We start from the raw sequence: 115,343 nt of genomic DNA, 5'->3' as shown, positions 1-115,343 counted from the left end.
TTTGTTCAACTTCCAGGAGATCCAAGTTATCCAGTCCGAAAATCTTGCCTTGACGGTACTGCTGTAGATAGTACTGTTGGAGATATTCTGCTTCAAAGTAGGGAGCGGCGTTGTTTTGCTCTTTGATTGCTGGTAAGCCAGAAACTACTGCTTCAACAACGGTATTTGCAGACTGATCTGGCAAAAGCTGATAAATTAAAACTCGGTCAGTCTGGAGAATTTTTTGTACCTCTTCGACAGTGATTTGGAGAATTTCTTCGATGTCCAAAGACTGACGAATCTTCAGGGTGATTTCGGTAAATAGTTGCGATCGCAAATTTTGGCGTTGTATTTCTTCTTCAGCCTGTTTACGCTGGATAAATTGCCCTACTTGCTCGCCGATAGAATTCATCGTTTTTACTAAATCTTCGTCAAGAGGCTGGATTTCGCGGTTGAAGCAGGTAATCACACCGAGGATTTTGTTACCACTGCGGATCGGAAAACCAAAAGCTGCATGTAATCCTACTTGAGCAGCTATTTTGAAGTTAGGGAAATTAATATCTTTAGCGATATCAGCGATCCAAACAGATTCAGAACTAGCCCAAACTCTACCAGGTAGTCCAATTCCGGGTGCGAAAGTGGTTTGGCGCTTCAGTATTTCAAACTCTTGCATCTCAATGGATGCTTTATGCCAGATATCGAGAAAATGCAGCACATTTGCTTGCTCATCTACCATCCAAATTTCACCCAAATCCCATGCCAAACTCTCACAGATTCCTTGCAATATTTGGCGAGTAGCTTCGCTAATGGTGGCGGACTCTGCTAAAACGCGGGTTGCAGCATATTGTGCTGTCAGATGCTTTTGTGTGCGTTTGGCATCGGTAATGTCAATGCCAGTAGCAACGATGTATTCAACACAGCCCTCATAGTCTTTTAAGATGGTATTCGACCAGGCAATCACCCGCCGACTACCATCTTTCATTACCCAATGATTTTCATAATTATTGGAAAGTTGACCAGATCGTAACTGGTCAAAAACTGCTTTAACTGCCTCCACCTCTTCAGGAGGTAGTAACAAGTTCCAGCTATACCTACCCCTCACCTCATCAAAAGAGTAACCAGTTATTTGCTCACAGGCTTGATTGAAACGAACGATTTGCCCTTGAGAATCGAGAACTATTACCAACGCACCGACTGTATCAAGGACTGCTGAGATAAAGTTGCGTTCTTGATTTAAGGTTTCTTCTGTCCTCTTCCGCTCAATAACTTCACGATAGATCGAGTAGTAGACTACAGTAAGAACGATAAAACTTAGGCAAATAGCGATCGCCAATGTGAAAATTGTGTTCCGAGTCCAGGCCTTTGCTGCTTGTGACTGCTGTCGGATTCGTCCCCTGTCCTCGTTTTCCATCTCATCGATCGCCTTGCGGATATCATCCATGAGATTTTGGCGATCGTTTTTCAGCAGTACTTGCAACGCCGCCTCTAATCCCTTATTCTGGCGCAAATCGATAGTCTGTTTTAGTTCAGCAAGTTTAGCTGTTATCAGAAATTCAAGCGTTGCCATCTGCTTTTGTTGGTTCGCTCGATCTGCTGTTAAATTCTTCAGCTTGGCAATTTCTCGATCGACGTTACTAAGTGCTGTTTGATACGATTTTAGATAAAGTTTTTCTCCAGTGAAGATGTAACTACGTTGCCCAATTTCAGCATCCTTTATCTGGGACAGTATTTGCTCTTGGCTGTTAAGTTTTTTATAAGTATTTTTTACGATACTGCGATTAAAATTACTAAATACTCTTGTATTTTGATCGGAAACCACGCCAATCAGAACTAAAATTAGTGACGACAAACCAAAACTTGCTGCAATCTTTTTGAAAAATTGCTTGCGTACCCTCTGTGCCTGGTTGCTTTTCTTGGTAACAAGTACCAAACTTGCTAAATTTCGGCGCAATTCCAGTTGCTTTATGACTTGACGACCTAAAGTACGTAATGCCTCTATTTGTTCTGGATTAAGTTCTCGCGGTACGTAGTCAATTACACACAGGGTTCCGAGGGCGTATCCTTCAGGGTTAGTTAAAGGTACACCAGCATAAAACCGAATATTTGGGTCAGATGTCACCAGTGGATTTGTTGCAAACCGTTTGTCATCTTTTGCATCAGGCACTACCAAAACATCAGGCTGGAGAATGGCATGGGCACAGAATGCGAAATCTCGGTGCGTTTCTGGGGCTTCCATTCCGACTTTTGACTTGAACCATTGGCGATTTCTATCAATGAAGCTAATTAAGGCAATAGGAGTCTGACAAATATACGAGGCTAAACGAGTCAGATCGTCAAAGGTGGCTTCTGATGGTGTATCGAGAATGTTATACTGCAAAACTGCATCGATTCTCTGGGCTTCGTTATCAGGTAATGGTGCTTTCATCCTTGAGCCTTATCTACATTCTGGGGAGCAGGGGAGCAGGGGAGCAGGGGAGCAGGGGAGCAGGGGAGAGTTCTTGTACAAGTTTTTTCCCCTCTGCCCCTCCGCCCCTCCGCCCCTCTGCTCTTGTGCTCCATGCCCAATTTGGTCAATAAACTTACCTTAATTAATGGCAATAGTTTACTTAAAAGCGTTAGCGTAATTTTACTGAGTTATATGTTGTTAAATATTCGATCGAATGATTAAGTCCCTGCTGTATTTTTTGTGGGCTGGTTTATTTGAAATTGGGGGTGGCTACTTAATCTGGTTGTGGTTGCGCGAAGGTAAGCCGTTCTGGTGGGGCATATTGGGGGGAATTGCTTTAGCTTTCTATGGGGTTCTTGCAACTTTCCAATCGGCAAATTTTGGCAGAGTCTATGCAGCTTATGGCGGCGTGTTTATCGCAATGGCAATGCTTTGGGGTTGGAAGGTAGACAGGGTAACTCCAGACCGCTACGACTTAATCGGAGTATGTTTAGCTTTAGTAAGTGTTTTAATTATCATGTTTGCTCCCAGAAGTTAAGTAAAATTTCTATATTATTTTGAACTTTTATAGTGTTCCCTGTTAAACAAATAATCTCACGCAAAATTGCAAAAGTTTTTTCGCAACTAACCTGTCAGAAGTAGGTATCTGAATATCCACGTGTTTATGCGGGAGATATAAAGAGAACTCATGATGCAGCATTTGCCCATGAGGTATACTTCTCCTCAACCCTCATGCGGCTTGCTTCTCCCTTCTCTAAGAGACGATCGCGATCGCACGAGTAGGGTATTTCTGTACCTCATATTGGCGTAGCCTCTGTCTTTGACACCCTGTTCGCGTTCGTAGAGAAGTTGAAATCTGCTGCATATTTGGGGAAATTATCGGAAAATACTGACAATAATTTACAATACTCGTCAAATATTACAATTATTTTGGTTTGTAACAGTAAGTAACTAAAAATTCGTAATTTTGTCCCGCTTGAATAAAATACTATTCTTCTATTCTTTAAAAAAAAAGATGCAATGTAATGATTGCGTGTTTATACGCTAATTTAAATCTTGGCAACTACAATCAGGATTATATTTTTGTTAACATTTCAAGAAAATTCAGGTTAAGTAACTTTAAAGACAAAAATGTGTCAATAAAAGTAATCAAATGTAGTTAAGGATACAAATTGTTGGTGCTTAGGAAGAAAAAAAAAGTGTTGAAGAAAGTTGTGATGATTGGAGCTATCACCCTACTATTTTTAGGAGGGCCGTTGATGGGCAATGCTTTTGCCCAAACCCCAACTGCTGCCCCGCCTACTGCTGATACTGGAGACACAGCATTTATGCTGATTTCAGCAGCACTTGTGCTGCTAATGACACCAGGATTGGCGTTTTTCTATGGTGGATTTGTGCGATCGCGCAACATCCTAAACACATTGATGATGAGCTTTGTGTTAATGGCAATCGTCGGAGTTACCTGGATTCTGTGGGGCTATAGTCTTGCCTTTGCGCCAGGTTTACCATTTATCGGTGGATTGCAATGGCTGGGGTTGAATGGTGTCGGATTAGAAGTAACCGATTATCTCAAAGGGTCAAACCCGCCGGAAGTCGTCTCTTATGCCGGAACAATACCCCATCAGGCATTCACGATCTATCAAGCCATGTTTGCCATTATCACCCCAGCCTTAATTTCTGGGGCGATCGTTGAGCGGATGAGTTTCCGTGCCTATTCGCTGTTTGTCCTACTGTGGTCAACCTTTGTTTACGCTCCCCTAGCCCACATGGTCTGGGCAAAAGGTGGATTTTTAGGTTTGGCTGGTGGATTAGGTGCTCTGGACTTTGCAGGTGGCACAGTAGTTCACATTAGTTCTGGGGTTTCAGCTTTGGTAGCAGCGATCGTCCTTGGCCCTCGCAAAACCCATCCCGATCGCCTTAGCCCACCGCACAACGTTCCGTTTATTTTGCTGGGTGCTGGCTTGCTGTGGTTTGGTTGGTTTGGTTTTAACGCTGGGAGTGCCCTATCTGTGGCTAGTGGAACTTCTGGTAATATCGTCACAAATGTGGCAACAACAGCTTTTATCGCTACCAATACGGCTGCGGCGGCTGCGGCTTTAATGTGGTTAATTTTGGAGAGTGTTTTAAGGGGTAAACCAACCGCTGTGGGAGCAGCGACAGGAGCCGTTGCTGGTTTAGTGGGTATCACTCCCGCTGCCGGATTTGTCACACCGCTATCAGCGATTTTAATTGGTTTCATCACCGCCTTTGTTTGCTTCTATGCCATCAGTTTCAAGCACAAACTAGAAGTTGATGATGCTTTAGATACTTATCCCGTGCATGGCGTTGGTGGTACAGTGGGGGCGATTTTAACGGCTATCTTTGCCACTACTCAAGTCAACGGAGCAGGTAAAGATGGAGTACTGCGTGGTAATTTTGGTGAATTGGGAGTTGAACTAGTAGCAATTGCCATTGCCTATGTAATCGCAGGTGTTGGTACGTGGATTATTCTCAAAGTTATCGATGCTACAGTCGGGCTGCGAGTCAAAGAGGAAGCTGAATTGCAAGGTATGGATATCAACGAACACGGCGAAGAAGGTTACAACTCCGAGTTTGGCGATCGTCCTACTCAATAATGAGTGCTGAGTTAGGAGTTAGGAGTTAGGAGTTAAGAGTTAGTCTGTTTGCTTGCCCTTCTCCTCACTTTCCACTTGAAGATTGGGTAATTTGCGATCGCTAGCGTTAAAATTTGATTCAAATAATTGGTAAATTTCGCTAGTCGTGTCTACATCTGCAAAAACCTTTCCTATCTGGGCATTTTTCTCGCTGTTAACCAACGGCATCTTAATGTTGGCGGTCATCCTGCTAATTTGGCAACAGCAGAGATTGGCCGCTTTTTTTGGGATAATCGCATCCCCACAGCCAATCAACCTGAATAATTCCCCGCAAATTGCTACACCTGATTTAGGTCGCCGTCACCAACTCACTTATCAAGAGTGGCTAGATATCCTCAACCAAGAAGCCAAGGTCGCCGCTGACCAACATCCTCCGCATTTAACCATCCTGGCGGGAGATTCCCTAAGTCTGTGGTTTCCCCCTGAGTTATTACCCGAAGGTAAAAATTGGCTTAATCAAGGAATTTCTGGCGAAACCAGCAATGGACTCTTAAAAAGATTAAAAATATTTGACCGCACCCAGCCAGAGGTGATTTTTGTAATGATTGGCATTAATGACCTAATTCGGGGGATGAGCAATGGAGAAATTTTAGATAATCAGCGGCAAATTATCAATTATTTACGAAAGACTCATCCCACAGCGCAAATTGTTGTCCAATCGATTTTGCCACATGGGGCAGAAGCAGCAACTTGGAAAGGACGAGATAAACTTCTGGCTGTTGCCAATAGTCGCATTCGCGAGTTGAATCAGCAACTACAAAGCATATCTACCAAAAAAGGTGTCAAATACCTCGATTTACATCCTCTGTTTACCAACAAGCAAGGAAATCTCCGCCGCGAATTTACTACTGATGGCTTACACTTAAGTCCTGAAGGCTATATGGTTTGGCGTTCTGCATTGCAGATTTATAGCGAGATTGAATTAAAATCCCAGCGTCAACGTCCTGCGGGAGAAAAAGGCTAAAGCCCAAAAAGAAGTAATATCTTTGAAGACAACTCTGTATTAATCGCGTCTAGGCGCGAGAAAATAAGAAATAGTGAGTTTAAGTAGACAAATCTAATGGATACAAAAGCTTTTAAGCGCAGCCTCCAACATTCAGAAAATTACAATCGCAAGGGCTTTGGTCATCAAGCAGAAGTTGCTACCCAGTTGCAATCTGAGTATCAGAGTAACTTGATTCAGGAAATTCGCGATCGCAATTACACCCTACAACGGGGTGATGTGACAATCCGACTAGCACAAGCCTTTGGCTTTTGCTGGGGTGTAGAACGGGCTGTGGCCATGGCCTACGAAACCCGTCAGCACTTCCCCACAGAACACATCTGGATTACTAACGAGATTATCCACAACCCTTCTGTAAATCAGCGGATGCAGGAGATGAAAGTAGAATTCATCCCCATTGAAGGAAAGAATAAAGACTTTTCTGTTGTTGGAATTGGTGATGTGGTCATATTACCCGCTTTTGGGGCTAGCGTTCAAGAAATGCAGATACTTCACGATAAAGGCTGCAAAATTGTTGATACAACTTGTCCTTGGGTATCTAAAGTTTGGAATACAGTAGAAAAACACAAAAAAATCGATTATACATCAATAATTCACGGTAAATATAAGCACGAAGAAACAGTTGCGACTAGTTCCTTCGCTGGCAAGTATTTAATTGTGTTGAATTTGCCAGAAGCAGAATATGTTGTTGACTATATTATCAATGGTGGCAACCGTGAAGAATTTCTAACAAAATTTGCTAAAGCTTGTTCAGCAGGATTTGACCCCGATCGCGATTTAGAAAGAGTTGGCATTGCTAACCAAACTACAATGCTAAAAGGCGAAACTGAGCAAATCGGCAAGCTTTTTGAGCGGACTATGTTACAGAAGTATGGCCCGACTGAATTAAATCAGCATTTCCAAAGCTTCAACACCATTTGTGACGCTACCCAAGAACGTCAAGATGCCATGTTGGAATTAGTGGAACATAATTTAGATTTGATGGTAGTAATTGGTGGGTTTAATTCCTCGAATACTACTCAGTTGCAACAAATTGCCTTTGAGCGAGGAATTCCTTCTTATCATATTGATACTGTTGAACGCCTTAAATCAGTAAGTTCTATTGAACATCGGCAATTAAATGGGCAGTTAATAACTACAGAAAACTGGTTGCCTGATGGGGAAATTGTTGTAGGCATTACTTCTGGTGCTTCTACGCCTGATAAGGTAGTAGAAGATGTAATTGAGAAGATTTTTAGATTAAAAGCAACGGCAGCACTGGTTTAAAAGTTCTCACAGAGACTTCCAAATAAAAAACATCCAATTACTTCTTATGAGGTGGGCAGCATTCGACAGAACGTAGCCGAAGTCTTGCCCGCCTTACAAGAGTATTTTTGCTGTATTATGCACTTGGCAATATATCATTCACCATAATAAGAAAATGCTATATTTATTCACACATCACGCGCTTTGAAAAAATTATAGATAGCAAGACCAATGGCTATAAGTAGCACTGCATGAATGAGATTTCCGGCAATATGAAGTGCCAGTCCTAATGCCCAAAAAGCAACCAGTATAACAACAATACCCCAAAGTATACTCAACATATTATTTGTTCTGAATTAAATCAGTTTTAATTTATTCAAATATTTTACTCCCTAGCTTCACTTTTATCTATTTGCCTTAAGAAAGATTACTTTGAGTGATGGCGCACAGTCATTTGCTATGCTTAATCTTTCGTTACTATTTAATTAGATAAAGGTAGCGATTCTGAACTGTCAGTTAACTGCCGCTATCACTACAGACTTCTTGCAGAAGTAGGAAAAAGGGGAAAGGGGAAAGGTATGGAATTTTCCCTCTCCCTTTAACCTTTCCCCAACATCTTGGCACTAATCAACCGCAACCGTATAATTGCGTTGTTCCCATTTACTGCTTTCAATCCAGAAAAAGGTAAAGCTAATTGGCTGGTACTGGTTATCAGAAACAGAAATATCTACAAAATCCACTCCTAACTTTGTAGAAGTAGAAAGCGTATCTTGTGTGGTTTGCCAATCATCATCTGACCAGTGCAATTGAAAAGATGCTAAAGCGTGAATTCGCAATGTCTGACCTTTTTTTACTTGGCTGATTTGTCGGTTAAACTTCCAAATTTCTAATGATTTACACTGCTTTCTTTCGCCTAGATAGCGATTTGCCACTTCTGGAATAAAATCAAACACTTGTCCGTCATCAGTTGACCGTAGCAGCTTGATATACTCTGCGTGCGCCCACATTAAAGGCATCGCTGAACCTGTTGGTTTTCCTAAATACATATAGATATTAGGGATATCTGCCTCATCCCAAACCTGTTCTGGTAGCAAACAAGTGTCTGAAGCAAATCCTTCCATCGCCTTGATATATGTTTTGACATCGCCGCCAACAGCTAGTTCATAATGTCCTCGTTCTCCTGTCAAAAGAGGCCAAGCGCGTCCCTTGCCATAACCAGTATAAGGACTGCCGTCTTCTTGCTGGCCGTAACCGTCGTGGTTGTAACGATGCCAACAAGGCCCAGCAGGTGTATCTACTTTTAAAACTGCATCAATTACTTTGACAGAATCAACAATAATCGGGTCATCAGGTTTGCGAATTCCATAGCGTACTAATTGCAAAAATCCGCCATCGACAATTTCCTTGGCTGGAAATTCTGCTGGTTCACCAGGTGGCTGACTGCTGATGAAAAGAGTTCCTTGGTTAGGATTTTCGTTGGGGTGAGGATTATTAATATCTGAAGGAGTAATTCGGATATAGTGCCGTTTGATTCCAGGAACTAAAGTTCCTTCAGTAGTAACTGTCCAAGCTTCAATGTGAGATTCTAAAAAATCAGCGTATTCTTCTATAAACTTTGCTGTTGCTTCATCCCCACGTTTGCGAACAAATTGAGCAGCACAGATTAAGGCGGCAATATTGGATGCTAATGTTGATGGTGAATAACCACTGTTTTCTTCCCAACGTTCTTGTTGGGTAGCCGGGCCGTAACGAATTAAATAACCCGCCGCCCGCAGAACCATCGGATAAATATCAAAGTTTAAGCAAGTCTTCTGCTGGTGCAATAGCCATGCTAGAAGAATCGGAAATGCCACCTCATCTAGTTGAATACCTTGCCAGTAAGGTTTACCATCAACCCAGAAATTTTGGGCAAAACCGCCATCTTCCTGCTGGCTGGTTGCAAGATAAATTAGCGATCGCACTGCTGTTTCTGTTTCCCCAGCAGCCACCAAACCTGATACACTACTAACCCCCGCGTCCAGACAAGGTGATATCCTCCTTGTTCTTGGTCGTCTTTGGCTTCACCCCAAGGAATCGCCAGGGATGCAATCAACGCACCGGGATAAGTTTTGTCTTCATGTGCTAACAACAAACTAATGCTGTTGTGATACAACTTTCCATCATTGTATGAAACATATTCTAGCGGTCGGATATTGCGGCGCGATCGCTTCCACTGTTCGTTGTATTGCTGCTTCTGCTGCTCAAAAGGAATATTAAGCGACTGAAATAGTGTAGAAATTGCATTGTGCAAGTTTGTACCAAATGCCAGTCCTAAAGTAAACTCTTTAGTACTATCTAAATTTAGTTTTCCAGTCAAAGCAAGATTGCCATCTACAGCATTATCAAACTCCCAATCCATCTGGAAATTATCAGCTAAATCTGTCCAACCATCACTTTCACCGACGTAACCACAAGAAAGGCGGGTAAAAGGAACTGTTGCACCCAGTGCTAGCCATGTTCCTTGTTTCTCGGCTATCAAAATACGATGTCCAGCAACCTCTACAGCGTAACCATTATTACCCATACCTTCAACATCCAGATGCGGCGCACACAAAGCATATAAATGGAGTTGGGAGATAAAATCGCTCTTTCCTGTTAATGTGGTGTGCTGTAAGATACAGGGGAAATGTGGGTCAGCAATCACTTCTTTGATTACGGCATAACGTCCTTGTGGATCGGAATTAGTGATGCGGTATCCTAAACCATGAGTCCACATCCGTTCCACTTTTGATTCGAGATCGCGTTTCTCGTCGTGAAAAAAGCTTTTTCCATCAGAAATTAGATACTGCAAATCCCGAATTTGGGGTTTGTCTACTGTGGGATGGTAGATTTCAGTGACAATACCGTTCCAAAGAGTAAACCAAATGTTACTAGAGGTAGAGTAAGCTGTTCCGACTCCATCTTTATTGGCATGAGTCCAGCGAGGCTCAATACCCGGTGAGCCAAAAGCTTCTGCTTGACTAATAATCTTTACCATACTGCATTGTTGTACCGATAAGCTTTGAGTGCATTTTGAAAATGCTGTGTTTGATATAGCAGGAGGCAGGAGGTAAAAACCTTGCTATTCCTGAGATTTACGCTTGTAATTATGTCCTAATCTACCTGGCAACTACTATATTTATGTGATTAAAAATTTATTGAGAAATTGGCGAAAATTTACGAGCGGCAGTTAAGGATTTTGCTTCAATAAAAATTTGTTTGATTTCCGGATGCTTTTGGCGAATACTTGCTTCTAAACTTTCTACAGTTAAGGCTATTTCTTCACCTGTAAGATTGTTAGAAAATTGAATTTCTAAGTTGAGTAATACTTCCTTGGGAGCAAGCTGCATTGTTAGTACACGTACAACTTCTTGCACGCCTGGTTCTGTTTTGGACAGAGAGCGGATATTGGCTATGGTTTGAGGATTAGCACTTTCACCAAGTAACAATCCTTTACTTTCTCTCGCTAGTACCACTGCTACTATAGCCAAGATAATGCCAATAATAATTGAGGCAATACCATCAAAATAAACATTATTAAATAAATGTCCTAAGAAGATTCCGATTAAGGCAACAAATAAACCTAAAATTGCAGCAGTATCCTCAAATAATATTGTAAATACTGTGGGATCTTTACTGTTTTTAATTGCTTGCCAGAAATTTTGTTTACCCTTGGTCGGCAAAAACTCCTTTAAAGCTACAGTCCAAGAATAACCCTCCAATAATATTGCCATACCTAACACAATATAATTCCACATTGGGTCTTCTAAAGGGCTAGGTTTAATTAAATGAGTGATTCCCTCATAAATTGACATCCCGCCGCCAAGGGCAAAGATCAGGATAGCAACGATGAAAGTCCAGAAATAAAGTTCTTGACCGTAACCAAAGGGATGGCTATCGTCTGCTGGCTTTTGGCTTCTCCGAATTCCCAGCAAAAGTACTAGTTGATCGCCAGTATCTACCACCGAATGAATCCCTTCAGATATCATGGCGGAACTGCCAGTAATGGAGGCGGCGATAAATTTAGTAATAGCGATCGCTAAGTTAGCGCCCATCGCTGCAAATATAGTTTTATGAGATGAATCAGATGCCATGAGAGTAAATAATAATTATGCAGAAACTTCTAATTCACCATCCAGATGGGTAACTTCCCATTGGGTTTGTTCGACATTGTGCCAAAACGTCTCCTACAGCCAAATTTAATCGTTGATTGTTATCAAACCAGGGTTAACAGTAACTTTTGTAGGCATTATCAATTAACCATTGTCTGCAAAACCTGGATACAAGGTCATACCACCATCTACAAATAGAGTTGTACCATAGACATAATCGGAGTCATCAGAAGCTAACCAAACCGCTGCTTTAGCGATATCTTCTACATCACCCACACGTTTTGCTGGAATCAGTTTTAATAACTTTGCTTCTGCCTCTGGAGTATCCCAAGCTGATTTATTAATGGGAGTTTTGATTGCACCAGGGGCAATACTATTGACGCGAATTTTATGGGGTGCAAGTTCTTGAGCAATACTTTGCATCATCATATTTATACCGCCCTTACTCGCAGCATAATTAACATGACCCGCCCAAGGAATTACCTGATGTACTGAACTTATACAAATAATCTTACCTGCGGCAGATGAAATATCGGGCTGTACACCTCGACGCAAAAATTCCTTTGCAGCTTCCCGCGCACATAAGAATTGTCCTGTCAAATTCACCTCAATAACTCTATTCCACTGATCGAGAGTCATATTTACAAACGGTGAATCTTTTTGAAGACCTGCATTGTTTATCAAAATGTCAATAGTGCCGAATTGCTCGATTGTCTGGCTAAACATCGCCTTTATTTCGTCTTCTTTGCTGACATCAGCTTGAATAGCAAATGCTTCACCATTAGCCGCTTTGATCTCATCAACAAGGTTTTGTGCGGACTCGGCTCCCGAACGATAGTTAATCGCGACTGCTGCACCTGATAAAGCTAAATAGCGAGCGATCGCTTGGCCAATGCCAGAACTAGCACCCGTCACAAGTGCTTTTTGACCTTTGAGCAGGTAAGGGGAATAGCTCATAATGCTTTCGATATTTTTAAAAGTTGTATTCGTTGTGAATATTTCAAGATTTGCAAGACCTTGATGATGTTTTTGCTTTTCGGGCGTAGTATTACCCTGACAATTTTAATTTTTAAATCAGGAAAATATGGATTAAAAATGCTTTGCTTTCTTATGATTTTAAAAATTTTTAGTATTTTTCTAATCTATCCAGAGAAAGAGAAGCAGCATATTTTTTACTAATAAATGTTGAAATCATTTGTCATTTCTGTGACAATAGTATGTTTTTCTTTTTAAGATTTGTAAAAATATGATTTTCAATCTCAAGAAAGATTTATGGTATATTCAAAACAAGTTTGATTATTGATTAAAGTAAATTTATTAGTTAATAAAGCTAAAATTTAAGATGACCTAAAGAAGAGAAGCATATAATACGTTAAAGATTTTTTAGCAGCCTCTCAAGCGTCTGATTAGATTGGCTATTAGCAATCCCATCTAATCAAAAAGAGAATTTTTAGTTTTTGGAAATCCTAATCAAGATATGATACCAAGCAGAAATGTAGTTGTTTTAGTGAGTTTTGACCTTTGGATAAAATGATTACTGAAAAATAGTAATTATGTATTTATTTATTTCAAAAGCTACTTAAAAAATTGCAGCGTATCGGAAATTGTCAATGTTTTTTAATTGGTCGATCTGTGACGTTAGCACAGTATTCTGGAAAATATGAATGGTGCGTTAAGCGGATGGCAATTCCATGCAACGCATATATATTTGACCCATGAAGGAGAAAGCGATGCCTGCTCTGTCTCTGAATAACCAAAATTTACCATACCCTGACCCTCTACATCCGATCGTTGTTCACTTCGTAATCGCGATGGTGCTTTTTTCTTTCGTGTGCGATGTACTGGGTTATTTTACCCGTAACGTGCGGTTGTTTGAGGTGAGTTTCTGGAATATGTTTGTGGCCTCAGCAGCTATCTTTATAGCGGTGATTCTGGGTCAGTTTGAAGCAGGTCTGGCGAACATCTACCCAGCAGTCCAACCAACACTGAATTTTCATACGGTCATGGGTTGGTCGCTGGCAGCTATTGTTGTTGGCATTACAGCTTGGCGTTTCGTGATTCGCAAACGCACTCCACGGAAAGTACCACCTGCTTACCTTGGTGCTGCAACGTTTTTAGTCTGCTTAGTGTGCTTGCAAGTCTATCTAGGAAGCAAGCTAGTTTGGGTGTATGGGTTACACATCGAGCCAGTCGTGCAAGGGATGAAGCAGGGAGTTGTGCCATGAACTGGCAATTGATTGACCAGTTGAGATTGAGGCTGAATGCTAACGGATTACCTTATGAAATTCCAATACATCCGCAATTGGTGCATTTAACATTGGGCTTGTTCATTCTTGCGATTATTTTTGATATTGCCGGAGCGCTTTTTGCTTTAGAAAAACCAATCTTCAAATTTTTGGGTTTGCCTGCTCTCCGTTCTGGTTTTTTTGATGTCGGCTGGTATAACCTCATTGGAGCCGCTTTTATCACTTTTTTCACCGTTGCAGCAGGTTTTTTCGAGCTATTGCTAGCAAATCCACCAATCGATCAAAAAAGCGTTTGGGGTTTAACTGCTGGTTGGACGATGCTTTTGCATGGTTTGGGTGGCATTTCATTGTTGGGGATCATTGTTGCCATGACAGTATGGAGAGGTTTACAACGCTATCGCTGGCGCAAGGATGCTTCTAGGCAGGTGCAGTGGAGTTACTTGTTAGCAGGTATTGCAATATTGGGCATCTTGTTTGTCCACGGAACTTTGGGGGCGCAATTGGGAGAAGAGTTTGGAATTCACGTTACTGCTGCGAAGTTACTCCAAGAAGGTAAAAACCCAAATTTACTACTCAAATAATCAAGTGGGAAGTACTCTTAGATGAAATTATTATGTTTAGTTTTTGGGAATATATATTAATAGCATTTTATGTAGCAGGACTGCTAATTGTCAGTCGGTGGATTGGACAACAGGCATTTTCTTGGATGCCTCCCCAGGCGACAGCAGAAGCACAACGAGTAGATGATTTATTTAGCTTTTTAGTCTCAATTGGAGCATTTATCTTGCTGGGGCTGGTTGGTGTTATTGTGTATGCGATCGCCTTCCATCGTGCCCGCCCAGAAGACTACAGTGAGGGACACCCTTCTAGAGGTAATGGGAAGTTAGAAATATTGTGGACAGCGACCCCAACTTTATTAGTAGTATGGATTGCCTTCCAAAGCTTCAATATTTATCAGCAATTAAATATTCTCGGTCTAAACCAAATCGTGCATTTGCATACGCCCCTAGAATCTCCACCCGCCTATGCTGCAAAGGTTAGCGATGTCCCCAAACCTGCGTCTGAAACAATTGATGTTTTCGTTAGGCAATGGGATTGGTCTTTCCACTATCCAAATAATCTTACCAGTAAGGAATTGCACTTGCCGCTCAATCGCAGCACTCGCTTAAATATGCAAGCAGAGAAAGTAATCCACGGTTTCTACGTTCCTGAGTTTCGCTTAAAGCAAGATATTGTTCCAGGGCGGAACATTGACATTGTGCTAACACCCATTCGCCCAGGTAAATATCGGCTGAAAGATTCTCAATTCAGTGGTACTTACTTTGCCTTAATGGAAGCAGATGTATACGTTGAATCCCTTGAGAATTATAATCAATGGCTCGCGCAAACAGTGTCTAGCGAAACTACAAACACTCAAAATCAGGCAGTTGCCGAAAATATTCAACCACCAAAGACATTATTCAAAAGTGGCTGGTACACCGTCGCACCTGCTCAACCTGCTGTAGCCAATCAAAGGAAGATAAATAATGACACATGATTTGAGTGAAGCTATAGCCAACAATAGAGAACCTGAAAACAACTGGCGGGAATATTTCAGCTTCAGTACTGACCATAAGGTAATCGGTGTTCAGTACATGGTGATGACCTTCATTTTCTTTCTTCTCGGCGGGCTGTTGGCGATGATTATCCGGGCTGAATTGCTCACCCCGGAAGCAAATTTAGTTGACCGCCCCCTCTACAATGGTTTATTCACCATGCACGGGACAATCATGATTTTCCTGTGGATTATTCCCTTCAATGCAGGTCTTGCTAACTACCTAGTACCGCTGATGATTGGAGCGCGGGATATGGCTTTTCCCCTGCTCAACGCCATCTCTTTTTGGATTTTGCCACCAGCCGGTCTTTTACTACTGTCTAGTTTCTTACTACCAAGCGGGACTGCACAAGCTGGTTGGTGGTCTTATCCACCAGTTAGTCTGCAAGTTCCAGCCGGTCAGTTGATTAACGGTCAATTTATTTGGATAGTTAGCCTAGTACTAATCGGCATCTCTTCAATTATGGGGGCTGTCAACTTTGTTACTACTATCTTTTGGATGCGATCGCCAGGGATGACATTTTTTAGAATGCCAGTCTTTGTGTGGTCAGTTTTTAGCGCCCAGTTGTTGCAGCTGATTAACTTACCTTCCTTGACAGGTGCATTGATACTGCTGTTGCTTGACCTCTCCTTCGGTACACAATTCTTTAAACCGGAAGGAAGTGGCGATCCGATCATTTACCAACATTTATTTTGGTTCTACTCTCACCCCGCAGTGTATATCATGGCGCTACCAGCTTTCGGTATTATTGCGGAAGTTCTGCCAGCCTTTTCTCGCAATCCCCTATTTGGCTATCGGTCAGTTGCTCTTGCTTCTTTAGGTATTGCTGTAGTCAGCATCTTCGTTTGGGTGCATCACATGTTCACCAGTGCAACCCCCGGCTGGATGCGGATGACCTTCATGGCCACTTCAATGTTAGTTGCTATACCCACAGGTGTTAAGGCATTCGCTTGGACTGCCACCATCTGGAGAAGCAAGTTGCACCTAGAGACACCAATGCTATTTGCGATGGGAGGTGCAGCGATGTTTATTTTTGGCGGTGTCACTGGTGTAATGCTTGCCGCTACGCCATTTGATATTCATGTCAATAATACTTACTTTGTAGTCGGTCACTTCCACTACATCGTTTTTAATACAATTACAATGGCAATCTTTGCCGGAATTTACTTCTGGTTTCCCAAAATAACTGGCAGGATGTACGCCGAGGGTTGGGGTAAGCTGCATTTCTGGTTGACCTTTATTCCTGCCAATATCACCTTTTTCTCTATGCATCCGTTAGGTTTGCAGGGGATGCTGCGCCGAATATCCTCCTACGATCCCCAGTATCAGGGATGGAATGTTATCGCTAGCCTGGGATCGTTCTTACTGGGAGCATCTACGCTGCCCTTTATTGCTAACATTGTCGGTTCTTGGCTATATGGAGTCAGAGCAGTTGATAATCCCTGGCACGCGACAGGATTGGAATGGACAACTTCTTCACCACCTCCGCGAGATAACTTTGAAGAGATTCCTGTTGTCAACAGACCTCCTTACGACTATGGCGATCCAAAATATTCATTCGTGGAAAATTCTGATAATGATGAGTAGTTCTGTTTCTTTATAAAGCTGCGCTAAATTTTAGCTTTTTTTAACGCAAAGGTACGCGGAGGTTAGCGCAAAGGGACGCGGAGGTTTTTTAAAGATAATTCGCTATGTCTGAAAAATCAGATGGAACCTGAATTTATTAATTACGAATTATGCAACATCGCAGCATTCATAGAGATGAAAGTCCGATCCGTTTCGATCGGTGGCGGCGACGCTTACCGAATTGGTTACAGCGCTTTCTGCCAAGTGGTGGCGGAAGTCATGAAGATCATCATGGCAAAGGAATGTTCGGGTTTACTGTATTCCTGTTGTCGGAAAGTATCATTTTTTTGAGTTTTATCTTTACTTATGTTGCTCTGCGACTGAATACTAATAACTGGCTACCACCTGGGGTTTCTGGCCCAGAATTGTCTAAGCTCGTGATTATTAATACGGTAGTTTTACTTTCTAGCAGCTTTGTGATTCAACCAGCAGAAAATGCCCTCAAGCGTAATCAACTGGGTAAATTTCGCGGGCTATGGCTGATAACGATCGCAATGGGCATCTACTTTTTAATTGGTCTATTAATTGAGTGGAAAAATCTCGATTTCAAGCTCACTACAGGATTAGGTGGTTCCACATTTTATTTGCTAACAGGTTTCCACGGTTTACACGTTCTAGCGGGTGTTGTGCTTCAGATAATTATGCTGATTCGCTCATTCATTCCAGGCAATTATAATAAAACTCACTTCGGTGCAAGTGCGACTACTCTATTTTGGCACTTCGTTGATGTAGTTTGGGTCTTCCTTTTCTCGCTTCTTTACCTTTGGCGGGCATAAAGATTTTCAGTTAACCAAGTATTTTCAGGAGTAACTTTATGAATTTATTCATTCAAGAATTACCAGCTTCAGAACTCGCACCAAAAGCAGTTCAAGAAACTCCCGCACCAGGTAAAGATCCGCTAATTGCACAAGGTTTACAAAAAGAGCAATATATTGGCATTATTGGGTTAGCGATCGCTCTAATTGCTGCTGTGGGATTTTTTAGTCGCAGAGTCGAATACGCTATTGGTTTCGCTTTATTTCTCAGCGTCTTTTTAATTGCGTTATTTTTATTCATATAACTAATTAGTCATTTGTCATTTGTCATTGATCATTAGTATTTTCGTAAAAGTCTTAATTTTAGACTTTTACTTTCCACTTCTGCGCCTTTGCGTGAAACCAAAAAATCTGAATTTCAATGCGTAACATCCTAGAAAATTCCTGAGACTTTGGAGGTATTTTATGAACAGCCCAGTTTACCAAACTGTGATTCTTGGTGGTGGCTTCACTGGCTTATTTACAGCCTTACATCTAGCTCACAAACATTATCCTCGCTCTGTAATTTTGATCGATCGAAATGAAAGCTTTTGCTTTAAGCCATTACTCTACGAATATTTCAGTGGCGAGATGGATGCTTTTCAAGTAGTACCGCGTTTTGCAGAACTGCTTAAGGGTAGTGGTGTCATCTTTGTTCAAGATGCAGTGGAATCGATAGACTTGCATCAACAACAAGTCAAATTAGCTTCGGGAAACTCATACAACTACAGTAACTTAGTATTAGCTTTGGGTAGTGTTACTGCTTATCATCATCTTGAAGGTGCTAAAGAATACGCTTTTCCTTTTTGGACAGAAGCAGATGCGATCGCTCTCGATCGGCATTTAGGCGATTGTTTGCAAAAAGCAATCAAAACTGAAGATCCAGAACAACGTCGTCAACTGCTAACAGTAGTTATAGTTGGTGGTGGTGCAAGTGGTGTAGAAATGGCGGCTACCCTAGCTGATTTACTCCCACATTGGTATAGCGCTATGGGAGGAAATTCTAGTGAAATCCGTGTAGTATTGCTCAATCACGGTCAAGAAATTCTCAATGGTGATATTAACAATCCTCTGCGCCCAATTGCTGAGAAAGAATTACAAAAACGCACGATTCCAATTGAAATACTTACGGGAGCAGAAGCCACTACTATTCATGCCAATGCGATTGAATATAAGCGCAATGAGCAAATCGAGACATTGCCAACAGATACTGCAATCTGGACAGCTGGTACTTCTATTCACCCACTAATTAAAGATTTACCAATTTCTCAAGAACACCGCGATCGCCATAACCGCCTCCTAGTTACTCCTACAATGCAACTACTCGACTTTCCAGAGGTATTTGCAGGCGGGGATTGTGTAGCAGTTCAAGATAATTCCCTACCGCCAACAGCCCAAGTTGCTTATCAGCAAGGAGCCAATATTGCCCAAAATTTGAAAGCATTAGCTTTAGGTGAAAACCTCAAACCAGTAAAAGTAAATATACGCGGAACTCTCTTAAAATTAGGGTTAAATGATGCTGCTGCTAACCTTTTTAATGTTTTTGAAGTTGCAGGAGAATCCGGGCATTTAATTCGTCAAGGAACTTATTTAACACTATTACCAACACCAATTCATGACTTTAAAGCAACAACTGAATGGGTAGATGAAGAGGTTTTTCATCACCACCTCGATCCTCATGATGTGGGCAAAAAAGTTGTTCAAGCAGTGGAGGTGGTTGGTGCAGGAGTTATGGGTGTTTTAGCTGCCAGAAAATTATTGAAAATGTTGGGTTCGGAGGATAAAAGAGACTAGTACCGCAAGGCGGAAATCAAAAGTTAACATTGAGCGGAGTCGAAGTGTCAAAAGTCAAAAGAATTGTATTCCAAGCTCTTGCACTATTTGAAATGGTATGTTTATTTCCGCCGTGTTGTACTAGGGATTAGTAATCTATCAAGTTTAAATTGATGGGTAAACAAGTTCGTAGTGAGTTAGCGCGGTCTTCTCTACGAGACGCTTCGCGTTTGCATAAGACTAACGAACCCGTTGGGTAAGGACTTTAGTGCTTATTTTCTAAGCACTAAAGTCCTTACTACAAACTCTTTATTACTAGCGCAATTTCGTGCGACATAAATTTTAATACATTTAGTCATGGTTTTGTCACAATTTTGCAATAACTTTGTCAATACGACGTGTGATGCTATAACTCTGGCTTCGGAAATAGTCTCAGACTAAACCCACATACCAGAATCTACAGAGGAGAATCACTTAAGGCACAGTACCTTATGAAGATGACTCTTCAAATAGAAATTGCAAAATCTCATACAGTTGTAAGGAACAAGAAAATGAATTGGAAAGTACTTGCTTTGCTCCCTGCTTTGACTCTAGCTACTGCTGTGCCTGCTTACTCTTTAACTAATAATAAAAATACTGCTACCCACATTGCCCAAAGTACTCAGCAAGGCAACACTATGAAAAGAACTAATGCTGTACCAAAGCTTAGTGCCAAGCACAAGTCTAATCATCTGGCAAAGCGTAGTACTGGTAATGTACTGACGGTAGGCAGCAGAGGAGAGACAGTGAAAACTGTTCAGAATTCTTTAAAGCAACAAGGATTCTATACAGGAAGTGTGAATGGTGTATTTGATAACAAGACTCGTGCCGCTGCGATCAAATTTCAGAAGTCTAAGGGATTAAGAGCAGATGGAATAATTGGACATCGGACTTTAGCCGCTCTTAAATAAAATTGTTTACTAATATCCTCATTGCTAAAATGCTTTAAAGACAAAAGGCTAGGAAATAAATTCTAGCCTTAAAATAGTAACCCAACTTTTTCTATTTTTCTATCTGTGTAGGTCGGCGAGCCAGCGCGGTCTTCTCTACTTGTTCGCTTTTAGCGATCTTGTTCAAGATACTTCAAAAATTCCTTCACTAATTGATAGCAATTGTTCGTAATCTTTTGGTGTATCAATATCTATATCCCCTAGTGGAAACGGAATAGAAAAAACTTCATTAAGGTTATGATTAATAACTTTTTTTGCTCCTGAAGTTTCTTTTAAAGTGGCAAGTTCTGAAAAAAATGTCTGACTAAATAGAGCAGGTACACCTAATGTGTCTCCATATTCACAAGCAATAATCGGTTTTTTTGTCAAATAGTATGTATCAACAAGTTGATTGATAATTTGGGGAGAAACAAATGGCTGGTCGCAAAGTGTAATAACTACTGCTTCTATTTTTTGCGGAAGATTATTTAACAATTCAATACCACTCTTGATTGAAGTACTCATTCCAGAAGCCCAATCCAAGTTTTTAACTACTTTAACGGGAAGTTGTTTAATTTGGGGATGAATCTGTTCTGCGTTGGCTCCAAGTACTACTACCACAGGTTGACAAACTGAAGCGATCGCAATTTCTGTAATATATTGTAAAAAACTACGCCCTTGGTAAAGCAATAGTTGTTTTGGTGTACCCATCCGTGTAGATGCACCAGCAGCAAGAATCATAATGGCTATGGTTGATTTCTCGTTAGCAGTCATAAAAACTATGTGGGAAGTAGCAAGTTTGAGTTGCTTTCATAACATTGGTGAATTGGTTGATTGCGATTTCTTAAAAAATTACCATTACGCTTTGTTAGCACTGCTTTAATTTCTGCAATAATAGCGATCGCTATTTCTTCTGGTGTATCTGCTCCGATATCAATCCCAATCGGGCCATGCAATCTGGTTAATTGTTCGGTAGTATAAACTATTCCTTGCGAACCTAAATCTTCAAGCAATCTTTCAGTCCGCAGTTTTGGCCCTAAAACCCCTATGTAGCGTGCAGGAGATGGCAGCAAAGTTTTCAAAATTTCTAAGTCATCAAGATAATTATGCGTCATCACTACCGCAACTGTGTTGACATCTATAAATACCTGTTTTTGTACAATTTCTCGCCGAGTCAGAATCACATCACAAGCTATCGGAAATCGCGCTCCAGTTGCCTCATTAGCTCGGCAATCGACTACAGTAACCTGCCAACCTAATGCTTGAGCAAACTGTGCTACGGGTATAGCGTCATAACCTGCACCAAATATTACTAAAGGCGTGGGTGGTTGGATGACTTCAATAAAAACTTCTGCACTGCCTAAAGGTAACTGATAGTTTTTTACACTAGACTTTTGATTAGTAAAAGCTGCTTGAGTATCTACTTGCAGAGATTTAATTAAATTTGGATCTTTGATGTCAGCGATCGTTTTACCATCAGGATACAGCAGTAAGCGCGACCCAAGTTTCACATCTACCTCGCCTTCAAAGGCAAAGACAGTAGCAATAATACCCAAATGTTTTTTATGAAAGCACTCCTGCATAAAAGCGATCGCATTCGGTGAACTTTCTTTTTCAAGACGTTCGATGAGAACTTGCACTGTCCCATTGCACCCCAAACCAAAGCCCCAAAGAATATCTTCCGAGGCGGTGTTATCGTAAGTAACAACAATTGGTTTGCCGTCCGACATTCGTTGTTGAGTATGCTCAAATACGTCGTTTTCTAAGCAACCAGCGCTGATTGTGCCGATCGTCCGACCTGTATCTGCGATCAACATTTTGGCACCCGGTCGGCGATAGGTTGAACCTTGAGTTTTGACTACAGTAGCAAGAAAAGTAATTTCACCATTTTTTTGACTTGACTGGAAGCCTTGTAAAATTGCTTGTAATTCGTTCATTTGTTTCTGTTTCTAGCAGTTTATGAAGTTGAGTAGGCAGTCTCAATGCAAACAATGCGATCGCTGTGCCATTGTGCATCGCTGCTAGTGTCAAACACTCCTTAGATTTGCTGCCTTTTAACGATTACAGTATATACGTTAGATTGAGGTGCGTTGTTTACTGCCACAGGCATCGCGGTGTTCTGCTATCCAAGATAAGCGAAAACACCACTGAAATCATGCCCCACAGGATAGTTGCCAACTTTAGTCATTTATCTATCATAAGAGTTGGCACGGAATACTGATTTTCCCTAACTTACAGTTTTGGCAATGACTTTAAATGATTGTAGAGCGACATTTTAGCAACGCCAGATTCAGCAACGATTTTGTCAATACCGACATTGCAAATTTCCTCTCGATAAAACAAACAAGCATGATGCTGTACTTAGGATGCGATCGCGAATAGATTTACGGGTTGTTTTCGATTTAGTCATTTAAATCACATCCTTGAATAACGTGTAAATCTTAAATACTTCGTCAATAATACTGACAAAATTTTTCCCAACTTCACGATTATTTAAACCTGATACTTTACTAGCTTTTTGAAGTTAGGCTGTTAGACCTAACCCCCAGCCCCTTCCCTATAAGGGAAGGGGAGTAAGATTCAAAGCCTCTCTCCTTTTAGGAGAGAGGTCAATTGGAGGTTGCCCGAATTCAATAAACGACTGCCCGAATTCAATAAACGACTGCCCGAATTCAATAAACGACTACCCGAATTCAATAAACGACTACCCGAATTCAATAAACGGCTGCCCGAATTCAATAAACGGCTGCCCGAATTCAATAAACGACTGCCCGAATTCAATCAACGACTGCCCGAATTCAATATAGAAACTTAGCAAACTTGCTTTTATTAAACACAAAAGCGATGGCTTTGCCAATGCCTGCCGTAGGATGCCCGTTCGCGTAGCGTGTGATCAAGAAAAGGTAAAACCCTTACGAGTGATTCTAGTTTATACCAATAAAAACTCAGTAAATCTCACGAGATGGGGTAAACATCAAGCTTTGGTTAAAAAATTTAATTTTAATTGTAGAGGGTGGCACTTTCTACCTTAAAATATGAATCAAATTTCATATAAATTGCTATTTATTTGCGATCGCAGCAGTTGTTAATTTTCGCTGAACACGAGAGTATTCGCTGCCAAGTAACTTCGGAAACAAGAAAAACCTATTCCTTTAGAGCAATGAAAAACAGCAGCAAGAAGCAGGTTAACTGCGTAGAAAAGCTGAAGGTGCTGGCAGATGAAACTCGTCTAGCAGTATTAGAACTTCTGATCGACAGTCCCAAACACGTGGGAGAGATGAATGCAATTTTGGGCTTGGAACAAAGCCTACTATCCCATCATTTACAAGTTCTGCGTCGCTCTCAGTTGGTTGTGCGATCGCGTCATGGGAAAGCAATTCTCTACCGCCTAGCTCCAGAAGTGGAAGTAACTACTGGCAAAGCTTTGAACCTTGGCTGTTGTGTCCTCTGTTTTAACTAAAAACCCAATTTCGGGTTGAAAAGCAATAATGAAAAATTCTCAAATTTTACCTCTGGCGATTGGGTTGGCTACCTGCATTTGGTTACAAGGCTGTGCTTCAGCAAATCGAGATGCAAATAATACAAATCAGCTTCAGGGAAAACTAGTACTTACAGGCTCCAGTACAATTGCCCCGTTAGCGGCTGAAATTGGCAAGCGTTTTGAATCTCAGCATCCAGGTGCGCGAGTTGATGTGCAATCAGGGGGGTCTTCGCGTGGGGTTTCTGATGCTCGTCAAGGCGTGGCTAATGTTGGCATGGTTTCCCGTGCCTTGAAGCCAGAAGAAAACGATTTAAAAGCATTTTCTATCGCTCGTGATGGAGTGACGGTAATTCTCCACAAAGACAATCCAGTAAAATCGCTCAACTATAAGCAAGTTGTAGATATTTACACAGGCAAGGTGACTAACTGGAAACAAGTGGGAGGTACAGATGGAGCGATTACAGTTGTTAACAAAGCCGAAGGACGTTCCACTTTAGAATTATTTACCCATTATTTCAAACTGAAAAATACAGACATCAAAGCCCAAGTAGTAATTGGTGACAATCAGCAGGGAATTAAGACAGTAGCAGGAAACCCGAATGCAATTGGTTATGTGTCGATCGGGTCAGCAGAAAATAGTGCAGCCAATGGAGTAGCTATTAAGCTGCTACCTGTAAATGGGATAGCTGCAACAACAGCCAACGTCCAGAATGGGACTTTTCCGATTTCTCGTCCACTTAACTTAGTAACTAAAACCCAACCTCAAGGATTGACAAAAGCATTTCTTGATTTCGCGCAATCACAACAGGTAAATGACATTGTTCAAAAGCAAAACTTTGTCGTCGTCTCCAAATGACTTTTGGTTAATCTGGATACTGCGTTTTCTAGGGGTAATAGCAGGGGCGATCGCACTTTTAATTATCGTCTTTCTGATTCTGGAGTCTCTACCAGTCCTCAATCATGTCGGAATAACACGTTTTTTTACAGACTCTTCCTGGAACCCGACCGCCGGATTATACAATCTCTTCCCGATGTTATTGGGTACATTTTTGGCAATGGTTGGCTCAGTAGTAATTGCTACACCAATCGGAATTCTATCTGCGGTTTTTTGTCAATTCTACGCCCCACCAATAATGGCTCGGTTATACCGTCGCTTAATTGAACTCTTAGCAGGGATTCCTTCTGTAGTCTATGGTTTTTGGGGATTGGTGGTGTTGGTTCCGATGATTGGTAGGATACATCCACCAGGGCCAAGCTTACTCGCGGGTATTGCCATTCTCACAGTGATGATTTTGCCCACAATAGCGCTTGTAGCCGATGCCAGTTTAGCGAAAGTCCCAACTTCCTATCTTCGGGGAGCAGCAGCTTTAGGATTATCCCGTTGGGCAACTATCTCTAGAGTTGTGCTTCCTGCTGCCAAATCTGGATTATTCACAGGCTTAATTTTAGAAACAGGTCGAGCAATTGGCGAAACAATGGCTATTTTAATGGTGTGCGGCAATGTGGTACAAATGCCAAAAAGTATATTTGACCCCATCCGCACGTTGACGGCTAATATTGCTCTGGAAATGGCTTATGCCACAGGAGATCACCGTTCGGCGTTGTTTGTTAGCGGTTTAGTCTTGATGGGAATGATTGTGCTGTTAGTTGCGGTTGCGGAAGCGATCAGTCAAGGAAAAATATATGGGTAAACCTGTTGTAAGTCCTAAAGATTGGTTGCCAACAATCATTGTTTGGACAACTGCTGCCCTAGTTACTGGTATCTTCCTTTGGATACTCAGCGATCTCCTTTGGCATGGGATAGGACACTTGACGTGGGAATTCCTAACAACTGAACCAGAAAATGCTGGTAGAGAAGGGGGAATTTCCAGCATTCTTGTTTCCACTTTTCTGATTATGGCAGTGTGTATGGCGGTTTCTATCCCCATTGGTGTTGGTACAGCCGTTTTACTGGCAGAATTCACCCCCGTGGATAGTTGGTTTGGTGGGTTGGTGCGGCGTAGTTTAGATGTACTGGCAGGAGTTCCCTCTATAGTTTTTGGGTTGTTTGGCAACGTCTTCTTTTGCCAAGTTTTGGGGCTGGGATTTTCTATTTTGTCGGGAGGATTGACCTTGGGATGTATGGTGTTACCAATCTTAATTCGCTCTACAGAAGAAGGATTTCGCGCTGTTCCCAATGAGTATAGATTAGGAGCCGCAGCCCTTGGTTTTTCCCGCACGACAACGCTATTTCAACTGTTGTTACCTGCTGCTGTTCCTGGTTTGGTTGTGGGATTAGTGCTGGGTATTGGTCGAGCGATCGCAGAGACGGCGGCTTTAATTTTTACTAGTGGTTACGTAGATAGAATGCCAGAATCACTGCTGGATTCCGGGCGTGCCCTCTCGATTCATATTTTTGATTTATCGATGAATGTCTCTGGCGGAGATGCCAATGCTTACGCCTCAGCATTAGTCTTGCTGGTATCGCTGCTGGTGATTAATGGTACAGCAGCATGGATTGCAGATCGTTGGTTGCACAGGAGAATTTTTTCTGGATGAAATCAGCAAATATCGCTACTGGAATTGTTGAACCGTTGATTGAAACGGAGAACTTAACTCTGCAATACGGTCAAAAAACTGCGTTTGCTAATGTCAATTTGAGTGTAAATCTGGGGGAAATTTTGGCATTGGTGGGGCCTTCTGGCTGTGGAAAAACTAGCTTTTTGAGTTGCTTAAATCGGTTGACAGATATGATTCCCCAGTGTCGAGTCAAAGGGCGGATTCGCATCGGTAGTTTAGATGTGCTAAATCCCAAAACAAATGCGAACGCGCTGCGGCGGCAGGTTGGGATGATTTTCCAAAAACCTAATCCTTTTCCTTTATCAATTTGGAAAAATCTAGAATTACCTTTGCGAGAACATGGTATCCATAAAGAACAAATCGATGCGATCGTCGAAACAAGCCTGAAAGATGTTGGACTTTGGGATGAAGTCAAAGACCGACTGCAAACCTCAGCCTTAGCACTTTCTGGCGGACAGCAGCAAAGGTTGTGCATAGCTAGAGCCTTAGCTTTGCAACCAGAAATCCTGTTATTGGATGAACCTTGTAGCGCCCTCGATCCAATTGCCAGTGGAATAGTTGAAGACTTAATTACTAGTTTGCGTCAGCGTTATACCTTGCTGATTGTGACGCATAACCTAGCGCAAGCCAAGCGCATTGCGGATCGAGTTGCTCTGTTCTGGGTGCAGTCAGATGTTGGGCAATTGATTGAGTCAGGTTCAGTGCAGCAAATTTTTGAATACCCCCAACATCCCTTGACAGCAGCTTATGTCACGGGTGCAAGGGGTTGATTTGAAAAATATAGAAATACAGAAACGAATGAAATCATCATCAATATAAACACTGAGATAGCCCTGCTCGATCGAGTTAACTCAGTTTGATATTTTTTAGAATCTTGTGGTTGATAAGACGGTAATATACAGCAGTTAACCACAAATCAGTAAAGCAAGATTATGGCACTATTTATAGGGACTGATGGAGACGACATTTTAGTTGGAACTGATGGAAATGACACATTTATCGGCAGTGCAGGTAACGATACAATTACCGGTGGAAAAGGTAACGATATCATTGATTACAGTGGCTTAGAACAACCGATAATAGTCCAGCCAGTGGTTATCAAAAAAGGTGCAGTTGGAAATGATACGTTTAAAGATTTCTTTGAAACTGCGATCGGTGCTACAGGACAGATTAATATTATTGATGCGACTTCTGACAGCACAAATGTATCAATAATAGCTGACTTATCTAAAGAAAGATTAGAAATCAGAGTTGTAGGTTCGCCGCCAATAGCAGTCAATGTGAAGAATTTTGTAAATATAATTGGTACGAATCAAAATGACGTAATTACTGGTAATGCTAGGGATAATGAATTATCTGGCAGTGGCGGCAATGACATTATTAGAGGCAGTGCAGGCAACGATACCTTAAATGGTGGAGATGGTATTGATACGGCTGATTACAGTAAATTGGGTCAAAACTCTACCATATTCATTGATGGAACTCTTAAAAAAGGTGGTGGACTAGGTACAGATTTCCTTGGTAATTTTGAAAATCTTATTGGTGATGCTAGTGCTGTAAATAATACTATAGACGCCTCAATGGCTCCTTCAATACCCTTTTCATTTTTATCCGATCTATCAGTCAACGCCAACCTTGAAACTCAAAGTTTCGTAGTGAATAATCTTCCTGGCGGAAACACAGCTAAGTTCACATTTATAAACTTTGATAATATCAAAGGTACAAATCAAAGTGACACCATTGTTGGAGATGGGCAAAATAATTTGTTATTTGGTAATGGTGGTGACGATACACTTTCTGGCAAAAGTGGCAATGACATACTCACTGGTGGAAATGGTAACGATATTCTCACCGGTGGAGTAGGTGCAGATAAATTTGTTTTTACTAATGTATTAGAAGGTGTTGACATTATTAAAGACTTCAAGGCTGTTGAAGGTGACAAAATCCAGGTTTCTCAAGCAGGATTTGGCGCTATTTCACTCAGTGACTTCAGTTATGATGCCCTAAGTGGTTCTTTGTTCTTCCAAGAATCTAGATTTGCCATTGTTGAAAATAAGCCTATTGGTTTTCAAGTCAATCAAGACATTCAATTTGTTTAAAAAGAGTCTATTTTCGGTCTTTTCTGAGCTAGTGCTTTTTGGGATTGGCGAGCATAAATCATGTGAGAAATAATTGGGGGTTCATCGCCTTGATGAAAGGCAAAAACCCTTTCCCGAATCTCTCGATCTGCCACCGTAAACCGTTCATACTGACGTAAATGATCCACCCAAGACTCGACGATAAATGTCTCTAAATAGCGATTCGGCTGGGATGTATCATGAAAGATACCCCAGCGAATCGCACCATCTCGTAATCGCACCACTCGCAGGGCATTAATTGCCGCAATAAATTCCTCTGTTTGCTCTGGATCGATACAATATTCAAGTGTGACTAAAACGGGGCCTTCTTCTGGTTGTAATTCAATTACTACCAGCGGTTCTGCTCGCCGTAATGCTGGGCCTAAATCAAGTTTTCCTGAGAGCAAGGGGTAACGCCGCGCTGTGAATGTTCCCCCGACTAAGCCGATCGCAGCAATGAATAAGGCAGTCCGCATACCCCAATGCTCTGCTGCTGCACCCCAAACAATACTACCAATTGCTGAACCTCCTTGAAATACCATTTGATAAGTTCCTAGCGCCCGCGCCTGCACCCAAGCCGGAACCGCAAGCTGCACTGTGATATTCAAGCTAGATGTCATACTTGTCCAGGCAATTCCCGCCGCCAGCAAAGCCAGCAACACCAAAGGTACGTTGTGAATGAATGCCAGTATTAATGTGGCAACTGCAAACACCAGAGTTCCGGCAATCACAACTCCATCGCCTGTGAGACGTTGGCGCACTTGTGGCATCAAAATTGCACCGAGAATCGCCCCCAATCCAAAGCAACCGAGTAGTAAACCATACCCACCTGCTCCCTGTCGCAAATCCTGCTGTGCTACCAAAGGCAGCAACGCTAACAACGCACTCGTGCAACTAGTTAAAACAGCCGCTCGAATTAACACGGCTTGCAGGGCGGGAGAAAAACGAACATAGCGAATACCAGCCCGAATAGAACCTAATACTCGCTCTGCGGGCAGGGCGCTTTCATAAAACGGTTTGCGTTGCCAACGGTAAAGGATGAAAATCACCCCGACAAAAGAGAGGGCATCAATCAAAAAGACGACTCCCGCATTTGCCGCCACTAATATAAAACCTGCGATCGCAGGCCCAACTGCTCGCGCAATGTTAAACCCAGCACTATTTAAAGCGATCGCAGCCATGAGTTCCGATCGCGGTACTAGTTCTGGTACAATCGCTTGCCAAGCTGGCCCATTCATTGCCGCTCCCAAGTTGAGCAAAAACGTCAGCGCCAGTAGCGACCACGGTGTAATCGTACCTGCAAAAATCAATCCACTCAAGATCAGTGCAGCAACCAGCATCCAGACTTGCCAAAACAGCAGTAACCGACGGCGATCGAAAATATCTGCTGTTGCTCCGGCTGGTAGTCCTAACAGCAGCACTGGCAAAGTTGCTGCTGTTTGCATCAGTGCCACCAACAAGGGAGAGGTGGTGAGAGAAGTCATTAACCAAGCTCCCGCCGTGTCCTCCATCCAACCCCCAATGTTGGAGACAATCGAGGCAATCCAGCGATCGCGAAACAAAGATTTACGGAGCGGACTCCAAGCAGAGGTTGTCATAGTAATTCGTAATTGATAATGCGTAATTCGTAGTTGCAATCAGTGCTTGCTCTGTACCCTCGACTGGGAAAGTTGACCACCTTCAGCAGAGATTTTGGTACTTGCTCTGTACCCTCTTAATTACGAATTACGAATTACGAATTAGTAATTATTTGGTCATGGCTGCGGTATGCACATATTACTTCAGCATTCGAGGAGCAGGGCCACGAGTGGTATCTAATCCTGACACACGAGGTAAGGTAATCGTTTTGCCTGTTTGTGCCGCTTCGTAAATCAACGCTATCAGTTTTTGGTCTTGCAAACCTTCTTCACCAGGCGTATGAGGTTGTTTATTTTGAATCACACAATCCGCCATGTGATCGATTTCTAAGGCGAACTGGTTCTTCTCACCTATCCGCACTTCGCTAATATTTTCTGCCATGCTATTACTTGGTGATTTGCGTGAAACCATCATTCGCAAACCGCTATAGGAGAACGCCGGATCGAGTTGTCCCCAAGCATCAGAGCCGAAGACGCGAAACCGCCGCCCTTCGTGAAAGCCGTAGCTAGTAGAGCAAATCCCTAGTATTCCACTGGGAAACCGCAGCTGGAAGGTGACACTTTCTTCTACTTCTTTGAAGCGCGGATCGCCGGGAGTGCTGAAGATTTGGGCGTTAATTGCGATCGGTTCCTCTCCTGTTAAATAGCGAGTTGCATTCAAGCAATAAATTCCTACATCCGGTAAAGAGCCACCTCCAGCTAAGGCGCGTTTCAATCGCCACTGATTTAAGTCACCTCCCTGGTTTTGTCCGTTATCCGCCTGAATCACCTTCACAGTTCCCAATTCTTTGCTGCGGATCATCCCAATCATGGCGCGATGGTGCGGCTCATATTGGCAGCGATAAGCAATCATCAGCTTGCGATTCGCTTGTTTGCACGCGTCGATCATTTGTTGAGCATCTTCGACTGTGGTTGCCATTGGCTTCTCACACAGAATATGCTTTCCAGCTTTCGCACCACGCACCGTATATTCCCGGTGCATACTGTTGGGCAATACGATATAAATTACATCAACGTCTGGATTGTTGCGGAGATTGTCGTAATTCTGATAGTTGTAAACGTTTTGCGGTTTAATGCCATACTGCTGGGCAACTTGATTTGCTTTGGCAGCATCACCACTAACTAATGCAGTTGGCTTTGCTAGTTTACATTCTGCAAAGGCAGGCATGATTTCTTCTAATGTCAGTCTGCCAAGTCCAACGATCGCAAATCCCAAACGTCGCTCTGGAGGTAATGCAGTTGGTGGCCCACCCGTATCAACCTCAGTTTTTTCTGAGATGGGCGGAAACTCAATTTGAGGCGGCAACTCACCTCCGCGGGGAGTGGCTTGTCCCGTTGGCTGTTGGGCAGTAACCTCTTCACCCATACTACCAATTGCGGCGGCTGAAACGGCTCCTAATCCAGCTGTAGTCAGAATGTGACGACGAGAAATTTTTCCTTTAAACAATTTAGACATCGTGGTTCCTTAAAATTATCCTTAATAATGAAATTTTGGGCTTACAGCAGTTTTCATGTATTTGAACCACATCTGTCGTCGGGGCACATCATTGCTCATTGGTGTCAACTTAAGCTCAAACGTTTGTCCCACATACGCTTTACCCCACTCTCTGGTCTACAAAACGCTACGCGTAGCTTGCTTGTTTGCAAGAGTACGCGCAGCGGATACAAAGGGAAAGAAGAAATGCTTAACTGAACTCTATTGCCTTACGGGGTAGTGGTTGGAGTTGGGGTGCTAGTTGGGGTTGAGGTGCTAGTTGGAGTTGGGGTGCTAGTTGAACTTCCAGGATTAACAAGAGAACTAACCTCTTGCAGGTGGTCTTGGAGGGTTGGTAGCGTTTGAGCCGCAAATGCTTTCACGTCTGCATCTTGTCCTTGTTCAGCTTCAGTTTGGAATGCGGAGACATCCTTTTGATGAGCTAGAAGCATCTGGTTCAGATATTGACGATCGAAGTTAGCACCAGAAAGTTTGGATAAACGTTGCTTTATTTGCTGATTTTTGGCGCCAATAGTAGTTGGCAGCGTGACACCTTTTTGAGTCGCCAACTGTTTGAGTTGATTATTTGCCTGCGTATGATCTTCAACCATGTGCTGTCCAAACTGTTTTACCGCACTGCTAACTCCACGTTGTGATGCCAGTTGTCCTAGTTGGACTTCTGCTAAACCATCTTGAGCGGCTTCAGTCATGAACTGTCTGTCTGCCGAACTGAGGTTATTTTGCCCTGATGGAGTTGGTGAGGTAGTTGGTGAGGTAGTTGGTGAGGTAGTTGGGGATGGACTCTCAGTTCCTTGTACCGATACAGCAGCTGGAACTTCAGATGTAGTCTGGTCGTGCGGAGTAGTCGGCGTGCAACCAGTCGCCAGAGATAAAGCGATCGCTACCATACCAGTAGAAAATATTTTGAAATTGGACATAATTGTTCTCCTTGGATAAAGCTATATTTTGAAACGTTGAATGAAAAACTAAGCGCGATCGCACAGTTGAGTAAGCTACAAACAAAGCCGATTAATGTGAAGCAGATGCCGCTGGTGCAAATTGTGTAAATAGATTCAAGATTTCTCAATTGAATGCAGGGATATCATCTGGTTGAGTTCTGTTTGAGGGAGGAGCGGTTGCAAAAATCCTTCCGAAACTGTAATGCTGCCACAAATCCCGAAGCAGAAGCAGTTTTTAACAAGCTGCGTCTACTGATTTCCATAATTGTCTCCTACAAGCACCAACAGGAATGAGCCGTATATTATCACTGCTATCTGACACAGAGACTCTAGCTAAGGTGTGCTTTTAAATATATTCCGCAAGATGCATTCACAATGTAAGCCGATGCATTCTTAATGCAAGTCGATGCATTCACAATGCAAGTTGATGTATTCCTAATGCAAGTCGATGCATTCTTAATGCAAGTTGATGTATTCCTAATGCAAGTCGATGCATTCACAATGCAAGTTGATGTATTCCTAATGCAAGCCGATACATTCACAATGCAATTTGATGTATTGTAAAAACTTACTTTTTGTTTAAGCTTGCTTGATTTAAAACTTTATCAATAAAGGTAGGAATTATATCATGTTCTGCTAATTAGTTATAATTCCCTTTCTCTATGCAGAAAACCCAAAAACCCCTCCCCTCAGCACCTCTGCGGTCTTAATGATAAGTCTTTAACCGGACATGATATTAAAGGGCAGCAGGAAAACCCTCTGTTTTTTGCCTCGTAAAGAACGGGCGCACTTGAACCAATTTTTGAAATGAATTCGTCGCTGGCAGCATCAAGTATTAACGGCTGTTCTGTAGTCATGCTTCTTTTATTGGCTATTGAAGTCTCACCAAATTGAACAAATACTTTGGTTACAGATAGCACTCATTCTTATCCCCTGATATCTATCTGGAGTTAGGATTGTGCGTGATATTTCAGCTTTGGAGTGTTAGAAATTTTAATGCTTCTCGTGCTTTAAAACTGATTCAACTGTGAGTGCAAGCCGATACATTTATAATGCAAGCCAATACATTTACAAAGGTGAACGAAAAAAGGTATGGGAGAATAGTGAGTGGGCGTTATCCGCTAACTATGCTCAAGGTGCTAGGCATAGTGACTTTGGCACTGCCGCAGACAATAGAGTAAAAGCCTTCTTCGAGAAGTATCTACGTAGGCAGCGCGTAGAGGTTTCGATTGCAACGATCAATTGGCGTAAGTTTTAGGAGAACAAAGATGACAAATGATCTAAATTCATACTTACCTGTACCAACTAAACGAAAATTTGCAGCCACTTTCGGTGTAGTAAGACCAATTAGCTTTTGGGTACAGTTAGCATTAGGCACTGTTTCTATCTTGGCTTTGTTACTGGCTATATTTAGCCGTAACGTCACTGCCCAAACAACGACAAATTCGGTTATGGGTTTTGGAGTATTTTTGGGAATTATTGGAATTTTAGTGCTGTGTTTCCGACTCTACTGGATGAACCGCTACAGGCGTTTAAACAAACTTTTACAGTTGCCTAATCGAGAATTACATCCAAGTAAACAAGACGTAATTCAAGTATTACAAATTGGGTTAATTGTCAGTTTTATAGGGCTATTCTTAGCTTTTTTAGCATCTGAAGTGACTGTTATTGCTGTATTAGCGAAAACGCTAGCTCTGCCTCAAACAATAGGAGTATATAGACCTGAAAATGTCATTCGCTCTCTAGATATTTTTGTGGTTTTAGCCAATGTCAATCTGATTGGCGCTCACTTTGTCGGAGGCGCTACTTCACTTGGGCTGCTTAACTGGTTAGAGCAATAGTCACCAAAGCAAAAAGTCAGTTGCGATGGCGTAACCGCCTGCTGGAAGGAATCGCAAGTTAATCAACTTAATTGAGTTTAGAAATTAGCGATCGCCAATCGTATGATTGAGGTTTCATAGTTTCGGCGATGCCTACGGATTCGCAGTATTCGGCGTTGCAGTTTATGAGAGATGCGATCGCTCCCTCTTCTATCTTCTTTTGCGCTCTTTGCGGTTCGATTCTCATGCCCCCTCATATCCAAAGTACAGTAAAGAATAGAGCGTAGGGGGTAGCCCGTTTATGTACTTGACACTACTTTGCGGGGCGCTAAAAAGCCAAGGACGATCGCTACCAAGAACAATGCTGGAACATCACCAAACAGATGTCCCTGTTCAACAGGGTCAATTACTGCATGTACCGCCATGATCAGCCCGTGGACTGCACTTGATATGACGGTGAACCAGATTAAACTCAGGTGAGCTTCTGGTTGTTTTGAAGCCAACAGCAAAAAGACACCAAGCGTCGCATAAACACCAACGATCATCTGTTCGTATTCGTGCTGACCTGGTTGCCATAACCAACCTGATGCCCAGACCTGAGTTAACGGATAGATAAGTAGAAAAGCTATGCCAACAAGAACCAGAGCGATTTGTAAGTAGCGATCGCGCCCATCCATTGCTTTAACCTCCACTAATTTCTAGTGCAGTCTTTACTAACAAAACTGCATCATTTTCTGATTGTATTCCCACTAGCGACACTTCAGCTTTAGAGTGTTAGAAATTTTAATGCTCCTCATGGTTTTTAGTGTCGTCTTACAGTTTTGTAATTGCATCGGTCTGCAATATTAATGCATCGATTTGTTATGTTGATACATCGGTCTGTTATCTTAATACATTGGTCTGTTATCTTAATACATCGGTCTGTTATCTTAATACATTGGTCTGTTATCTTAATACATCGGTCTGTTATGCCAATACATCGACCTGTTATCTTAAACTATCCTTTCTAAGCTTGCCCTATCTGAAAATTTCATCTTACTGATAACTTTTTTTGTTTTTATGGGTACATTAAATGTACTAATTACTAAGTATGCATATATGCCTCCCCAAAATACAAGAAACCGTTTGCGCCCTCAACTGATTAGTCAAGATATTGACTCATTCCACGGTTTACAAACCATCAGCACTTACAACACAACTCGTGCTGATGCCTCATCTGCTAATTTACAGGAAGCTCATCAGGCAATGTTGATTTCTCAACAAACCGAAACCGAGAAACTAGCTTTATACCGTGCTGCTGCTGATGCTGCGCGATTAGCAGAGTGGGAATTTCATAATGCCGTATTAGCGATGAAAGAAGTTGTACGCGGGCAATATGGCTCAGATAGCGATCAAGCTCAAGCTGTAGGATTGAAGAAAAAATCAGACCGCAAGCGTCCTTCCCGCAAAAAGACAGTTGCAATGGCGTAACCGCCTGCTAGAAGCGATCGCAAGTTAATCAAATTGATCGAGAAAGGCAGGGAGGCACAGAGGCAGAGGAGCAGAGGAGAAAAACTTACTGCAACTTCTCCCCTGCTCCCCTGCTCCCCTGCTCCCCTGCTCCCCTGCTCCCCTGCTCCCCTGCTCCCCTGCCTCCTAATTCCCCAATTCCTAAAAACTCAACGACAGCAATTAATCTCTTGCGCTCATATCTTGCATTTGCTGATTGCTCGAACGCTCCAACTCTAAATCGTCCCAAGAAACTGGATCTTCTACAGGTTCTAAATGAGTTGTAACGTGGGTTGAAGGTAGCACCCGAACAATAGCAAGCTCAATTGCCTCGCATAAATCATGCCCTTGTTGCACTGTCCAAGATCCAGGCACAAGAACATGAAAGGAAACAAAGCGACGGGTTCCAGCAGTGCGGGTTCGCAAGGCATGGAACTGGATGTTTTGACCTTTGTATTCGTTAAGGATGCTCTTAATTGCGTCAATTTCTTTTTTAGGCAAAGTTGCATCCAGTAAGGCGCTACTGGTTTCCCGCAGTATACGAAATCCTGTCCAAGTAATATTTGCTGCTACTATCAGCGCGACAATTGGATCGAGGACGAGAGCGCCTGTTAGCTTGACGAGTAAGATTCCAACTACCACACCACCCGAAGTTACTACATCAGTAAACAGGTGGTGAGCATCAGCCCTGAGTGTAATGGAACGCAACCGTCGCCCTGCTCGTAGCAAGATAAAGGCAACAACGCCGTTGATTGCGGTTGCAAAGAGGGAGAGTGCCAACCCTAATCCTAGTTGTGTTAATGGTTCTGGATGCAGCAAGCGTCCCCAAGCTTCAACAGCAATGCTAATAGCTGCCACTATAATCAACGCACCTTCTGCACCACTGGAGAAGTATTCGGCTTTAGAATGTCCAAAGGCGTGTTCGGCATCGGCTGGTTTCTCAGCATAGGTCAATGCCCATAGAGCAACCAATGCTGCCACGAGATTTACAATTGATTCAATAGCATCTGAAAGCAAACCTACTGACCCGGTTAGCAGGTAAGCGCCAAATTTCAAGGCAATAGTGATGATTGCTGCTGCAATCGATAAGAAAGCGTAGGATCGGGCTGTTGGACTACTCATCTCGGTCGCGGACGTAATTACAGTGATTCCGAGCTAAGAGTACCAAATTTTACTTGAGTTGGTCATCAATCTTGAGACTTCTACTGATTGGTATTTTAAAACGCGATAAATCGCGTCTTTACAAGTGTATTGACTACAGGGTATCATTGCCGCGTTATGAACTTCTTGCTCATACTGGTAATGTTACGATCACCAATCGGATGATTCAGCTTTCATCGTTTCGGCGATCGCATTTGCAATATTCAGCGTTGCAATTTTTGAGAGATGCGATCGCACCTTTGGTTAGTATTGTTTGAAGCTGCTTTTTAATCACAATTTAAGCCATAATTGGTTAGCCCATTGAAAGACTCTATGAAGGTATGCCTTTCCTATTTGGATTAGTAAACCATTTTTTTATTTCACCACAAAAACTCCATACATCATCATCTGAGGGTTTGAGATAATCTTGTGATTCTGGATCTTCTCCCATTTTCTCAAAGATGTTAATCAACCAATTGGGTCCGTGTCCAGTTGCACCAAGTTGAAGAAGCCAAGACTCCAACTCTCCCTTCCGCACGACAAACAGACCATACTCGGCAAGTCTGTCAAATAAGTTATTTGCTGCTTCTTTGTCACTGCTAGAGAGAATCTCAACACCACCATCCCGTTTCATATTCTTTCCTACGGCGGCATCAAACCTTAGCTTGACAGCATTTCGTAAATTAGCAAGTGATTGATACTCAAGTTCAGGAATAAAGCCGCTTTTGAGAAAGTTCGTCCAATCCTGACCACCATCTTTTAGAATATCAACGTCAACAATGCCAACTGCTGGTATACCCAATTCTCTTAAAGGCTTGATAATTATCTGAACTGTTTGCTTATTTTGAGCATTGAGAAACAAACAGTTTGGAATTCCCAATTCTGGCTTATAACGTAGCAGACGCTCATTAATTTCCTGATAAAAAGCGCGATCTGCATCAGATTCTGTGACGATGACAAATTCGTAGAATAGCCCCTCAAGCACACCAGTTGAGCGCAACAAAGGATTTCGCATTAATCGAAGGATGTCTGTGTTAGATAAGACTCTTGCAGTAGCTACCTCACTGCGATAAGTCAGTCTCACAATATTAACTGGGGCACCAGATTGTATACAACCCATTACAAAATTTGAACTATGTGTTGAAACAAACAATCTTTTTTCAGAACCTAAGCTAGAAATAGCAATTTCTTTTCCTAGTTTGAAAGCTAAGGGTGGATACAAAAAAGCTTCAGGTTCATCAATTAGAAGAATAGCAGGATCACCAGCTATGATCTCTGTAATAATTCCAGTGAATGCTTTTACACCGTCGCTGGCTTGTTCAACAGGCAATGCTTTTGAGTGAAATTGTACAGCTTCTTCGTGAATACCACGCTCTTCTATATCTGTTTTAGGAGGACGAGATGATAAGCGTAGTCTAAATTGACCGAGAGAAGTAGGATCTATAACAAAGTACGTCCCAAAAGCATCATAAATGATTCGTCTAACTTCATATCTTTTGGCATCGTCATGAAACAACACTTGAAAGCTTGTTTGAGGGGATTGCTGGAGATCACCAGCGCTTTGTTGCGCGATCAAATTAATACGACTCTTTCCGTCTAGTAGGAGAGTGTTAAATGAGAGATACCATTGGCAGAACAAGTTTGCCTGCTGGTTAGGATTCTGTAAGGCATCCAAAAGATTCTGTTTAGGAACTTGGTGCCTCGTTCCCTTTTTACCAAGAATTATATGATTGGGTGAAAGCGCTTCACCCATACGTGGTTGAAGAGTGAACTTTTTAATCTTTTCTTCACCTGCTTCAACTGTGAATCTGTCAAATTCAATCTTTTCTAAAATTACATCTGTTACATTCAGTTGACCGTTAGTGCAGTAATAATAAATTTCAGAAAGAACTTTGCTTTTTCCAGAGTTGCTTGGACCTACAAATACGGTTATGGGCGTTATGACTACTTCCTCTGAAGGTAATCCTGAGCCTCTTCCAAATTTCAATTTTATCGTCTTTATCATTTGTCAAAAACTATGATAAACTTCGGTTGTTTTTGTTACATAATGCTGTTTTAGCGATGAAAGAAGTCGTGCGCGGGCAATATGGTTCAGATAGCGATCAAGCTCAAGCTGTGGGACTGAAGAAAAAATCAGACCGCAAACGTCCTTCTCGCAAAAAGCCAGATGCGATCGCCAGTTATCAACTAAATTGAGTTTGGAAATTAGCGATCGCTAATCGTATGATTGAGCTTTCATCCTTTTGGCGATCGCCATATCTACAGCAGCTTGTCTAAAGTAATTGGCAAATCGCGGATGCGCTTACCTGTGGCATGATAGACAGCGTTAGCGATCGCCGCCGCAGTGCCGGTAATGCCAATTTCACCAATTCCCTTAACGCCAAGCGGGTTGATATGTGGATCGCGTTCATCGACAAACAACACCTGAATATCGGGAACGTCTGCATTCACTGGTACGTGATACTCAGCTAAATCATGGTTGACAACGCGTCCTAGATTCGGGTCTATTACCGTATGTTCCATTAGCGCCATACCAATACCATAGATAATCCCACCAATCAGCTGACTATTGGCTGTTTTAGCATTGAGGATGCGTCCCGCGCCAAAAGTTCCCACCCAGCGCGTTACTCGCACTTCACCCAAATCAGGCTCAACGCGCACTTCGGCAAACTGCGCTCCAAATGAGTGCATTGAAAACTTCTTTTGTTCCTCTCCTGGCTTGGCATCTGCACGCGCTTCGAGCATTTTCATTCCATGCCGTGCCAAGATTGCCTGATATGTTTCGCTAGCGGAGGATTTATTTTTTAAGAAAAAGCTGCCATTTTCGGCAATCACATCCTCAGCTTTTGAACTATAAAGGGGCGATTTTCGATCGGCGAGTGCTAGTTGCAAAAGCTGACTGCGTGCTTGATTTCCCGCTAAATGCACGGCTGAACTCACACTGGCGGCAGTTTGCGAACCACCAGAAATAGGGGTTTGTGGCATTTTGGTATCGCCTAGTTCAAACCGGACTTTGTTAACTGGTAAACCGAGTGCCTCAGCTGCAACTTGAGTCATCACAGTATAAGTTCCCGTACCAATATCTTGGGAACCGCTCAATACAACGGCTGTACCGTCTGCCATAATTTTAGCGATCGCTGATGCTGGGGAACGGTTGGTAGGATAAGTAGCTGTCGCCATTCCCCAACCAATTAAATAGTTGCCATCGCGCATCGAACGGGGCTTGGGATTGCGCTTTTGCCAGCCAAACTTTTCTGCTCCCAATTTGTAACATTCTCTCAGTGACTTGCTCGACCAAGGCAGTCCTTTACTGGGATCGACTTCAGCATAGTTACGCAGACGCAGTTCCACCGGATCGATATTGAGCGCATAAGCCAGTTCGTCCATTGCCGATTCTAAGGCAAAGGAGCCAGAAGCTTCGCCTGGGGCCCGCATATAGGTTGGTGTTCCTTGATCGAGCTGAACCAGATGGTGGCTAGTTTCGATATTCGGGCTAGCGTAAAGCATCCGGGCGCTTTTACCAACAGGTTCGATAAATTCATCGAAAGTTGAAGTCTGGGAAGTGCCAGCGTGTCGCAGAGCAGTCAATTTGCCATCGCGGGTTGCACCGAGAGAAACCTGTTGAATTGTCTCCGGTCGAAAGCCCACAGGCCCATACATCTGTATCCGTCCCAGAACTAATTTCACTGGGCGATTAACTTGCTTTGCGGCGATCGCCGCTAGCGGTACGTGCGACCAAGCCGAGCCTTTGCAACCGAAGCCACCGCCCACAAAGTAAGACATAATGCGGACTTTCTCAGGCTCAATTCCTAATACCTCCGCAACTTTTTTTTGAGTCGAAAAAATTCCCTGAGTTGCGTCATACAGCAGCAGTTCATCGCCTTGCCAAACTGCTGTTGTGGCATGAGGCTCCATCGGATTGTGGTTTTCCACTGGGGTGGTATAGGTTTGCTCGACGCGGACAGCTGCCGCCGCTAGTCCCTCGTTGAAATTGCCGTGCGCTAAATCGGGCGGTTCCTCTCTAGGGATTTTACCTTTAGGCAAGTATGCCTTAGTGAGGTTTTCCCGCATATTAATGGTTGGTTTCTCTTCGTCATAGCGAACTTGTACGAGAGAGGCAGCATACATCGCTCGTTCAAAGGTATCGGCAACGACGACACCAATATGCTGACCGCTATACAGCACAATGTTATCTTGCAGGACTTGCACCTTATGACCCCCGCCCTTTTCTCCAGAAGCTTTGGGCGCGTTGAGGTGGGTAATTACTGCTAATACACCCGGTACTTGTTCCGCCGCCTTGGTATCGATTTGGGCTATTTTACCTTTGGCGATCGCACTTTGAATTGTCACGCCATAAGTCATTTTTGCTACCGGAAACTCAGCCGCGTAACGTGCGCCCCCAGTCACCTTCAGGTATCCATCAACTCGATTGAGCGGTTTGCCGACAACTGTATTTGTGTCCCCTGTATTCATGCCATCCCTCCCACCGTTGCCAGCGCTTTCACAATTGTGCGTTTAGTCAGTTCGACCTTAAACCCGTTATATTTTTGAGGTTTAGCTCCGGCGATCGCAGCGTCCGCAGCTGCTTGAAATGTTGCCTGATTTGCGGGCTTGTTCAAAAGTATTTTTTCTGCTTCGGAGGCACGCCAGGGCTTTGTGCCAACGCCACCAAGGGCAATCCGTGCCGAGCGAATAATCCCATTTTGAATATCTAATGCTGCCGCAACCGATGTCATCGCAAAGGCATAAGAAGCGCGATCGCGGACTTTTAAATAATGCGATCGCCTTGCGAAGTTTAAAGCAGGTAAATCAACGCCTACAATTAACTCTCCATGTTCTAAAACTGTTTCCCTTTCTGGCGTTTCGCCAGGTAGAAGATGAAAATCTACAAGGGGAATACTCCGCTCTCCTCTCGGCCCGCGTGTCTGCACGACGGCATCGAGTGCCACCATTGCCACCGCCATATCAGAAGGATGAGTGGCAATACAGCGATCGCTACCGCCAAGAATCGCATGGATGCGGTTATAACCCTCAATTGCCGCACAACCTGAACCGGGAACGCGCTTGTTACAGGGCATCGAAGTATCGCGGAAGTAGTAACAGCGGGTACGTTGCAGCAAATTTCCGCCTACTGTCGCCATATTTCGCAGTTGCGGTGATGCCCCAGACAGCAAAGCCTCCGACAGTACAGGGTAACGCTCTTGAATTATCGGATTATAAGCAACGTCGCTATTGCTTGCCATTGCTCCAATCCGCACGCCATTACCCTGCACTTCTATCTTGGTTAACGGTAGTCGGTTAATGTCAACTAACTGTTTTGGCGTTTGTACATTCAGCTTCATTAAATCAATTAAGCTCGTACCCCCTGCCAAGTAAGCAGCTTCCACCTCTGGAGTAACCAAAGCCACGGCATTCTCTGCTTGTCCCGCTTTTTTATAGCTAAACGGCTGCATCTTTTTTTCCCTCTAAGACATCGCGGACAGCAGCCACGATATTTGGATAAGCACCGCAACGGCAAATATTGCCGCTCATCAGTTCGCGAATGTCGGCATCCGATTTAGCGTGTCCCTCGTTCACCAAACCCACCGCCGAACAAATCTGTCCTGGCGTGCAATAGCCGCACTGAAACGCATCGCGGGACAGAAACGCGGCTTGCATCGGGTGCAGATTGTTTCCTTGCTCCAACCCTTCAATAGTTGTGATTTTTGCGTCGGTGTGCATAATTGCAAATGTCAGGCACGAATTAATCCGTTGCCCATCAACCAGCACCGTACAAGCACCACACTGACCATGATCGCAACCTTTTTTAGTTCCAATTAATCCTATGTATTCCCGAAGTGCATCAAGTAAGGTAACACGCGGTTCAATCTGCAAATTATGTGGTGTTCCGTTCACTTGCAGCGTCACCTTCACAGTTTCAGATGTCGAAGTTGCCAGCATAGGAGTAGTTTTTTTAACTTGAGTTTCTGCTACAGCTTTCTCTACAAAATTAGCGATCGTAGCCGCTACCGTGCTGAAGACCATCAATTGACCCAGCTTGCGGCGTCTTAAGACAAACCTCATTTGTTCGCTCCATTCTGTTTTTGTTAAAAATATTGAGTAATTATTACTAAAATTATTGATAGAAAACCAGATTTTCTGAGAAGCATTTTCTCTAAAAAGACATTGTTAATAGAATACAATTTCGTCTGATTATCTCTCTCTATCAGAAGATTTATGCCATAAGTATTATCTATAATTCTCAAAATAGATATCAAGTCCGGGTAATTAGTTATGATTTCCCCGGTCATTGCACCCTACTCTAACCCTCCCTTTATAAAGGCTACAGTGTACACACAAGTCTTTTAAAGTTGCTATGTAACGTCGGGTGGGTTAATTTTTGCAGGTCGATGCAATAAAGGTGCAGGTCGATGCAATAAAGGTGTAGGTCGATGCAACAAAGGTGCAGGTCGATGTAATAAAGGTGCAGGTCGATGTAATAAAGGTGCAGGTCGATGTAATAAAGGTGCAGATCGATGCATCAAAGGTACAGATCGAGAGACTTGTGTGTACACCGTAGCCTTATAAAGGGGAGGGAACCATTCAGCCAAACACTTTTAAAACAACCTCTAAGCTACAAAGCACAGTAAAAAGGAGAACAAGAATATTGTTCCCCTACGAATGCTTTATATTCCATGCCATTGAAAGCGGCTATAGGTTTTTAGCGATCGCAAATCAGTTTTCGTCTCGTCCGTGAACTTGAGCAGGTGGACTGGTTGCTTCAACAGCAGTAAATGATTCTAGAATTTTATAAGTGTGACTAGCTCCTTTTGGTACTACCCAAGAACTTCCAGGTTCTAGTAAAATCGTTTGCCCTTCAATATGCAATTCTGCACGACCAGTAATTACATAACCAACAGTTTCATATTCCCGTGCTGTTGGTTCTTTAGGTTCGTTCGGTTCCTCATTTTCCCATAAACGCATGGAAATCGTTTTGCCAGATGCAAGATATTTCTGACCAAGTTGACCTTTAGGGGAATTGCTAGAGTCTACTTTAATAACAGTTGTATCAGACATATTTTCTGCCTCTTTCTACTTTTAAACTTTGATTGTTTAATCAAACATTGAAGGTTAGGTATTGGCTCTTGGGGAGTGGGAATTAGGCATTAGACATTGAAAAACTATTCCCTATTCCGAATGGCATTAAGTTAAGATACAGCCCTTGCCCCAACTGGTTAAGAGCCTCCAGGCTGGGAACGAGGATACAATAAGTCTTTGGGCTTTTCTTAGTGCCATTCTCCCTATTCCTTATTCCCCACTACGGTTTGAGTACCACTTTGATGCAGTTATCTTTCTTGTGCTTAAAAATCTCGTAGCCGTGGGGCGCTTGTTCTAGAGGTAAAGTATGGGTAATAATAAACGTTGGATCGATTTCACCGTTTTGGATGTGTTCTAGCAAGGGTTTTAGATATTTATGCACATGGGTTTGTCCCATCTTGAAGGTTAATCCCTTGTTCATGGCAGCACCCATTGGGATTTTATCTAAAAAGCCACCATACACACCCGCAAGTGATACGTGACCGCCTTTAGCAGCAGATACTATTACTTGCCGTAATGCCGTCGGTCGATCTGTTTCTAAACGTACTGCTTGCTTTACCTGGTCGTACATCGCCATAAAATCTGTGCCGTGTGCCTCCATTCCTACTGCATCAATGCAAGCATCGGGGCCGCGACCGCCAGTCATTTCTTTAAGTGCTTCGCCAATATTCACTTCTTCGTAGTTGAGAACTTCAGCTTTGCCGTATTCTTTAGCCATTTGCAGACGTTCGGGAACGCGGTCAAAAGCGATTACCCGTTCCGCACCTAGCATATATGCACTTTTGATAGCGAATTGTCCGACTGGGCCACAACCCCAAACGGCAACAATATCACCGGGTTTGATGTTGCAGTTCTCGGCTGCCATGTAGCCTGTGGGAAAAATATCTGTTAGAAATAGCACTTGCTCATCCGTTAAACCATCGGGAATTTTGAACAAGCCTACATCGGCAAAAGGTACTCGTGCATACTCTGCTTGACCGCCAGCATAACCGCCGAATAAATGAGAGTAGCCAAATAGACCTGCTGGCGAATGTCCCATTTGCTTTTCTACTAACCAAGCATTGGGGTTAGAGTTATCGCAAAGTGACCATAAATCCCGATTGCAGAAAAAGCAGCTACCGCAAGATATAGTGAAGGGAACAACGACGCGATCGCCTACGTTGACATTTTTAACTGCACTTCCCAGTTCGACGACTTCCCCCATAAATTCATGGCCAAGGATATCGCCCTTTTCCATCGTGGGAATGTAGCCGTCATAAATATGCAAATCTGAACCACAAATTGCCGTAGAAGTAATTTTAACAATGGCATCGCGTGGGTTGAGAATTTTGGGGTCGGGAACTGTATCTACCCGCACATCGTTTGCTCCGTGCCAGCAAACTGCTTTCATAATTATTTATTCCTTAGTTATCATTTCTGCTTTGCTTATATCAAGATAAATACTCGATTTAGCCTGATTTTGAGACGCGATAATTATCGCGTCTCAGGAACTACTCAAATCCAGTTCAACAATGTAGGAGTCAAAAATCTATACTCAAATTTCGCTACAAGTCTAGATTCTATCTCTCAGTTGCTCTTGATAGGAGGATTTTGATAATAACCTTCTCTATCTGCACCGTATGATGAAGCTTTATCTCCGGCGCTGTTTTTTGCAGGATCAAAAAACTCTTTTGTAGCTCTAGGAGTTTTTTCATCCAAGTTTAACTTTTCGCGGATAGTATCAGCAGCTTCTTTTAATGGATTTTGGCTATTTTGGCTATTTTGGCTATTTGTTGTTTGGGTATCGTTTCTGACTTCACCTTGTCCGTCTGGGACTCCTTTGTAATAAGTGCCCTCTGGACTTTTAACATCAGCTTGCGCTACATCAACGTAACTAAAAGCTTGGCCCAGTAAAAACATAAATCCTGCTAAGAAAACTACAAGGATTTGGGAAATGCGAATATTTCGTAACCAAGAACTTAGTCGATTCATAAAAAACCTCAATTGCATTATGTAAGGTGTACAATTCAAACACTGAATGACTATTTGCCATTTAGGGTTTAAGAACAACTTTGATACAGTTGTCTTTTTTTTGTTGAAAGATGTGGTAGGCGTGGGGTGCTTGTTCTAAAGGCAATTGATGGGTGACAACAAAGGATGGATCGAGTTTTCCATCCAAAACCATCTGCAATAACGAATGCATATATTTTTGTCCATGCATTTGTCCCATCCTAAAGGTTAGACCCTTGTTGAAGGCTGCACCCAATGGTATTTTGTCTACAAAACCACCATAAACACCCATGATTGAAAGAGTCCCGCCTTTACGACAGGCGACCATCATTTCCCGCAGAACGTGGGGACGGTCGGTTTCCAATCTGAGCTTTTGTTTTGTCTGGTCGTAGAAGTCTTCAATACCAACACCGTGTGCTTCTAAACCAACGGCATCGATGCAAGCATCGGGGCCACGGCCACCAGTCATCTCTTTCAACGCTTCGCCAGCATTAACTTCTTCGTAGTTAATCACTTCTGCTTTGGCAAACTTTTTCGCCATTTCCAGGCGTTCGGGAAAGCGATCTATAGCGATCACTTTTTCGGCTCCCATCATGTAGGCGCTAATCATGGCAAACTGTCCAACAGCACCGCAACCCCAAACGGCTACAGTATCACCCGGTTGAATATCGCATAATTCTGCACCCATATAACCTGTGGGGATGGCGTCGGAGATGAATAACAACATCTCATCCGGCAAATCTGGCGGAACTTTAACGACACCCACATCTGCAAAAGGTACACGGATATATTCTGCTTGTGCCCCTGCATAACCACCTAACATGTGGGAGTAGCCATAAATAGCTGAGGTGATATTGCCAAATAATTTTTCTTGAATCCAGCCCTTGGGATTGGAATTATCGCACAACGACCACATATCACGTTGGCAATAATGACAATTACCACAGCCAATTGTGGAAGGAACAACAACGCGATCGCCTATTTTTAAATTGTTGACTCCTCTACCAACTTCCACGACTTCTCCCATAAATTCGTGACCAATAATGTCACCCTGTTGCACTGTGGGAATATATCCGCCATAAATATGTAGATCGGAGCCACAAATCGCCGTGGAAGTAATTTTAATAATCGCATCACGCGGGTTGAGAATTGTCGGATCTGGTACCGTCTCTACCCGCACATCATTAGCACCGTTCCAGCAGACTGCTTTCATAGTTATTAGTCCTTAGTCATTAGTCATTGGTTATTAGTCATTAGTCACTTGTACTGAGCGTAGTCGTTGGCGTAGCCTCTCCAAGAGTTGTATTAGTCATTCGCTTTAGGCAAAGGACAAATGACAATAGACAAAGAACAAATAACTACTTACGTCCAGAAGGTTGGCCTTCGGTTGTGGCAATTTCGCCTGCTTCCATTAGCATTTTGAAGCGGCGCAATTCATCACCAATTTGCTGTTCTGGTTCTTCACCAAAAAGTTTAGCTACTGTAGCTGCCAATGCTCCGCCTGGTGGGTTATACTCCAAAACAACCTTGACTTCCGTGCCGCGATCGCCTGGTGCTTTTTTAAAGCGAACAAAGCCAGAATTATCAACGTCTGCACCTTCTACAGAAGCCCAAGAAATAAATTCATTTTCCCGGTCTTCGAGAATATCTGCATCCCATTCCACGCTGTTACCCAAAGGTGCATTAGCTATCCAATGAGAACGTTTTTCGTTATACACCTTGACAGATTTGAGATGCTTCATAAATGTGGGCAAATTCTCAAAGTTGTGCCAAAAGCGATACAATTCTTCTGCCGATTTATTAATTGTTACCGTCTTTTCAACTTTGATGGGTTGGTTGATACCAATTGCTTCCTGTGCTTGCTGAATCGTGCTTTGTTTGGTTGCACCTTGATAGAGCAAACCACCTCCAGCTAAAGCCGTCAGCGCTCCCCGCAATGAACCTTGCCTTAAACCCATCAGTACCATTGCACCGCCACCAATGAGAGATGCCCAACGCTCTACTTCACTAGCTTCAGCCTGGTTTGTACTTGGTTTATCTCCTGATGTCGAAGTCACTTTTTTATATCTCCATCAATTCTCTGATCTCTCTGCTCATTAGTAGAAGCGCACATCTATCTGTGCGCCTCTACTAGCGGTTCGTTACATCGATACAGCAGCCCCAGTAGTCGGCTTAGGAGGCTGAATCTGAGCGCCTATCCGCGCCCGATACAACTCTACTAATCGTTGTTCGTATTTCAATAAATCGTGGTAAATTTCTTTGAAAATAGCTGTTGCTACTGGGTCAGTGAACATTGCACACAAATTGCCAATATCGCCGATACCAGTTTGCACATCCCCCAAGGCAGAACGTAACTGATATATATCATCACTTCCTGTTAAGGTAGTTTTAACCTTGGCATACTGATTGGCAATATTTGCCCCTAAAGACGGTTTTTCACCCAATCGGTGAAGATAGCTTTCTACTTTTTGAATGTGGCGCTGTTTATTAGCAATTATTTCTTGAAATACTGATTTTACTTCGCTATCTGATTCTTTTTCCAAGTAGTTTTCAAATGCTTCCAGCGAATAACGTTCACCGGTAAGGGCAGTATTTAAACCTCTAGCAATATCACCTTTAGTTGAGCCACCCCAAGCATCAGCCAGTTTCCACCATTCAGCACTTGTGTCTTTTTCATTTGGTAATGCAGCATCTTTGCCACCATAACCCAAACGGCTTAATATAGCTGTGGTGAAAATTGGCAAGTCTCCAGGTTCACGAGATGTAATCAAATTTCCGTCAACTACCACTGGCTCATCTAGATATTTTGCGCCAGCGTTAATCATGTCCTTGGCAATAGCGATAAAACCGGTGGCTTGCTTACCTTTGAGCAAGTCGCCTTCAATCAAAACTTGTGGGCCATGACAAACAGCAGCGACTAATTTTCCTTGTTGTATAGCTTCTTGGACAAAACGTACTGTGTTGCTGTTCCGCCGCATTCTATCGGGAGCCATCCCACCGGGAATTATCACCGCATCGAATTCGGCTGCGATCGCTTCCGTTGTAGTACCGTCGGCTTGGATGCTAAGTTTGCCGCGTTTACCCTTATATTTTTCATTCATTCGGGAACCAAGGACTACTACCTCCATTCCAGCTTGCTTTAGCCCATTATATGGAACTGTAAATTCTGCATCCTCTACTGCTTGTTCAATGAGAATAGCAACTTTTTTATTGCCGGAGTGATTGTTATGTTCAGTCATAGATGGTATTACGTTTTTATTTCTCTAGTCTTTAACTAACTACAACAAAACTTAACTAAACAGATTATTATTGAATAAATAATTTAAAATTATTTATCATATTATCTGCTTTAATTACTCAAATAATAATTTTGAGTATTTCATCGTTTAGCATTTTTGTAGGTAATTAATAAAGTGATGAATACGAGTTAAAAATGCTAAACTTATCATCAAAATTTTATTTTTGGTTGCCTGTTTTTGCCAAACAGGAAATAGTTATGAGTAAAAAGTTCGCCAATAAATAATTTCGGTTTGATAACTTCAAACTCATAACTTCAACTACAAGTTCCTTGACCATGAATTCATAGCTACAATCTTATGGTGCGATCGCTAGTTTAGCGTCGTACCCAGGGGATAGATTATTTTCTTAGCTATACACCTCTAGTTAGACAAATTGGGGACAATAAAACGTTATTGTGAGAATGCAGAAAAGGGCTAGTATCATGGCAGAAAAAAATCATAATGACAAAATTAAAAGTAATGATTTGCCACAAGAGATTACCGAATCCTACGGTACTGGTGTAAAAGACTTGCCGGGATACAACATTGGCGGACGCTCTATGCAGGATGAAAGAGACGAGTACACAGAAACTAGTCCGAAATTGACTGGTGGGGATGTTGATGCTTATTGGCAAGATGCAGATGCAGTTGGAGATGAAGCAGTTGGTGGTAGTACTTCCACTCCCGATCAGAATGTCACAGAGGACTTAGAAGCAGCAGTGGGGCTAGAAATGGCTGATTCTGAATTTCTGCATACCAACGATATTTTAGAGGATCGTGATGGCGATCGCTGGGAGTTAGATCCAAAGTCTTCTGAAGATTATCAAGACCGAAGAGAATAATTACCAATTACAAGAAGCAACCAAATTAGCCACTATCTCAACTAGTTCTTCTGGAGCGATCGGTTTAGATATATGAGTGTCAAAGCCAGCTTCCAAAGCACGGATACGAGCCTCACTATCAGCAAAGGCTGTTAAAGCAATAGCCGGGACTCGTCCACAATTATTTGCTTTCAGCGCACGGAATTTGGAGATGAAAGTGTAGCCATCCTCCCCAGGCAACCCGATATCACTAATTAAAACATCGGGTTGCAATTCAGACAATACATCGCGTGCATCTGCTGCTGATATCACTGCTATAACTGTTGCTCCATCCATTTCCAAGACAGTAGTGATAAAAAAGCGAGTATCATCATCATCCTCAACTACCAAGATATCTAAACCAGTCAGAGTTCCAGAAGTTTGCATAACAAATGACATTTTATCTATCCTTACTTGCTATATTCGTAATTCGTAATTAAGAGAGTACAGAGCAAGCAGTGATTACAACTACGAATTACGTTAGCGAGTCCGCAAGCGTCATTATCAATTACGAATTATTATAACTTTTACATCCATTAGAGGTTCTTTTAGAGCAGATTTTAGATTTACAAAAGTAGATTGATGTGCTCGGAGTGTTGATGAGATATCGAAGCAGGCTCTTTTAACAAAAAATGATTTAACACTATAATTTCAAACATATAGCTTGATGGTTACTACTCCTTTATCTATTTTCCTACTGGAAGACCACTTCGCACAAATGAAATTCAAGCGTCGTTAGAAAGTCCTCACTTATCTCGATTTTCAGCAGAATTCAGAATTCAGGAGTCAGGAGTCAGGAGTCAGGAGTCAAAATTCATTCTGAATACTGATTGACAAAATGCGCTTTATCTTAAATTCTCACCGATGCTCCATACCACAGTCGGTTTGTACCCCAACAAACTGCTTGTATTCTTTAACCGAAGATTGGGTTATCAGTCTTCTCGATTCAGCATCAATCGCCTGATAATAATATTTCCTTGTTTGATTTTGCGATGCCTTGCATCCCACGATTGTGACCTCCCAGATTCAGCGATTAGGAGAAACCAATTTGTTTTTGTCTCCGGCATATTCAGACCACTGCACAAAGCGTTTAGAGATGGCAACAAATGGATGTTTTACGCCAGTAACTAAAACTAACTGGTTTATCAGTTCTTCTTTGGATCTGTAACTATTGTCAGGAAAATCATATTGGGGAATAGATGCAAGCGCAGGATAAAATAGTGAGGTTACGATTGATAAGGATAGAAGAATTTGTTTCAACATTCAAACAAAAAAAGCCAATAATATTATTATTGAAGACTTTTTTTGTTTTTTGTTGCTAGTGATTATTGAAGAGGTTTTCAAATATGCTGATACTGTAAAACTACAGCAGAGATTAAAATTGATTACCCAGCCCAGCTAATTCCGTTTCGATCGAGGATAAAAATGATAGGGGCTGACTCATATTAGCAGCAAAGCCCAGAATTCCTGGATCTCGATGTTCGTAAAGTAACTGGCCTTTGGTATCAAACAGAAAAGTTCCACCACGCTGAGTTAAGTAAGCAGAATTAGGTACATAAGTATGCCAATTGCTGAGAACTTCAACCATATTCCGTAGCCGTAGAGTAGCCAATTCAAAGGGACGTTGAAACCCACTTCCGCCAGCTAATTGGAAAAACGAGCCTTTAAAAGCAGGTAGAGGAGTACCTTGAATAATTTCATCATCTTCAATGAGTTGAGGGGCTTGACGATCTCCCCTGTATCCCCGAAAAACTTCTCTTAGCGTTCCAGGACTTCCAAAGCCTGCACACATTAAGACTAGATTCAGCCAAGCTTTTTGAGCAGGGGAAAGTCCTGGGAGAGAAAGATTGAGACCTGAATAAAGTTTGAGTTGGTGATGTAGTTCTCCATTAGGTTCAACAAATAAATTTTCTGGTGGAAATCCTGTATATTCACAGAATTTTGTTCCAGAGGCGCGATTACCAATTCCCACTGCACGAATAGCGAGTTTTTCATCTGACAATTTTTTAGCTTCGCGCTGTAACCACCACGCATATTCAAGACTATCAAAATCCCCAAGTTGGGGCCAGACTAAAACAAGGATATATGAGGCAGTCTCGCAATTTTCTAGTAGGGGGCGGGTCATGCCATCATTAACACGCTGAAGTCCTGTCTGATTAAGGATAGTGTAAGGATTCATTACAAATGATTACTCGGATATTTGGGGTATCAGTGACACAGGATGTACTAAAGCATTAATATGGCATCATCTCAGGTTTGTAAATATTTTGTTATACTAGTTAACAGAAGTTCATATTCTAGGTTTGACACCGCTAAGTAAGGCAATACCCAGTAGGTCGCTTGATGAGTGTATTAATTCTAACAGTAGCTAGGTATGAAAGCTTCTTCTCAAAATTGTCAACATTGACCCTTTAGTTTTCGCCTAGTTGGGCGATTGATCCTGCGATGAATCAACCTATTACATTATCTTTAGAACAAGAATTTAGCCTTAGAACTTTTGCTGACCAAGTGCAGCAGATGTCACGCGAACAAGCTCAAGAGTTTTTGCTTATGCTCTATAAGCAGATGATAATTCGGGAAACGACTTACCAAGAATTGCTCAAACATCAGTGGGAACTTGATTCAGACTCAATTTTGGGCTAAAGCATACAACCAAATAAATGTTTTGAATTTTTAGCAGCGACAAAGGAATATTGGTAGAAATGCTGTGTCGCTGCAAGCTTGGGAGAGTGCTCGAATACACTAGCATAAGTCCTTTTGTACTCCAATTGAGCTGATGTCTGCGTCAAAGTGACTTTACAGCAGTTTTCATGTATTTGAACTACACCTGTAGTAGGGGCGCAAGGCCTTGCGCCCCTAGCGTGTGGTCTATTTACCTGAAAAAGGCTTTCCTGACAATAATTGCTCAGATTATCACAGATATGCTAAAAAGTAACTCCAATCTTTACCGCTCTGATGGAGGTGCAAACTGTGCAAATACCTCCGCCCCTGTTAGGTTTTTAGTTTCATTGGCAAAACAGTAATATTTGGGCTTTTCATCTATGAATATCTGACGCTCGAAAACAAGACCTTCACAGCTATCGAATAGCCCAACGGGTATGAAATACTGGTTACTTTGTTTCAATTTGTAAAATAGATGGCTACCACACTTCTTACAGAATCCACGCTCTGCCCATTCTGAAGATTGATAAACTCCGATATATTCTTCACCAGAGAAGCTAACATCATCACTTTCACACTCAACTACTAACAAAGGTCCTCCACCCCAGTTGCGACACATACTACAATGACATGCTTCCACCTGATTACTCATACGGGTTGTAGAAACGTTTACTACTCCGCACAGGCAGCTACCTTTTGCAATGCTCACATTAGACATATTTTTTCTCTGCTCCCAAAAATGCGCTCTAATTTTACATTCTTTTTTGTTTCATGCTGGAAGTATCTGCACTATTGAGTTTAGAGGCTGATACAACTAATCTAGTCGCTTCTTGACGCTAATTTTAATCAACATTGATGTTACATCTCCAATTTAAAAATATGGAGTTTTGCGTCGATCGCGTGGAGTGTAACTCGATGGATGGGCTGAGGTAAGAAGCCCATCCTACCGTGCTTGAGTGCAAACGTCTTATTTCAGTTTGCAGCTTGCAGTAAGTTCTAGATTGTAGAAAGTCCCTGGTTTGGGATTAATTGAACGCAACTGCTGGACAAAAGCATTAAATGTTGTATTGCTGATGCCGAAGCCAGCTTCAGCACAAGCAGATAAACCTCCTTCGATGGGAATAGATCCGGTTCTGGGACTATATACAATGAATTTATCGACAGTGCTATTGCCGACACCAGACCCGATAACCTGGCGAATTGTTTGCAAAGCGGCATTATCTAAGGAACCACCAATACTGCCAATACTAATATTAACGGCACGACTTTCAGCCACAGCCGGCGCACTAATCGACAATATTGCCCCGACAATCATTAAACAGCTGAACTTCAACATTATCCTCTTCTCCAAAAAATTGAAAAACTAATAATTAGGTTTCGACATAGATGAAGCACGTTAGAGACACTAGCCATGTAACGTTTTCAGACACTAGGGTGTGTGTCAAGAATAAGGGTGTAGGGGGTAGGGTGGAATGGCACGCTTGATAAGCGTAAATCCCTGATATTAGTGGCTTTTGGGTATAGGGTGTTGGGTGTAGGCTGAGTGTGTTTAAGAAAATTGAATTTTAGCGCATCAAATAGAACAACATCTTCTTCCAACCCTTAACCCCACACCCTACACCCTACACCCTGCCCTGACGAGGTTTCATCTTTTCTTAGTGCCATTCGGGGTAGGGTGTAAGGAAAAAGACTTGAACGAAGCTTGGAACTCCGACGAATGCAATCATCCTTGATGACGGGGCTTGTGACGAACAAGCCTCGTTAGGGCTATTTCTTTCCCCACATCCGACACCCGACACCCGCCCCAACGGGGCTTGGTAAACTACAAAATCTATGATTCTGAACTTTTGGGTATTACTTCAGCATTAGGTCTTTCCTTTTCTGAAAAATTTTAATTTCTTAAAAATCCTTTACAAAATCGCCTTTGCAGATCCTGGCTGTCTAATTGGTGTTGGTTACAGCTGAAAAAACATTTAGCAACAACCATCCCAGCGTGAGACTAATATTAGTTCGGTTCCACTCTTAGATAAAATTGGGTAGCTACAAACTTAACATCTTTCTTGGTAGGGTTTAAGTCGTCTACTACCTGATACCAATTTTATATGAAGCTGCATATAATGCAGAAAACAAACTTGATAAATTAAAATAACCATGAGCCGAACTCATTGTAAATGAACCTCTGAGCTTCGTCGATGAACCTCCGAGCTTTGTGAATGAGTATTTGATACTTGTGAATGAACCTTTGAGCTTCGTGGTTTTTTTACGAACCGCAAAGGACGCAAAGAACGCAAAGAAAAAGAAGAAATATGTCTATAAATTGAGCGAAGTAAAGCGGTGCGTTAGCTTTTGGTTAACGCACCCTACCAAAACACTAAAGGAGTTAGGAATAAATAACTCCTAACTCTTGTACAGACCCGATTAATCGCGTATCTAATTTTTACAACGCACAAGTCAACTCGCCAGCCTTTTGGCTAAAGCGGTGATTCTCTCGGTAGTCCACAGGACAATCTATCACCGCAGGTACATCTTGAGCGAGGGCTTCTTTCAAAGTGGGAATCAAATCTAAAGCCGATTCAACTCGGTAGCCTTTTAAACCCATACTTTCGGCTAATTTCACAAAATCAGGATTGCTAAAATGTACAAAGGATGAATTTCCTTTGCCAAATTGATTTTCTTGCTTCCACTCAATTAACCCATAGCCGCCATCATTGAAAATTATGGTGACAAAGGGCGTACCGACACGCAAGGCTGTTTCTAATTCCTGAGAATTCATCATAAAGCCGCCATCGCCTGTTACAGCAACGACTTTGCGCTTGGGATGAACAAGTTTTGCTGCTAAAGCCCCAGGAATAGCAATACCCATAGCCGCAAAGCCGTTGGAAATTATGCAAGTATTTGGACTATGGCAATGATAATGACGAGCCATCCACATTTTATGTGCGCCAACATCAGAGATGACGATATCATCTGGGCCCATCACTTGGCGTAAGTCATAAATTAACTTTTGCGGCTTAATGGGAAATCCGTCATCATGGGCATACTGTTCGTAATCAGCCCGAATCTCTGACCTTAAACTAATGGCAAAGGGATCGGGTTTACCTTGTCGGTCTGCTAATTTTAAGATTTCATAGAGGGAATCTGAAATATCTCCTACAACTTCGGCGTTAGGAATATAACTACTATCAATCTCCGCCGGACTTACCCCAATATGTACAATCGGAATTTCACCATTACGATTCCATTTCTTGGGGGAAAACTCAATCAAATCATAGCCGATCGCAATTACTAAATCTGTGTTATCGAAAGCACAGGTAATGAAGTCTCTTTGCTGTAATCCTACTGACCACAAAGCTAGTTGATGTGTGTAAGGAATCACGCCTTTACCCATGAAGGTATTGGCAACAGGTATATTCAACAAGGTAGCAAATTGCGTTACGGCATCACTTGCATGAGCGCGAATTGCCCCATTTCCGACTAAGATTAATGGGTTCACAGCTTGGCAAATTGCGGCGGCTGCTGCCCGAATGCTAGCAAAAGATGCATAGGTTTTTTCGCTATTATCCTTACGCAAAGGTTTGCCTTCGACGGGCATGGCAGCAATATTTTCTGGCAAATCGATGTGGACTGCACCAGGTTTTTCTGATTGCGATCGCTTAAATGCTTTCCGCACTACTTCTGGTGTAATACTGGGTCGCACAATTTGCTTATTCCACTTGGTAACAGGTGCAAACATTGCCACCAAATCTAAATATTGATGGGATTCAATGTGCATTCTATCTGTTCCCACTTGACCGGTAATCGCCACTAAGGGCGCACCATCGAGGTTAGCATCTGCTACCCCAGTCATCAAGTTGGTTGCCCCAGGACCAAGCGTAGAAAGACAGACTCCGGCTTTTCCTGTTAAGCGTCCGTAGACATCAGCCATGAATGCTGCACCCTGTTCGTGACGAGTTGTAATAAATTTAATGGAAGAATGCTTTAATGCTTCCAAAACGTGCAGATTTTCTTCACCAGGGAGTCCAAAAATATATTGCACTCCTTCATTTTCTAGGCACTGCACCAATAATTCTGCTGTATTCATTTTATTTCCTAACTATTTATTTTGTCATTTGTCCTTTGTCATTAGTCATTTGTCATTTTTTTGGCTAATGACCAATGACCAATGACTAATGACTAATCATTTAACCCACACGGTTTTAACATTGACAAACTCATGTATACCTTGGATACTCAATTCTCTGCCATATCCAGAACGCTTGATGCCACCAAAGGGCAACCGAGGATCGGATTTGACCATACTGTTGATAAACACTGCACCAGCTTCGATTTCTTCAACCAAGCGATCGCTCTCTTGGTCGTTGGTTGTCCAAGCACTTGCACCTAAGCCAAAGGGTGAGTCATTAGCGAGTTTAATGGCAGCATCAATATCTGGAACCCGGAATAACAAGGCTACCGGGCCAAAGAATTCTTCTTTTGCGATTGGTGTGTCGGTGGGGATATCTATGATAATCGTTGGCGGATAAAAGTTTCCAGGACGATCTGATAAAGGATGTCCACCGGTGATGACTTTACCACCGCTGCTAATAGCACCTTGCACTTGTTGGTCTAAATCCTGGAGAATACCAGGTGTTGCCAGTGGCCCTAAATCGGTATCTGGTTGCATAGGATCGCCTACTTTTAGCGCCTCAAATTTTTCTAAAAGCAATTTTTCAAATTTGTCTGCGATCGCATCTGCGACAATAAAACGTTTCGCTGCAATACATGATTGCCCGTTATTTAACATTCGCGCTGTAGTAGCTGTGACAACTGCTGTCTCTAAGTCAGCACTTTCTAACACAATAAACGGGTCACTTCCTCCTAATTCCAAAACTGTTTTTTTAATTTGTTTGCCGGCGGCGACGGCGAGGGATGCGCCGGCTGGTTCGCTTCCGGTCAAGGTAGCAGCTTTTACGCGGTCATCAGCCATCAAATCGGCAACTTTGGCTGCGCCTATTAATAGAGTTTGAAACGCACCTTCAGGAAAACCTGCCCGTCGGATAATATCTTCAATTGCCAAGGCGCACTGCGGCACATTAGAAGCATGTTTGAGTAAGCCGACATTTCCCGCCATAAGTGCTGGTGCAGCAAAACGAAAAACTTGCCAGAAGGGGAAGTTCCACGGCATCACCGCGAGAATTGCACCCATTGGTTGATAACGTACAAAACTCTGGCTGGCATCAGTTTTTACACTGACATCAGCGAGAAAACTAGGGGCATGTTCGGCGTAGTAACGACAGACGGCGGCGCATTTTTCGACTTCTGCGATCGCAGCTTTAAATGGCTTACCCATTTCCAGAGTCATTAACTTAGCAAATTCTGCTTTGTCTTGCTCTAAAATATCAGCGGCTTTTTGCAGCCAGTGCGATCGTTCAGAGAAACTAGTCTGACGATACTGTTCAAAAGTCCGATCGGCTAAATCGAGTTTAGCGGCAATTTCTGCATCATTGAGCGCCTCAAAGGTTTTGAGCGTCTCCCCAGTGGCGGGATTAATGGTGGCGATCGCCATTACCTGACCTCCCGTTAAAAAATAGCTTCGGTAGGCTTCCTAGTGTTACACAGATCAATTCTGGAAGCTACCACCCAAATTCTAGTCTTTTAACCCAGAATTGGTTGCTTAATATTACAATTTTGCAATTATTTTTGAAATAAAATATACAAGTAAACTATGTATTTATCGTGATAAGTTAGAATTTATTAACCATTAGTTAGCTGTTAATTGTTTTTCTAATACCCAATACCCAACACCTAAAGATTAATGATTGGAGCAATGATTGTTGGCACTGGTTGCAATTTTGTCTGGTAAACCTTAACTAATCGCTCAATACCTTTGAAACGATAATCTCCCATTTCTTGGAAGTCTGAGGGTTCTGAAAGCATTTTATGGGTGGCTTCACTAATCACGCATTCACTAGGGGGACAAACTGCTTCCATCCGAGCAGCCAGATTAATTGTTGCGCCTAACGCCGTATAATCTACCCTTTGGGAACTACCGACATCCCCCACCACAGCCTTTCCGCTATTAATCGCAATGCGTAATTGCAGAGGTTCGTGCCAAAAACCATTGGCATTCAGATGTTCGAGACGAGTGAGCATTCCCTTGGCAGCAGTAACAGCGCGATCGGCGTGATCTGCTTGCGGTTCTGGAGCGCCAAAAAATGCCATAATGCAATCGCCAATATATTTATCTAAAGTGCCGCCGCAGCCAAACACTTCTTTTAGCATTTCTTCAAATAAATTATTTAATAGTTGAGCGATCGCTGTTGGTGTTAATCTTTCAGAAATTGCCGTAAAGCCCACTAAATCAGCAAATAAAATACTGATTTCGCTCTCGGCGGGAGCTAAACGACCACCCGGTAATCCGCCTACAGATATCAACTGCTGTACAACTGCTGGAGAATGATAGCGCTCTAGTCGGTGACGAATCATCTCTTCAGTTTTGAGTTTTTCTACTAATAACCAACGCTGCACGCTAGAAGCTACAAGATTTGCTAAAGCTGAGAAAAAGCTCAATTCTTCTTCACCTTCATTTGCCCAATGGTAAGAAGAAAAATTGGCATCGGCATACAGTACCCCCACAACTTTATTTTCATCCCATAAAGGCACTGCCATCGCGCTACGAATGCCTTTGACTAAAATACTCTGTTCGCTAGCAAACCGTTCATCCTGATGAGTATCACCAGTTTGAATGACGACTTTTTCTTCAAATACCTTTTGACAGATACTACGACTAATCCAACTACCATCAGAAGGGAGATGTTTCTGTTGGGAAAGATTTCGAGTGGCAGCATTCATTAATTCCAACTGGCCGCAACCATTGACATCAATTAATAATGCCAAGCGATCGATACTATCAAGATAACGAAAAACTACTTGCTGCACCTGAGAAAAAATCTCTTCTATAGACGCGGCTGCACAAAGATTTTTCGCTATGTCCACTAAGTCTTTGAGACGGGCAATAGTTTTGTCCTTATTATTGATGTTGCCATCGTTACTATCAGCTGCAATCCATTGCTGTTGTAATTGTTCAACATTATGAAGGATTGTTCTTTGCTCATTTATGTCCGAAATTCCGGAATACTCAGGTGTCGGTTGAAAAACTGGGGTTGTGAGCAGCACTACCAGGCTAACATTGCCCAGCCAAATGATATCGCCGTGATGTAACTCTTGGGGATAGTTAACCAGATATTTATTGACTTGCGTCCCGTTTTTGCTGCCCAGATCCTCAATAGTCCACACACCGTCAGCCGTTTTTACCAGGCGAGCATGGTTGCGGGATACTCCACCAAAAGGTAAGTACAAATTACATTCCGGCAAACGACCAATTGTAAATACATCTTGGTCAACTGCGATCGTGGTTTCGGTATCTCCCTCTTGTAGGCGTAGCGTCAGTTCAGTCATGAGTGTGATAGATCCATCGAAGCTAGAGGTCAAGCAACTCTAAGGTAAGTTATACCCTACAGGTTAACCTTCACCTTTTGTTTATGACACTGTTAACTGCATTCCGACAACTGTATGTGACAGATATTACATTGAATGTTTTCCAGAATCCGTGCAAAATCAATCTATTGAACAGCTAACGAATGTTAGCGATCGCGTTTAGCAGAACGGCGCGATGCCGATGAACCAGCACCAGGTTTGTCGCCATTGGTGGCAGGTGGCGCTGTTTTACGTTTAGCCGATTTCTGTGGTAACGGTTTAGGAGTACGAGCCGGACGCTTCTCACTTCCGGGCTTGGCTCTGTGTTGCCGTCCATTTGGGATTGGTTCGGGGTTGGTATCGGGGTTGGGCGCAAAACCAGCAACCACTTCCTTCGGCAAGCGTTGCTCAATCAGTTTTTCGATATCTTTCAATAGATGCTGTTCATCGATGCACACTAGCGATACAGCTTCACCTGATGCGCCAGCGCGACCGGTGCGACCAATGCGATGAACATAATCTTCTGGTACATTGGGCAAATCAAAGTTAACAACATGGGGCAGTTCGCTGATGTCAAGCCCCCTAGCAGCTATGTCTGTCGCCACCAATACTTGTAAGGTGCCATTTTTGAACTTGGCCAGAGCATTAGTACGCACGGGCTGGCTCTTATTACCGTGGATTGCCAAGGCTTGAATGCGGTCTTCGCCCAATTGCTTCACCAAACGGTCAGCGCCATACTTAGTGCGAGTGAACACTAGCACTTGATACCAATTATCTCGCCGAATCAGATGAGCAAGTAATTGGCGTTTTTTGTCACGGTCTACTTGGTAAACTTTCTGGGCGATCGTGTCGGCGGTAACGTTGCGGCGTGCTACCTCAATCATCGTCGGATTATTCAACAATCCGGCGGCTAGTGCCTTAATTTTGTCTGAGAAAGTAGCGAAAAATAGCAAATTCTGCCGCTGTTTGGGCAGGAGTGAAAGGATGCGGCGGATATCATTAATAAAACCCATATCCAGCATCCGATCGGCTTCATCCAGCACCAAAACCTCAATCTGCGATAAATTCAGCGTACCCTGCTGTACGTGGTCTAGCAGTCGCCCTGGAGTGGCGACCAAAATATCCACTCGACTCCTCAAACGCTGTTTTTGCAGATTAATACTGACTCCGCCAAACATCACCATTGAGTTAAGATTTAAGTACTTGCCGTACTCGCGCACGCTTTCTTCCACTTGGGCAGCGAGTTCGCGAGTCGGGGTGAGAATCAACGCCCGGATTGGTGGGTATCCATTAGGCGTACCTTTGCTCTTGTTAGACGATAATCGATGCAAGAGCGGCAGTGTAAAACTAGCGGTCTTTCCAGTGCCAGTTTGTGCCCCAGCTAATAAATCTTTACCCGACAAGACAGCAGGAATGGACTGCATCTGGATTGGTGTGGGTTCCGTGTACCCTCGTTCGGTAACAGCACGGATAATTTCATTGGACAAGCCGAGATCGGAAAAAGACATAAGACTCCAAAAATAACATCGGCCTGTCACCAATGATGGCGTCAGTCTTAGGCGGACGGATAAAAATCATTGAAAAGCTGGATGGGCAGTAGCGCAAAGACTGAGAGCGAGTGCCGCAGTCCCTCATTCTATCAGATTGCCGTCTATTGTGTTGTTTAAGGTTGCTCTGATTCAGTGTTGTGTTAAATTGGCATTACCTGCTTGTAAAGCAAAGTATTGAACAAATGGGAGAAATTCATTATCGCAATCCAAAAGCAACTGATTAATTCACAAATCAAATCACCTAGCGTCTTCTTGATTGACCATGAGAATAACAATCGCGGTCTGATCGACACCAATGAGGCGTTACAGCTAGCTGAAAGCTTAGAGCTTGACTTAGTTGTAGTCTCTCAAGGTAAAGACGCTCCAATCGCCAAGATTCTCAACTATGGCAAGCTTCAGTATCAAAAGAAAAAACGTCAGAGCCAGAGTGCTAGACCCACGGTAAAAGAAGTTCGATTCGGTCTAAACGTGGGTTTAGCTGATTACAATTTACGCATCGAACAAGCAGGTCAGTGGTTGAGTAAAGGCGATTCTGTCAAGTTTGCCATTCGTTTACGAGGCCGAGAACATCAATATCGTGACAAAGCGGGAGAACTGCTAGACCGAATTGCAAACGATCTCAGTCAAGTAGGTAAAATCCAGTCACTGGATAAACGCGCACTAGTTGTTCAAGTTATTCCTGCTTAGTTATCTGGCGATCGCTGGAGTATATATTTGTAACAGCTTGTAAAGAACGAAAAAACCCGGAGGCAACACTGTAGCTTCTATGGAAAAAACATTGACATTCCCCCATTCAAGACAGCAAGGGGATTTTTTCGTTGTGCATTGAGTCATGCTTGCACAAAGCTATAGTGGAGATGAGGATGGAACCTTAAACCAGTGAGGGATGTCATAACCCCAAGTACTGGAACATCGAAACATCCCAGATCCTGTCTACGAATATTGATAAAGCCAACCACATTTTTGTGGAACTCAAAGCCGCACTGACACTTATAAGTGCGGTTTTTGGTTTTATGTCTTATACTACAAGATGAATTCGTGTAACAGAGGTACTGGGGAATTGAAAATTCTCTTCATTTTATTGCCAGTGAGAAAACCGTTCCACAATATCCTTTACTGTCTTATAACTTAGATGAAATTGCTGGGCGATCTGGTGGCTAGAATACCCCTCCTCAACCATCGTTAAGACTTGAAAAGCATACTTATCTAATTGTTTTAAATCATCCATTTAATTTCTAGACCTTTTGTATAGAGTTGGATAAAAATTCGTATTAATTAGATGGAACAATTATTGCGAAACAGTCTCTTACAGTCATTTTCCGTAATTCCTTTGTTGTTTGAGAAATTACTCTTTTTGCCAAATTAATTCTTCCATCTAGCGAACAAGTAAAGGCAGATAAAGTATGGTTTAATGTTAAGTTCGCTAGCAATAAGGGATACAAAGCAAAGGTATCAGGATTTCAGCATAAAATATTAAAAGCCAACGCGTTCCTAAGAACTCGTGGCGGCTTTTGCAGCGGACTTTCATAATATTGTACGAAATCGTACTGACTGGGAGCGGCAAAGTTTTTTAGTCTTTAAACAATACTCAAATATAGGCAATCCCGAATGTCTAAGAAACTTGGGAGCAAATTCATGGATGGTAATATCCCTTAGCTTCTCGTTATTGGGTTATAGCCAGTAATGAACGATTGGTGGGATAAAACCCATTAGGAATTGGTTAACAGTCTCTTTCTATTCAGGGATTGAAACTTAGATGTCACCTGAATTGATAATGAATCAAGATATGTTTCCCCAGCAGTTAGAGTCGCTGCAAGGGCGTTTAGCTAACTTGTACCAAGATGCGAACACCACACAGCCAGAAGCCAATTTGCTGCTAGTGCTATCAGCTTTGAAGGAACTTGATACTGCTTCAAGGCTGCTAGAGATAGCTACACAGAAGCTATTCGAGCAAACTCAAAAATTGGTAAATGTACAAGCACGGCTTAGAGAGGAATACAAGCGCTACCAAGACCTGTTCGAGTTCATACCAAATGCTTACTTGGTGAGCGATACACAAGGAAAAATTCAGTCAGCTAATCGTGCCACTGCCACGCTGTTTAATGTTCAACAGCGATTTTTGGTAAACAAACCATTAGTCTGTTTCATTGCAGTAGAAGAACGTCAGGCGTTTCGTTACCAACTAAATCAGATGCACAGGTCTGAGTGTGACTATGTGCAAGAGTGGATATTACACATACAGCCTCGTGACTGGGAGCCTTTTGAGGCTGCCATAACTGTAGCTCCTATCCGCGATGTTAAAGGCAAGTTAACAGGCTTGCGCTGGATGGTGCGCGATATGACTCACGTTTGGCAACAGCCTCTATTATCGCTAGAAAGGTGAGAAGGACTTTATCTGTTATCTCTCTAGCTTAAAGTTTAGCAGGCGATCGTATTCCTCTTTGATTACCCCATAACACTCACAGGAAGCCTCTTCTAGCCCCTGCCGATCGATGGTTTTGATTTTCTTTCGGCTGCATTTGATCAGACCTTTCTTTTCTAGGAGATGGGCGGTTTCGGTGATACCAGAACGGCGCACGCCCAGCATGTGGGAGAGAAACTCATGGGACAGGAACAGTTCATCTGAGTAGAGACGGTCACTGGACTCAAGCAACCAACGGGCCATGCGTTTTTCTATAGTATGAATGCGGTTGCAGGCAACATTCTGCGAGATTTGCGCGATATAAGCCTGCGTGTATTTGAGCATCACGTCCCGCAGCTGCTTATTGGTATCGAACTCATGCAGCAACACATATGCCTTCATTTTCATCGCCTTGCCAGGAACCTGAATAATGTACTGAGTCTGCGTCGTCTCCTGACCGCCCATGAAAGCGTTGATCCCTACCATCTCGCGGCTTCCAACCACTCCGGCTTCAACCGTGCTGCCGTCCATCATCGTAATAGTGACTGAGATCAGGCAGGTAAGGGGGAAATAGACTTCTTCGATAGCTTCGCCGGGTCTGTTGAGTATCTCGCCGTATGAAAGCTCGACCTGCTCCATTTTGTTTTCTATCTGCTTGTACACCTCATTGGGCAGGGCGGCGAGCAGAAGATTTTCAGTAGCCATATTTTTTTTAGAGCTTTTTTATTAACTATTTTTAATATTTCTAAGCTATGCCATCTGAAGACCTATAAGCATAACTACACAACGTTAGCCAATTTTGAAGAGATATTGGCCAGCAGTTTTTTAATAATTAACTGATACCTTTTCAAGGTTTTTACGCCAAGTAAGGTTTTACAATCCGTATTAATTAAAAAAGGTATTTTTATTATATACCACCCCCGGATTTCTTACTTGTGAGAAATCCGGGGCAAATATTTCAGCATTGAGTCATATCATGTCTGCTTGATTACTTATTAAACCCGAAGAACCCCACCCCGCAAGCGTAAAGGGGTTGGGGCGAGGTTCTTTTATAATTATGGATAATTTGGCGGACACGATCTTCAATCAAGGTCATATTTGACCTCCGACCAAACAAGCGCCGGGAAATAGCTAATCTAATCGGCGCATTTATTGATTAGGTGTGTCAAGGCATCAATCAGGCGATCGCTTTCCATTGGTACAATATCCTTTCCATGCATCACATTTTGAGTAATATGAAAATGCACTAATGCTCCTAAGAGAATTCTCGCTGTCGCCTCTGGGTCAGGTATCTTTAATTCTGGAGCCGCCAAATAGTGAGTGAGAGTTTCCGCTACTGGCTTAATCATCACCCGAACACAAATTTGAGCTAACTCAGGAAAACGCCCAGATTCCCCGATTAAGACTCGCATAAATGCACTATGTTCTTTGTCGTTAAGCATCTGATCTAATGCTTTGGTTACTACCTGGTGCAGTATAGCAGCTGGTTCTCCCTCAATAGGTTCTGTGCCAAAAATAGAGCTGTTCTTTTTGCTTGTTAGTTGCTCTAACAGTACTTTAAAAAGTCCTTCTTTATCTTGAAAGTGGCTGTAGACTGTCGCTTTAGAAACACCAGCTGCTACCGCTACCCGATCCATGCTCGTACCAGCATAACCATGTTGAAGGAATTCTTGCATTGCCCCTTGCAGAATTTGCTCTACTTTATCAACGGAATTGTCTCGATCGATTTCGTCAGCTTTAATGCGTACCATTTATTAACCATCCTCTCTTATAAACAATATTAATAGATGCTGCAAAATGCCCCAGTACAAAATGGTGAAAATAAATATACCCTTTGATAAAGTTCTAAAGCCTCTATTATCAGCTTTTCTCGGTTGTACTTTCTTGTAGTAGACAATCAATCCTAATAGGGAATAGCATTCCGCAGCATAAGAGATTTCCTGTTAAAAAATACCCCGTTTAGGGACGCAAGAGCTTGCGCGCCTACAAATCTAGAAATGATTTGGGATAATCTATTTTTTGCAAGTCCCTAATGCCAAGCAAATTGACTGACCAGTTTAGTTATATCCTATTGACTAAACTAGTCCGTTTAGTTTAGCATAAATTGAACTGGACAGTTTAGTACAAGTTGCTACTGGTGGTAAGGGGGAATAGCATGAGGGAAAACAGGAATTCAGAGAGTTTAAGCTCTACTCAGAATCTTTTGCGATCGCCTGTTCTACTTGCAATAATTACAGCTCTAGCAATAGGCGGAATCAGTGTTTATGCGGTGATGAAGCTTCAGGCTACAGCTAATGACAAGCAAAAAGCACCAGTAGCAGTTCAGCCAGTAGTAAAAACAGTCACAGCATTAGGACGGTTGGAACCAAAGGGAGAAATAATAAAACTTTCAGCGCCTTCTTCTACTGAAGGAAATCGGGTAGAGCAACTATTGGTGAAAGAAAGCGATCGCGTCAAAGCCGGACAGGTAGTTGCGATTATGGACAACCGCGATCGCCTACAAGCTAGTTTGATTGAAGCCCAAAAACAAGTTCAAGTTGCCAAATCTCGCCTTAATCAGGTAAAAGCTGGAGCTAAACAGGGAGAAATTGGAGCGCGTCAAGCTACCGTGAATCGTTTGCAAGTAGAACTAGAAGGAAATATTAAAACTCAGCAAGCCACAATTAATCGTATAGAAGCAGAACTCCTTGGGCAACAACGGAGCTTGCAAGCAACGGTGGCTCGCGTAGCAGCCGAGAGACGTAATGCTGAAGCTGACGTGCAGCGCTACGAGACTTTATATAAAGCAGGAGCAATTTCCAGCCAAGAAGTTGATAGCAGACGCTTAAACGCCGAAACTTCCACTCAAGCGTTAATTGAAAGCCAAGCCACCCAGACAAGAACTGTCGCAACCTTACAACAGCAGCTTAACGAAGCAAAAGCCAACCAGAATCAAACCCTCGCCAGCTTGCAACAGCAGATTAACGAAGCAAAAGCTAACCTGAATCAAACTGCTGAAGTCCGTCCAACAGATATAGCAAACGCACAAGCAGAGGTAGACAGCGCTCAAGCCACAGCAGATAAAATTAGAGCAGAACTGGCGCAGGCTTATGTTGTGGCTCCTAAAGCCGGTCGAATTTTGGAGATTAATACACGAGCCGGAGAGACTGTTGGCAATGAAGGAATTGTGGCTCTAGGTCAAACCGACCAGATGTATGCAGTAGTTGAAGTCTACCAAAGTGATATCAACAAAGTACGTCCGGGACAGGATGTGCGGGTAAGTAGTGATTCCCTACGCAATGAATTAGAGGGAAGAGTAGATTGGGTTGGTATGCAGGTAAAGCGGCAAAATCTGATCAACGCCGATCCCTCTAGCAATATTGATGCCAGAGTAGTGGAAGTCCACGTACAACTGAATAAACTATCTAGCCAAAATGCTTCTAGCTTAACTAATTTGCAAGTCAAGGCGGTAATTGTACTGTGATTGGATTTATCCAGCAACTGCGGCGGCGAACGCCTTTAGGATGGCTGCAACTGAGTCATGAAAAAGGCCGTCTTTTGGTGGCATTGTCAGGTATTGCCTTTGCCGATGTTCTAATGTTCATGCAGCTAGGGTTTCAGAATGCCCTGTTTGAAAGTAACACAATGCTGCATCGGAGTATGCAGGCTGATATGTTTGTCATCAGCCCCCAAGCACGTAACTTAGCATATATGTCTAGCTTTACGCGGCGGCGGTTGTATCAAGCAATGGATATACCAGGTGTAAAGTCGGCAGAAGGAATGTATGTCAACATTGTTGATTGGAAAAATCCCCAAACACATCAGAAAACGACAATATTAGTTATGGGGTTCAATCCCGATCGGCAAATGTTGAACTTAGCGGATGTGAATCGCCAGATAGATGCTATTAAGCTACCAGATACCGTTCTCTTCGATCGCTCTTCTAGAGGAGATTACAATGAAGCGATCGCCAAAATTGAACAAGGTAAAACTGTCACAACCGAAATAGAAAGGCGGACAATTACCGTTAGCGGCTTATTTTCAGTCGGGGCTTCCTTCATAGCCGATGGTACTTTGATCACCAGCGACCAGAACTTTCTGCGACTATTTCCTAGACAAGAAGCAAGCAGTGTCAGTCTCGGTTTAGTGCAGCTGCAACCAGGCTATGACCCAAAACAGATGAAAGCAGCTTTAGAATCTCATTTAGATAATGATGTTAAAGTTTTAACCAAAGCAGAATTTCTCGAATTTGAAATAAATTACTGGAAAACAAATACGGCGATCGGATTTATCTTCAGCCTGGGTGTAGCAATGGGGTTTTTGGTGGGCGTGATTATCGTCTATCAAGTTCTTTCTACAGATGTGAATTCCCATATCAAAGAATACGCCACTTTTAAAGCAATGGGATATAACAATCTTTACTTATTAGGTGTGGTGTTTGAAGAGGCGATAATTTTGGCGATTTTGGGCTTTATCCCAGGAGCGATCGCACCTTTAGGACTTTATCATTTAACTCGTAATGCCACCAATTTGCCAGTTTACATGACCGTAGCACGGGCCTTGACGGTATTAACACTGACTATGATTATGTGCATAATTTCTGGTGCGATCGCTACTCGGAAATTACAGTCTGCTGACCCCGCAGATATGTTTTAGAAAATGGGCATTGGGCATTGGTCATAAAGATACTTACCCAAGTCTGAATCTAAAATCTAAAATTTAAAATCTAAAATTAGTATGCCTCCTGTAATCTCTGTTAAAAATCTCGACCACTATTTTGGTCGTGGTCAACTCCGCAAGCAAGTTCTTTTTGATATCAACCTGGATATTAACGCTGGCGAAATTATTATTATGACTGGGCCTTCTGGTTCAGGTAAGACTACACTTCTCACCTTAGCAGGCGGCTTGCGTTCTGCCCAATCCGGCAGTTTGCAGATATTGGAACAAGAACTGTGTGGCGCTAACAAACGACAACTTACCCAGGTGCGACGCAGTAACGGTTATATTTTCCAAGCACATAACTTGCATGGTAGTTTAACGGCACTCCAAAACGTCAGAATGGGCTTGGAAGTGCATAATAATATTTCGCCAGCAGAAATGAAAACCCGGTCAGCCCAAATATTAGAGGAGGTAGGATTAGGAGAACGCTTGAATTATTATCCTGATGATTTATCTGGAGGACAGAAACAAAGAGTTGCGATCGCTCGTGCATTGGTTGGTCGTCCTAAAATTGTCTTAGCAGACGAACCCACCGCCGCCCTTGACAGTAAATCGGGACGAGATGTGGTTAACCTCATGCAAAAATTAGCTAAGGAACAAGACTGTACCATTCTTTTGGTTACTCATGACAACCGCATTCTAGATATTGCCGATCGCATCGTCTACATGGAAGATGGCAAGCTAATAAATGACCGTGCTGCTGTTGTAGCATCTTAAGCAGATTCTTTTTGAGCAATTCTCACAAATCAAATTTGTGAAGTAAAGAGATTTTGGAACTGCAAATCAGATTTTTTAGACATTAGGTTTTTGCTACTCTTTCTAAGGATTGTACTCAAATTCGCTTTGCGATCGCACCCCTAGCCAATCTCCTGCTGGGGTTTGTCCGACTTCGTAGGTGTAGCCAACATCCCAAAAACTGATACTGTAGTAAATACAATTACTTAAGCACTGGTTCATAAACTGGCTAAGTTTACGGCTATTGTTGCGATCGTCAGCATATTCTTAGGGATTGTAATCAAAATCGCTTTCTATATAAATTCCAGTTACATCTCCAGCATTGGTTTGACCAATGACATATATACATTCACGATTCCAAAAACTACATCTGATCGTTCTTAAATCGGTAAGATTTTGTGTTAAAAACTTATTTATTTTTTGATACCTTGGATATAATTCTGCAATTTCATCTTTTTCAAATATCCAGGAAAAACCTTCTAGGTTAAACTCATGAAATATAGCAATGTCCAGCATTCCTGCTTGATGTAGAGCTAATAATAATGCTTTTTCTTTAGTGTGCGCTATACTTTGAACTAAACAATGATCAAAACTATAATCGTAGCCACCACCATAGTATCCATAAATACTAATAGGCTGTAATTGATTTAAGATTTCTTGAAAATTATCTCTTAATTTTAAAACATTGTCATCAAAAGATTGTTCAATTGTTAAATCTGGTAAAATAGAGTATTTAATTTCATCTTCAATTTTGGTTTCTCTAGCAACAGATTGAGAAAAACAGAACCAATTATTTTCTGGAGTTTTACCTAAGATAACGAAAAAAGAATAGTCAGGACTTTTACTGAATTTTAAAATTTCTATATTGGAGAGATTCTTTCGTAGAATATCAGCAAATATATGATATATTTTTGCTCTTTCATCAACTAACTCATGACTGATAATATCTTCCTCTTCGTAATTATCTGGATCGTCATCTAGATTTAGATAACCACGAAGTTCTAATGATTGCCAACTTTTTAAAGCAATATCAATATCTGTTGCATTTATCCATCCTTCATCACGACCAAGACTGAGTAGATTAAAGTCGCCTTTTTGAGTTACATCCCAAACGAAAGGAACTAAATAGCTATAATGATTATTTGGTAGGCGAAACTCAAGATGTGGTTCGGTTAAAACCTCAAGAGTGCCTAAGATATTCACTGTTTCAAAATTCATAAATTTAGCTCTAATTAGTTTTACGGTTGATACTTGAGCAAACTATTTTAAGTGTCATCATGTCTCGAACTTTGACAAGTGTGAAATCACGTATGCCATCTGCAACATCCTCAATTATTCCCAACTAAACTCTAGCGGCTGCGCGGACAATCCGGTTGCTATCTTCAGCAAGTTGCTGGCGTAAAACGCTTGGAGTTCCAGAATTATCAGCAACGGCGTAGCGTTCCAGCCAGGATGCAGACTGCGCTGCTTGAGTCAGCACTTCATGAGGAGTTAGCGGGTGGAGGAGTGTCACAAACCGCACAAAGGCATTTTCTGAACTCGCGTATTCTGCAAGTATGCTTACTAAATCATCAGTGCTGGGGTTGTAGAGGCGGTTGAGTCCGCGCAACGTAGAACTAGTTTGGCGGGTGGTGGGTTGGACAACTAAATCGCGGAGGGTTTCGCGGATGGGTGCAGGGGTTTTGGGATTTTGAGCAACTGCGCGGCGGACTTCGACTTTTTCATCGTTTGCCAATTGTGTCAGTATTGTTTCAGGAAGATGGGAATTAGAGGCGGTAGCTATACGCACAAATGCGTCCTCATCTCCTGCCAATTGTTCTAAAACACTAACAGGTGAGTTGCTATTAGCAGCAACCTTTACACGAACATCTTTATTTGAATCCCTTGTTAACATTTCGAGAATATTCATAGGAGTATTCGAGTTAGCAGCAATTACCTGACGCACGCTAACTTCTATATGGTTGGCAAGCTGTATCCAAAGCTCAGGAGTGATGTTGGGATGATTAACGATCGCACTACAAACATTAGGATTGGGATTTTGAGCAAGTTGTGTCAAAAATTCGGCAGCAAGGCTTTGATTACGCGCTAAAGTACTTAAAACTGACTCATTTGATACAGCCATTAGCCGTTCTACAATTGCTTGCGGAAGATTTGCTTGAGTAGCTATTCTCTGATAAACCTGTTGCAGGTTACTCTGCATTAGCAGTTCTAACAGATTGAGAGGAAGTTCACGGCGATTGCTAATTGCGTAACTGATTTGTTGGTAGTCTTGGTTATTGGGATCTGTAAATCTCAATAGCAGTCGTTCTAGGAGTTGGGTTGGAGTATCAGCACGTTGAGCGATCGCCCAGAGAACGGGGCTATACTCATCAGTTATTAGTTCTTCCAAAACCGTGACAGGTGTATTGGGGTTTTCAGCAACATTACAGCGAGTAGTTGCATCACCAGCTTTGGCTAGTTGTTCTAAAGCGCTGGCGGGAGTATTTCGATGTTTAGCCACTTTATTTACATATTTGTCTATTTCGCGGGGTATTTGCCGAGCAATTCGAGCTAACAAACTAGGAGGAGTATTAGGATTGTCTGCAAAAGCAACGTAGAATAGCTCTCTATATCGGTTAGCAATAACTTGATTAAGACCTTCTAGGGCATGACGTGGTGCATCTGGAGGAGGTGATATATCAAATGTCTCTAATACAGCAGGAAGTGTGTTTGGATTTTTAGCTACAGAAAACCTGACATCTGCATTTGTATCTTGTGCAAGTTGTTCTAAAACAAAAGAAGGGGTGTTTGGATTTTTAGCTACACTAATTCTGACATCTGCACTTGCATCCCTAGCAAGTTGCTCAAGGAGAGTAAGAGAAGACTGGAGATTTTCTGCAACTGCTACTCGTACATCTTTATTTTCATCTCTAGCAAGCCGTTCGAGAAGTACTACAGGAACTTCTTCTTTACGAGAGCGATTTGTACTACGATTACGTAATATATAAGCTAAATTCAAACGTATTTTATCGCTTGTATCTTGTGTAAGTTCAATTAAGGTACTTAAGGGTAGATTGGAATTGCCCATTACAGCTTTACGCACAGTTTCATCTGCATCTTTTGCTAGTTGTTCCAGCACAGGAATTGGAGTTTTGTTGCTGTGAGCGACTATTATGCGGGCTTTTTGGTCGCCTTTTACTAGAACCTGCGCTAAAGTATAAGGAGTATCAGTGCGACGCGCCATTAATTGATGAGCGTTGGCAATTTCTTGAGCTTCTTGTTTACCTAATAATAATCGATAACGTTCTAAAATAGGTAAGTTGGGATTAGCAATAACTATGTCAAACATAGTTTCATTACTATAAACTGTTTTCTCAACTTCTTCATGCAGAAACCGCATTAATAAATCAGTAGGAGTATTTGGATTTTCTGCCAACCTTCTCCACAAATACTCTTTGCGTTCATCTGCAATTCGTCTGAGAAGATATTCAGGCGTAGCCGGATTTTTGGCTAATTTATCACGCAAATCGTTGCTTGTCGCAATCAGTTGTTGTAAATATTCATTACGCTCTGCTTCAGGTACACTTGGGTTAAAAGCTAGTGCCATCCGAAGTTCGGTATCCCCTAAATAGCGGCCAAATTCGTCAGGACTTTTTTTACATTGTTGCCACAATTGCTCTCGTAAAGTTGCTGGTGTAGATGGATTCCCTAATAATGCTGCAACAACTTGTTGATTGCTGCGATCGCTGTTATAAGAGCTATTTAATAAATGCAACAGCCCGTCTAGCATTTGATAATTTGCTGCTAATCTAGCATCACTAGGCACTGATTTTTTTCCTGGGCGATCGCGTCTTTCTGCTGTAAATTTACCTTCCCATTTGATTGATGATTTTTGGCTAGCTAAGTATGCGAGTGTTTGTTGTTCTGATTCATTAAGAGCGTCGATTAAATCATCCCATTCTTTTAAGATAGAATTGCGAAATTCTTCACCCTGTTGCAGCCAAAAAATAATTAATTCTGGTGACTGATGATTATCGATAAATATTTTGATCCGGTTAAGCAGCGATGGTGTCGCATCAGGGGCAATTTGGTGCAACATCTCCATCATCGTATTGAGCGAAGATGATGCACCCGCCAGCTTGTCCAAAATTGCGACAGGAGTTTGTGGATTGCTTGCAAGTTCAATCCGAATATTTTCCTTTGAGCCTACTGCTAATTGTTGTAATAGCATATCTCGCAAGGCTTCAGGTGTTTGGGAATTTTGAGCAACGGCTAGCTGTATATATGGATTAGGATATTGTGTCAAATGTTGTAAAATTTCTACTGAAGCTTGGGGATGTTTGGCAATATTAGCTAAAAATCTTGTCTCATCTTGAACCCATGTTTCTAAAGTTTTGATAATCGGTGAAGAATTACTTTTAGTAAGTATCTCTGCTCTCAACGCTTCTAAATCAACATTCGCTAACTCAGCTAAAATCCTAGTTGGTGTATTTGGCTGTTCTATAAATAAATACAGATGTTCAGAATTTTTCCAAACTGGTTTATCTGCCGCCTCTTCATTAAAAAATCTTTCTAAAATACTAGTTGGTAAATTTTCCCTTCTTTTCAAAAGCTGCTGTTGAGTTGGAAATAATTGATGCAATATTTCTTCCGTTGCATTTCTATGTTCTGCTACAGCTGCTTGTATAGCTTGATCTTGATGTTCTGCTAGCACAGCCAACACATCTGCGGCTGTTTCTGGATTCTTCGCTACCGCTAACTGAATTTTATACACAGCATCCCCAGCCAATTGCATCAGCGTCTCTGCTGTCGCTGAGGGATTTTGCGCCACAGCCAACCGCACCCGCGCCCAACGACTCTGCCCCAGCATCGCTAATTGTTCGCTATCGGTGTTCCAGTCAGATGCAACGGCATACTGTCCTTCCACGAGTTCAATTAATGGTGGTGGACAACTAGGATTAAACTTCACCGCCAACCGGACTGGTAATTCTAAATCACCCGCTAACTGTTCCAACACTGCTGACGGCGTTTCTGGCGACTCTGCTACCTGTAACCTTGGTTCTAAGCTTGGTTCCTGTGATAGTCGTTGTAATAATTGTAACCGATAACGCAACGGCATTTGGGGATTTCGCAATCCTTGAATTAGTCGCTCGGCTGGAACCCATTCGCTGAGGAAGCAAGGAGGTACAGGCCCAATTTTGAGTAGTTCTACCGCCAATCGGTCGTTTTGCCCTAGCTGACGCTGTTGCAGGATTTCATCAATTGCTTGCTGCCACCCGTCTGTTATTTCTCCTGCCAAATTTACGTGCAAACTTGCTGCTTCTGCTACCTGCTCATCAGCACTATTAACTAGAACCTCTAAAAGACTTCGTGGTGTCTGGTGGAAACTAGCAACGGCTAATTGCAACTCTACTGACTGTTGCAATAACTCCTCTGGTGCTGACAAAAATGGTTGCAAATCCGATCCGCTAACTGGCTGAAGAGGCTGCATGGCTGTACAACTAGAGCTAACAGTACATTTATACTATAAAAGGGATACGTCAAAACTATTGTGAAAGTTTTGTATCCCTATCTTTATAATTCCCAATAACAAACAGACTTAATAGTGCAATCCTATTTGATTTGTGAGAATTGCAAGCTACAGGTATCCCAATGCGGTTTGGTTAATGTTTCGTTTTAACCTTTGAATGGGATTATAGCGGTTCTTGTCCCTTATGAGGTACAAAAATCCTACCCCACAAGTGAGGAGGGGAATATGATGTACCTAATATGATAGGAAAAGCAATAATCATCAAAATTTGATATAAATTTCCACCGATCTTAATCACACCAAATATTTTTTGTTATTTACTTAATTTGATTATGATTGTTGGCGCTGTTACAACCCGGAATTTTAAAACCGTTTACTATACCTGAGTACTTTCATAAAACAAAAGTAGTTTGCTAAAAACATAAACCTATAATTTGGTAGAGATATTCGTTGTTATCCTAGCCAGCTAAATCACTTTATCTAAGTAAAAGCTCAACAATTTCCAAATTATTTTATGGACTTGGAAGTGATAAATCAACAATCACTGACTCAAGAAGTAGGAATTAGCAAACAAGTACGGAGAAAAGCCTAATCTGTTCTTTTTTCTGCGCCACTAGTTAAGAGGTAATCTATGGTGCGAAACTCAAAGCTAGGGTACAGAACGTTCCCTAAGTCTATTCTGCGTCCATCCGTTGCTATAGGTATAACTATATCTTTATTGGTTGGCGGAATAAGTTTTTATATAGTAAAACGCGGGCAAAATTATGCCAATCCAGAGGCACAAGTACCAGCAACACAATTACCACAGTTAAAAACGGTAACAGCTTTAGGGCGACTCGAACCACAGGGAAAGGTAATTAAACTCTCTGCTGCGGTGTCTGCGGAAGGAAGTCGAGTAGAAAAGTTGTTAGTGAAAGAGGGGGATAGGGTAAAAGCAGGACAAGCGATCGCAATTTTAAACAGCCGCGATCGCTTGCAAGCGGCATTAAAAGAAGCACAAGAACAGGTAAAAGTAGCCCAAGCAAACCTAAACCGCACCCAAGCAGGTGCTAAACGCGGTGAAATTGCCGCCCAAAAAGCTGCGATCGCTCGTTTAGAAGCCGAACGCCAAGGTAATATTAATGCCCAAGCAGCGACAATTGAGCGATTTCAAGCTGAAGTGCGTAACGCCCAAGCAGAAGACGAACGCTATCAGCAACTATCTCAACAGGGCGCAATTTCCGCTTCCCAACGGGATAGTAAGCGTTTAAACTTGGAAACTGCCCAAAAAAGCTTGCAAGAAGCCCAGGCACAGTTAAATCGTACCCAATCAACAAGTCAGCAACGGGTCAAAGAAGCTACAGCAACACTTGATGAAATTGCCGAAGTGCGCGGAGTGGATGTAGAAACTGCTAAAGCAGAAGTTAATCGTGCCGTAGCAGCCATGAATCTGGCAAAAGTTAATCTCGAACAGGCTGTAGTGCGATCGCCCCAAAATGGACAGGTATTTGAGATCCATACCCATCCTGGAGAATTAGTCTCAAATGATGGCATTGCAGATATTGGACAAACCAGCCAGATGTATGTCATCGCCGAAGTCTACGAAAGCGATATCGGCAAAGTGCATTCAGGGCAGCAAGTACGAGTACTTGGTGATTACCTCCCAATTGAATTGCAGGGAATCGTAGATCGTAAAGGCTTGCAAGTGCGACGACAGAATGTCATTAATACAGATCCCGTCAGCAATATCGACAACAGAGTAGTAGAAGTCCACATCCGACTAGATGAAGCTTCCAGCCAAAAAGCCGCCACCTTAACCAATATGCAAGTTAAGGCAGTAATTGAATTGTGAAATTTGTCATTAGTTATTAGTCATTAGTCATTGGTTATTAATTCTTCTTCGTTACTCCCTTACTCCCCACTTCTTATGATGGGATTGCTCAAACAACTGCAACGGCGAACTCCTCTAGGATGGCTGCAACTAAATCATGAAAAAAGCCGTCTTTTAGTGGCATTATCAGGCATTGCCTTTGCGGATCTTCTGATGTTCATGCAGCTAGGTTTTCAGACTGCGCTGTATGACAGTAACACCAGACTACATCGCAGTTTGCAAGCAGACATTGTTTTAACCAGTCCCCAAGCCCGTAACTTAGCAAGCTTGTCTACATTTTCTCGGCGGCGACTTTACCAAGCAATGGATATACCAGGAGTAAAGTCGGCAGAACCAATGTATTTTAACAACACAATCTGGAAGAATCCCCAAACACACCGTGAAACAGGGGTGTTAGTTATCGGCTTTAACCCAGACAAACCAGCTTTTGACTTACCAGATGTTAACCAGCAATTGCAAGCGATCAAAATGCCGGATACCGTCTTGTTCGATCGTGGTGCAAGAGGAGATTATCAAAAAGCGATCGCTCAAATTGATCGAGGTAAAACCCTGACTACCGAAATAGAACGGCGCACAATTACCATTAGTGGCTTATTCAAAGTCGGGGCTTCCTTTGGCTTTGATGGCAACCTAATTACCAGCGATCAAAATTTTTTGCGGCTATTTTCTGGGCGACAGTCGAGCAGTGTCAGTCTAGGTTTGATTCTTTTGAAACCAGGTTATGAACCGAAAAAAGTAGCAGCAATGCTTAAAGCCTACCTCAGAGATGATGTCAGAGTATTAACCCACGCCGAATTTATTGAATTTGAAAATAACTTTTGGAGAACAAATTCTCCAATTGGGTTTATTTTCAGTCTAGGTGTATCGATGGGATTTGTGGTAGGCGCGATCATCGTCTATCAAGTTCTCTCCAACGATGTTAATGCCCACGTTCGAGAATACGCCACCTTTAAAGCAATGGGATATCGCAATTACTACCTGCTAGGTGTGGTGCTTGAAGAATCGTTGATATTGGCAGCACTGGGCTTCTTTCCCGGATTGGGAGTGTCCTTAGTGCTTTATCAACTGACTCGCAGTGCTACAAATTTGCCCATATATATGACTGCGATTCGGGCATTGCAGGTATTAGTACTGACCATCATTATGTGTACAATTTCCGGTGCGATCGCCACCCGCAAACTTCAAGCCACCAATCCCGCTGATATGTTTTAAATTTGTCATTGGTCATTGGTCATTGGTCATTTGCAAAGGACAAAGGACAAATGACCAATGATGATCGTCACGAGTAATCGATCTATTTATGACTAGTCAATCCATCATCTCCATCCATAATCTCGACCACCACTTTGGTCACGGCTCACTCCGCAAGCAAATTTTATCTAATATCAACTTAGAGATTAACGTTGGTGAAATTATTATCATGACTGGGCCCTCTGGTTCTGGAAAGACTACCTTGTTGACCTTAGTGGGTGGATTGCGTTCTGCCCAATCTGGTAGTTTGCAGGTTTTGGGACGAGAACTTTGTGGTGCTAGTGCTGAACAACTAGTACAAGCACGACGCCATAACGGTTATATTTTCCAAGGACATAACTTGCATGGTAGTTTAACGGCACTCCAAAACGTCAAAATGGCTTTAGAATTGCACAAACATCTTGGGTTAAAAAAAATGCGAGCTAGGTCAGCCCAAATGTTAGAGCAAGTAGGATTGCAAAATCATTTGCATTACTATCCCGATCAACTGTCTGGGGGACAAAAACAACGAGTAGCGATCGCTCGTGCTTTAGTCAGTCATCCTCAAATAATCTTCGCGGATGAACCTACTGCCGCCCTTGACAGTCAATCAGGACGAGATGTAGTCAATCTCATGCAAAAACTGGCAAAAGAACAAAGCTGTACCATCTTGATGGTTACTCATGACAACCGTATCCTAGATATTGCCGATCGCATAGTTCAAATGGAAGATGGCAAACTCAAGTCAAAAGCAATACTATCAGTCTCAAGTTAATTAACGTATTCCATTATTCAGGTTGATTTATAAAGTAAATTTTAAGTGTGACGAGGCAGACTCATCTTTTTGCCTTAATGTCTCCTTTTTTGGCAACTAAAGCCTTATTATGAGCAAATTTTAAAATATTTACTAGTATATAGTTTAATTTATCCTCACTGACTTACTTACCTAGTTTAAGTAATTTCCCCATACCGATTTCAACCGAACAATGTGATATTAGTGTCCAGTTGAAAAAGTGTCCAGTTGATTCCAAGATTTCCTTCAAGTATTATTTATGTAATGACAGTTAAATTTTATGCTCATTGCCAATGTCATACGCCTTGGTTATTAGAGTCAAGACCAATTTCCTAAAATTACAGATAAAATGATTCGCCCTTGCAATCCATAAATACCTGGAGAATTTCCGAAAATTTATGGTTGTCAACAACATCGGCTTCAAACAGGAAACACTAGCGATAATAAGCTAATCTATTTTCCAATACAAGCAAGGGTTTTTTTGTAGTTCTATGATTATTGAGAATAGCGCTAGTGGTTCAAACAAAAAGTTGCTCGGTTTTGATGTCAAAACTTTGACAGCCAATTACCGTGCAATAAATGTATTAAAGGGAATATTTGCTGTTCTCCCGATCGCCTTGGCATTACCTGTAGATGCTTTGCAAGTAAAGGTGATTCCAACTAATCCTAAATTAGGGGATACACTCTCGGTGCAGATTAATCTAGATAATCCAGAGAATGGTACAAAACCAACAGTAGCCAGTGGAAAGAATATATACCCAGCCTTTGAAATTGCGCCCAATCAGTATCGGGCTTTTGTTCCCACAACTCCATTAGAAAAAGCTGGAACTAGAACACTTCGGGTTGCGGGGGATGGTCAAGTGCAAAATTTAGCAGTGAATGTGCTTAATCGCAAATTCCCCGTACAACGTATTACTTTGCCACCTGGTAAAGCTGGAGTGGATGCCACAGAGTATGAACTTAAGCGTGTGGCAGCTTTTAAGGCGCTACAAACACCAGAAAAGTATTGGAATGGAGTATTCCTGAAGCCAAATGCAGGGCGGATGAGTACAAACTATGGTGTACGTCGCTACTATAATGGTACATTTGCAAAGGACTACTATCATCGTGGTCTTGACTACGCTGGTGCTGCCGGTTCATCGGTAATTGCCCCGGCCTCTGGACGAGTTGCTTTGGTAGGTAAGGTATCCCAAGGGTTTCGGATACACGGTAACGTAGTTGGCATTGACCACGGTCAAGGAGTAACCAGTATTTTCATGCACCTGAGTCGTATTAACGTTAAAGAAGGTGATTTTGTGAAAGCTGGTCAACTAATTGGTGCAGTAGGGTCAACAGGGGCTTCTACGGGACCGCATTTGCACTGGGGTCTATATGTCAACGGACAATCTGTTGATCCAACACCTTGGCGAACTAAGGTCGTTAACTAGTAGAGGCAGAATTAATCTTGTCTTTGCATAATTTGTGTATTTTTTGCTGAGAATTACGCAAAATAAATTGGATTGATACCGTCCCTACCTTGCTTGGCCAACATAAATGATGATAAGCGTTATGAGTATCGAAAAAATTGTAGAACAAGCTCTCCAGGATGGTTATTTGACACCAGCAATGGAAGCAGAAGTCGGTAGAATCTGTGATAACGCCTCGGAACTCTCAATTGAAGAGTATATGGCGTTGGATCGGCTGATGGGTGCGCTATTGACTGGTGAGGTAGTGGCGGTACCTCGCAAACAATTCATTAACGTTATGGAAGAATTGGTGCTGACAGAAGCGATCGCGCGAGTCGCAGAAATTGAAGCCACCAGCGAAAGTTCTTTAGATGTTGGGGATATTGCCGCTTACGCTCTCAATCGGCTACCACCTTTGTATGCTACTACAGAAGAGGGTGCTAACTTCCAGCGCCAAACAGCTCAGGCACAACTGCAAGACTTAATTTCTCAACAAATAAGTGAGGCGATTAACCGTTATCTCGATCGACCCAATTTCTTCCCAGAACGGCAAGCCTTGGGTAAAAATACTGGCAATGAGGTTGTACGCCAAGTTAGTGCTTTACTCCAAACTTATGCACCTAACTTTGAGCAAAAATTATAATTTTAAGAGTCATTAGTCATTAGTCATTTGTTTTAGACAAAGGACAAAGGACAAAGGACTAATGACTCTTAACTAATTAATCACGTACTAACACTGTTGTCCCTAAACTCACTTGCTCATATAACAATCGGACATCAGAATTACGCATTCTTAAGCAGCCGTGGGATACAGCCGTTCCTACTAGGTCAACATCCGGCGTGCCATGAAAGCCAATTTCATTCCGTCCATCTGACCAAAAACCAATCCATCTATCTCCCAAGGGACTATCCGTACCAGCCTCAAATACTTTGCCAGTAATCGGGTGACGCCAGATTGGATAGTGTCGCATGTGGATCACCCGGAAAGAACCTGTGGGCGTTTCCCAACCTTTCTTGCCGACAGCAATCGGGTAGCTGGCTATCACCTCATCTCCTGCGTATACATAGGTGCGGCGATCGCTTAAATCAACCACCACTTGCGTCTTGACATTGGCCAGCTTACTAGATGGTACTTGTTGGGCTGAAGCCTGAGACCACAGACCTTTTGGCCAACTATCTGCAACTGGATTTTGTCTTTCTACTGGCGCTACCAGCTGCGGCTGAGTTGGTAAGTCGCTTGCTTTAGCTACATTATTCTTAATAATTTGGGGTTTAGTTTGAGGCTTAATGGTAGAAGGCTTGAGTTTAGAAGCCTTCCGAATAGTTGCTTTCGCTAGATTCTTCTTAATTATTTGCGACTTAATGGTAGAAGACTTGAGTGTAGAAGCCCTACGAGTAGTTGTTTTAGCTAGATTCTTCTTAATTATTTTTGATTTAGTTTTAGGTTTAATAGCAGAAGACTTTGGTATAAAAGTCCTCTGGGCAGTCGAGCCTTGGGTAACTTCATCAGGTGGCACAGATCCACCCAGCGCAATTTCCCCCAAACTCACTTGAGAAAGATTCTTGTAGACTCCCTCTGTCCGGCTTCCCTTAAGATTGGTTCGGGTAGAATCTCGCCGCATCGAAGTAGATGCAGACTTCTCATACTGCCGTTCCGCCGTACTAATGCGCCAATGGACAGCTAAGGATAAAAATGCTGTGCCAAAACAAAGCAGCATTACCATACGTCCTACAGATTCGTTTCTTACCATTGCCATCGCCTATTGTTTATCCCTGACATATCCAGCCGAGTAATTGGATGAGTTCATCATCCGATCATCAAAAATTTATCAATACTTATCATTTCCGCTGTAAATCTGCCAACACCTCTGGGCAAACTAAGACTATACAAATTGTCCCAGCGGCAAAATCCCAAGTAAGCAACCTCATTCCCCAAAAATTCTGAGGGTCGTAAGCCTCTCCTCGAACTTTTTAGTGGAACTCTTGAAATGTAGCAATCAATCATTAATGGTGTAGGTGGATGAAAAACCATGTTTGAAAAACTATTGCTAGCGGTAACAATTACATTTTCCCTCAATTTGTTTTTTCAAGTTCGCGTACCAGAGCAACATAACTCTAGTACTGCTTTCGGGCCACAATCAGAACAATCAGCAACTATTCTGGTAACGAAATCAAAAAATTAAATCACCATCTTAGCAACCACAGCAACCTAACTTCCAGAAATTATTACCCAATTTTTAAAGGTATCAAGAAGTTAGAATTACAAAATTTTATCTTCATTTTTATAGCTAAATTTAATTATCTCGATCAAGCGTATATACCCAGTTGCTAAAATTACTAAAATGTGCATTACATCGCGCTTTTGTTCGTTGACGGGTCTTAGGCAACTATGGGAGCAGTATAAGGAAAAGTGGCTCTGCTTATTGCTATAAATGTATCCAAAATTGTAGGCTTCAGTGTTCCAGTCATAAATCCGTCACCTGAGCATGGAACTTCTGTCCTATTAGCAGGTCTAATAGATAGGGATGATTTAGAGCCAGTACGATCTATGAGTCAATCGATTACTGTATCCTGGTCAACGGTTGATGCAAAGTATCCAGAAGCATCAGTGCAAGTTGACAAACTCCCTAACCACGATTTAATTTTGCGCTGTCAAGCCGGACTGCGACCAGATCGTGCTGCTTTTGCGGAACTATTACGCCGCTATCAAAGTCAAGTCGATCGAGTTCTATACCACTTAGCTCCAGATTGGCCTGACAGAGCCGATTTGGCTCAAGAAGTTTGGATTCGAGTGTATCGGAATATTAACCGATTACAAGAGCCTGCTAAATTTCGGGGCTGGTTAAGCCGCATTGCTACTAACTTGTTTTACGACGAGTTACGTAAACGCAAGCGGGTGATGAGTCCTTTGTCACTGGATGCTCCCCGTTCCTTAGAGGACGGCGAGATGGATTGGGAAATCGCTGGCGATACCCCAGGGCCTGAGGAAGAACTAACAACGAGAGAATTTTACGAGCAATTGCGGGAAGCGATCGCGGATTTACCAGAAGTTTTTCGTACTACCATTGTCCTCAGAGAAATCGAAGGCATGGCTTATGAAGAAATTGCCGAAATCACTGGAGTTTCTCTAGGAACTGTGAAGTCCAGAATAGCCAGAGCTAGATCGAGGCTGCAAGCCCACTTGCAGAATTATCTAGACTCTTAATTTACGGTATCTTGCCTCTGCCCAATGGCAGAATTTAAGCATAGATTAAAAATTACTAGAAAGACGTAGATTGTTTCTGCCTTTAAGAGGAAAATTGGCTAATTTTCCCAAAATTCCCGCCCAGTTTACCCGTGTATGAATTGGTAATAATGTTATGAATTGGTAATAATGTTAAGATGACTACTGATTCTCAGTTTTACGACCGTTCTCCTTTGCAACTTCCTCAAGATTTGTCAGATGGAATGGCCAAGCATACCAATGAATCAACGGGTCTTATGGATATGGTGAAGCGCGATCGCTTCGAGTTATTGAGTGCTTACCTCGATGGTGAAGTCACAGCCACCGAACGCAGGCAAGTAGAAGAATGGCTGGCAAATGATGCCTCAGTTCAATGTTTGTATGCCCGACTGTTAAAGCTGCGCCAAGGTTTGCGGACGCTCCCAGTGCCAGCCCAACAGTCGCCAGAAGAGACAGTTCAGCAAGTATTGTTACGTTTGCGCCACCGCTCCCGTTTAAACTGGATGGTGGGGGGTGCAGCCCTTGCTGCTTGTGTAATCGGTGCAATATCTGGCTTAGTAAGTGGTGGTTCGATGGTGCCGCAACTGGCACAACGACCACAAAGAGAACCTATACAAACGTCCTCAGCGTCTATAGTTCCCCCTTCGCCGCTGATGGTGGGACTAAATAACCCGGTAATTGAAATTCCGAAAGCAGCAGTAGCCTCTCCAGAAAATTCAATTTATCAGGTACAGCCGCAACGACACGACCCCAAACAGGACATAAACTAATCCCAAAGTTAACAGTTTAAAGATCGTAACTGTACTTTGGGGTTAAAGCACAGCCGCTCCACCAGCCCCCAGGTTGGAGGAAGCCTCCTAATTGCTCAACTTGCTCTAAAGTCATTAAATAAACCCAAGCCCAACCCAGAGAGAGCGACTTTGGCTCATAAACCTCGATAATTTGTCGATTATAGAGGTTTTCTGGCGTTTGTCTATTGGACTGGTAATCTTCCAGCACATCTAGCTCATTTAAAATCTTTGGGTGGGAAAAACAAAGTAAATATCCGTAAACGTTGCTATCCCCTAGCGTCATCGCTGGGTAGCCCATTGGCAGAGCAAATAATTTGCCTTGTACAAGAGCTATTTTGACATCAACGACTTTGCCAGCACAGTACCTTTTATAGTTAGCTTCACCTGGTTTGAGTGTGCCGTAGACAAAAATCCTTACCAAACCAGATAATTTTATATTTGATTTAACCATTTAAGGGACTTCCAAAAAATAAATTATCCCAAATTATTTGTAGATTTGTAGGGGCGCAAGACTTTGTGCCCCTACGTTTGCAAAGCGTCCCGCAAGGATGGAATGTTTTTTAACTGAAAGTCCCTAAACCTTCATCAAATAATTCTTGCGATATCTGAAAGGGTCGCAGTTTGAGCATAATTAGGCTGCTCTTCAACTGCACTGAATATATAAATCTGTGAGTAGTTGACCTACAATATTTAGATTAACCTGCTATGTTGACATAGGTAGGTTGACATAGTAAGTAGACGTAGACATAGACCCAGTAGGAGAATTTTTGGTGGATTCCCGATACAACCCAGCAGCAATTGAGGAAAAATGGCAAAAAACATGGGTAGAACTAGGCCTAGATAAGACACCGACAGTTAGCAACAAGCCAAAATTCTACGCTCTTTCCATGTTCCCTTATCCATCGGGCAGCCTACACATGGGTCACGTCCGTAATTATACGATTACCGATGTGATTGCCCGCCTCAAGCGAATGCAAGGGTATCGGGTAATACACCCAATGGGTTGGGATGCCTTTGGCTTGCCAGCAGAAAACGCTGCGATTGACCGTGGTGTACCGCCAGCAAAGTGGACTTATCAGAATATGGCTCAGATGCGGCAACAATTGCAGCGTCTTGGTTTATCCATTGATTGGGAATGCGAACTTGCTACCTGTTCGCCAGATTATTACAAATGGACACAATGGATTTTCTTACAGTTTTTGCAAGCAGGATTAGCTTATCAAAAAGAAGCAGCTGTAAACTGGGACCCTATCGATCAAACTGTACTGGCAAATGAGCAAGTTGATAACGAAGGACGTTCTTGGCGGAGTGGGGCAATAGTTGAGCGCAAATTATTACGCCAGTGGTTTTTCAAGATTACCGACTACGCCGAAGAATTGCTCAATGACTTACATAAATTGACAGGTTGGCCGGAACGCGTCAAGTCAATGCAGGCAAACTGGATTGGCAAATCTACAGGCGCTTACTTAGAATTTCCCATCATTGGGATAGATGAAAAAATCGGAGTGTACACCACACGGCCAGATACAGTTTATGGTGTCAGCTACTTGGTGTTAGCACCAGAACATCCCTTAACAAAGCGCGTCACTACAAAAGAACAACAAGCAGCGGTAGAAGCCTTTATTAAAGAGGTTTCCCATCAAAGTGAGTTGGAACGTACCTCTGAAGACAAACCTAAGCGGGGTATACCCACAGGTGGTAAGGCAATTAACCCATTTTCAGGGGAAGAAGTGCCAATTTGGATTGCTGACTATGTACTGTATGAGTATGGTACTGGAGCAGTGATGGGTGTACCGGCACATGATGTCCGGGATTTTAAGTTTGCCAAAAATTACGATTTGCCAGTTGATTTTGTCATCGCTTCCCCAGATGATGTTGCAGGTTTTGACTTAACTCCAACATTAGAGAATGATGAAGTCACTCAACTCATCCAAATTGAATATAACCAGGCATACACTGAACCAGGAATTTTAATTAATTCTGGGGCTTTTACTGGTATGTCTTCCACAGAGGCTAAACAAGCAATAATTGAATACGCCGAACAACAAGGTTTTGGTAAAGTACGGGTGCAATATCGCTTGCGGGATTGGTTGATTTCACGACAACGTTACTGGGGCGCACCGATACCTGTAATTCACTGTCCCAACTGTGGGATAGTACCAGTTCCCGATCGAGATTTGCCAGTGCAGTTGCCAGAAGAGGTGGAATTTACTGGACGTGGCGGTTCACCTTTGACTCAGTTAGAGAGTTGGGTAAATGTACCTTGTCCAACTTGTGGCACTCCAGCAAAGCGGGAAACTGACACGATGGATACTTTTATTGATTCCTCGTGGTATTACTTGCGCTTTCCTGACGCTAAAAATGAACAACAGGTTTTCGATTCTAGTAAAATCAACGACTGGATGCCAGTTGACCAGTATGTGGGTGGGATTGAACACGCGATTTTACATTTGTTGTATTCGCGGTTCTTTACTAAGGTTCTGCGGGACAGAGGCTTGTTAAACTTTGATGAACCCTTCCAACGCCTCTTAACTCAAGGTATGGTACAGGGTTTAACTTATCTAAATCCTAATAAGGGTGGTAAAGATAAATGGATTCCTTCTAATCTGGTAAATTCAGCCGACCCGCGCGACCCCCAGACAGGTGAACCGTTGCAACGTCTCTATGCCACCATGTCTAAATCAAAGGGCAACGGTGTAGCGCCAGAAGATGTAATTTCCAAATACGGTGTAGATACAGCGCGGATGTTCATCTTGTTCAAAGCGCCGCCAGAAAAAGATTTGGAATGGGATGAAGCCGATGTGGAAGGACAATTCCGCTTTTTAAATCGGGTTTGGCGTTTGGTGACAGATTATATTGCTGCTGGGGTATCCCGTAAGAAAGCTCAATCTGATTTAACTAAGGTAGAAAAAGAATTGCGGCGGGCGATTCACACGGCGATTCAAGCAGTGACAGAAGACGTGGAAGACGAATATCAATTCAACACAGCTATTTCAGAATTGATGAAGTTAAGTAACGCCCTAACTGATGCCGACGGCAAAAGTTCACCAATTTACGCAGAAGGTATTCGCACTTTGGTGGTTTTACTAGCACCATTTGCACCACATATTGCTGATGAATTGTGGCATTTATTGGGTGAAAGTGATTCAGTTCATATTCAAACTTGGCCATCATTTGACCCGGCTGCTTTAGTAGCTGATGAAATCACTTTAGTGATTCAAGTTATGGGTAAAACTCGCGGCTCGATTCAAGTACCAACACAAGCAGATAAAGCAGCGTTGGAGAAATATGCTCGTGAATCAGAAATTGCCCAGCGTTACATCGAAGGTAAAGAGATTAAAAAGGTAATTGTGGTGCCTGGAAAGTTGGTGAATTTTGTAATTAGCTAAGTACAGCTTTGTGTAAAATCGTGGCGAATTGAGGGTTGAAATTTAAATGCAGATGCGCTTCATTTTCCCGCAGTTTAGGGGCGCAGAGAATTCGCTACGAATTAATGAAATGTAGTTACAGTACTTCTGGCTATTATGCAATATAGTTTTCTCATTGCCCCTCTCCTATCATTGCTTTCAGCTTTTAGGATGTACCTCATAGCTGCCGGAAGTGCTGTATAAAAACTACTACGAGGAAAAAGATCATGTATGAAGACTACATCATACCTAATGGAGATTTTGCCGAAGCGCTGATTCGAGCAATTCGCTTTCATTACTTGGAAGAAGTTCAAGCTCTTATTCTTGTTCAAGAAGATATCAATGCAAGAGACAGTAGCGAACTTTATTGGACTCCTTTAATGTATGCAGTTTTTGAAGAATCTCTAGACATGGTTAAATTGCTAGTTGAGGCTGGTGCAGATGTCAATATCAGAGGCTCAGATCCAAATGAATTCCCTTTAAATCTATCTGCCTATGCTTGCAAAAATGCTTTTTCTCATAGTAATGAATTTGCTCGGAATAAAAAGATTTTTGATTACTTGGCTCCACTAACTTCGGCAGAACTGCAAGCAATTGCCCAGAGAACCCTAAATCGGAGGAATTAGCATGATGAATTCACTGACATGAAAATGTGGATAAAGCATTTGTGATGCGCTAACATTTATCTGAATATTTCTTGTAATTGCAACGCGACACAGATATTAAAACCATCAAGTATATCTTGCAACAACTCTTTTAGCAGTAGTTGACTTCTCTGGTATATGTGTATTTAAAAACATCTATCCAATCGTCCAGAGAGTTGGACTGTTTTATTTATACACAAAAAAGCGCTTGAGAGTTTTGCTCACTCAAGCGCTTTTCCGTAAAAGCTTATACCAACTCACTCGTTTGATGCAACATTTGAAATCTGCAACAATCCCTGAGGAGGGAGTATTACGAGGATAACTTGTGACAAACATGTGGTGAAATGGTATCACTCCTTGCACTAACTAAGAATATCTCTTTTGTAAGAATATCGGGGATCTAGTGAGTGACACTTTATGAACTGAACACTAGTTAAAAATGACTCACCGTGAATAGTAACTAAGGAGACTAAGCACGATTGTAGCAGTTTTGTAAGTATAGTATAAAAACTTATAGTTTTTTAGTACCCGCTGCCGACATTGCTTACTACTAAGTGCAGTATCAAAAAGTGCAGCAATTAGTAGCATAGATATCTTAACTTCTGCGTCAAATTAGTCGCTATCAAATAACCTAGAAAAGTCTTGAATATTGGTATCGAAGCGATTTTGACTCAAATAAATCATAGATGAAGGTATTGTTTAGAGAATGGCAACCCAAGAACAAATCTTTGACCCAACCATAGATTGAAAAGTTTGGGTTGGGTATCTTCTATCTCTTAGCAAACGGTAACATCCAAGTTTTCCGTATAGTGTAGGGGGTTACTTCTTTCGTAGAAGCAAAACACAGCTTTTTCACCGATAATTACTGCGATGTTCAAAACGATTTCGCGTTTTTCTATAAAAACAACTGAGGCAGATTATAGGTAGATTTAAGAATTTGTCGTACCTATGCCTCATATAGATAGACGTTTCACCCTTGGCTAAAATAGCTACTCCCTTAGAGCAGACACCTTAACCTGACGTCTAGGTGTGTGGTAAGATTGCCTGGAACAGAGGTTTGATCTGAGTTAGAGTCTGGTATAAATTGCAAAGGTCAAGCTTAACGATCATTAACTCCCATGATACTTTTCCTCTGAATTTGGAAAATATACAACAAAGGTGGTGACAATCTGAGCGGAATGTATAGATGAATATCTAGGATTTGCTATCAGATTTAACCAACTTCCCACAATTTTGACTTTTATTTGACTTTTAGGATAGACACATGAACGATAAGCTGATGCTGATGATTCCAGGCCCTACACCAGTGCCAGAAGCTGCCTTACTGGCATTAGCCAAGCATCCAATTGGGCATCGTACTAGTGAATTTAGCAACATATTGGCAGAGGTGACAGAAAACCTCAAGTGGCTGCACCAAACTCAAAGTGATGTGCTGACGCTGAATGTCAGTGGTACGGGTGCTGTAGAAGCGGGAATAATAAATTTTCTCTCTCCAGGCGATCGCATTTTAGTTGGCTCTAATGGTAAATTTGGCGAACGCTGGGTAGAAGTCGGTCAAGCCTACGGTTTGAATGTAGAAGAAGTTAAGGTGGAATGGGGAAAACCCTTAGACCCCGCAGTATTTGCCGAAAAACTCCAAGCAGATACCCAAAAGCAAATCAAAGCTGTAATTATTACCCACAGCGAAACCTCGACGGGTGTGTTGAATGACCTAGAAACTATCAACCGCCACGTTAAAGAACACGGTGAAGCTTTAATTATCGTTGATGCCGTCACGAGCTTGGGTGCATTCAATCTACCCGTGGATGCTTGGGGTTTGGATATCGTCGCCTCCGGTTCCCAAAAAGGTTATATGATTCCGCCGGGATTGGGTTTTGTCTCTGTCAGTGCCAAAGCTTGGGAAGCTTACAAAACTGCGAAGCTACCGAAATATTATTTGGACTTAGGCAAATATCGCAAAGCTACAGCCAAAAATACAACTCCATTTACTCCGCCTGTGAACTTGATCGTAGCGTTACACACCACGTTACGAATCATGAAAGAAGAAGGGTTAGAATCAATATTTGCTCGACATGAACGGCTGAAGAATGCTACCCGCGCCGCCATTAAAGGGTTAAATTTACCTCTGCTTGCAGCAGATGATTCCGCTAGTCCGGCGATTACGGCTGTAGCACCACAGGGAATTGAACCGGATAAAATTCGATCGTTGATGAAAAAACGCTTTGATATTGCCCTTGCTGGTGGTCAAGACCATTTGAGCAATAAAATTTTCCGTATTGGTCACTTGGGTTTTGTGAGCGATCGCGATATCCTTAGCTGCATAGCATCCTTAGAAGTTACCCTTACAGAACTTGGCTACGAAGACTTTACCCCTGGTTCTGGTATAGCAGCAGCAGTTAAAGTGTTTACTCAGTCCTGAGTACTAAATCAAAAGAGCGAGTTAAATTATCAACTCGCTCTTTTAATTTGTATATAGAGTAGAAACCGTCAGAGTCAAAAGAGCTATATATTAATCTTTGCATAAGGTAGAGTTGATGTGACATACTTCAATTCTCCTAAATGACACCAAGTTGCCCTAGATAGTATTATTTGCTTTGAAGAAAGTCGTACTGTATGTTTAACACCAACAATAATAACTTTGGCAACTTAGTATCATACCAAATTGGCATAAATAGTATTATTTGAGATTCTGCTAATAGGCATTTGCTAGAAACTTTTAAGTCAAAGTCTAAAATCTACAATCCACAATTGGTATGAACTACGCCGTCTCCAGCCAATCATAAATTTGTTCTAATTGCTCTAGAGTAACTAACCCATATTGCCAAAGAATCATTGCCAAAGGACCTGGGTCTTGCTCCCGATGCCGAAGCGCCACTGCTAGTGATGCTGTAGAAATTGCCAAATCTTCTTGCAAAAAATGAATCAGTCGGGAATATTTTGATGGTGACATTTGTATCTCACCTCCTTGTGCAGAATGTATTGTCATATATCAGTTCACCATTACTCGGTAGACAGTAGCCAGTATTTTATCTGTCACTGTGCCGTTTTCGGCCATACACCCCAGCACAGTTTTTGTTAATCTGCTTTCAACAGAGGCTTCTTATTAGATGGTCTGAGAAATAAAAATTCTCATACAAATCATCTGCTAGCTTATTAAGCAGTATTTTTACTTAATTAAATTTGCTTCATCTTATTTACCTTTGTGTTTTATTTAATTACACAGGTAGTAATAAAGATTCCATAGCCTATACTCTCTTATTGGCGACTATTTACACTTACGCCCAAGGGAATATTTTTGAGACTAAACCTGAAATCGCAGTTTTCAGGTTTGAGACAGTAGAATTTTACATTATTACCACAGTTTTTAAATAGTAGCGTTACAAGTGCTGTTTGACCACATACAGTGACATTTTTTACAAAAAAAACATATATTTCGACCGTATAGGCTCTCAACCGAGTAATTACCCAAGTTTTTATTCCCGCAAGCACCGGAGTTTCAAGGCTCAATTTTGATTTTATCGCCCACTTTCAACTTCAATTCGGTAGCTCTTCCAGAACGAAGTTCAATCACCTTATCAATTGGTGTATTGGGACCATAAGTAGGACAAGGCTCACTTGCACAAGGAGGTGCAGCAACCTGAATATATTTAACTACGCCTTTATGTAGAAATACCATGTCCAGGGGTACGGGTACATTCTTCATCCAGAAACTGACTGGTTGTGCTGAAGGGAATCCAAACATCATCCCCCGGTCATCTGGTAAAGCTGGTCGATACATCAACCCCATCGCTTGCTGTTGTGGCGTCTGCGCTACCTCTAATTGAATCGTTGTACCATTAGGCACAATAGCTTTAGCAGAAATTGGTAGTTTTTGACCTAAACTTTCTGGTGCTGGAGTTTTAGAACCAGAGGTGGAGCTAGGAGATTTAGCAGTTGTTGGCACAGAACAACCCATCAGAAAAATACTCAGCACTATCGAGAGCAAACTTAGCCGACGAGTCATATAGCTTTTCGATTTTGTAATTTAGACTTCAATTTTACAGCGTTGTAGGCAGAAAAACCCTTTGGGTGGGAGGTAACAACACCTAAAGAAAGCATTCCCAATCTGAAACTGGGAACGAGGTAAGGAGAAAAGCAAACTCCCGCTACAGTATACTAGGATTCTCTTAAAACGTACCCTACGCCTCGCACTGTTTGAATCAGGCGCTTTTGACCTTCATCTTCGATTTTTAACCGCAAGTAACGAATGTAAACTTCAATTACATTCGACTCACCCAGAAAGTCGTAACCCCAAACATTTTCTAGAATTTGTTCGCGGGTTAACACCTCACGGGGATGTTCCATTAAAAATTTTAATAATTCAAATTCCTTCATTGTCAAGTCAATTGGTCGTCCGTTGTGTATGGCACGGCGAGTTGCTATGTCTAAAATTAAATCCCCAAAGCGTAATTGCTCCGTAGTATCCACATCGGGTTTTAAGTAGAGGCGAATCAACTTCAAAAAGTCTTCTGAGCGGTAAGGCTTGAGGATGTAATCATCCGCTCCAGCTTCTAGACAAGCTACACGATCGTCAACTGTATCCCTTGCCATTAAAATCAGTACAGGCGATCGCATACCAGTGCTTCTCAGATTTTTGCACAATGAGAGTCCTGATTCTCCTGCTAGCATCCGGTCTAAAACAATTAAAGCAGGCTGGCGATCGCGACAGTGTTGTAAACCACTCGTCGCATCATGAGCCAAAATTGATTCATAACCAGCTTCTTGCAAATCGCAAGAAAGCTGATTTGCAAGGCTCTCATCGGTTTCAATCACCAAAACACAAGGACTTTGAGCAACTGTCATAACAATTTGGGATATTGGATTTGGGATTGTAAAGATATTCTAGAGAAAATCTTTACATCAGTTATAAAGTGCAATTACGAGCTTTTAGTGATGTAGCAATTCTGATTTGACGCGCTGCTAAGGATGTTTTAGCACGTTCAGGTGTCAGCTATAGAATTCTCGGATGCAATCTTAATAACTAACTCCAAATTCAATCTCCATACCAGTAATTCTGGAAGGAAATCAGTAAGTTGGGGAGTAGGGAGCAGGGAGTGGGAAGATAAGGGATAAATCAATTCAAATTCAAAAACTTCTGCCTCCTGCCTCCTGCCTCCTGCCTCCTGCCTCCTGCCTCCTGCCTTCTGCACAATGTTTACGGCAATTCTACCGAAGTTGGTTTAGCTATATGTGGCAAACCCCAACCTAATTTTTCTCGCAAAATTCGGAAAAACTCAGGGGGTTGCAAGCGAATAAATCGGGCACTATATTGCGATCGCTCCATATATACTCGATCTTCTGGTAAGATATAGCACCCTCCATTACCATCTACTACCATTACCAGCCGAGGAATATTGACTGGGTAGATATTGACCGACTCAGTATCTGGAAATACCAATGCTCTAGAAGCTAGGGAATGGGGACAAATGGGTACTAGCTGTAAAGCAGGTACGCCAGGAGTCACCACTGGGCCACCAGCACTCAATGAGTAAGCTGTAGAACCAGTAGGCGTAGAAACAATCACACCATCTGCGGCAATATCTACTGGCGCATGACGCCCTATGGCAATTTCAAAATGGCACATAGAGGTCAAAGGTTCCCGGTGTAGCACCATTTCATTCAGGCATAGGGCTTCCCATAGCACTGAATCATCCCGAAACACTTTGACATTGAGCATTGCTCGTTCTTCAATTTCATACTCACCTGCCATTGCCTGTTCTAGTGCTTGGGGCAATTGATTCAGGAAAGTTTCCGTCAAAAATCCCATGTGGCCGGTATTCACTGTTAGCAGTGGAATACCACAAGGGGCTACTTGACGAGACGCTGCAAGAACAGTGCCGTCTCCCCCTAATACCACTGCAAACTCCATATCTGAATCAAAACCAGGGGGTGTCAGACCGTCAATGGGAGTGTGGCACACAGGACTCTCCGGATTAGGGTAGCCCAATATACCACCGATACTCGATGTGATACATACATTCCAACCGGCTGCGGTTAGCTTGTCTTTCAACTCAATAGCGACACGGCCCGCTATCGGTTTAACGTCATTGTAGATAATGCCTGCTTTCGGCACACTCAAATATCCAATTTTAGGCGATGCTCTGTATTATGTAATCGTTACACATTTTTGGTCATGTAGTCATTAATCTAGAGTCAAATATCCAGAGTCTAGGGTTTTACGACTAATGTCTGTTTCATAATGACTATTGACTATTGGCTTTTGAAGATTGCTTAAAAGGAGTTTTTTTAGGTTTCTGCTTTTTATTTTTATTTTTCTGGTAATCTACCTCTTTGAGCTTCTTCATTATTCGGCTGAAGTACTCTTGGAGATAACTTTCTAGGGTTGTGGTTTGTTGCGGATCTAAACCAAATACTGTGTATACATCATCCATTGAAGCATTTAACTGTTTACCACTAGCCAATACTTCTGTAAATGCCAGCCTGTCTGCTACATTCCATCCCCACTGAAAGAACCGCATTATGCCCCGCACAGCACGCAGTAAGCTTATTGGCATCCGGGTTACTCTGGCGTCTTTTCCAGATAAGCGTTCGCACAGGTTGATAATTTCTTCTGCACTCCATGCACGAGTACCGACTACAGGGAAAGCTTGGTTTTCCGTTTCTGGTACACTCAATGCCCGGATTGCAAACTTAGCAATGTCCTGAGTGTCCATATAGGCAATGGGAGAAGAATTACCTGTTACCCAAACTGGCTGTCCTTCCAGAATGGGAATCCCATACTGGCCGATTAACCCTTGCATAAACCCAGCTAGTCGCAAGATGGTATAATTCAAGCCTGACTCAGCCAAGAATAGTTCTGTACACCGCTTAATTTCCATTAGCGGCACTTCTGGGTATTTATCAGCATCTAAAATTGAAAAGAAAATAAAACGCTCGACACCTGCGGCTTTTGCTGCTTGAATCAATGCTACTTTGCCTTCCCAGTCCACTTGTTTGATACTTAGTGAATCTGTAGGGCGAGAGGTTGAGGCATCAATAACTTGGGTTACACCAACTAAAGCTTCCGTTAGGGTATCGGGGTAACGTAAATTTCCAGGGACGAGTTCTGCTCCCCATTCTTTAAGAAAAGCTGCTTTTTTACTGCTGCGGACAAGACAGCGTACTTTATATCCCTCATCGATAGCACGACGAGCCACTTGTCTTCCTAAGGTGCCAGTGGCACCGACGATTAATAATGTCATGAGGGTTGTAATAAATTTTAATGTTTTATGAAAAGAATGTTATCAGAATAACCTATGCAAACAAAAGTTTACATCTTTTCTCAGAAAATCAATTTATTTGGATGGACTCATGAGAAAATAGCTGTCCGATTAACGGACAAGCTTTTTTCTCATTTCGATGAAAAAAGGAGTAGGAATGAGAAGAATAATAACTCTTAACTCTTAACTCCTAACTCAGCACGGGCTAAACGCCCCGCTACCGCTAACAGCACTCAGCACTCAATTATTCTTCTGTGCCTTGAATTTTCAGTAACAACGCGCCTAAGCCCCAGCCTACGAAGATTAAACCGAAAGACAATAGAGCTGCATTCAAAATTTCGCCGCCCATTAGTGTGATTCTCCTTATGCAAATTGGTGTGTAAACTAGGTCTACCAGAAGCTTTTCAACAGTTGCTAGGATTAGACCTGTGTAAATAATTTTAAACTAGTTTAGCAGGTAATCCCTACTGGCTTGGGGGGCAATCCCTATTGTTGGCAAAAGGTGAGATGGATAAATTGGAAAAATTTTATGATAAGAATTATGAAGAAATTTTATGTATCAAAATAATCAAGGTGGTTTAATAAATTTTGTGAAGGATCATCGTCCGGGTTTGGCGCTGACGCTCGGAGATCCGGCGGGAATTGGGCCGGAGGTGATTTTGAAAGCTTTAGCCGATCCAGAAATTCGTCAAAAATATGACGTTACAGTAGTAGGTAACGGAGATTTGCTGGCACAGATTTATTACAAACTGAATTTAACTGAGAATTTAGTAGCTTTGGCAAATCCAGATGAGTTGTCAGTCAGCGATGTGCAGTTGGATGGAAAAATTAAAGATCAAATTATTTCAGGAATAGGTAATGCAGCCAGTGGTGCAGCTAGTTTTGCGTATATGGAATATGCGATCGCTCAAACACTGGCTGGTAAATTTGATGGTATTGTCACAGGGCCGATCGCTAAATCTACTTGGAAAGCCGCAGGATATAATTATCCAGGGCAAACAGAACTTTTGGCACAAAAATCAGGTGTTGACCGTTTTGGGATGTTATTTGTAGCGCGATCGCCTCATACTAATTGGACACTCCGCGCCTTACTTGCCACTACACATATTCCCCTACGTCAAGTAGCCGATGTGTTGACACCGCAGTTGTTGACACAAAAACTGGATTTGTTAGTGGAGTGTTTAGAAAAAGATTTTGGTATATATAGAGGGAGAATTGCGATCGCTGGGTTGAATCCCCATAGTGGCGAACAGGGACAACTTGGACATGAAGAACAAGATTGGTTAATTCCTTGGTTGGAGCAAGAGCGGCAAAACCGACCACAATTGCAGTTAGATGGGCCAATACCGCCAGATACGATGTGGGTTAAACCTGGTCAAGCTTGGTATGGAAATTCTTTAGTACAAAATCCAGCTGATGGCTACTTGGCACTTTACCACGACCAAGGCTTAATTCCTGTAAAGCTAATGGCCTTCGATCGGGCAGTTAATACTTCTATAGGTCTTCCTTTCGTTCGCACTTCACCCGATCATGGCACAGCGTTCGATATTGCGGGTAAAGGAATCGCTGATGCTACGAGTATGAAAGCAGCAATACATTTAGCCGCTGAGTTGGTTAGTCAAAGATTGGCTAAGAAAAATAATGAATAATCTTTAAGTACAGCTTTGCTTAAAATCGTCAAGACACGACCAAATCATTTCTGAATATGGTTCAGTTAAGCATTTCTTTCTTCTTTCAATGTTGTTTGCACTTCTGTAGTAGCCTTAAAAACTAGTATTCTCATCGGGCGCTTCAAACTTATAACCATACCCTCGCACAGTTTTTATAAACTCAGGTATGCTGGGGTCGACTTCCATCTTTTTGCGAAGCTGACCAATATGTACGTCAACCACCCGGCCATCTCCTACGTAATCGCAACCCCAGATTTTTTGGATTAGCTGTGGACGACTCCAAGCCTGATTAGGATGACTTGCCAAAAAATGTAAGATATTAAATTCTAGTGCTGTTAAGGGAAGAGTTTTATCGTTAAGTGTTACCTCGCGGCCCTCTGGATTAATTACTAGCTGCTTGAAAACGATACGTTGTGTTGGGGAGGGATTGATGTAGCGTATCCGCCTCAAAAGAGCTTCTACTCTAACTTCAACTTCTGCAAGACTAAATGGTTTAGTCATGAAATCATCAGCACCTGCGCTTAAGATTTTAATTTTATCAGCCTCGTCAGTCCTACTAGTCAATATCAGCACTAAAACATTAGTACGACTCTGCATTTCTTGGCAAAGGCTATAACCAGTAACATCCGGCAAATTCCAATCTAGAATTACTAAAGCTGGGTTGAATTGCTCAAACAACGATAAGGCAGTCCTACCATCTGCTGCCGACTCTATTTGATATTTTCGACTTAAAAAACGATAGACAAGATTTCGGACGCCGAAGTCGTCATCAACGATTAGAATTTTGGGAGTAAGAGTAGTAGCAGTAACCATAACCATAATGCTATCTATTGTAAATTGGGCGATTTGCTGTTGTGCCAGCTTTACTTTACGTGTTTCTGTTGAGTACCACCGCTACTGTAGTACTTGTGTACATTTAATTTTCCATGAAGCCGATCGCAACCTCAACCACGATAGTGCCGATAAAATTTATAATTATGGCATAATTTTTGCATAATTTTGAATTTGTATTGTATAATGTTAAACTTCTACGTTTGAATTAAGTGTAATTAAAAGCCATCTCCGTAACCGCAAATAGTCAAAAGACACATCCAAAAGCGACGGTAATTGCTACAAATTTAAAAGAGTAACGCACTCCCTGGTTAATTAGGTCTCTACAAAGGCTCAAAAACTAACTTATCAGCCAATCTAGATTCTCAACTCCTACTTACTCGACTGTACTATAACCAATAGGTATGTTCTCTTGAAGAAGGTCTACGAAAATCTACCCTGGTGCATTTACATGTAGCTGCCCTCTTAAGCATATAGTATACTACAAGTTTCAGCCTGAGCTATGACAAAAGGACTGAAAGCATCGCCAGAAGGTATATAGGGCGTCAAAACCAGCTTTAACAGACAAAAGCAATAGAAACAAGAATTGCTCTAGCAATATTATGATGTCAATAACTTGCTGGAAGCTTGTTTCAATAGTACTGCTGACAGCAGAATTTAGAAGTAAAACACTCTTTGTATTTGGGTAACATATTTAACTTATGTACCTTACAAACTTCTAATCTGCTGTATATAACTCTACAAATTTGGCAGGAAATGAGGAGAGATTATTATTAACGATCGCTGATATTAAAAAGGTATCAATTACTATATTTATTGCTAAATCTTTTTTATTTAAAACTAATGTTTTCTCGATGGATGAGGAATTCAGTAAAATCTAAAATATCTAAATAACTAAAATGTCAAAAAAATCCAACCTTTAAATATATTGGATTAGATTTAAATAAAATATTGTCTCTTTATACTCTCAAATGGCATTATTTACAATTGATTAATTGGTTGATTTTCGGAAAAATACTCCATCTATCTGAGGAGAGAGTTTGAAGATATTCATACCAGAGAAAGATCAATTAAATATCTTCAGTTCGCTAAATTACTATTAGTATCGTCAAGAAGGAAAAATTATGGTTAATAATTTAGTAGGCGGCATCATTCCCCCACAACCACCAATAGAAGCACAAACTGATGCTCATGTCCTAAAGAGTCGTTTGGAATGGGGTGAACCAGCTTTTACAATCCTGGATGTGCGCGATCGCGCGACCTTCAACGAAGGTCACATTATGGGAGCAATGCCAATGCCAGCAGATGAATTGGTAAAGCGTGCAGTAGCTTCTTTAGATAAGAGCCGTGACATTTACCTTTACGGTGATAATGAACAAGACACTGCCCAAGCCGCACAACAACTACGTTCTAATGGATTTGAGCATGTCTCCCAACTCAAAGGTGGTCTTGGCGCATGGAAGGCGATCGGTGGTCCAACAGAAGGTATTGTTGAATCAAAAACTCCCGCAGGTGCAGATGACTACAATGTTGTAGATCGGCTGAAAAACCACCAAGAAAATCTGCAAAAGGGTGGTACTAGCGCCACGGAATCCATTAAACAGGGAGCAAGTAACCTTAAGCAAGGCATTCAAGAAGGAGCAAGTAACCTTAAGGAAGGTATTCAAGAGCAAGCAAGTAACCTTAAGGAAGGCATTCAAGAGCAAGCAAGTAACCTCAAGGAAGGCGCTCAAGAGCAAGCAAGTAACCTCAAGGAAGGCGCTCAAGAGCAAGCAAGTAACCTTAAGGAAGGCGCTCAAGAGCAAGCAAGTAACCTTAAGGAAGGCGCTCAAGAGCAAGCAAGTAACCTTAAGGAAGGCGCTAGTGAATCTAAAACTCCTAGAGACACCAATGATTCCAATGTTGGATCTTAGGCAAAAAAATACAGCAGAATTCGGGAGCGGAGCTGGAGACGCTCCGCCAAGGCGTCAGAATCCAGAAGTAAAAGAGGCTTTATACATAGCTGGCTTTGAGACGAACCTTTGTGTATTTCACTAACTTGAAATCTGCTGTAATTTCGCATAAGGGTTTGTAGTAAGCACTTTAGTGCTTGGAAAATAACGACTTTAGTACTTACTACGAACCTGCTTATCTATCAATTTGAACTTGAGATATAACTGGTCGGAATTGACAAGCAATAAAAATTTCTTGTCACTATTTCCTATTCGATTAATGTTCAAATAGATCCTTGAATTGCAATAAATCTAAGGAAACTATAGTTGGTAGAAACTCAAAACATTCTTGAGCAATTTGCCAACGTTCTTCTCGTTTAAGCATTTCTATTAACTTTTGCTGCACACTAAGTAAGTAGCGTACATCATTGGCAGCATAACTTAGTTGAGCTTCAGATAAGCTAACGGCGTTACCCCAATCAGAACTTTGAGAGCTTTTATCTAGTTCCACTTGTTCTAATTCTTGTACCACGTCTTTGAGTCCGTGGCGATTTGTATAAGTACGGGCTAATTTACTGGCAATTTTGGTGCAAAAAATCGGCCGTACCTGAATACCCAGATTGGCTCGCAAAGTGGCCAAGTCAAATCGAGCAAAGTGAAACACTTTCACGACATTGACTGCTTCCAAGAGTTTTTTTAAGTTGGGGGCGTCAGCTTGCCCTTTGGCTATGCGGATTGCAGTCACTTTCCCTTCAAGATTGCACAGCTGGACGAGACACAAGCGATCGCGCAGTGGTAACAATCCCATCGTTTCTGTATCAACTGCGATCGCTGTAGATTCTAAATACTGGCTAAGGGTTGCGTCACTGAGGTCGCGATCGCTCACCTGAAAATCTGGTAATGTCATCAATTGTTCAAAAATAATAGCAGTGTCCAATAGAAAAAAGTCTTGTCAGACACTACATTATTATTGTGCAAAAAATCAGAAATTAAATCTACCTAGTGCGAAAAAACATCTGTGTCAGGTAGACTTCGCCTTGATTATTAGTAGCAACGCCAATTCCAGTCAGGTTGTAATTTCCTTTAAGATTCTTTAGGTGTCCGGGACTTTTGATCCAACCAGTAACAGCTTCCTCTACGGGGTTGCTATATCCCCGGTTAAAAGCAACATTTTCTGCTGCACTGTTGTAACGAATCGGGATAGCTTTAACTCGCCCTTCAAATCCCTGATGGCTAAATGGGGTTTTACCTTTAGCCATATTTTGACTATGAATTCTTGCCTGTCGAGTTAAATTTGCATTTAAAGTCAACTTTGGCAGCCCTTTAGAAACTCGATATCGATTAATTTCGTCAAATACTGATTTTTCTAGCTCAGTAGTTTTAAAAGTAGGAGTCGATATTGCAACCTGACTAGAAAAAAGCGACAACAGCTTATTACGGGTGGATGTATTTGTAGAAGTATGATTTGGTATCGGAGCAGTCGTTAATCCACTAGCAAGGACAAGCGCACTTAAAGCGATGCCAAAAGCAGTTTGTCGGAACATGGAGAATTGCGTAATGTGTAGGGATATAAGACTTCTACTCTACCTTATTGTTCCAAGAATATATACCACAATACTATTAAGTAATGATGAATTTCGGCAATTTGGCTATATCCTTTACAAGTAACACAAACAATCATTTCCAATTGTCAGTACTTCAATAGGTCAGCTTCATGAAAATCACGGTTAATTTTGCTAATAATTTCAGATTTTCATGAATTATCAAGCAAAAGCTTTACTAACAGGTTAAAGTCTGGGGAATTTACGAAAAAACCTAAACTTTACCAAATCTAACGCTATGTGCAATTTTTACTCAAACCTAATCTCCTTGCCTAACAATAAGGAATAGGTAGAATTCAAAGCCTCTCTCTTTTTGCAGGCTATCCATTAGTCACATCTTTCTTTACAATCTTGACACGCTTGTTTTGTAAGGCATCTTCAACACTGAGGTGTGTGGCATACTTGACAAGTTAGCTCTGAATCTTCTCGCTAAAAGTAGGTTTTTATTGAGAATTAACCACGAACGAATCAGGGTTATAAAAAACTTGAGTGAATACTCTCGCAAATTTTGAAAAAGATCCGGGTAATGGATAGCTCTTTGCAGGAGAGAGGAATGGAAGTGAGGTCAGAATATTAAGTTGCACATCGCGTCCAACCTATGAGCGAATGAAAATTTGTGTGAAGTAGATTGCGCCTTTACTGTTTTTAGCAACACCAATCCCCGTCAAATTGTAATTACCTCTGATATTAGCAAGATGCCCTGGACTTTTGAGCCAACCTTGCACAGCGACTGTAGCAGGATCGCTATGTCCCTGATTGTAAGCGACATTTTCAGCAGCCGATCTGTAAGAAACACCGGTTGCATTAAGACGTTCTGAAAATCCATTATGTCCAAAGGGAACAGTACCATTAGCCATGTTCTTACTGTGAAGCCTAACTTGATTATCGATGGCAGCATTACGAGTCAGCGTTGGTAGTCCTTGGGAAATTCTGTAGTTATTGATTTGGTTAAAAATCGACTGTTCTAGAGCAGCAGTGTCCGTACTAGATGCTGCAATTTGATTAGTATTATTCGATACGTTTGAAGACACTGGCGTACAAGCTGGATTTGTTACAGAAGTAGCGATCGCTCCACTACTGAGAGCAATAGTGCCTAAAGCAACGCTGTAAACTATTTGTTTGATCATTTGTTGGCAGTAAAGTTTTAGACAATGTAACCAACGAATGTCAATGTGACAAATTGCTTATAGGTCTAAATAGCTCTATTTGTGGGCTTATTTGGTCAAAAACTACTATCAAAGGTTTAAATGCACGATTTGACGCAAATTTCCTACTATTTAATCAATATTTGTCTTCTAGCATTAGTATGATTCTTTTTATCCAAGATTCCGTATTTAGACTGTTGCATAGTGTAATTACTAGATTCATTTGAATTTATTTGTTCTAAATAATGCTTATTTATCTTTATAAATTCAGCTATTTTACTGTACCTAAGTATATTAAATAGCTGTCTTATATCAAAAAAACAGTAAAAACCGATTATGACAGTTGAAGATGCGGAATGTCGGATAAAAAATGGCTGGATTTACTCAGCCAAATATCTACGCGATTTCAACTAGTTTTACTTAAGTGGTTCTAACTATTCCTGTATCACACGCAACACCCGTGCAAGATATTCTGCACGCCACTGTTCCCGTTCATTGGTTACTTTGACATCCGGCTCGTAAGCTTCAATTTCACTAGTCGATAAAATACCTTTCACCTCTAGCAACCGTTCGATGGTGTCTAGCCGCTCATGCAGCACGGACACCTCACCAGTCAAGGCCATGACGATCGCTAGCAATTTATCAGTTTGCGGATTTTCTAAGTAAACAGGTCGTTTACCCTTGGCTATTTTTGTCATCCTAATACCAATTCTCCAAAAATAAGACTAGACATACAAAACGAGAAAAGCCAGATAAAATCTGACTTTCTCAATTACGAATTACGTTAGCGTAGCAGGCCATAGCCCATTACGAACTTGTACTGAGCGTAGCCGAAGTATTACGAAACTTTCTTTGCTTACTTAGTGGCAGCAACCACAAACCAAGTACCTTGGGTGGCTGAGTTACGATTTTGAAACATACCATTAGTTTCTTTTGCTTTCCATGCCCCATTCGGGACAAATTTCTCGAATGTCTTATCTGTTGCAAAACCAGCCTCAGTAACTAGCGGCACCAAATCTAAATCGCGTACAGCACTCCAGAAAGGTTCGTTGTTGTTAGCGGTTTCCCAATCATAAATAAACTGTGTATAAAGATCCATGTGATGATACAGGGGTGCTTCTAGATGAATCATCATGCCACCAGGAGCCAGTAGACGATAAGACTCTTGCATAACTTTACGCACAGATGACGGGGGGATTTCATGCAGCAAAATGTGAGAAACCACTAAGTCAAATGATTCATCGGGGAAGTTAGTATGTTCAGCATTTTGCTGAGAGAAGTGTACCCGTTTTCCCAAGGCTTCGGCTCTTGCATGAGCATAACGCAGTATAGATGCGCCTATATCTATAGCATGGACTTCCGCATCTGGGAAACCATCGACATAAGGTAATGTGCTATTGCCAATAGAACATCCCATATCGAGGATTTTTTTCGGTCGAAAGTTGGGAAACTCTGCTAAAAGGTAGTTTTGGACTATAGATAGCCCCATATCATCGTTGAGCGGCCCCAACCAACCTAGTCCATAAACGTAAGCGCCGCGATCGTAGGTTGCACCTGCTGCGACATCATCAGCAGTGAATTCACTGTGATATCCTCCGGGCATACAGTGAATGTCTACAGCCTTTTGATAAGCAGGTATTTGAAAATTTGGGTCGAGGGTTAAAGTACCCAGTTCACCACCCTTATCTTTGGCACGCTCTATCAACTCTGGCAGTTGTCTGTCAACGTTGGCATTTACTGCATCCCATAACATTTCTTGGTTAATGCGCTTCAGGGCACCAGTCCAGCGATAGTAAGGTTCGTGCTGCATTAATTCCCGAATTTCATGACGATTCTGGGGAGGGCGCTGATGTTCTTGTTCAAACTTCGGCTTGGCTAGTTTTTCATAAATTTCTTTATTACCAGGAGTGACATTCTTGAAAATGTGCATTTTCATAGTTTGCACAAAGTTTTGGCGTGCCAACTCGTCGTGAGTGGGTTGCGGTAACATTGGGTGTTGGAATTGTTGACCCATTATTGTTTTCTCCCAAATATTTTATGTAGATTTACGCTGGATATAATAATTTGGCTGCCGTTTGTACATCTTTGTCACCACGTCCAGAGCAGTTAATTACAATCCGAGGACTGTCGGTTAGCTGAGGACAGAGGGTTTCGAGATAAGCGATCGCATGGGCTGTTTCCAATGCCGGGATAATCCCCTCCAATTTCGATAATCGCTGAAATGCCGCCAATGCCTCTGCATCTGTCACACTATAATATTCAGCACGACCAGTATCCTTTAAATAGCTATGTTCTGGCCCCACACCAGGATAATCTAACCCCGCACTAATTGAGTGTGCCTCAATGATTTGTCCATCTTCATCTTGCAGTAGGTAGCTCATGGCTCCATGCAATACACCAATTCGTCCTTTTGTCAAGGTGGCTGCGTGTTTTTCGGTATTGACACCTTCCCCGGCTGCCTCAATTCCAATGAAGCGTATAGAAGGCTCATTCATAAACTCATAGAATAGTCCCATCGCATTGGAACCACCACCAACACAAGCCAAGAGAATATCAGGTAATCCACCCCACTTCTCCATTGCTTGGGCGCGGGTTTCTTCGCCGATTACTGCATGGAAATCACGTACCATCATTGGATAAGGATGAGGCCCTGCTACCGAACCCAGGATGTAGTGAGTAGTTTCCACATTCGTCACCCAATCTCGGATTGCTTCGGAAGTAGCATCCTTTAAAGTTCCGGTTCCCGCCTCTACCGGCCGCACTTCTGCCCCCATCAGCCGCATTCTAAAAACATTCAAAGCTTGGCGTTCCATGTCCTGAACACCCATGTAAATTACGCATTCCAGCCCAAAACGAGCGCAAACTGTGGCTGTCGCAACTCCATGTTGTCCAGCACCCGTTTCGGCAATAATCCGTTGCTTACCCATGCGTTTCGCCAACAATACCTGACCAAGGGCATTATTGATTTTGTGAGCGCCAGTATGATTTAAATCTTCACGTTTCAAGTAAATTTGTGGCCCGGTGCGATCGGGCCTGGCATAATGAGCAGTCAGGCGTTCAGCAAAATACAATGGTGTGGCACGTCCTACATAGTCTCGTAACAACTGCTGTAGTTCTGCTTGAAAACCAGGGTCATTGCGGTATTGCTGATAAGCTGTTTCTAATTCAGCCAGGGCAGGCATGAGCGTTTCAGGTACATACTTACCGCCAAAGCGTCCAAAGCGGCCTAGCGTATCTGGAACCTGAGCAGTTGAACTTGGAGATAGGGGAGTGGTAGTCACAGGCTGTTTTTGATGAGGGGAATCACTTAATTATTATAGAAAAGTCTGAAGCATATCTGGGGAATGGGGAGACAGGGGGAATTTTGGAAGTGCTAAATCATCTCGTAAATATGCAACGCCTAAAATTCTTCCCCTATTTAAGAGTTCCCCTTCGGTTTGGTTAACCCAACGCGGACTTTAAATCACTTTCCGCTTGTGCCAACGCATCTGGTAATTTACTTGCATCGCGTCCGCCGGCTTGGGCTAAGTTTGGTCTTCCACCGCCGCCGCCGCCACAAATTTTAGCGATCGCACCTACAAATTTACCAGCTTGCAAACCTTTTTTGTTCACTTCTGAACTAAAAGCTGCAACTATACTCACTTTTCCCTCTTCGGGAACAGAACCCAGTACCACTGCACCGTTACCGATTTTTTGCAACAAGCGTTCGGCTGCGGTTTTTAATGATTCTGGATCGACATCTTCTAATTGGGCGACAATAATTTTAGAATCGCCTACGGTTTGGGCTGTTTGTAGCAAGCTGTCTGATTTAGCGATCGCTAATTGTACCTTTAAGGTTTCTAATTCCTTTTGGCTATTTCTCAGTTCGCTTTGCAGACTTGTGATTCTGTCTGGTAATTCTTCGGGTTTAACTTTAAAGCGATCGCTCAAATCTTTAACTACTTTATCCCGCAGATTCAGATAATCTAGGATTGCTGGCCCCGAAACAGCTTCAATCCGCCGCACCCCAGAAGCCACGCCAGCTTCCGAGATAATCTTGAATACGCCGATTTCAGCAGTATTACTGACATGAGTTCCACCGCATAGTTCCATTGATACGCTGGGAAAGTCAATTACCCGCACTTCCTCGCCGTATTTTTCTCCGAACATGGCAACAGCACCCCTAGCTTTCGCCTCGGCTAAAGGTAATACTTCCACTTTCGCAGCATGAGCCTCAGCAATCCAAGCGTTCACCTGTTCTTCAACTTGTTGCACTTCCTCTGCTGTCAACGCGCGGGGACAGTTGAAATCGAAGCGCAACCTGTCAAAGGAAACCAGGGAACCTGCTTGAGATATGCCCTCATCAACAATTTTTTTCAATGCCGCTTGCAATAGGTGCGTTGCGGTATGGTTAGCTTGGGCGCGACGGCGACAAGCCGGATCGATTTGGGCGGTGACGCGATCGCCTACGCGCAGTGTACCGCGTTCGATGCGTCCGAAGTGAACAAAGAAATCAGATTCTTTCTTCACGTCTTCTACCCGAATTACGATACCATCACCAGAGATATAACCGCGATCGCCGATTTGTCCCCCAGATTCAGCATAAAATGGCGTTTTGTCAAGGACAATTTGCACTTCTGTCCCCGCTTCTGCTTCCTCTTGGCAAACACCTTCTACTAATATCGCTTCGACTTTCGCAGTTGCAGCAGGTTGAGTATAGCCGATAAATTCGGTGACTTTAATGTGTTCTGCTAGTTTGTCGAGGGAACCTTGTACAGTTAAATCGATGGTTTCATGTGCTGCTTTGGCACGTTCCACCTGCTTTTGCATTTCGGCATCAAATCCCACGTCATCGACTGTCAGATTATTTTCCTCGGCAACTTCTTGAGTCAGTTCGAGTGGAAATCCGTAGGTGTCATAAAGAGTAAATGCGCTTTCACCGCTAATTTGAGTTTCCCCTCGCTGTTTCACCTCTTGGATGATTTCTTCTAGCAGTTTTTCGCCTCTATCCAGAGTTCTGAGGAAATTCGATTCTTCCCGTTGCAACTCAGCTTTAATTGCTGCTTCTCGCTGACGCACATTGGGGTAAGCTGATTCCGAAAGAGCGATCGCAGTTTCAGCAACTTGAGTAGTAAATTCGCCAGAAATCCCAATTAACCGCCCATGACGCACCACCCGCCGAATTAATCGCCGCAGTACATAACCGCGTCCAACGTTGGAAGCGCGAATTTCATCAGCAATCATGTGGACAACAGAACGAACGTGATCGCCAATAACTTTTAGAGAGACTTTGGTTTTTTCATCACTTTTGTGGTAATCAATGCCAGCAATTTGCGCTGCTGTTTGGATAATTGGAAAAATCAAGTCAGTTTCGTAGTTATTGGGTACTTTTTGGAGAATTTGCGCCATCCTCTCCAAACCCATGCCAGTGTCGATGTTCTTGTTTTGCAGTGGCGTTAAATTCCCGGAAGCATCCCGGTTATATTGCATGAAGACGAGGTTGTAAAACTCGATGAACCGGGAATCGTCTTCTAAGTCTATATTTTCGTCACCGCGTTCTGGGTGGAAGTCATAATAAATTTCGGAACAAGGGCCACAAGGGCCAGTCGGCCCAGATACCCAAAAATTATCATCTTCGCCCAAGCGTTTAATTCTCGCTACCGGCACACCGATTTGATCGCGCCAAATTCCAAAAGCTTCATCATCATCTTCAAAAACGCTGACGACGAGATTTTGGGGGGAAAAGCCAAAGACTTGTGTGGAGATTTCCCAACCCCAAGCGATCGCTTGTTCTTTAAAATAATCACCAAAGCTGAAATTACCCAGCATCTCAAAAAATGTGTGATGCCGCTTGGTGCGTCCAACATTCTCAATGTCGTTGGTACGGATACACTTTTGCGAAGTCGTAGCCCGTTTAAATTCTGGCGTGCGCTGCCCCAAGAATATTGGCTTAAATGGTAGCATCCCCGCGATCGTCAGCAGTACAGTTGGGTCTTCTGGCACGAGGGAGGCACTTGGGAGAATTTGGTGTTCCCGTTGAGCAAAGAAGTCGAGAAATATGTTGCGAATTTCGTTACCGCTTAGGTACTGGGGATTTGAAGACATAGGTGTTTTTAACTTTAGACTTTCGACTTAGGCGTAGCGGCACTAGGTAGGTGTATTTTCATAAATAGCTTTATATATTCTTGCATTTTGTTTCATATTACTGCCAGCGAATTCTGCCATTGGGTGAAATATATGCAGTTACTAGGATGCTATTAAGCTACTATCTGACTTTGGCAGGATGTGCACAGGCGTAGCCCGTCGTAAACATCGCATTTCGATGCTTAAAATTAATCATTAAGAAATACTTTAAAATTCCCATACTGAGGTAGCAAATGGCACTAAAACTGAAAGTATCAAATATTGCTTTTGAGGGATGTGCAGAAATAATTACTAGGTTATGGAAACTGAAGTCAAAGTGGATGTTGATATTAACGCTAAAACTGTTACGGTGGAGTCCGAAACTTCTGAGGAGTCAATCAAACAGGTAATTGTTGCTGCTGGTGGTTACGCTGGAGAAGGTTATCGATCGGATTCCAGCTTTTCACAGAAGAAGTTTAGACTTTAATATCTCAAGCGACGCTAACAAAATTTTTTTATATTTTCCGCCTGTAGAAAGGCGGAATAGAAATAACTTCCCCAAATTAGTGGCAGGTTTTGACATAATTTTTTTATTTAGCTTTGTTTTCTAAATTTATGATGTTACAGCAAATAAAAAAGACGTGAATTAAGTAAATAGGCAAATCTAGATAAAAGATAGGCAGAAATATTTTATTTCTCCTGCTAACGCATTGGTTTTTTGGGTTAAATTTAACATAAAATTTTACCCGATAAGTTCTGTCTTTATTTAGATGGGAGGTAAGCCCCAAAAAGCTACTGTACATAGCAGGAGGTAGTTTTGCTGTGTATATTATATATATTTTAAAGACTTTCTTAATATGCGATCTAAGCCTAGCTTATAAAGAAAAAGGCTAAAAACTTTTATGGAAAGTAATATTTTGAATTGCATAATAAAATTTCAAATTTGATAATTCAATTAATAAACTTTATATTTTCTTTATTTTTCTACTTGAGAATAAATTTGTATACTTAATGGAATGGTTATTACAAACTATTTATTTCGGTAATTTTATCATGGAAATAGTACTTAAGAAACCACAACAATAGTTTTTACGCATTTAAATAATGTTCAGTATTTTTACTGTTTTAAAAATAAACTGTAAAGAAGACATTAGTTATTAGAAATGAATGTTTTCGAAACGGTAGTAGTAAACATCAAGTATTAAAATGAGATTAAATTTGGAAGTTCACTATCTAATCGATGCTCAAAAAACAAGATGTAAAAAAAATATAATTTAGCCTAGAACATCATTTTTAGTATTAGACACAAGAGCAGTAGTTACCCAAGTGAATTTATTTAAAATTTAAATAGGATAAAAAATAAAGCAATGAATATTTCTATTCTGATCTTTGGAAAAAATAATTTTATCGCCACACTTCCAGATCAGATCCGTTATGCGACTGCTTTTAGTGTAGAAGTTATAGACAATTTAGATCGAGCAGTGTCGCGGATTAAAACAACACCCCCCGATATAATCCTGGTGCAGGCTAGCCTGGATAGTAGTATGGAACTCTGCGGTTGGTTGAAAGATCAGACAAAACTATCGTGGATATATTGTATTCTTTTCGAGGATCGTTCCCAGCAGCTTGCCGATCGAAATAAAGGTTGGCATAGGGAATTGGAAATGAGTGCTGCGGCACTAAAGCAAGGAGCCGATGCATATATTTGGCATCTTATTGAAGAAAAAACAGACTATAGCTTGGCAGAGTTGACTGCTAATCATGGACTAATACTTGCTCAATTGACAGTTGGCTTGCGGAAAGCACAAAAATACCGAGATTTGATTCGGACAAATGATATGTTATCTGCGATCGCCTTAGCCGATTCGTTGACAGAATTAAATAATCGTCGTGCTTTAGAATGGGACTTACCCAGGCAAATTCAAAGAGCCAGGACTCAAAAAACTTCCCTGAGTTTGATTATTCTGGATGTAGATCATTTTAAGAAAGTTAACGATACTCACGGGCATTTAGTAGGCGATCGCATTTTGCAAGTATTATGTCAGCGTTTGCGCCACAATCTACGCTGTCAAGATACGGCATTCCGCTATGGTGGCGAAGAATTTGTAATACTTCTGGCTAACACTACCGATGAGGAAGCACTACTAGTAGCCCGTCGTCTCAATCGTGTAGTCAGCGACGAACCATTTGCCCTCAACAATAAACTGACAATTAATATCACCATTAGTTTGGGTACAGCCTCTCTGCAAGCTGAGGATGATGAGAAAGGAGAGAGTCTGCTATATCGTGCCGATCAATGTCTGTTACAGGCTAAAACTTCTGGGCGTAATCGGGTGATTAACTCGAACTACTTATCTCATCATGGCTCACATTTGAAAGCTGTTTCTTCTTAAAAGTGCGGGACATACGTGTCAATTTAAGCTAAAACTCCTTTAAAACCTCATTGGACAGCAAAACATATACTTTACAGATTTTGCAAGAATAAATTTTGCCGAAAGAGAAACAGTCTGAATTGGACAACTCAACAATCTATTCATCGTCCACATCTGCAAATATAGATTTTAAATCCCGATAACCGCTAATTACTCGTACAATTACAACACTATCTTCAAAAACTCGATAAAATATAATGTAGCCATCTAAGGCTATTCCTCTAAGGCTTGCATCAAATTTGCCATAACTTCGTCCTATATTCGGAAATTGAGCTATGTTTTGGCACTTTTTATTAAATTTTTGAATAAATCTTTCCCCTGCGTTGATATTGCTAACTAGAAAATAATCCAAAATTTCATCTAAATCTTGGCTTGCTTCTTTGGCAATAAAATATTCCATTACTCTTGAGTCTCACGCGCTTTGCGTAATTTTTCTGATAGTTGCGCTATTACTACTTCACCATCTATTACGTCTCCACGTTCAATAGAAATAAGCCCAACAGCTATTTTTTTCTGGGTTTCTTCTTCCCATTCCTGATAACCCTTCTCCCATTCTTCCAGCAGTTTCAATGCTTTAGCAATCACATCTTCAGCATTTGCATATCTACCTGTAGCAATTCGGGTTTGTATAAATTGCTCGTATTCTGCTTGAAGTTGGATGTTCATAATTTTTATCCCTAGTTTGTTAAGAGCTTTAATTCACGCTTTAGATGAGGATCGTTTATCTGATCGTAAATTATTCCCTGTTGAGTTAAAGGCTATAACTTGGTGACTCAAGTTATTCTGTTGGATGCAACTGTTGATAAGACTATGGAGGGTGACATAACTTTAGTAGCCCAAGCTGTAACTATTATCGATGCAGATGTTGCGTAGCTTGCCGCCGTAGGCATCGCAACAACTAATGTTGGTCATTTATCTAGGTTTGTTGCAGCCAATTTGTGGCAAAACATTAAAGTAAGTTCAGTGAAACCCAACATTATATTAGGTTAACGTTGGGTTTCACAGCATTCAACCAGCCTGAGTAGGTGGTATTTGCTCAGGTGGCATTTCTGCTGGGGGAGCGAGTACTGCATCCGGCGCAATTTCTTCTACGGGAATCGGTTGCTTATCCTCAATTTCAAAATCTGGTTGCGCTGCTTCCACCAATTCAGGAGATGGGGGATGTGGGGGAATCGCTTCCGGTACACTCTCGGTTTTTGCTTCGGTGTCGGTAGTAACTGTCTCCTCTACTGGTTGTTTTGGTATGACAATAGTTTTGTCAATAATCTCAACAGCAGGTTTCTCTGACATTACAGAGATAATATCTTCAGGTTTAGGGGTTGTGGGTGTCTTTTTGCTCACAGTCTGCTGCACCTTGTCTTTTGCGCCACTGAAAGTGTTACCCAGACCTTTTTGCAACTGGCCCAGCCGTTCCTGAAGGGACAACTTATTCACCTGTTCTTGAATGCCAGTTTTTACCGTCTCAGCACTGGGTACTTGGGTTTGTTGTGCCTGTGGGGTCAATTGCCGACGTAATGATAGAGTTTGCCAGCCAAACCAGACCAAAAGAGCCACACTAGCCACATGACCGAGCAACAAACCCCCAGTAATGCGTGGCGCAAACACCCATAAGACTAAGGCGTAGAACAGCCCTACACCACTCCAGATAAAGTCATTCTTGCGGTGGATTTCTGGGAAAAAGAAAGCTGCTATATAAATGGCTAAACTACCAAGACCGACCACTAAAGCTAGGACATATGCCAGCATTATTTGGTTACTCCTTACTACGTCCTTTAATTATTTCAATTTTGCAAATTTTGCCAGTCAATTGTTGATTTAGATACAATTTAAAATTAATTATCCCTGTTAGTTGTGGATTTTTGTCATTTATTCAAGTCTTAAGGTCTTCTTTAGGAGAGAAGGGAAAATATCGGACTACCCTTAAAGTAAAAGGATCTGCAAGAGTTAGCCAGAAATTTTTTATGACACTACAAAGCTTTGGTGTGATTGGATTAGCCGTTATGGGTGAGAACATCGCTCTAAACGTGGAGCGCAATGGCTTCCCAATTGCAGTTTACAACCGCTCCCGAGAAAAAACGGATGCGTTTATGGCGCACCGTGCGCCAGGACGGAACGTCAAAGCCGCTTTTACTCTAGAAGAATTCGTTGCGTTATTGGAACGTCCCCGCAAAATTCTAGTAATGGTGCAAGCTGGTAAGCCAGTGGATGCGGTGATTGCTCAACTCAAACCCTTGTTAGACGAAGGCGATATCATTATCGACGGTGGCAACTCTTGGTTTGAAGATACGGAACGACGCACTCAGGAACTAGAACCGGCTGGACTTCGGTTTATCGGGATGGGTGTCAGCGGTGGTGAAGAAGGTGCGCTAAATGGGCCTTCACTCATGCCAGGAGGTACAGAAAGCTCCTACGAGTATCTATCGCCAATTTTTAATAAAATTGCTGCCCAAGTTGACGATGGTCCTTGCGTAACCTATTGTGGTCCTGGTGGCGCCGGTCACTACGTCAAAATGGTACACAACGGCATTGAGTACGGCGATATGCAGCTGATTGCTGAAGCCTACGACTTGCTGAAAAATGTTGCTGGACTAGACCATAATCAGCTACACGAAGTTTTTACCGAATGGAACACTACCGACGAACTCAATTCGTTTTTGATTGAAATTACGGCAAAGATTTTCCCCTACATTGATCCAGAAACAAATCTACCCTTAGTCGATTTGATTGTTGATGCCGCAGGGCAAAAGGGAACCGGACGCTGGACAGTGCAAACTGCAATGGATTTGGGTGTTGCTGTACCAACAATCATTGCAGCGGTAAATGCCCGGATCATGTCTTCCTTCAAAAAAGAGCGGGTAGCAGCATCCAAGATACTTACTGGCCCTTCTGGCAAGTATGAGGGAGATACCAAAGCCTTTATCAACATGGTGCGAGATGCCCTGTATTGCTCGAAAATCTGTTCTTACGCTCAGGGCATGGCACTGCTAGCTACAGCTTCAAAAACCTATAATTTTAACTTGAATTTAGGTGAAATGGCGCGGATTTGGAAGGGTGGCTGTATTATTCGTGCTGGATTTTTGAATAAGATCAAGAAGGCATTTAACGAAAATCCAGCGCCACCTAACCTGCTATTAGCCCCGGAATTCAAGCAGACGATTCTCGACAGACAAACAGCTTGGCGCGAAGTGTTGGCAACAGCAGCAAAACTGGGCATTCCAGTGCCAGCATTCAGTGCGTCATTAGATTATTTTGACAGCTATCGACGCGATCGCTTGCCCCAAAACCTCACTCAAGCTCAACGCGACTACTTCGGAGCGCACACCTACGAGCGACTTGATAAGCCCGGAGCCTTCCACACCGAATGGACGCCGATTTCTGAAGCATCAGTGCAAACTTCTACACCGAAACCGATGCAAGCTACAGAACCAACTACACCTACAACACCTACAACATCTCCAAATGTTTAGAGAGTTTTAAATTGTAAATTTTAAAGTGGCTCTTACAGAGCCACTTTTTTTGTTCAGTTATCACTGTTAATTAGGCATCTTGCAAAAATATATTTTGCACTCTTAGGGAAAAGGTTGCATGTTAAAGGGAAAGGATTTTGAGTTTATTTACCCTT

102 protein-coding genes and 3 pseudogenes (1 of these 105 only partly in view) are annotated in these 115,343 nt (G+C 42.2%); 46 read left to right on the top strand and 59 right to left on the bottom strand.

Going from position 1 to position 115,343, the window contains the following annotated elements:
• Positions 1-2,404, bottom strand: the 5' portion of a protein-coding gene (locus tag AC1F2U_RS09135) for a GAF domain-containing protein (RefSeq protein WP_480260805.1). 2,297 nt of this gene lie to the left of the window's left edge; 2,404 of the gene's 4,701 nt are visible here — the first part of the coding sequence; its start codon is at positions 2,402-2,404; its stop codon lies beyond the left edge, outside the window.
• 235 nt (positions 2,405-2,639) lie between these two features.
• Between AC1F2U_RS09135 and AC1F2U_RS09130 the strand changes: the two genes are divergently transcribed.
• The gene (locus AC1F2U_RS09130; protein ID WP_480260803.1) at positions 2,640-2,963 is read left to right on the top strand and encodes a YnfA family protein; all 324 of its coding nucleotides are present in this window, start codon (positions 2,640-2,642) and stop codon (positions 2,961-2,963) included.
• A 679-nt stretch (positions 2,964-3,642) separates the two neighbouring features.
• Complete coding sequence (locus AC1F2U_RS09125) at positions 3,643-5,040, top strand: ammonium transporter (RefSeq protein ID WP_480260866.1); 1,398 nt, start codon at positions 3,643-3,645, stop codon at positions 5,038-5,040.
• 39 nt (positions 5,041-5,079) lie between these two features.
• On the opposite strand, the gene AC1F2U_RS09120 is transcribed toward AC1F2U_RS09125, so the two are convergent.
• Positions 5,080-5,265, bottom strand: a complete 186-nt coding sequence (locus tag AC1F2U_RS09120; RefSeq protein ID WP_480260872.1) for a hypothetical protein — start codon at positions 5,263-5,265, stop codon at positions 5,080-5,082.
• Here AC1F2U_RS09120 and AC1F2U_RS09115 point away from each other — a divergent pair.
• Together AC1F2U_RS09115 and AC1F2U_RS09110 are read left to right on the top strand one after the other, a co-directional pair.
• Positions 5,186-6,043 (top strand): SGNH/GDSL hydrolase family protein, encoded by an 858-nt coding sequence (locus AC1F2U_RS09115; protein WP_480260802.1) that lies wholly within the window; start codon positions 5,186-5,188, stop codon positions 6,041-6,043. The two genes, AC1F2U_RS09120 and AC1F2U_RS09115, sit on opposite strands and share 80 nt — an antisense overlap.
• Before the next feature lie 96 nt (positions 6,044-6,139).
• A complete protein-coding gene (locus AC1F2U_RS09110) occupies positions 6,140-7,348 on the top strand; it encodes a 4-hydroxy-3-methylbut-2-enyl diphosphate reductase (protein ID WP_480260801.1) in 1,209 nt (402 codons plus the stop codon).
• 167 nt (positions 7,349-7,515) lie between these two features.
• On the opposite strand, the gene AC1F2U_RS09105 is transcribed toward AC1F2U_RS09110, so the two are convergent.
• From AC1F2U_RS09105 to AC1F2U_RS09085, 5 genes are all read right to left on the bottom strand, one after another.
• The gene (locus AC1F2U_RS09105; RefSeq protein WP_334841545.1) at positions 7,516-7,668 is read right to left on the bottom strand and encodes a lmo0937 family membrane protein; all 153 of its coding nucleotides are present in this window, start codon (positions 7,666-7,668) and stop codon (positions 7,516-7,518) included.
• 282 nt (positions 7,669-7,950) lie between these two features.
• Positions 7,951-9,315: a glycoside hydrolase family 15 protein gene (locus AC1F2U_RS09100; protein ID WP_480260800.1), complete on the bottom strand. Its 1,365-nt coding sequence runs from the start codon at positions 9,313-9,315 to the stop codon at positions 7,951-7,953.
• Positions 9,276-10,343 (bottom strand): glycoside hydrolase family 15 protein, encoded by a 1,068-nt coding sequence (locus tag AC1F2U_RS09095; RefSeq protein WP_480260799.1) that lies wholly within the window; start codon positions 10,341-10,343, stop codon positions 9,276-9,278. The genes AC1F2U_RS09100 and AC1F2U_RS09095 overlap by 40 nt, the downstream gene beginning before the upstream one ends.
• A 157-nt stretch (positions 10,344-10,500) precedes the next feature.
• Positions 10,501-11,439 (bottom strand): cation diffusion facilitator family transporter, encoded by a 939-nt coding sequence (locus AC1F2U_RS09090; protein ID WP_480260798.1) that lies wholly within the window; start codon positions 11,437-11,439, stop codon positions 10,501-10,503.
• Positions 11,440-11,601: 162 nt separating this feature from the next.
• Complete coding sequence (locus tag AC1F2U_RS09085; protein ID WP_480260797.1) at positions 11,602-12,414, bottom strand: SDR family oxidoreductase; 813 nt, start codon at positions 12,412-12,414, stop codon at positions 11,602-11,604.
• Positions 12,415-13,187: 773 nt separating this feature from the next.
• Between AC1F2U_RS09085 and AC1F2U_RS09080 the strand changes: the two genes are divergently transcribed.
• From AC1F2U_RS09080 to AC1F2U_RS09045, 8 genes are all read left to right on the top strand, one after another.
• Positions 13,188-13,682, top strand: coding sequence for a DUF2231 domain-containing protein (locus tag AC1F2U_RS09080; RefSeq protein ID WP_480260796.1), 495 nt, complete (start codon positions 13,188-13,190; stop codon positions 13,680-13,682).
• Positions 13,679-14,284 carry a DUF2231 domain-containing protein gene (locus AC1F2U_RS09075; RefSeq protein WP_480260795.1) on the top strand — a complete coding sequence of 202 codons (606 nt, stop codon included), beginning with the start codon at positions 13,679-13,681 and terminating at the stop codon, positions 14,282-14,284. Before AC1F2U_RS09080 ends, AC1F2U_RS09075 begins: the two co-directional genes overlap by 4 nt.
• Before the next feature lie 32 nt (positions 14,285-14,316).
• Positions 14,317-15,240, top strand: coding sequence for a cytochrome c oxidase subunit II (locus AC1F2U_RS09070; RefSeq protein ID WP_480260794.1), 924 nt, complete (start codon positions 14,317-14,319; stop codon positions 15,238-15,240).
• Complete coding sequence (locus tag AC1F2U_RS09065; RefSeq protein ID WP_480260793.1) at positions 15,230-16,885, top strand: cytochrome c oxidase subunit I; 1,656 nt, start codon at positions 15,230-15,232, stop codon at positions 16,883-16,885. Before AC1F2U_RS09070 ends, AC1F2U_RS09065 begins: the two co-directional genes overlap by 11 nt.
• 149 nt (positions 16,886-17,034) lie before the next feature.
• Entirely contained in the window at positions 17,035-17,700 is a 666-nt protein-coding gene (locus AC1F2U_RS09060) for a cytochrome c oxidase subunit 3 (protein WP_480260792.1), read from the top strand.
• Between the two features lie 38 nt (positions 17,701-17,738).
• Complete coding sequence (locus AC1F2U_RS09055) at positions 17,739-17,984, top strand: hypothetical protein (protein ID WP_334841529.1); 246 nt, start codon at positions 17,739-17,741, stop codon at positions 17,982-17,984.
• Between the two features lie 160 nt (positions 17,985-18,144).
• Positions 18,145-19,512 (top strand): NAD(P)/FAD-dependent oxidoreductase, encoded by a 1,368-nt coding sequence (locus AC1F2U_RS09050; RefSeq protein WP_480260791.1) that lies wholly within the window; start codon positions 18,145-18,147, stop codon positions 19,510-19,512.
• A gap of 530 nt (positions 19,513-20,042) precedes the next feature.
• The gene (locus AC1F2U_RS09045; RefSeq protein WP_480260790.1) at positions 20,043-20,441 is read left to right on the top strand and encodes a peptidoglycan-binding domain-containing protein; all 399 of its coding nucleotides are present in this window, start codon (positions 20,043-20,045) and stop codon (positions 20,439-20,441) included.
• Between the two features lie 162 nt (positions 20,442-20,603).
• Here AC1F2U_RS09045 and AC1F2U_RS09040 read toward each other — a convergent pair whose 3' ends face one another.
• Positions 20,604-21,233 (bottom strand): nucleotidyltransferase family protein, encoded by a 630-nt coding sequence (locus tag AC1F2U_RS09040; RefSeq protein WP_480260789.1) that lies wholly within the window; start codon positions 21,231-21,233, stop codon positions 20,604-20,606.
• A gap of 5 nt (positions 21,234-21,238) precedes the next feature.
• Positions 21,239-22,396: an XdhC family protein gene (locus tag AC1F2U_RS09035; protein ID WP_480260788.1), complete on the bottom strand. Its 1,158-nt coding sequence runs from the start codon at positions 22,394-22,396 to the stop codon at positions 21,239-21,241.
• A 1,223-nt stretch (positions 22,397-23,619) separates the two neighbouring features.
• Here AC1F2U_RS09035 and AC1F2U_RS09030 point away from each other — a divergent pair.
• From AC1F2U_RS09030 to AC1F2U_RS09005, 6 genes are all read left to right on the top strand, one after another.
• On the top strand, positions 23,620-23,919 hold the full coding sequence (locus AC1F2U_RS09030; protein WP_480260787.1) for an ArsR/SmtB family transcription factor: 300 nt from the start codon (positions 23,620-23,622) through the stop codon (positions 23,917-23,919).
• A gap of 28 nt (positions 23,920-23,947) precedes the next feature.
• Positions 23,948-24,796: a phosphate ABC transporter substrate-binding protein gene (locus AC1F2U_RS09025; protein WP_480260786.1), complete on the top strand. Its 849-nt coding sequence runs from the start codon at positions 23,948-23,950 to the stop codon at positions 24,794-24,796.
• Positions 24,753-25,631, top strand: a complete 879-nt coding sequence (gene pstC, locus AC1F2U_RS09020; protein WP_480260785.1) for a phosphate ABC transporter permease subunit PstC — start codon at positions 24,753-24,755, stop codon at positions 25,629-25,631. Before AC1F2U_RS09025 ends, pstC begins: the two co-directional genes overlap by 44 nt.
• Entirely contained in the window at positions 25,624-26,478 is an 855-nt protein-coding gene (pstA, locus tag AC1F2U_RS09015; protein ID WP_480260784.1) for a phosphate ABC transporter permease PstA, read from the top strand. The genes pstC and pstA overlap by 8 nt, the downstream gene beginning before the upstream one ends.
• On the top strand, positions 26,475-27,269 hold the full coding sequence (locus AC1F2U_RS09010) for a phosphate ABC transporter ATP-binding protein (RefSeq protein WP_480260783.1): 795 nt from the start codon (positions 26,475-26,477) through the stop codon (positions 27,267-27,269). Before pstA ends, AC1F2U_RS09010 begins: the two co-directional genes overlap by 4 nt.
• Before the next feature lie 162 nt (positions 27,270-27,431).
• On the top strand, positions 27,432-28,598 hold the full coding sequence (locus AC1F2U_RS09005) for a calcium-binding protein (RefSeq protein WP_480260782.1): 1,167 nt from the start codon (positions 27,432-27,434) through the stop codon (positions 28,596-28,598).
• Here the strand turns inward: AC1F2U_RS09005 and AC1F2U_RS09000 are convergent.
• The 3 genes from AC1F2U_RS09000 to AC1F2U_RS08990 form a co-directional block, all read right to left on the bottom strand.
• Positions 28,595-30,214 carry an MFS transporter gene (locus AC1F2U_RS09000; RefSeq protein ID WP_480260781.1) on the bottom strand — a complete coding sequence of 540 codons (1,620 nt, stop codon included), beginning with the start codon at positions 30,212-30,214 and terminating at the stop codon, positions 28,595-28,597. The genes AC1F2U_RS09005 and AC1F2U_RS09000 overlap by 4 nt on opposite strands.
• 178 nt (positions 30,215-30,392) lie before the next feature.
• Complete coding sequence (locus AC1F2U_RS08995; protein ID WP_480260780.1) at positions 30,393-31,709, bottom strand: Gfo/Idh/MocA family protein; 1,317 nt, start codon at positions 31,707-31,709, stop codon at positions 30,393-30,395.
• A gap of 248 nt (positions 31,710-31,957) precedes the next feature.
• Positions 31,958-32,665 carry a DUF4142 domain-containing protein gene (locus AC1F2U_RS08990; protein ID WP_480260779.1) on the bottom strand — a complete coding sequence of 236 codons (708 nt, stop codon included), beginning with the start codon at positions 32,663-32,665 and terminating at the stop codon, positions 31,958-31,960.
• A 1,289-nt stretch (positions 32,666-33,954) separates the two neighbouring features.
• Between AC1F2U_RS08990 and AC1F2U_RS08985 the strand changes: the two genes are divergently transcribed.
• Positions 33,955-34,527, top strand: a complete 573-nt coding sequence (locus AC1F2U_RS08985) for a DUF3611 family protein (protein WP_480260778.1) — start codon at positions 33,955-33,957, stop codon at positions 34,525-34,527.
• Positions 34,528-34,594: 67 nt separating this feature from the next.
• Here AC1F2U_RS08985 and AC1F2U_RS08980 read toward each other — a convergent pair whose 3' ends face one another.
• Entirely contained in the window at positions 34,595-34,753 is a 159-nt protein-coding gene (locus tag AC1F2U_RS08980) for a hypothetical protein (protein ID WP_480260777.1), read from the bottom strand.
• Between the two features lie 52 nt (positions 34,754-34,805).
• Entirely contained in the window at positions 34,806-35,183 is a 378-nt protein-coding gene (locus AC1F2U_RS08975; protein WP_480260776.1) for a DUF6632 domain-containing protein, read from the bottom strand.
• Positions 35,184-35,604: 421 nt separating this feature from the next.
• Here AC1F2U_RS08975 and AC1F2U_RS08970 point away from each other — a divergent pair, with 421 nt between their 5' ends.
• Positions 35,605-35,976 (top strand): hypothetical protein, encoded by a 372-nt coding sequence (locus AC1F2U_RS08970; protein ID WP_480260865.1) that lies wholly within the window; start codon positions 35,605-35,607, stop codon positions 35,974-35,976.
• A gap of 201 nt (positions 35,977-36,177) precedes the next feature.
• On the opposite strand, the gene AC1F2U_RS08965 is transcribed toward AC1F2U_RS08970, so the two are convergent.
• A complete protein-coding gene (locus tag AC1F2U_RS08965) occupies positions 36,178-37,116 on the bottom strand; it encodes a cation diffusion facilitator family transporter (protein WP_480260775.1) in 939 nt (312 codons plus the stop codon).
• A 71-nt stretch (positions 37,117-37,187) separates the two neighbouring features.
• Here AC1F2U_RS08965 and AC1F2U_RS08960 point away from each other — a divergent pair, with 71 nt between their 5' ends.
• Positions 37,188-37,412 carry a hypothetical protein gene (locus AC1F2U_RS08960; protein WP_480260774.1) on the top strand — a complete coding sequence of 75 codons (225 nt, stop codon included), beginning with the start codon at positions 37,188-37,190 and terminating at the stop codon, positions 37,410-37,412.
• Between the two features lie 53 nt (positions 37,413-37,465).
• Here the strand turns inward: AC1F2U_RS08960 and AC1F2U_RS08955 are convergent, their stop codons facing one another.
• Positions 37,466-39,139: an ATP-dependent nuclease gene (locus AC1F2U_RS08955; protein ID WP_480260773.1), complete on the bottom strand. Its 1,674-nt coding sequence runs from the start codon at positions 39,137-39,139 to the stop codon at positions 37,466-37,468.
• Between the two features lie 56 nt (positions 39,140-39,195).
• Between AC1F2U_RS08955 and AC1F2U_RS08950 the strand changes: the two genes are divergently transcribed.
• Complete coding sequence (locus tag AC1F2U_RS08950) at positions 39,196-39,330, top strand: hypothetical protein (RefSeq protein WP_480260871.1); 135 nt, start codon at positions 39,196-39,198, stop codon at positions 39,328-39,330.
• A 63-nt stretch (positions 39,331-39,393) separates the two neighbouring features.
• On the opposite strand, the gene AC1F2U_RS08945 is transcribed toward AC1F2U_RS08950, so the two are convergent.
• The 10 genes from AC1F2U_RS08945 to AC1F2U_RS08900 form a co-directional block, all read right to left on the bottom strand.
• Positions 39,394-41,607: a xanthine dehydrogenase family protein molybdopterin-binding subunit gene (locus tag AC1F2U_RS08945; RefSeq protein ID WP_480260772.1), complete on the bottom strand. Its 2,214-nt coding sequence runs from the start codon at positions 41,605-41,607 to the stop codon at positions 39,394-39,396.
• Positions 41,604-42,587: an FAD binding domain-containing protein gene (locus AC1F2U_RS08940; protein ID WP_480260771.1), complete on the bottom strand. Its 984-nt coding sequence runs from the start codon at positions 42,585-42,587 to the stop codon at positions 41,604-41,606. Before AC1F2U_RS08940 ends, AC1F2U_RS08945 begins: the two co-directional genes overlap by 4 nt.
• Positions 42,574-43,197 (bottom strand): (2Fe-2S)-binding protein, encoded by a 624-nt coding sequence (locus AC1F2U_RS08935; protein WP_334836733.1) that lies wholly within the window; start codon positions 43,195-43,197, stop codon positions 42,574-42,576. The genes AC1F2U_RS08940 and AC1F2U_RS08935 overlap by 14 nt, the downstream gene beginning before the upstream one ends.
• 290 nt (positions 43,198-43,487) lie before the next feature.
• The gene (locus tag AC1F2U_RS08930) at positions 43,488-43,655 is read right to left on the bottom strand and encodes a hypothetical protein (protein WP_480260770.1); all 168 of its coding nucleotides are present in this window, start codon (positions 43,653-43,655) and stop codon (positions 43,488-43,490) included.
• Between the two features lie 193 nt (positions 43,656-43,848).
• Positions 43,849-44,190 (bottom strand): cupin domain-containing protein, encoded by a 342-nt coding sequence (locus AC1F2U_RS08925; protein WP_480260769.1) that lies wholly within the window; start codon positions 44,188-44,190, stop codon positions 43,849-43,851.
• A gap of 241 nt (positions 44,191-44,431) precedes the next feature.
• On the bottom strand, positions 44,432-45,601 hold the full coding sequence (locus AC1F2U_RS08920; protein ID WP_480260768.1) for a zinc-dependent alcohol dehydrogenase: 1,170 nt from the start codon (positions 45,599-45,601) through the stop codon (positions 44,432-44,434).
• A gap of 176 nt (positions 45,602-45,777) precedes the next feature.
• On the bottom strand, positions 45,778-46,182 hold the full coding sequence (locus tag AC1F2U_RS08915; RefSeq protein WP_480260767.1) for a hypothetical protein: 405 nt from the start codon (positions 46,180-46,182) through the stop codon (positions 45,778-45,780).
• A 61-nt stretch (positions 46,183-46,243) separates the two neighbouring features.
• Positions 46,244-47,413, bottom strand: coding sequence for a zinc-dependent alcohol dehydrogenase (locus AC1F2U_RS08910; RefSeq protein ID WP_335178204.1), 1,170 nt, complete (start codon positions 47,411-47,413; stop codon positions 46,244-46,246).
• A gap of 145 nt (positions 47,414-47,558) precedes the next feature.
• Positions 47,559-48,257, bottom strand: coding sequence for an SRPBCC family protein (locus AC1F2U_RS08905; protein WP_480260766.1), 699 nt, complete (start codon positions 48,255-48,257; stop codon positions 47,559-47,561).
• Between the two features lie 84 nt (positions 48,258-48,341).
• On the bottom strand, positions 48,342-49,439 hold the full coding sequence (locus tag AC1F2U_RS08900) for a DJ-1/PfpI/YhbO family deglycase/protease (protein ID WP_480260765.1): 1,098 nt from the start codon (positions 49,437-49,439) through the stop codon (positions 48,342-48,344).
• 482 nt (positions 49,440-49,921) lie between these two features.
• Here AC1F2U_RS08900 and AC1F2U_RS08895 point away from each other — a divergent pair, with 482 nt between their 5' ends.
• Positions 49,922-50,320, top strand: coding sequence for a DUF6335 family protein (locus AC1F2U_RS08895; protein WP_480260764.1), 399 nt, complete (start codon positions 49,922-49,924; stop codon positions 50,318-50,320).
• Here the strand turns inward: AC1F2U_RS08895 and AC1F2U_RS08890 are convergent, their stop codons facing one another.
• Together AC1F2U_RS08890 and AC1F2U_RS08885 are read right to left on the bottom strand one after the other, a co-directional pair.
• On the bottom strand, positions 50,321-50,737 hold the full coding sequence (locus AC1F2U_RS08890; RefSeq protein WP_480260763.1) for a response regulator: 417 nt from the start codon (positions 50,735-50,737) through the stop codon (positions 50,321-50,323).
• A 976-nt stretch (positions 50,738-51,713) separates the two neighbouring features.
• Positions 51,714-52,517, bottom strand: coding sequence for a peroxiredoxin-like family protein (locus tag AC1F2U_RS08885; RefSeq protein WP_480260762.1), 804 nt, complete (start codon positions 52,515-52,517; stop codon positions 51,714-51,716).
• Between the two features lie 266 nt (positions 52,518-52,783).
• Here AC1F2U_RS08885 and AC1F2U_RS08880 point away from each other — a divergent pair, with 266 nt between their 5' ends.
• On the top strand, positions 52,784-52,981 hold the full coding sequence (locus tag AC1F2U_RS08880; RefSeq protein WP_194041722.1) for an NblA/ycf18 family protein: 198 nt from the start codon (positions 52,784-52,786) through the stop codon (positions 52,979-52,981).
• A 301-nt stretch (positions 52,982-53,282) separates the two neighbouring features.
• Here the strand turns inward: AC1F2U_RS08880 and AC1F2U_RS08875 are convergent, their stop codons facing one another.
• The 6 genes from AC1F2U_RS08875 to AC1F2U_RS08850 all read right to left on the bottom strand — a co-directional run bounded on the left by AC1F2U_RS08875 (position 53,283) and on the right by AC1F2U_RS08850 (position 61,962).
• On the bottom strand, positions 53,283-53,717 hold the full coding sequence (locus AC1F2U_RS08875; RefSeq protein WP_480260761.1) for a GFA family protein: 435 nt from the start codon (positions 53,715-53,717) through the stop codon (positions 53,283-53,285).
• Positions 53,718-53,966: 249 nt separating this feature from the next.
• On the bottom strand, positions 53,967-54,335 hold the full coding sequence (locus tag AC1F2U_RS08870) for a hypothetical protein (RefSeq protein ID WP_480260760.1): 369 nt from the start codon (positions 54,333-54,335) through the stop codon (positions 53,967-53,969).
• A gap of 1,101 nt (positions 54,336-55,436) precedes the next feature.
• Positions 55,437-57,080, bottom strand: a complete 1,644-nt coding sequence (locus AC1F2U_RS08865; RefSeq protein WP_335199504.1) for an acetolactate synthase large subunit — start codon at positions 57,078-57,080, stop codon at positions 55,437-55,439.
• A 96-nt stretch (positions 57,081-57,176) separates the two neighbouring features.
• Positions 57,177-58,544: an NAD-dependent succinate-semialdehyde dehydrogenase gene (locus tag AC1F2U_RS08860; protein ID WP_480260759.1), complete on the bottom strand. Its 1,368-nt coding sequence runs from the start codon at positions 58,542-58,544 to the stop codon at positions 57,177-57,179.
• 239 nt (positions 58,545-58,783) lie between these two features.
• Positions 58,784-60,436, bottom strand: a complete 1,653-nt coding sequence (locus AC1F2U_RS08855; RefSeq protein WP_480260758.1) for an adenylate/guanylate cyclase domain-containing protein — start codon at positions 60,434-60,436, stop codon at positions 58,784-58,786.
• A 185-nt stretch (positions 60,437-60,621) separates the two neighbouring features.
• Positions 60,622-61,962, bottom strand: a complete 1,341-nt coding sequence (locus tag AC1F2U_RS08850) for a DEAD/DEAH box helicase (protein ID WP_480260757.1) — start codon at positions 61,960-61,962, stop codon at positions 60,622-60,624.
• A gap of 216 nt (positions 61,963-62,178) precedes the next feature.
• On the opposite strand from AC1F2U_RS08850, the gene infC reads away from it, so the two are divergent.
• The gene (gene infC / locus AC1F2U_RS08845; RefSeq protein ID WP_289798351.1) at positions 62,179-62,691 is read left to right on the top strand and encodes a translation initiation factor IF-3; all 513 of its coding nucleotides are present in this window, start codon (positions 62,179-62,181) and stop codon (positions 62,689-62,691) included.
• A 391-nt stretch (positions 62,692-63,082) separates the two neighbouring features.
• Here infC and AC1F2U_RS08840 read toward each other — a convergent pair whose 3' ends face one another.
• Positions 63,083-63,232, bottom strand: coding sequence for a LuxR C-terminal-related transcriptional regulator (locus tag AC1F2U_RS08840; protein WP_480260756.1), 150 nt, complete (start codon positions 63,230-63,232; stop codon positions 63,083-63,085).
• Between the two features lie 528 nt (positions 63,233-63,760).
• Here AC1F2U_RS08840 and AC1F2U_RS08835 point away from each other — a divergent pair.
• Positions 63,761-64,387, top strand: a complete 627-nt coding sequence (locus AC1F2U_RS08835) for a PAS domain-containing protein (RefSeq protein ID WP_480260755.1) — start codon at positions 63,761-63,763, stop codon at positions 64,385-64,387.
• Between the two features lie 15 nt (positions 64,388-64,402).
• On the opposite strand, the gene AC1F2U_RS08830 is transcribed toward AC1F2U_RS08835, so the two are convergent.
• Together AC1F2U_RS08830 and AC1F2U_RS08825 are read right to left on the bottom strand one after the other, a co-directional pair.
• Positions 64,403-65,110 carry a Crp/Fnr family transcriptional regulator gene (locus AC1F2U_RS08830; RefSeq protein ID WP_480260754.1) on the bottom strand — a complete coding sequence of 236 codons (708 nt, stop codon included), beginning with the start codon at positions 65,108-65,110 and terminating at the stop codon, positions 64,403-64,405.
• 431 nt (positions 65,111-65,541) lie between these two features.
• The gene (locus AC1F2U_RS08825; RefSeq protein ID WP_480260753.1) at positions 65,542-66,156 is read right to left on the bottom strand and encodes a TetR/AcrR family transcriptional regulator; all 615 of its coding nucleotides are present in this window, start codon (positions 66,154-66,156) and stop codon (positions 65,542-65,544) included.
• Between the two features lie 404 nt (positions 66,157-66,560).
• Here AC1F2U_RS08825 and AC1F2U_RS08820 point away from each other — a divergent pair, with 404 nt between their 5' ends.
• The 3 genes from AC1F2U_RS08820 (at position 66,561) to AC1F2U_RS08810 (ending at position 69,820) form a co-directional block, all read left to right on the top strand.
• On the top strand, positions 66,561-67,868 hold the full coding sequence (locus tag AC1F2U_RS08820; protein WP_480260752.1) for an HlyD family secretion protein: 1,308 nt from the start codon (positions 66,561-66,563) through the stop codon (positions 67,866-67,868).
• Positions 67,865-69,040 carry an ABC transporter permease DevC gene (gene devC, locus AC1F2U_RS08815; RefSeq protein ID WP_480260751.1) on the top strand — a complete coding sequence of 392 codons (1,176 nt, stop codon included), beginning with the start codon at positions 67,865-67,867 and terminating at the stop codon, positions 69,038-69,040. The genes AC1F2U_RS08820 and devC (AC1F2U_RS08815) overlap by 4 nt, the downstream gene beginning before the upstream one ends.
• Before the next feature lie 81 nt (positions 69,041-69,121).
• Complete coding sequence (locus AC1F2U_RS08810; protein ID WP_480260750.1) at positions 69,122-69,820, top strand: DevA family ABC transporter ATP-binding protein; 699 nt, start codon at positions 69,122-69,124, stop codon at positions 69,818-69,820.
• A gap of 102 nt (positions 69,821-69,922) precedes the next feature.
• Here AC1F2U_RS08810 and AC1F2U_RS08805 read toward each other — a convergent pair whose 3' ends face one another.
• The 3 genes from AC1F2U_RS08805 to AC1F2U_RS08795 all read right to left on the bottom strand — a co-directional run bounded on the left by AC1F2U_RS08805 (position 69,923) and on the right by AC1F2U_RS08795 (position 75,308).
• On the bottom strand, positions 69,923-70,060 hold the full coding sequence (locus tag AC1F2U_RS08805) for a hypothetical protein (RefSeq protein ID WP_480260749.1): 138 nt from the start codon (positions 70,058-70,060) through the stop codon (positions 69,923-69,925).
• 45 nt (positions 70,061-70,105) lie between these two features.
• Complete coding sequence (locus AC1F2U_RS08800) at positions 70,106-71,056, bottom strand: nuclease A inhibitor family protein (RefSeq protein WP_480260748.1); 951 nt, start codon at positions 71,054-71,056, stop codon at positions 70,106-70,108.
• 124 nt (positions 71,057-71,180) lie between these two features.
• Positions 71,181-75,308: a hypothetical protein gene (locus AC1F2U_RS08795; RefSeq protein ID WP_480260747.1), complete on the bottom strand. Its 4,128-nt coding sequence runs from the start codon at positions 75,306-75,308 to the stop codon at positions 71,181-71,183.
• A 673-nt stretch (positions 75,309-75,981) separates the two neighbouring features.
• Here AC1F2U_RS08795 and AC1F2U_RS08790 point away from each other — a divergent pair.
• The 5 genes from AC1F2U_RS08790 to AC1F2U_RS08770 all read left to right on the top strand — a co-directional run bounded on the left by AC1F2U_RS08790 (position 75,982) and on the right by AC1F2U_RS08770 (position 81,328).
• Positions 75,982-77,178, top strand: coding sequence for an ABC exporter membrane fusion protein (locus AC1F2U_RS08790; protein ID WP_480260864.1), 1,197 nt, complete (start codon positions 75,982-75,984; stop codon positions 77,176-77,178).
• A gap of 78 nt (positions 77,179-77,256) precedes the next feature.
• Positions 77,257-78,429: an ABC transporter permease DevC gene (gene devC, locus AC1F2U_RS08785; RefSeq protein ID WP_480260863.1), complete on the top strand. Its 1,173-nt coding sequence runs from the start codon at positions 77,257-77,259 to the stop codon at positions 78,427-78,429.
• An 88-nt stretch (positions 78,430-78,517) separates the two neighbouring features.
• Positions 78,518-79,222 carry a DevA family ABC transporter ATP-binding protein gene (locus AC1F2U_RS08780; protein WP_480260746.1) on the top strand — a complete coding sequence of 235 codons (705 nt, stop codon included), beginning with the start codon at positions 78,518-78,520 and terminating at the stop codon, positions 79,220-79,222.
• 509 nt (positions 79,223-79,731) lie between these two features.
• Positions 79,732-80,667, top strand: a complete 936-nt coding sequence (locus tag AC1F2U_RS08775) for a M23 family metallopeptidase (protein WP_480260745.1) — start codon at positions 79,732-79,734, stop codon at positions 80,665-80,667.
• 121 nt (positions 80,668-80,788) lie between these two features.
• Positions 80,789-81,328 (top strand): late competence development ComFB family protein, encoded by a 540-nt coding sequence (locus AC1F2U_RS08770; protein WP_190909652.1) that lies wholly within the window; start codon positions 80,789-80,791, stop codon positions 81,326-81,328.
• Between the two features lie 76 nt (positions 81,329-81,404).
• On the opposite strand, the gene AC1F2U_RS08765 is transcribed toward AC1F2U_RS08770, so the two are convergent.
• Entirely contained in the window at positions 81,405-82,037 is a 633-nt protein-coding gene (locus AC1F2U_RS08765; protein WP_480260862.1) for a L,D-transpeptidase, read from the bottom strand.
• A 678-nt stretch (positions 82,038-82,715) separates the two neighbouring features.
• Here AC1F2U_RS08765 and AC1F2U_RS08760 point away from each other — a divergent pair.
• The 3 genes from AC1F2U_RS08760 to AC1F2U_RS08750 all read left to right on the top strand — a co-directional run bounded on the left by AC1F2U_RS08760 (position 82,716) and on the right by AC1F2U_RS08750 (position 84,678).
• Positions 82,716-82,868, top strand: coding sequence for a hypothetical protein (locus tag AC1F2U_RS08760; RefSeq protein ID WP_480260744.1), 153 nt, complete (start codon positions 82,716-82,718; stop codon positions 82,866-82,868).
• Between the two features lie 365 nt (positions 82,869-83,233).
• Positions 83,234-83,890, top strand: coding sequence for a sigma-70 family RNA polymerase sigma factor (locus tag AC1F2U_RS08755; protein WP_094352725.1), 657 nt, complete (start codon positions 83,234-83,236; stop codon positions 83,888-83,890).
• A gap of 176 nt (positions 83,891-84,066) precedes the next feature.
• Entirely contained in the window at positions 84,067-84,678 is a 612-nt protein-coding gene (locus AC1F2U_RS08750; RefSeq protein WP_480260743.1) for an anti-sigma factor family protein, read from the top strand.
• A gap of 16 nt (positions 84,679-84,694) precedes the next feature.
• On the opposite strand, the gene AC1F2U_RS08745 is transcribed toward AC1F2U_RS08750, so the two are convergent.
• Positions 84,695-85,150 (bottom strand): gamma-glutamylcyclotransferase family protein, encoded by a 456-nt coding sequence (locus tag AC1F2U_RS08745; RefSeq protein WP_480260742.1) that lies wholly within the window; start codon positions 85,148-85,150, stop codon positions 84,695-84,697.
• 319 nt (positions 85,151-85,469) lie between these two features.
• On the opposite strand from AC1F2U_RS08745, the gene leuS reads away from it, so the two are divergent.
• The 3 genes from leuS to AC1F2U_RS08730 all read left to right on the top strand — a co-directional run bounded on the left by leuS (position 85,470) and on the right by AC1F2U_RS08730 (position 91,169).
• On the top strand, positions 85,470-88,088 hold the full coding sequence (leuS, locus tag AC1F2U_RS08740) for a leucine--tRNA ligase (RefSeq protein ID WP_480260741.1): 2,619 nt from the start codon (positions 85,470-85,472) through the stop codon (positions 88,086-88,088).
• Between the two features lie 245 nt (positions 88,089-88,333).
• Positions 88,334-88,732 carry an ankyrin repeat domain-containing protein gene (locus AC1F2U_RS08735; RefSeq protein WP_480260740.1) on the top strand — a complete coding sequence of 133 codons (399 nt, stop codon included), beginning with the start codon at positions 88,334-88,336 and terminating at the stop codon, positions 88,730-88,732.
• Between the two features lie 1,282 nt (positions 88,733-90,014).
• A complete protein-coding gene (locus AC1F2U_RS08730) occupies positions 90,015-91,169 on the top strand; it encodes a pyridoxal-phosphate-dependent aminotransferase family protein (protein WP_480260739.1) in 1,155 nt (384 codons plus the stop codon).
• Positions 91,170-91,508: 339 nt separating this feature from the next.
• On the opposite strand, the gene AC1F2U_RS08725 is transcribed toward AC1F2U_RS08730, so the two are convergent.
• From AC1F2U_RS08725 to petM, 6 genes are all read right to left on the bottom strand, one after another.
• On the bottom strand, positions 91,509-91,736 hold the full coding sequence (locus tag AC1F2U_RS08725; RefSeq protein WP_292736094.1) for a DUF2949 domain-containing protein: 228 nt from the start codon (positions 91,734-91,736) through the stop codon (positions 91,509-91,511).
• Positions 91,737-92,246: 510 nt separating this feature from the next.
• Positions 92,247-92,753 (bottom strand): DUF192 domain-containing protein, encoded by a 507-nt coding sequence (locus tag AC1F2U_RS08720; RefSeq protein ID WP_480260738.1) that lies wholly within the window; start codon positions 92,751-92,753, stop codon positions 92,247-92,249.
• A 152-nt stretch (positions 92,754-92,905) separates the two neighbouring features.
• Positions 92,906-93,592: a response regulator transcription factor NblR gene (nblR, locus tag AC1F2U_RS08715; RefSeq protein WP_335056460.1), complete on the bottom strand. Its 687-nt coding sequence runs from the start codon at positions 93,590-93,592 to the stop codon at positions 92,906-92,908.
• Between the two features lie 352 nt (positions 93,593-93,944).
• A complete protein-coding gene (locus AC1F2U_RS08710) occupies positions 93,945-94,862 on the bottom strand; it encodes an NAD(+) kinase (RefSeq protein ID WP_334897963.1) in 918 nt (305 codons plus the stop codon).
• A 130-nt stretch (positions 94,863-94,992) separates the two neighbouring features.
• The gene (locus tag AC1F2U_RS08705; RefSeq protein ID WP_480260737.1) at positions 94,993-95,991 is read right to left on the bottom strand and encodes an SDR family oxidoreductase; all 999 of its coding nucleotides are present in this window, start codon (positions 95,989-95,991) and stop codon (positions 94,993-94,995) included.
• 262 nt (positions 95,992-96,253) lie between these two features.
• Entirely contained in the window at positions 96,254-96,358 is a 105-nt protein-coding gene (gene petM / locus AC1F2U_RS08700; RefSeq protein ID WP_094344256.1) for a cytochrome b6-f complex subunit PetM, read from the bottom strand.
• A 205-nt stretch (positions 96,359-96,563) separates the two neighbouring features.
• Between petM and pdxA the strand changes: the two genes are divergently transcribed.
• Complete coding sequence (gene pdxA, locus AC1F2U_RS08695; protein WP_480260736.1) at positions 96,564-97,658, top strand: 4-hydroxythreonine-4-phosphate dehydrogenase PdxA; 1,095 nt, start codon at positions 96,564-96,566, stop codon at positions 97,656-97,658.
• A gap of 114 nt (positions 97,659-97,772) precedes the next feature.
• Here pdxA and AC1F2U_RS08690 read toward each other — a convergent pair whose 3' ends face one another.
• Positions 97,773-98,498: a response regulator transcription factor gene (locus AC1F2U_RS08690; protein WP_480260735.1), complete on the bottom strand. Its 726-nt coding sequence runs from the start codon at positions 98,496-98,498 to the stop codon at positions 97,773-97,775.
• 1 nt (position 98,499) lies between these two features.
• Here AC1F2U_RS08690 and AC1F2U_RS08685 point away from each other — a divergent pair, with 1 nt between their 5' ends.
• Entirely contained in the window at positions 98,500-98,676 is a 177-nt protein-coding gene (locus AC1F2U_RS08685) for a hypothetical protein (protein ID WP_480260734.1), read from the top strand.
• 958 nt (positions 98,677-99,634) lie between these two features.
• A pseudogene (locus tag AC1F2U_RS08680) lies at positions 99,635-100,081 on the top strand (rhodanese-like domain-containing protein); the annotation flags it as partial.
• A gap of 637 nt (positions 100,082-100,718) precedes the next feature.
• Here AC1F2U_RS08680 and AC1F2U_RS08675 read toward each other — a convergent pair.
• From AC1F2U_RS08675 to alaS, 7 genes are all read right to left on the bottom strand, one after another.
• A complete protein-coding gene (locus AC1F2U_RS08675; protein ID WP_480260733.1) occupies positions 100,719-101,348 on the bottom strand; it encodes a ribonuclease D in 630 nt (209 codons plus the stop codon).
• 88 nt (positions 101,349-101,436) lie between these two features.
• Positions 101,437-101,985: a CAP domain-containing protein gene (locus AC1F2U_RS08670; protein WP_480260732.1), complete on the bottom strand. Its 549-nt coding sequence runs from the start codon at positions 101,983-101,985 to the stop codon at positions 101,437-101,439.
• A 653-nt stretch (positions 101,986-102,638) separates the two neighbouring features.
• Positions 102,639-103,169, bottom strand: coding sequence for a CAP domain-containing protein (locus AC1F2U_RS08665; protein ID WP_480260731.1), 531 nt, complete (start codon positions 103,167-103,169; stop codon positions 102,639-102,641).
• A gap of 452 nt (positions 103,170-103,621) precedes the next feature.
• Positions 103,622-103,885, bottom strand: coding sequence for a hypothetical protein (locus tag AC1F2U_RS08660; RefSeq protein ID WP_480260730.1), 264 nt, complete (start codon positions 103,883-103,885; stop codon positions 103,622-103,624).
• A gap of 158 nt (positions 103,886-104,043) precedes the next feature.
• Entirely contained in the window at positions 104,044-105,201 is a 1,158-nt protein-coding gene (locus AC1F2U_RS08655; protein ID WP_480260729.1) for a class I SAM-dependent methyltransferase, read from the bottom strand.
• 31 nt (positions 105,202-105,232) lie between these two features.
• Entirely contained in the window at positions 105,233-106,468 is a 1,236-nt protein-coding gene (gene trpB, locus AC1F2U_RS08650; RefSeq protein ID WP_480260728.1) for a tryptophan synthase subunit beta, read from the bottom strand.
• A gap of 160 nt (positions 106,469-106,628) precedes the next feature.
• Complete coding sequence (gene alaS / locus AC1F2U_RS08645) at positions 106,629-109,271, bottom strand: alanine--tRNA ligase (protein WP_480260727.1); 2,643 nt, start codon at positions 109,269-109,271, stop codon at positions 106,629-106,631.
• Between the two features lie 272 nt (positions 109,272-109,543).
• On the opposite strand from alaS, the pseudogene AC1F2U_RS08640 reads away from it, so the two are divergent.
• Positions 109,544-109,776 (top strand): annotated as a pseudogene (locus AC1F2U_RS08640) (copper chaperone).
• An 880-nt stretch (positions 109,777-110,656) separates the two neighbouring features.
• On the top strand, positions 110,657-111,682 hold the full coding sequence (locus AC1F2U_RS08635; protein WP_480260726.1) for a GGDEF domain-containing protein: 1,026 nt from the start codon (positions 110,657-110,659) through the stop codon (positions 111,680-111,682).
• 136 nt (positions 111,683-111,818) lie between these two features.
• Here the strand turns inward: AC1F2U_RS08635 and AC1F2U_RS08630 are convergent, their stop codons facing one another.
• The 3 genes from AC1F2U_RS08630 to AC1F2U_RS08620 form a co-directional block, all read right to left on the bottom strand.
• A complete protein-coding gene (locus tag AC1F2U_RS08630; protein ID WP_480260725.1) occupies positions 111,819-112,121 on the bottom strand; it encodes a type II toxin-antitoxin system RelE/ParE family toxin in 303 nt (100 codons plus the stop codon).
• On the bottom strand, positions 112,121-112,387 hold the full coding sequence (locus tag AC1F2U_RS08625; protein ID WP_480260724.1) for a ribbon-helix-helix domain-containing protein: 267 nt from the start codon (positions 112,385-112,387) through the stop codon (positions 112,121-112,123). The genes AC1F2U_RS08630 and AC1F2U_RS08625 overlap by 1 nt, the downstream gene beginning before the upstream one ends.
• A 342-nt stretch (positions 112,388-112,729) precedes the next feature.
• On the bottom strand, positions 112,730-113,467 hold the full coding sequence (locus AC1F2U_RS08620; RefSeq protein WP_480260723.1) for a Ycf66 family protein: 738 nt from the start codon (positions 113,465-113,467) through the stop codon (positions 112,730-112,732).
• A 215-nt stretch (positions 113,468-113,682) separates the two neighbouring features.
• On the opposite strand from AC1F2U_RS08620, the pseudogene gndA reads away from it, so the two are divergent.
• A pseudogene (gndA, locus tag AC1F2U_RS08615) lies at positions 113,683-115,104 on the top strand (NADP-dependent phosphogluconate dehydrogenase); the annotation flags it as partial.
• Positions 115,105-115,343: the final 239 nt, after the last annotated feature.

The organism is Nostoc sp. LEGE 12454 (genome assembly GCF_056620565.1).
This window is presented reverse-complemented; position numbering and strand designations above follow the sequence as displayed.

Coding starts and splice junctions, on each gene's coding strand:
- AC1F2U_RS09060 (WP_480260792.1), top strand. CDS start 17,035: ATGCAACATCGCAGCATTCATAGAGATGAAAGTCCGATCCGTTTCGAT.
- nblR (WP_335056460.1), bottom strand. CDS start 93,592: ATGACAGTTGCTCAAAGTCCTTGTGTTTTGGTGATTGAAACCGATGAG.
- AC1F2U_RS08620 (WP_480260723.1), bottom strand. CDS start 113,467: ATGCTGGCATATGTCCTAGCTTTAGTGGTCGGTCTTGGTAGTTTAGCC.
- AC1F2U_RS08655 (WP_480260729.1), bottom strand. CDS start 105,201: ATGGGTCAACAATTCCAACACCCAATGTTACCGCAACCCACTCACGAC.
- AC1F2U_RS08660 (WP_480260730.1), bottom strand. CDS start 103,885: ATGACAAAAATAGCCAAGGGTAAACGACCTGTTTACTTAGAAAATCCG.
- AC1F2U_RS09110 (WP_480260801.1), top strand. CDS start 6,140: ATGGATACAAAAGCTTTTAAGCGCAGCCTCCAACATTCAGAAAATTAC.
- AC1F2U_RS09090 (WP_480260798.1), bottom strand. CDS start 11,439: ATGGCATCTGATTCATCTCATAAAACTATATTTGCAGCGATGGGCGCT.
- AC1F2U_RS08965 (WP_480260775.1), bottom strand. CDS start 37,116: ATGAGTAGTCCAACAGCCCGATCCTACGCTTTCTTATCGATTGCAGCA.
- AC1F2U_RS09075 (WP_480260795.1), top strand. CDS start 13,679: ATGAACTGGCAATTGATTGACCAGTTGAGATTGAGGCTGAATGCTAAC.
- AC1F2U_RS08810 (WP_480260750.1), top strand. CDS start 69,122: ATGCCTCCTGTAATCTCTGTTAAAAATCTCGACCACTATTTTGGTCGT.
- AC1F2U_RS08880 (WP_194041722.1), top strand. CDS start 52,784: ATGAATCAACCTATTACATTATCTTTAGAACAAGAATTTAGCCTTAGA.
- AC1F2U_RS08835 (WP_480260755.1), top strand. CDS start 63,761: ATGTCACCTGAATTGATAATGAATCAAGATATGTTTCCCCAGCAGTTA.
- AC1F2U_RS08850 (WP_480260757.1), bottom strand. CDS start 61,962: ATGTCTTTTTCCGATCTCGGCTTGTCCAATGAAATTATCCGTGCTGTT.
- AC1F2U_RS08770 (WP_190909652.1), top strand. CDS start 80,789: ATGAGTATCGAAAAAATTGTAGAACAAGCTCTCCAGGATGGTTATTTG.
- alaS (WP_480260727.1), bottom strand. CDS start 109,271: ATGTCTTCAAATCCCCAGTACCTAAGCGGTAACGAAATTCGCAACATA.
- petM (WP_094344256.1), bottom strand. CDS start 96,358: ATGGGCGGCGAAATTTTGAATGCAGCTCTATTGTCTTTCGGTTTAATC.
- AC1F2U_RS09025 (WP_480260786.1), top strand. CDS start 23,948: ATGAAAAATTCTCAAATTTTACCTCTGGCGATTGGGTTGGCTACCTGC.
- AC1F2U_RS08795 (WP_480260747.1), bottom strand. CDS start 75,308: ATGCAGCCTCTTCAGCCAGTTAGCGGATCGGATTTGCAACCATTTTTG.
- AC1F2U_RS09000 (WP_480260781.1), bottom strand. CDS start 30,214: ATGACAACCTCTGCTTGGAGTCCGCTCCGTAAATCTTTGTTTCGCGAT.
- AC1F2U_RS08970 (WP_480260865.1), top strand. CDS start 35,605: ATGCCTCCCCAAAATACAAGAAACCGTTTGCGCCCTCAACTGATTAGT.
- AC1F2U_RS08690 (WP_480260735.1), bottom strand. CDS start 98,498: ATGGTTATGGTTACTGCTACTACTCTTACTCCCAAAATTCTAATCGTT.
- AC1F2U_RS09105 (WP_334841545.1), bottom strand. CDS start 7,668: ATGTTGAGTATACTTTGGGGTATTGTTGTTATACTGGTTGCTTTTTGG.
- AC1F2U_RS08855 (WP_480260758.1), bottom strand. CDS start 60,436: ATGACTGAACTGACGCTACGCCTACAAGAGGGAGATACCGAAACCACG.
- AC1F2U_RS08760 (WP_480260744.1), top strand. CDS start 82,716: ATGTTTGAAAAACTATTGCTAGCGGTAACAATTACATTTTCCCTCAAT.
- AC1F2U_RS08890 (WP_480260763.1), bottom strand. CDS start 50,737: ATGTCATTTGTTATGCAAACTTCTGGAACTCTGACTGGTTTAGATATC.
- AC1F2U_RS09070 (WP_480260794.1), top strand. CDS start 14,317: ATGTTTAGTTTTTGGGAATATATATTAATAGCATTTTATGTAGCAGGA.
- AC1F2U_RS08860 (WP_480260759.1), bottom strand. CDS start 58,544: ATGGCGATCGCCACCATTAATCCCGCCACTGGGGAGACGCTCAAAACC.
- pstA (WP_480260784.1), top strand. CDS start 25,624: ATGGGTAAACCTGTTGTAAGTCCTAAAGATTGGTTGCCAACAATCATT.
- AC1F2U_RS08875 (WP_480260761.1), bottom strand. CDS start 53,717: ATGTCTAATGTGAGCATTGCAAAAGGTAGCTGCCTGTGCGGAGTAGTA.
- AC1F2U_RS08935 (WP_334836733.1), bottom strand. CDS start 43,197: ATGAGGTTTGTCTTAAGACGCCGCAAGCTGGGTCAATTGATGGTCTTC.
- AC1F2U_RS08990 (WP_480260779.1), bottom strand. CDS start 32,665: ATGTCCAATTTCAAAATATTTTCTACTGGTATGGTAGCGATCGCTTTA.
- AC1F2U_RS08755 (WP_094352725.1), top strand. CDS start 83,234: ATGAGTCAATCGATTACTGTATCCTGGTCAACGGTTGATGCAAAGTAT.
- AC1F2U_RS08780 (WP_480260746.1), top strand. CDS start 78,518: ATGACTAGTCAATCCATCATCTCCATCCATAATCTCGACCACCACTTT.
- AC1F2U_RS08900 (WP_480260765.1), bottom strand. CDS start 49,439: ATGACTGAACATAACAATCACTCCGGCAATAAAAAAGTTGCTATTCTC.
- AC1F2U_RS08730 (WP_480260739.1), top strand. CDS start 90,015: ATGAACGATAAGCTGATGCTGATGATTCCAGGCCCTACACCAGTGCCA.
- AC1F2U_RS08725 (WP_292736094.1), bottom strand. CDS start 91,736: ATGACAATACATTCTGCACAAGGAGGTGAGATACAAATGTCACCATCA.
- AC1F2U_RS08940 (WP_480260771.1), bottom strand. CDS start 42,587: ATGCAGCCGTTTAGCTATAAAAAAGCGGGACAAGCAGAGAATGCCGTG.
- AC1F2U_RS08930 (WP_480260770.1), bottom strand. CDS start 43,655: ATGCATCGATCTGCACCTTTATTACATCGACCTGCACCTTTATTACAT.
- AC1F2U_RS08825 (WP_480260753.1), bottom strand. CDS start 66,156: ATGGTACGCATTAAAGCTGACGAAATCGATCGAGACAATTCCGTTGAT.
- AC1F2U_RS09045 (WP_480260790.1), top strand. CDS start 20,043: ATGAATTGGAAAGTACTTGCTTTGCTCCCTGCTTTGACTCTAGCTACT.
- AC1F2U_RS08975 (WP_480260776.1), bottom strand. CDS start 35,183: ATGGATGGGCGCGATCGCTACTTACAAATCGCTCTGGTTCTTGTTGGC.
- AC1F2U_RS09120 (WP_480260872.1), bottom strand. CDS start 5,265: ATGACCGCCAACATTAAGATGCCGTTGGTTAACAGCGAGAAAAATGCC.
- AC1F2U_RS08775 (WP_480260745.1), top strand. CDS start 79,732: ATGATTATTGAGAATAGCGCTAGTGGTTCAAACAAAAAGTTGCTCGGT.
- AC1F2U_RS08625 (WP_480260724.1), bottom strand. CDS start 112,387: ATGAACATCCAACTTCAAGCAGAATACGAGCAATTTATACAAACCCGA.
- AC1F2U_RS08840 (WP_480260756.1), bottom strand. CDS start 63,232: ATGGATGATTTAAAACAATTAGATAAGTATGCTTTTCAAGTCTTAACG.
- AC1F2U_RS08955 (WP_480260773.1), bottom strand. CDS start 39,139: ATGATAAAGACGATAAAATTGAAATTTGGAAGAGGCTCAGGATTACCT.
- AC1F2U_RS08745 (WP_480260742.1), bottom strand. CDS start 85,150: ATGGTTAAATCAAATATAAAATTATCTGGTTTGGTAAGGATTTTTGTC.
- AC1F2U_RS09125 (WP_480260866.1), top strand. CDS start 3,643: ATGATTGGAGCTATCACCCTACTATTTTTAGGAGGGCCGTTGATGGGC.
- AC1F2U_RS09035 (WP_480260788.1), bottom strand. CDS start 22,396: ATGAACGAATTACAAGCAATTTTACAAGGCTTCCAGTCAAGTCAAAAA.
- AC1F2U_RS09085 (WP_480260797.1), bottom strand. CDS start 12,414: ATGAGCTATTCCCCTTACCTGCTCAAAGGTCAAAAAGCACTTGTGACG.
- AC1F2U_RS08950 (WP_480260871.1), top strand. CDS start 39,196: ATGAAAGAAGTCGTGCGCGGGCAATATGGTTCAGATAGCGATCAAGCT.
- AC1F2U_RS09030 (WP_480260787.1), top strand. CDS start 23,620: ATGAAAAACAGCAGCAAGAAGCAGGTTAACTGCGTAGAAAAGCTGAAG.
- AC1F2U_RS08800 (WP_480260748.1), bottom strand. CDS start 71,056: ATGAATTTTGAAACAGTGAATATCTTAGGCACTCTTGAGGTTTTAACC.
- AC1F2U_RS08705 (WP_480260737.1), bottom strand. CDS start 95,991: ATGACATTATTAATCGTCGGTGCCACTGGCACCTTAGGAAGACAAGTG.
- AC1F2U_RS08630 (WP_480260725.1), bottom strand. CDS start 112,121: ATGGAATATTTTATTGCCAAAGAAGCAAGCCAAGATTTAGATGAAATT.
- AC1F2U_RS09010 (WP_480260783.1), top strand. CDS start 26,475: ATGAAATCAGCAAATATCGCTACTGGAATTGTTGAACCGTTGATTGAA.
- AC1F2U_RS08925 (WP_480260769.1), bottom strand. CDS start 44,190: ATGTCTGATACAACTGTTATTAAAGTAGACTCTAGCAATTCCCCTAAA.
- AC1F2U_RS08895 (WP_480260764.1), top strand. CDS start 49,922: ATGGCAGAAAAAAATCATAATGACAAAATTAAAAGTAATGATTTGCCA.
- AC1F2U_RS08720 (WP_480260738.1), bottom strand. CDS start 92,753: ATGACTCGTCGGCTAAGTTTGCTCTCGATAGTGCTGAGTATTTTTCTG.
- AC1F2U_RS08980 (WP_480260777.1), bottom strand. CDS start 34,753: ATGAGAATCGAACCGCAAAGAGCGCAAAAGAAGATAGAAGAGGGAGCG.
- AC1F2U_RS08685 (WP_480260734.1), top strand. CDS start 98,500: ATGCTATCTATTGTAAATTGGGCGATTTGCTGTTGTGCCAGCTTTACT.
- devC (WP_480260863.1), top strand. CDS start 77,257: ATGGGATTGCTCAAACAACTGCAACGGCGAACTCCTCTAGGATGGCTG.
- AC1F2U_RS08920 (WP_480260768.1), bottom strand. CDS start 45,601: ATGAAAGCAGTTTGCTGGCACGGAGCAAACGATGTGCGGGTAGATACA.
- AC1F2U_RS08665 (WP_480260731.1), bottom strand. CDS start 103,169: ATGATCAAACAAATAGTTTACAGCGTTGCTTTAGGCACTATTGCTCTC.
- AC1F2U_RS08915 (WP_480260767.1), bottom strand. CDS start 46,182: ATGAATCGACTAAGTTCTTGGTTACGAAATATTCGCATTTCCCAAATC.
- pdxA (WP_480260736.1), top strand. CDS start 96,564: ATGTATCAAAATAATCAAGGTGGTTTAATAAATTTTGTGAAGGATCAT.
- AC1F2U_RS09050 (WP_480260791.1), top strand. CDS start 18,145: ATGAACAGCCCAGTTTACCAAACTGTGATTCTTGGTGGTGGCTTCACT.
- AC1F2U_RS08670 (WP_480260732.1), bottom strand. CDS start 101,985: ATGTTCCGACAAACTGCTTTTGGCATCGCTTTAAGTGCGCTTGTCCTT.
- AC1F2U_RS08820 (WP_480260752.1), top strand. CDS start 66,561: ATGAGGGAAAACAGGAATTCAGAGAGTTTAAGCTCTACTCAGAATCTT.
- AC1F2U_RS09130 (WP_480260803.1), top strand. CDS start 2,640: ATGATTAAGTCCCTGCTGTATTTTTTGTGGGCTGGTTTATTTGAAATT.
- AC1F2U_RS08985 (WP_480260778.1), top strand. CDS start 33,955: ATGACAAATGATCTAAATTCATACTTACCTGTACCAACTAAACGAAAA.
- AC1F2U_RS08995 (WP_480260780.1), bottom strand. CDS start 31,709: ATGTCTAAATTGTTTAAAGGAAAAATTTCTCGTCGTCACATTCTGACT.
- AC1F2U_RS08805 (WP_480260749.1), bottom strand. CDS start 70,060: ATGAACCAGTGCTTAAGTAATTGTATTTACTACAGTATCAGTTTTTGG.
- AC1F2U_RS08910 (WP_335178204.1), bottom strand. CDS start 47,413: ATGAAAGCAGTCTGCTGGAACGGTGCTAATGATGTGCGGGTAGAGACG.
- AC1F2U_RS08675 (WP_480260733.1), bottom strand. CDS start 101,348: ATGACATTACCAGATTTTCAGGTGAGCGATCGCGACCTCAGTGACGCA.
- AC1F2U_RS09065 (WP_480260793.1), top strand. CDS start 15,230: ATGACACATGATTTGAGTGAAGCTATAGCCAACAATAGAGAACCTGAA.
- AC1F2U_RS08635 (WP_480260726.1), top strand. CDS start 110,657: ATGAATATTTCTATTCTGATCTTTGGAAAAAATAATTTTATCGCCACA.
- AC1F2U_RS09005 (WP_480260782.1), top strand. CDS start 27,432: ATGGCACTATTTATAGGGACTGATGGAGACGACATTTTAGTTGGAACT.
- AC1F2U_RS09095 (WP_480260799.1), bottom strand. CDS start 10,343: ATGGTAAAGATTATTAGTCAAGCAGAAGCTTTTGGCTCACCGGGTATT.
- AC1F2U_RS08885 (WP_480260762.1), bottom strand. CDS start 52,517: ATGAATCCTTACACTATCCTTAATCAGACAGGACTTCAGCGTGTTAAT.
- AC1F2U_RS08830 (WP_480260754.1), bottom strand. CDS start 65,110: ATGGCTACTGAAAATCTTCTGCTCGCCGCCCTGCCCAATGAGGTGTAC.
- AC1F2U_RS09055 (WP_334841529.1), top strand. CDS start 17,739: ATGAATTTATTCATTCAAGAATTACCAGCTTCAGAACTCGCACCAAAA.
- AC1F2U_RS08865 (WP_335199504.1), bottom strand. CDS start 57,080: ATGAATACAGCAGAATTATTGGTGCAGTGCCTAGAAAATGAAGGAGTG.
- AC1F2U_RS08735 (WP_480260740.1), top strand. CDS start 88,334: ATGTATGAAGACTACATCATACCTAATGGAGATTTTGCCGAAGCGCTG.
- AC1F2U_RS09080 (WP_480260796.1), top strand. CDS start 13,188: ATGCCTGCTCTGTCTCTGAATAACCAAAATTTACCATACCCTGACCCT.
- AC1F2U_RS08870 (WP_480260760.1), bottom strand. CDS start 54,335: ATGTTGAAGTTCAGCTGTTTAATGATTGTCGGGGCAATATTGTCGATT.
- AC1F2U_RS08945 (WP_480260772.1), bottom strand. CDS start 41,607: ATGAATACAGGGGACACAAATACAGTTGTCGGCAAACCGCTCAATCGA.
- pstC (WP_480260785.1), top strand. CDS start 24,753: ATGACATTGTTCAAAAGCAAAACTTTGTCGTCGTCTCCAAATGACTTT.
- AC1F2U_RS09040 (WP_480260789.1), bottom strand. CDS start 21,233: ATGACTGCTAACGAGAAATCAACCATAGCCATTATGATTCTTGCTGCT.
- AC1F2U_RS08750 (WP_480260743.1), top strand. CDS start 84,067: ATGACTACTGATTCTCAGTTTTACGACCGTTCTCCTTTGCAACTTCCT.